The 115,343-nt window shown below is 50.4% G+C and carries 96 protein-coding genes and 1 other RNA gene (1 of these 97 only partly in view); 40 read left to right on the top strand and 57 right to left on the bottom strand.

Annotated features, from left to right (window positions below):
• The 7 genes from mraY to mraZ form a co-directional block, all read right to left on the bottom strand.
• Positions 1-979: the 5' portion of a phospho-N-acetylmuramoyl-pentapeptide-transferase gene (gene mraY, locus DYD62_RS21955; protein WP_099397517.1), read on the bottom strand. Its footprint begins 110 nt before the window's first position; only the first 979 of its 1,089 coding nucleotides appear in the window; it begins with the start codon at positions 977-979; the stop codon falls past the left edge of the window.
• Positions 980-2,347 (bottom strand): UDP-N-acetylmuramoyl-tripeptide--D-alanyl-D-alanine ligase, encoded by a 1,368-nt coding sequence (locus DYD62_RS21960; RefSeq protein WP_115230054.1) that lies wholly within the window; start codon positions 2,345-2,347, stop codon positions 980-982.
• The gene (locus DYD62_RS21965; protein ID WP_115230055.1) at positions 2,347-3,828 is read right to left on the bottom strand and encodes a UDP-N-acetylmuramoyl-L-alanyl-D-glutamate--2,6-diaminopimelate ligase; all 1,482 of its coding nucleotides are present in this window, start codon (positions 3,826-3,828) and stop codon (positions 2,347-2,349) included. Before DYD62_RS21965 ends, DYD62_RS21960 begins: the two co-directional genes overlap by 1 nt.
• Before the next feature lie 95 nt (positions 3,829-3,923).
• A complete protein-coding gene (locus tag DYD62_RS21970; protein WP_115230056.1) occupies positions 3,924-5,795 on the bottom strand; it encodes a peptidoglycan D,D-transpeptidase FtsI family protein in 1,872 nt (623 codons plus the stop codon).
• Positions 5,792-6,085, bottom strand: a complete 294-nt coding sequence (gene ftsL / locus DYD62_RS21975) for a cell division protein FtsL (RefSeq protein WP_046352533.1) — start codon at positions 6,083-6,085, stop codon at positions 5,792-5,794. Before ftsL ends, DYD62_RS21970 begins: the two co-directional genes overlap by 4 nt.
• Entirely contained in the window at positions 6,082-7,014 is a 933-nt protein-coding gene (rsmH, locus tag DYD62_RS21980) for a 16S rRNA (cytosine(1402)-N(4))-methyltransferase RsmH (RefSeq protein ID WP_115230057.1), read from the bottom strand. Before rsmH ends, ftsL begins: the two co-directional genes overlap by 4 nt.
• A complete protein-coding gene (mraZ, locus tag DYD62_RS21985) occupies positions 7,011-7,448 on the bottom strand; it encodes a division/cell wall cluster transcriptional repressor MraZ (protein ID WP_099397512.1) in 438 nt (145 codons plus the stop codon). The genes rsmH and mraZ overlap by 4 nt, the downstream gene beginning before the upstream one ends.
• Before the next feature lie 269 nt (positions 7,449-7,717).
• Between mraZ and DYD62_RS24515 the strand changes: the two genes are divergently transcribed.
• Together DYD62_RS24515 and msrP are read left to right on the top strand one after the other, a co-directional pair.
• Complete coding sequence (locus tag DYD62_RS24515; protein WP_422614933.1) at positions 7,718-7,882, top strand: protein MIGRI; 165 nt, start codon at positions 7,718-7,720, stop codon at positions 7,880-7,882.
• A 143-nt stretch (positions 7,883-8,025) separates the two neighbouring features.
• The gene (msrP, locus tag DYD62_RS21995; RefSeq protein WP_115230059.1) at positions 8,026-8,949 is read left to right on the top strand and encodes a protein-methionine-sulfoxide reductase catalytic subunit MsrP; all 924 of its coding nucleotides are present in this window, start codon (positions 8,026-8,028) and stop codon (positions 8,947-8,949) included.
• 210 nt (positions 8,950-9,159) lie between these two features.
• Here the strand turns inward: msrP and rpoH are convergent, their stop codons facing one another.
• The 5 genes from rpoH to ftsY form a co-directional block, all read right to left on the bottom strand.
• Positions 9,160-10,011 (bottom strand): RNA polymerase sigma factor RpoH, encoded by an 852-nt coding sequence (rpoH, locus tag DYD62_RS22000; RefSeq protein WP_099397509.1) that lies wholly within the window; start codon positions 10,009-10,011, stop codon positions 9,160-9,162.
• A 246-nt stretch (positions 10,012-10,257) separates the two neighbouring features.
• Positions 10,258-11,160 carry a permease-like cell division protein FtsX gene (gene ftsX, locus DYD62_RS22005; RefSeq protein ID WP_115230060.1) on the bottom strand — a complete coding sequence of 301 codons (903 nt, stop codon included), beginning with the start codon at positions 11,158-11,160 and terminating at the stop codon, positions 10,258-10,260.
• Positions 11,161-11,166: 6 nt separating this feature from the next.
• A complete protein-coding gene (gene ftsE / locus DYD62_RS22010) occupies positions 11,167-11,820 on the bottom strand; it encodes a cell division ATP-binding protein FtsE (RefSeq protein ID WP_115230061.1) in 654 nt (217 codons plus the stop codon).
• 166 nt (positions 11,821-11,986) lie between these two features.
• Positions 11,987-12,490: a GNAT family N-acetyltransferase gene (locus tag DYD62_RS22015; protein ID WP_115230062.1), complete on the bottom strand. Its 504-nt coding sequence runs from the start codon at positions 12,488-12,490 to the stop codon at positions 11,987-11,989.
• Between the two features lie 209 nt (positions 12,491-12,699).
• Entirely contained in the window at positions 12,700-13,857 is a 1,158-nt protein-coding gene (ftsY, locus tag DYD62_RS22020; protein WP_115230063.1) for a signal recognition particle-docking protein FtsY, read from the bottom strand.
• A 133-nt stretch (positions 13,858-13,990) separates the two neighbouring features.
• On the opposite strand from ftsY, the gene rsmD reads away from it, so the two are divergent.
• Entirely contained in the window at positions 13,991-14,545 is a 555-nt protein-coding gene (rsmD, locus tag DYD62_RS22025; RefSeq protein ID WP_115230064.1) for a 16S rRNA (guanine(966)-N(2))-methyltransferase RsmD, read from the top strand.
• Positions 14,546-14,679: 134 nt separating this feature from the next.
• Here the strand turns inward: rsmD and DYD62_RS22030 are convergent, their stop codons facing one another.
• The 10 genes from DYD62_RS22030 to DYD62_RS22075 form a co-directional block, all read right to left on the bottom strand.
• Entirely contained in the window at positions 14,680-16,710 is a 2,031-nt protein-coding gene (locus DYD62_RS22030; RefSeq protein ID WP_115230065.1) for a putative bifunctional diguanylate cyclase/phosphodiesterase, read from the bottom strand.
• Complete coding sequence (locus DYD62_RS22035; RefSeq protein WP_115230066.1) at positions 16,707-17,702, bottom strand: HDOD domain-containing protein; 996 nt, start codon at positions 17,700-17,702, stop codon at positions 16,707-16,709. The genes DYD62_RS22030 and DYD62_RS22035 overlap by 4 nt, the downstream gene beginning before the upstream one ends.
• A gap of 101 nt (positions 17,703-17,803) precedes the next feature.
• Positions 17,804-18,850 (bottom strand): sulfate/molybdate ABC transporter ATP-binding protein, encoded by a 1,047-nt coding sequence (locus DYD62_RS22040; RefSeq protein ID WP_115230067.1) that lies wholly within the window; start codon positions 18,848-18,850, stop codon positions 17,804-17,806.
• Positions 18,851-18,992: 142 nt separating this feature from the next.
• Positions 18,993-19,862, bottom strand: a complete 870-nt coding sequence (gene cysW / locus DYD62_RS22045) for a sulfate ABC transporter permease subunit CysW (protein WP_115230068.1) — start codon at positions 19,860-19,862, stop codon at positions 18,993-18,995.
• A 70-nt stretch (positions 19,863-19,932) separates the two neighbouring features.
• Positions 19,933-20,766 carry a sulfate ABC transporter permease subunit CysT gene (cysT, locus tag DYD62_RS22050; RefSeq protein WP_115230069.1) on the bottom strand — a complete coding sequence of 278 codons (834 nt, stop codon included), beginning with the start codon at positions 20,764-20,766 and terminating at the stop codon, positions 19,933-19,935.
• A 175-nt stretch (positions 20,767-20,941) separates the two neighbouring features.
• Positions 20,942-21,943 (bottom strand): sulfate ABC transporter substrate-binding protein, encoded by a 1,002-nt coding sequence (locus DYD62_RS22055; protein ID WP_115230070.1) that lies wholly within the window; start codon positions 21,941-21,943, stop codon positions 20,942-20,944.
• Positions 21,944-22,030: 87 nt separating this feature from the next.
• The gene (locus DYD62_RS22060; RefSeq protein ID WP_165928756.1) at positions 22,031-22,855 is read right to left on the bottom strand and encodes an EAL domain-containing protein; all 825 of its coding nucleotides are present in this window, start codon (positions 22,853-22,855) and stop codon (positions 22,031-22,033) included.
• A gap of 535 nt (positions 22,856-23,390) precedes the next feature.
• Positions 23,391-24,383, bottom strand: coding sequence for a sulfate ABC transporter substrate-binding protein (locus tag DYD62_RS22065; RefSeq protein WP_115230072.1), 993 nt, complete (start codon positions 24,381-24,383; stop codon positions 23,391-23,393).
• A gap of 96 nt (positions 24,384-24,479) precedes the next feature.
• Positions 24,480-25,343 carry an EAL domain-containing protein gene (locus tag DYD62_RS22070; RefSeq protein ID WP_115230073.1) on the bottom strand — a complete coding sequence of 288 codons (864 nt, stop codon included), beginning with the start codon at positions 25,341-25,343 and terminating at the stop codon, positions 24,480-24,482.
• Between the two features lie 457 nt (positions 25,344-25,800).
• A complete protein-coding gene (locus DYD62_RS22075) occupies positions 25,801-26,787 on the bottom strand; it encodes a DMT family transporter (RefSeq protein WP_115230074.1) in 987 nt (328 codons plus the stop codon).
• Between the two features lie 411 nt (positions 26,788-27,198).
• Here DYD62_RS22075 and DYD62_RS22080 point away from each other — a divergent pair, with 411 nt between their 5' ends.
• Both DYD62_RS22080 and DYD62_RS22085 read left to right on the top strand, forming a co-directional pair.
• The gene (locus DYD62_RS22080; protein ID WP_115230075.1) at positions 27,199-28,599 is read left to right on the top strand and encodes an aminotransferase class I/II-fold pyridoxal phosphate-dependent enzyme; all 1,401 of its coding nucleotides are present in this window, start codon (positions 27,199-27,201) and stop codon (positions 28,597-28,599) included.
• Positions 28,600-28,630: 31 nt separating this feature from the next.
• Positions 28,631-30,139, top strand: coding sequence for a class I adenylate-forming enzyme family protein (locus tag DYD62_RS22085; protein ID WP_115230076.1), 1,509 nt, complete (start codon positions 28,631-28,633; stop codon positions 30,137-30,139).
• Between the two features lie 66 nt (positions 30,140-30,205).
• Here the strand turns inward: DYD62_RS22085 and DYD62_RS22090 are convergent, their stop codons facing one another.
• From DYD62_RS22090 to DYD62_RS22105, 4 genes are all read right to left on the bottom strand, one after another.
• A complete protein-coding gene (locus DYD62_RS22090; RefSeq protein WP_165928757.1) occupies positions 30,206-31,126 on the bottom strand; it encodes a LysR family transcriptional regulator in 921 nt (306 codons plus the stop codon).
• 602 nt (positions 31,127-31,728) lie between these two features.
• Positions 31,729-33,114, bottom strand: a complete 1,386-nt coding sequence (gene gltX / locus DYD62_RS22095; RefSeq protein ID WP_115230185.1) for a glutamate--tRNA ligase — start codon at positions 33,112-33,114, stop codon at positions 31,729-31,731.
• Between the two features lie 196 nt (positions 33,115-33,310).
• Positions 33,311-33,994, bottom strand: a complete 684-nt coding sequence (locus DYD62_RS22100; protein ID WP_115230078.1) for an iron-containing redox enzyme family protein — start codon at positions 33,992-33,994, stop codon at positions 33,311-33,313.
• A gap of 354 nt (positions 33,995-34,348) precedes the next feature.
• The gene (locus tag DYD62_RS22105; protein ID WP_115230079.1) at positions 34,349-34,858 is read right to left on the bottom strand and encodes a DUF1993 domain-containing protein; all 510 of its coding nucleotides are present in this window, start codon (positions 34,856-34,858) and stop codon (positions 34,349-34,351) included.
• 483 nt (positions 34,859-35,341) lie between these two features.
• Here DYD62_RS22105 and DYD62_RS22115 point away from each other — a divergent pair, with 483 nt between their 5' ends.
• On the top strand, positions 35,342-36,370 hold the full coding sequence (locus DYD62_RS22115; protein ID WP_115230081.1) for a CHAT domain-containing protein: 1,029 nt from the start codon (positions 35,342-35,344) through the stop codon (positions 36,368-36,370).
• Between the two features lie 124 nt (positions 36,371-36,494).
• Here DYD62_RS22115 and DYD62_RS22120 read toward each other — a convergent pair whose 3' ends face one another.
• The 4 genes from DYD62_RS22120 to hmgA all read right to left on the bottom strand — a co-directional run bounded on the left by DYD62_RS22120 (position 36,495) and on the right by hmgA (position 42,572).
• Positions 36,495-38,453 carry an acetoacetate--CoA ligase gene (locus tag DYD62_RS22120; RefSeq protein ID WP_115230082.1) on the bottom strand — a complete coding sequence of 653 codons (1,959 nt, stop codon included), beginning with the start codon at positions 38,451-38,453 and terminating at the stop codon, positions 36,495-36,497.
• A 253-nt stretch (positions 38,454-38,706) separates the two neighbouring features.
• Positions 38,707-39,336, bottom strand: coding sequence for a maleylacetoacetate isomerase (gene maiA, locus DYD62_RS22125; protein WP_115230083.1), 630 nt, complete (start codon positions 39,334-39,336; stop codon positions 38,707-38,709).
• Positions 39,337-39,753: 417 nt separating this feature from the next.
• On the bottom strand, positions 39,754-41,058 hold the full coding sequence (gene fahA / locus DYD62_RS22130) for a fumarylacetoacetase (protein ID WP_115230084.1): 1,305 nt from the start codon (positions 41,056-41,058) through the stop codon (positions 39,754-39,756).
• A gap of 227 nt (positions 41,059-41,285) precedes the next feature.
• The gene (gene hmgA / locus DYD62_RS22135) at positions 41,286-42,572 is read right to left on the bottom strand and encodes a homogentisate 1,2-dioxygenase (RefSeq protein ID WP_115230085.1); all 1,287 of its coding nucleotides are present in this window, start codon (positions 42,570-42,572) and stop codon (positions 41,286-41,288) included.
• A 110-nt stretch (positions 42,573-42,682) separates the two neighbouring features.
• Between hmgA and DYD62_RS22140 the strand changes: the two genes are divergently transcribed.
• A complete protein-coding gene (locus tag DYD62_RS22140) occupies positions 42,683-43,441 on the top strand; it encodes an IclR family transcriptional regulator (RefSeq protein ID WP_115230086.1) in 759 nt (252 codons plus the stop codon).
• 167 nt (positions 43,442-43,608) lie between these two features.
• On the opposite strand, the gene DYD62_RS22145 is transcribed toward DYD62_RS22140, so the two are convergent.
• Complete coding sequence (locus tag DYD62_RS22145) at positions 43,609-43,947, bottom strand: 2Fe-2S iron-sulfur cluster-binding protein (RefSeq protein WP_115230087.1); 339 nt, start codon at positions 43,945-43,947, stop codon at positions 43,609-43,611.
• Between the two features lie 57 nt (positions 43,948-44,004).
• Between DYD62_RS22145 and DYD62_RS22150 the strand changes: the two genes are divergently transcribed.
• Positions 44,005-45,228: an HD-GYP domain-containing protein gene (locus DYD62_RS22150; RefSeq protein ID WP_115230088.1), complete on the top strand. Its 1,224-nt coding sequence runs from the start codon at positions 44,005-44,007 to the stop codon at positions 45,226-45,228.
• A 245-nt stretch (positions 45,229-45,473) separates the two neighbouring features.
• On the opposite strand, the gene msrQ is transcribed toward DYD62_RS22150, so the two are convergent.
• Positions 45,474-46,055, bottom strand: a complete 582-nt coding sequence (msrQ, locus tag DYD62_RS22155) for a protein-methionine-sulfoxide reductase heme-binding subunit MsrQ (RefSeq protein WP_115230089.1) — start codon at positions 46,053-46,055, stop codon at positions 45,474-45,476.
• Between the two features lie 106 nt (positions 46,056-46,161).
• On the opposite strand from msrQ, the gene proB reads away from it, so the two are divergent.
• Positions 46,162-47,286 (top strand): glutamate 5-kinase, encoded by a 1,125-nt coding sequence (gene proB / locus DYD62_RS22160; protein WP_207916724.1) that lies wholly within the window; start codon positions 46,162-46,164, stop codon positions 47,284-47,286.
• Positions 47,287-47,325: 39 nt separating this feature from the next.
• Here proB and DYD62_RS22165 read toward each other — a convergent pair whose 3' ends face one another.
• Positions 47,326-48,216, bottom strand: coding sequence for a LysR family transcriptional regulator (locus DYD62_RS22165; RefSeq protein ID WP_165928758.1), 891 nt, complete (start codon positions 48,214-48,216; stop codon positions 47,326-47,328).
• A gap of 277 nt (positions 48,217-48,493) precedes the next feature.
• Between DYD62_RS22165 and DYD62_RS22170 the strand changes: the two genes are divergently transcribed.
• Both DYD62_RS22170 and DYD62_RS22175 read left to right on the top strand, forming a co-directional pair.
• Complete coding sequence (locus DYD62_RS22170) at positions 48,494-49,024, top strand: lipocalin-like domain-containing protein (RefSeq protein WP_165928759.1); 531 nt, start codon at positions 48,494-48,496, stop codon at positions 49,022-49,024.
• 11 nt (positions 49,025-49,035) lie between these two features.
• Entirely contained in the window at positions 49,036-50,244 is a 1,209-nt protein-coding gene (locus DYD62_RS22175; protein WP_115230093.1) for a multidrug effflux MFS transporter, read from the top strand.
• Positions 50,245-50,318: 74 nt separating this feature from the next.
• On the opposite strand, the gene DYD62_RS22180 is transcribed toward DYD62_RS22175, so the two are convergent.
• The 7 genes from DYD62_RS22180 to DYD62_RS22210 form a co-directional block, all read right to left on the bottom strand.
• Positions 50,319-50,876: a CNP1-like family protein gene (locus DYD62_RS22180; protein ID WP_115230094.1), complete on the bottom strand. Its 558-nt coding sequence runs from the start codon at positions 50,874-50,876 to the stop codon at positions 50,319-50,321.
• Positions 50,877-50,907: 31 nt separating this feature from the next.
• Positions 50,908-51,885, bottom strand: a complete 978-nt coding sequence (locus tag DYD62_RS22185; RefSeq protein ID WP_115230095.1) for a cation diffusion facilitator family transporter — start codon at positions 51,883-51,885, stop codon at positions 50,908-50,910.
• A complete protein-coding gene (locus DYD62_RS22190) occupies positions 51,886-53,172 on the bottom strand; it encodes an ATP-binding protein (protein WP_165928760.1) in 1,287 nt (428 codons plus the stop codon). It lies immediately after the preceding gene.
• Positions 53,169-53,834 carry a response regulator gene (locus tag DYD62_RS22195; protein WP_115230097.1) on the bottom strand — a complete coding sequence of 222 codons (666 nt, stop codon included), beginning with the start codon at positions 53,832-53,834 and terminating at the stop codon, positions 53,169-53,171. The genes DYD62_RS22190 and DYD62_RS22195 overlap by 4 nt, the downstream gene beginning before the upstream one ends.
• A 27-nt stretch (positions 53,835-53,861) precedes the next feature.
• On the bottom strand, positions 53,862-54,404 hold the full coding sequence (locus DYD62_RS22200; RefSeq protein ID WP_115230098.1) for a cytochrome b/b6 domain-containing protein: 543 nt from the start codon (positions 54,402-54,404) through the stop codon (positions 53,862-53,864).
• Positions 54,405-54,572: 168 nt separating this feature from the next.
• Complete coding sequence (locus tag DYD62_RS22205; protein ID WP_115230099.1) at positions 54,573-54,842, bottom strand: PepSY domain-containing protein; 270 nt, start codon at positions 54,840-54,842, stop codon at positions 54,573-54,575.
• Between the two features lie 104 nt (positions 54,843-54,946).
• Entirely contained in the window at positions 54,947-55,870 is a 924-nt protein-coding gene (locus DYD62_RS22210) for a cation diffusion facilitator family transporter (RefSeq protein WP_115230100.1), read from the bottom strand.
• 212 nt (positions 55,871-56,082) lie between these two features.
• On the opposite strand from DYD62_RS22210, the gene DYD62_RS22215 reads away from it, so the two are divergent.
• From DYD62_RS22215 to rnpB, 4 genes are all read left to right on the top strand, one after another.
• Positions 56,083-56,322, top strand: coding sequence for a sulfurtransferase TusA family protein (locus DYD62_RS22215; RefSeq protein WP_046352560.1), 240 nt, complete (start codon positions 56,083-56,085; stop codon positions 56,320-56,322).
• A 175-nt stretch (positions 56,323-56,497) separates the two neighbouring features.
• A complete protein-coding gene (pyrC, locus tag DYD62_RS22220) occupies positions 56,498-57,532 on the top strand; it encodes a dihydroorotase (protein WP_115230101.1) in 1,035 nt (344 codons plus the stop codon).
• Entirely contained in the window at positions 57,529-58,020 is a 492-nt protein-coding gene (locus DYD62_RS22225) for a hypothetical protein (RefSeq protein WP_115230102.1), read from the top strand. The genes pyrC and DYD62_RS22225 overlap by 4 nt, the downstream gene beginning before the upstream one ends.
• Positions 58,021-58,034: 14 nt before the next feature.
• Positions 58,035-58,469: RNase P RNA component class A (rnpB, locus tag DYD62_RS22230), an RNA gene on the top strand.
• Between the two features lie 253 nt (positions 58,470-58,722).
• On the opposite strand, the gene DYD62_RS22235 is transcribed toward rnpB, so the two are convergent.
• The 4 genes from DYD62_RS22235 to DYD62_RS22250 form a co-directional block, all read right to left on the bottom strand.
• Entirely contained in the window at positions 58,723-59,178 is a 456-nt protein-coding gene (locus tag DYD62_RS22235) for a VOC family protein (RefSeq protein WP_115230103.1), read from the bottom strand.
• A gap of 76 nt (positions 59,179-59,254) precedes the next feature.
• Positions 59,255-59,950, bottom strand: a complete 696-nt coding sequence (gene aqpZ / locus DYD62_RS22240) for an aquaporin Z (protein WP_115230104.1) — start codon at positions 59,948-59,950, stop codon at positions 59,255-59,257.
• 120 nt (positions 59,951-60,070) lie between these two features.
• A complete protein-coding gene (gene rimJ / locus DYD62_RS22245; RefSeq protein WP_115230105.1) occupies positions 60,071-60,646 on the bottom strand; it encodes a ribosomal protein S5-alanine N-acetyltransferase in 576 nt (191 codons plus the stop codon).
• The gene (locus DYD62_RS22250; protein WP_099399412.1) at positions 60,643-60,903 is read right to left on the bottom strand and encodes an accessory factor UbiK family protein; all 261 of its coding nucleotides are present in this window, start codon (positions 60,901-60,903) and stop codon (positions 60,643-60,645) included. The genes rimJ and DYD62_RS22250 overlap by 4 nt, the downstream gene beginning before the upstream one ends.
• Before the next feature lie 318 nt (positions 60,904-61,221).
• Here DYD62_RS22250 and glnK point away from each other — a divergent pair, with 318 nt between their 5' ends.
• Entirely contained in the window at positions 61,222-61,560 is a 339-nt protein-coding gene (glnK, locus tag DYD62_RS22255) for a P-II family nitrogen regulator (protein WP_099399413.1), read from the top strand.
• Positions 61,561-61,583: 23 nt separating this feature from the next.
• A complete protein-coding gene (gene amt / locus DYD62_RS22260) occupies positions 61,584-62,993 on the top strand; it encodes an ammonium transporter (protein WP_115230106.1) in 1,410 nt (469 codons plus the stop codon).
• 222 nt (positions 62,994-63,215) lie between these two features.
• Here amt and DYD62_RS22265 read toward each other — a convergent pair whose 3' ends face one another.
• Positions 63,216-64,427, bottom strand: a complete 1,212-nt coding sequence (locus DYD62_RS22265; RefSeq protein ID WP_115230107.1) for a multifunctional CCA addition/repair protein — start codon at positions 64,425-64,427, stop codon at positions 63,216-63,218.
• 94 nt (positions 64,428-64,521) lie between these two features.
• Here DYD62_RS22265 and cysK point away from each other — a divergent pair, with 94 nt between their 5' ends.
• From cysK to DYD62_RS22295, 6 genes are all read left to right on the top strand, one after another.
• Positions 64,522-65,454 (top strand): cysteine synthase A, encoded by a 933-nt coding sequence (cysK, locus tag DYD62_RS22270; RefSeq protein ID WP_115230108.1) that lies wholly within the window; start codon positions 64,522-64,524, stop codon positions 65,452-65,454.
• Positions 65,455-65,585: 131 nt separating this feature from the next.
• Positions 65,586-66,182, top strand: coding sequence for a TetR/AcrR family transcriptional regulator (locus tag DYD62_RS22275; protein ID WP_115230109.1), 597 nt, complete (start codon positions 65,586-65,588; stop codon positions 66,180-66,182).
• Positions 66,183-66,345: 163 nt separating this feature from the next.
• Positions 66,346-67,503 (top strand): iron-containing alcohol dehydrogenase, encoded by a 1,158-nt coding sequence (locus DYD62_RS22280; protein WP_115230110.1) that lies wholly within the window; start codon positions 66,346-66,348, stop codon positions 67,501-67,503.
• A gap of 1 nt (position 67,504) precedes the next feature.
• On the top strand, positions 67,505-68,416 hold the full coding sequence (locus DYD62_RS22285; protein ID WP_115230111.1) for a glutathione S-transferase family protein: 912 nt from the start codon (positions 67,505-67,507) through the stop codon (positions 68,414-68,416).
• A 78-nt stretch (positions 68,417-68,494) separates the two neighbouring features.
• The gene (curA, locus tag DYD62_RS22290; RefSeq protein WP_115230112.1) at positions 68,495-69,517 is read left to right on the top strand and encodes an NADPH-dependent curcumin/dihydrocurcumin reductase; all 1,023 of its coding nucleotides are present in this window, start codon (positions 68,495-68,497) and stop codon (positions 69,515-69,517) included.
• 41 nt (positions 69,518-69,558) lie between these two features.
• Positions 69,559-70,656, top strand: coding sequence for an alkene reductase (locus DYD62_RS22295; RefSeq protein WP_115230113.1), 1,098 nt, complete (start codon positions 69,559-69,561; stop codon positions 70,654-70,656).
• 250 nt (positions 70,657-70,906) lie between these two features.
• Here DYD62_RS22295 and DYD62_RS22300 read toward each other — a convergent pair whose 3' ends face one another.
• Both DYD62_RS22300 and DYD62_RS22310 read right to left on the bottom strand, forming a co-directional pair.
• Positions 70,907-72,055: an IS481 family transposase gene (locus DYD62_RS22300; protein WP_115230114.1), complete on the bottom strand. Its 1,149-nt coding sequence runs from the start codon at positions 72,053-72,055 to the stop codon at positions 70,907-70,909.
• 362 nt (positions 72,056-72,417) lie between these two features.
• The gene (locus DYD62_RS22310) at positions 72,418-81,591 is read right to left on the bottom strand and encodes a beta strand repeat-containing protein (RefSeq protein WP_132038713.1); all 9,174 of its coding nucleotides are present in this window, start codon (positions 81,589-81,591) and stop codon (positions 72,418-72,420) included.
• 675 nt (positions 81,592-82,266) lie between these two features.
• Between DYD62_RS22310 and DYD62_RS22315 the strand changes: the two genes are divergently transcribed.
• Positions 82,267-82,800 carry a YfaZ family outer membrane protein gene (locus tag DYD62_RS22315; RefSeq protein WP_115230117.1) on the top strand — a complete coding sequence of 178 codons (534 nt, stop codon included), beginning with the start codon at positions 82,267-82,269 and terminating at the stop codon, positions 82,798-82,800.
• A 92-nt stretch (positions 82,801-82,892) separates the two neighbouring features.
• Here DYD62_RS22315 and DYD62_RS22320 read toward each other — a convergent pair whose 3' ends face one another.
• Entirely contained in the window at positions 82,893-84,107 is a 1,215-nt protein-coding gene (locus DYD62_RS22320) for an MFS transporter (RefSeq protein ID WP_115230118.1), read from the bottom strand.
• Positions 84,108-84,238: 131 nt separating this feature from the next.
• On the opposite strand from DYD62_RS22320, the gene DYD62_RS22325 reads away from it, so the two are divergent.
• The 8 genes from DYD62_RS22325 to DYD62_RS22360 all read left to right on the top strand — a co-directional run bounded on the left by DYD62_RS22325 (position 84,239) and on the right by DYD62_RS22360 (position 95,678).
• A complete protein-coding gene (locus tag DYD62_RS22325) occupies positions 84,239-85,411 on the top strand; it encodes a phosphoglycerate kinase (RefSeq protein ID WP_115230119.1) in 1,173 nt (390 codons plus the stop codon).
• Between the two features lie 418 nt (positions 85,412-85,829).
• Positions 85,830-86,345 carry a cupin domain-containing protein gene (locus DYD62_RS22330; RefSeq protein ID WP_115230120.1) on the top strand — a complete coding sequence of 172 codons (516 nt, stop codon included), beginning with the start codon at positions 85,830-85,832 and terminating at the stop codon, positions 86,343-86,345.
• Positions 86,346-86,504: 159 nt separating this feature from the next.
• Positions 86,505-87,548 (top strand): class II fructose-bisphosphate aldolase, encoded by a 1,044-nt coding sequence (fba, locus tag DYD62_RS22335; RefSeq protein ID WP_115230121.1) that lies wholly within the window; start codon positions 86,505-86,507, stop codon positions 87,546-87,548.
• A 611-nt stretch (positions 87,549-88,159) separates the two neighbouring features.
• Positions 88,160-90,316, top strand: a complete 2,157-nt coding sequence (locus DYD62_RS22340; protein ID WP_115230122.1) for a DUF6531 domain-containing protein — start codon at positions 88,160-88,162, stop codon at positions 90,314-90,316.
• 18 nt (positions 90,317-90,334) lie between these two features.
• A complete protein-coding gene (locus DYD62_RS22345) occupies positions 90,335-92,635 on the top strand; it encodes an RHS repeat-associated core domain-containing protein (protein WP_115230123.1) in 2,301 nt (766 codons plus the stop codon).
• A gap of 5 nt (positions 92,636-92,640) precedes the next feature.
• On the top strand, positions 92,641-93,051 hold the full coding sequence (locus DYD62_RS22350) for a hypothetical protein (RefSeq protein ID WP_115230124.1): 411 nt from the start codon (positions 92,641-92,643) through the stop codon (positions 93,049-93,051).
• A gap of 480 nt (positions 93,052-93,531) precedes the next feature.
• A complete protein-coding gene (locus tag DYD62_RS22355; RefSeq protein WP_115230125.1) occupies positions 93,532-94,692 on the top strand; it encodes an AAA family ATPase in 1,161 nt (386 codons plus the stop codon).
• Positions 94,693-94,796: 104 nt separating this feature from the next.
• Complete coding sequence (locus DYD62_RS22360; RefSeq protein ID WP_115230126.1) at positions 94,797-95,678, top strand: CPBP family intramembrane glutamic endopeptidase; 882 nt, start codon at positions 94,797-94,799, stop codon at positions 95,676-95,678.
• A gap of 497 nt (positions 95,679-96,175) precedes the next feature.
• Here DYD62_RS22360 and DYD62_RS22365 read toward each other — a convergent pair whose 3' ends face one another.
• Together DYD62_RS22365 and DYD62_RS22370 are read right to left on the bottom strand one after the other, a co-directional pair.
• Positions 96,176-96,547, bottom strand: coding sequence for a hypothetical protein (locus DYD62_RS22365; RefSeq protein ID WP_115230127.1), 372 nt, complete (start codon positions 96,545-96,547; stop codon positions 96,176-96,178).
• A 29-nt stretch (positions 96,548-96,576) separates the two neighbouring features.
• Positions 96,577-97,962: a cryptochrome/photolyase family protein gene (locus tag DYD62_RS22370; protein ID WP_115230128.1), complete on the bottom strand. Its 1,386-nt coding sequence runs from the start codon at positions 97,960-97,962 to the stop codon at positions 96,577-96,579.
• Positions 97,963-98,091: 129 nt separating this feature from the next.
• On the opposite strand from DYD62_RS22370, the gene DYD62_RS22375 reads away from it, so the two are divergent.
• The 5 genes from DYD62_RS22375 (at position 98,092) to DYD62_RS22395 (ending at position 101,792) form a co-directional block, all read left to right on the top strand.
• On the top strand, positions 98,092-98,643 hold the full coding sequence (locus DYD62_RS22375) for a YqgE/AlgH family protein (protein WP_233702997.1): 552 nt from the start codon (positions 98,092-98,094) through the stop codon (positions 98,641-98,643).
• A gap of 69 nt (positions 98,644-98,712) precedes the next feature.
• The gene (gene ruvX, locus DYD62_RS22380) at positions 98,713-99,195 is read left to right on the top strand and encodes a Holliday junction resolvase RuvX (protein ID WP_099396527.1); all 483 of its coding nucleotides are present in this window, start codon (positions 98,713-98,715) and stop codon (positions 99,193-99,195) included.
• A complete protein-coding gene (locus tag DYD62_RS22385) occupies positions 99,188-100,153 on the top strand; it encodes an aspartate carbamoyltransferase catalytic subunit (protein WP_115230129.1) in 966 nt (321 codons plus the stop codon). Before ruvX ends, DYD62_RS22385 begins: the two co-directional genes overlap by 8 nt.
• Entirely contained in the window at positions 100,150-101,427 is a 1,278-nt protein-coding gene (locus DYD62_RS22390) for a dihydroorotase (protein ID WP_115230130.1), read from the top strand. The genes DYD62_RS22385 and DYD62_RS22390 overlap by 4 nt, the downstream gene beginning before the upstream one ends.
• Before the next feature lie 98 nt (positions 101,428-101,525).
• Complete coding sequence (locus DYD62_RS22395) at positions 101,526-101,792, top strand: acyl-CoA-binding protein (RefSeq protein ID WP_115230131.1); 267 nt, start codon at positions 101,526-101,528, stop codon at positions 101,790-101,792.
• Positions 101,793-101,823: 31 nt separating this feature from the next.
• Here the strand turns inward: DYD62_RS22395 and DYD62_RS22400 are convergent, their stop codons facing one another.
• The 7 genes from DYD62_RS22400 to DYD62_RS22430 form a co-directional block, all read right to left on the bottom strand.
• Complete coding sequence (locus DYD62_RS22400) at positions 101,824-104,871, bottom strand: bifunctional diguanylate cyclase/phosphodiesterase (protein ID WP_115230132.1); 3,048 nt, start codon at positions 104,869-104,871, stop codon at positions 101,824-101,826.
• 240 nt (positions 104,872-105,111) lie between these two features.
• Positions 105,112-106,047, bottom strand: a complete 936-nt coding sequence (locus DYD62_RS24285) for a septal ring lytic transglycosylase RlpA family protein (protein ID WP_115230133.1) — start codon at positions 106,045-106,047, stop codon at positions 105,112-105,114.
• Positions 106,044-107,156, bottom strand: a complete 1,113-nt coding sequence (gene rodA, locus DYD62_RS22410) for a rod shape-determining protein RodA (protein ID WP_115230134.1) — start codon at positions 107,154-107,156, stop codon at positions 106,044-106,046. The genes DYD62_RS24285 and rodA overlap by 4 nt, the downstream gene beginning before the upstream one ends.
• A complete protein-coding gene (mrdA, locus tag DYD62_RS22415) occupies positions 107,149-109,071 on the bottom strand; it encodes a penicillin-binding protein 2 (protein WP_115230135.1) in 1,923 nt (640 codons plus the stop codon). Before mrdA ends, rodA begins: the two co-directional genes overlap by 8 nt.
• On the bottom strand, positions 109,068-109,574 hold the full coding sequence (mreD, locus tag DYD62_RS22420) for a rod shape-determining protein MreD (RefSeq protein ID WP_115230136.1): 507 nt from the start codon (positions 109,572-109,574) through the stop codon (positions 109,068-109,070). The genes mrdA and mreD overlap by 4 nt, the downstream gene beginning before the upstream one ends.
• The gene (gene mreC / locus DYD62_RS22425) at positions 109,574-110,464 is read right to left on the bottom strand and encodes a rod shape-determining protein MreC (protein WP_115230137.1); all 891 of its coding nucleotides are present in this window, start codon (positions 110,462-110,464) and stop codon (positions 109,574-109,576) included. Before mreC ends, mreD begins: the two co-directional genes overlap by 1 nt.
• Before the next feature lie 122 nt (positions 110,465-110,586).
• Positions 110,587-111,630 (bottom strand): rod shape-determining protein, encoded by a 1,044-nt coding sequence (locus DYD62_RS22430; RefSeq protein WP_046351519.1) that lies wholly within the window; start codon positions 111,628-111,630, stop codon positions 110,587-110,589.
• 424 nt (positions 111,631-112,054) lie between these two features.
• Between DYD62_RS22430 and gatC the strand changes: the two genes are divergently transcribed.
• Genes gatC through gatB form a run of 3 tightly spaced genes read left to right on the top strand, consistent with a single transcriptional unit; the run spans position 112,055 to position 115,272 of the window.
• Positions 112,055-112,342: an Asp-tRNA(Asn)/Glu-tRNA(Gln) amidotransferase subunit GatC gene (gatC, locus tag DYD62_RS22435; protein ID WP_099396518.1), complete on the top strand. Its 288-nt coding sequence runs from the start codon at positions 112,055-112,057 to the stop codon at positions 112,340-112,342.
• A gap of 29 nt (positions 112,343-112,371) precedes the next feature.
• Positions 112,372-113,823 (top strand): Asp-tRNA(Asn)/Glu-tRNA(Gln) amidotransferase subunit GatA, encoded by a 1,452-nt coding sequence (gene gatA / locus DYD62_RS22440; protein WP_115230138.1) that lies wholly within the window; start codon positions 112,372-112,374, stop codon positions 113,821-113,823.
• Between the two features lie 6 nt (positions 113,824-113,829).
• A complete protein-coding gene (gene gatB, locus DYD62_RS22445) occupies positions 113,830-115,272 on the top strand; it encodes an Asp-tRNA(Asn)/Glu-tRNA(Gln) amidotransferase subunit GatB (protein ID WP_308418358.1) in 1,443 nt (480 codons plus the stop codon).
• The last annotated feature ends 71 nt before the right edge of the window (positions 115,273-115,343 follow it).

Consider the following 115,343-nt stretch of genomic DNA (forward strand, 5'->3'; position numbering starts at 1 on the left):
GAATCGGGGCCATTCTGAAGACCCGTTTGCCGCGTAATTTAAAGCTGGCCACCTGAATCATCACCGACAGTGCTTCCATCACAAACACGCCGCCCATAATCAGCAAGACGATTTCCTGACGGACAATCACCGCCACAATACCAAGGCCTGCGCCAAGTGCTAATGCACCCACATCGCCCATAAAGACTTCGGCTGGGTAGGCGTTAAACCATAAAAATCCCAAGCCTGCACCGGCCATGGCTGCACAGAAAATCACCAGCTCGCCTGCGCCGGGTACATGGGGCACGCCCAGATATTTGGAGAACACCACATTGCCCGCAACATAGGCAAAAATGCAGAAAGCAAAAGAAATCAGCACCGTTGGCATAATCGCCAGCCCGTCCAGACCATCTGTGAGGTTGACCGCATTACTGGTGCCTACAATCACAAAGTAAGTCAGCACGCAAAAGCCAATCGCGCCAAAGGGGTAGAGAATCTGCTTGAAAAATGGAATCACAAAGCCGGTATTGGCGGGCAGGCTGCCACCGGCGTGAACCAAAAATACCCCCGCACCAATCGCAATCAGCGATTGCCAGAAAAGCTTGGCTTTGGCTGATAAACCTTTAGGATCTTTCAGCGCGATTTTGCGGTAGTCATCCACAAAACCAATCACACCCGTTGCCATGGTGACAATCAAAGCAAGCCATACATACTTGTTGCGTAAGTCGCCCCAGAGCAGGGTGGTTAAGCCAATCGCCAGCAAAATCAGTGTGCCCCCCATGGTTGGGGTGCCTGCTTTAATCAAATGGGCCTGTACACCATCAGTACGGACCACTTGGCCTACTTTTAAATCGGTTAATTTTTTAATGACCCATGGGCCCATCGTCCAGGAGATGCCCAGCGCCGTCATGGTCGCCAGCACCGCTCTGAGGGTGATGTAGTTAAAAACATTAAAGGCGCGAATCGATTCGCCCAGCCATTGGGTTAACAGCAACAACATTTACATCTTCTCCAGAGTGTTCATCACTACGCCATCCACGACGCGTTCCATGCGCATAAAACGCGAGCCTTTGACCAAAAGCGTGGCCGTTGGCGTTAAATCAGTGCGAAGCGCTGCGATCAATGCTGCAACGTCGGTAAAATGTTGTGCCGTTCCGCCGAAGGCCGCACTGGCCAGCTGCATTTGTTCGCCCAAGGTGTAAAGCGCGCGTATGCCTTTGCTGCGTGCGTAAGCACCAATTTCCTGATGTCGCTCTGCTGTATCGCTGCCAATTTCACCCATATCGCCTAAAACCAGCAGGGTTTCAGGGCCAAAGCCCGCCAGAACATCGATGGCGGCTTTCATTGAATCGGGGTTGGCGTTGTAAGTGTCATCAAATACTTTTGCGCCGTTAAATGCATTTTTGCTTTGCAAACGGCCCTTGGTGCCTTCATAGCTGGCCAGCCCGCTGGCAATGTCTTCAGCGCCAATCTTGAGCGCATGGCCTACGGCCGCTGCGCCCAGCGCATTGAGTACATTGTGTAAGCCGGGAATTTGTAAATCGACCTGGGCCGAATCACCGGGGGTGCAGAGCGTAAATTGTGCGCCATGGATATGTGCACACAAATTGCGTGCATAAACATCGGCATTGCTGAGGCTGAAGCTGACTTGCGGATGCTCTTTGGCCAGCTCGCGCCAGAGCGGAGCATAGTCGTCATCGTTATTGATAATGGCGTAGCCACCTGCAACCAAACCTGCAAAAATTTCGCCCTTGGCCTGTGCCACGCCTGCCACGCTGCCCAGTGCTTCTAGGTGACAGCGGCCTGCATTGGTAATGATGGCGATATCGGGTTTGGCGATATGGGTGAGGTAGCTGATCTCATCAAAATGATTCATACCCATTTCAGCCACCACATAGCGATGCTGTGCACGGGCAGCCAGCAGGGTAAGCGGCAGGCCAATATGGTTGTTTAAATTACCCCGGGTGGCATGCACCGAATCCTCGCCCTGGTGCTGAGTCAGCACGGCAGAAATCATTTCTTTAACCGTGGTTTTACCGTTGCTGCCGGTAACACCAATCACGACTTGGCCTGCCGTGTTTTTAAGCAGCTCGCGCCAATAGGCTGCAAGTTGCCCAAGGGCTGCCAGTGTGTCGCTGACTAAAATATGCGGCCCGGCAATTGGTGTATCGACGATGGCGGCAACGGCCCCCGCGGCAATGGCGGCATCGGCAAACTTATTTGCGTTAAATTTCTCACCACGCAAAGCAATAAATAAATCACCCGCACGAATATCACGGCTGTCTGTGGTGACACGCGCAAAGCGAGCCTCGCCAGCGCCAGTGAAGGAGGCTTTCAGGGCCTGTGCGGTTTCTTGCAGGGACAACATTATTTTTTCTTCCTTGCTAAAGCACGGTTTGCAATGGCGACATCATCAAAGGGATGACGAATTCCTGCGATTTCCTGATAAGTTTCGTGGCCCTTGCCAGCAATCAGTACAACGTCTTTGGCTGTGGCTACATCAATGGCGTCGCTAATGGCTGAAGAGCGATCTGAATCAATGCTGTAGTTAGCATGACCGCTGCCAGGCACGCCGGAAACGCCACGGACGATGTCCTGAATAATGGCTTGTGGGGTTTCGCTGCGTGGATTGTCTGAGGTGATAATCACTGCGTCTGCAAGGCGGCAGGCAATTTCGCCCATCAGCGGGCGCTTACCTTTGTCTCGGTCACCACCGCAGCCAAAGATGCAATAAAGGCGGCTTTTTTCCGGCATGGATTCGCGCAGCGTTGTTAGCGCTTTTTCCAGTGCATCCGGGGTGTGTGCGTAATCAACCACAATCAGGGGACGCTCATCGCCGCCCAGCTTTTGCATCCGGCCAGCGGCGGGCTGAATCCGGCTGAGCACATCGGCAGCTTGCGTCAGTGGTACGTCGGCAGCGAGTAAAACAGACAGGCATGCAAGCAAATTGCTGGCGTTAAAACGGCCCAGCATCGGGGAATTAATATTGCATAGACCGTAAGGCGTGGCGACTTCCAGCTCCAAGCCTGCCAGTGTTAAGGTGATTTTTGTAGCGCGAATGCCGCCGTTTTCCAGACCATAAGTCAGCACGCGGGGGGCTTTGCATTGAGAAGCCAGCTCGCGGCCAAAAGCATCGTCGGTATTGATGACGGCGGTCTTTAAGCCTTCCCAGTTAAACAGTTGGGCTTTTGCTGCGCCATAGCTACCCATGTCGCCGTGGTAATCCAGGTGATCTCGGGTGAGGTTGGTGAATACCGCCACATCAAAATGGGTGCCGTGCACGCGGCCCTGATCAAGGCCATGCGAGGAGACTTCCATCGCAATATGGCTGGCACCCTCGGTTTGCAGGCGGGCAAGCCAGCCTTGCAGGGTCACTGGGTCCAGTGTGGTATGGGTGGAGCTTTCAAGGCGATCAATAAAACCGTTGCCCAAGGTACCGAGCACGCCGGTTTTATGTCCCAGCAAATTAAAAGCCTGTGCCAGCCAGTTGGCGATGGATGTTTTGCCATTGGTGCCGGTAATCCCGGTTACAAACAGGGATTGCGATGGGTTGTCTAATAAATGAGCCGCTACAATCCCGGCTTGGGCGCGCAGTTGCGGGATCGCCAGATTGGGCGTTTGCCACGCTGGATTCCATACAAAGTCTTCTGCTTCCCATAATACGGCTGCTGCGCCTGCTGCAATGGCATCGGCAATATAGCTGCGGCCATCAGCATACTCACCCTGAAAGGCGAGGAAAACATCACCAGCCTGAACACCACGGCTATCCACGACAAGACGCGCGCCCGCAGCGATGGCATCGATCGCAGGAAGGTCGAGAGGAGGGAGGTTCCAGCTCACAGCTTTCATATGTCTTCCTTTAGCCCGGCTGTTTTAAAGCACGGAACAAGGGTGGTTTGGGGTCGGGACTCCTTGGCGCTGGTATCAGTCGCCAGGAGTATCGCTTATGTTTCTTCTTTCAACTCTGGTGCATCCAGCCCCGGCAGCAGAATATTGGTAATCGGGGCATCGGGCGGAACACCTAACATGCGTAAGCTGCCCGACATAATTTCCTGAAACACCGGAGCAGAAACGGTACCGCCGTAATAACGATTTCCTACCGTGGACGGCTCATCGATCAAGACCGCCACAATCAGACGAGGATTGGATACCGGCGCAAAGCCAATAAACGACACTTCGTACTTTTCGCGGGAATACTGCCCATTTACAATCTTGCGTGCCGTACCTGTTTTACCACCAACCCGAAAGCCTACAATCTGGGCTCTTACGGCTGTACCGCCCGCCTGGGTAACGGCTTCCAGCATGTTTTTTACTAAATCAGCAGTCTGAGCCGAAATCACTTGTTTACCCGGGCTTGGCGCTACCATCTTGGTGAAGGTGATTGGTTTCATTTCACCGTGGTTGGTAAACATCGAGTAGCCACGGGCCATTTGCATCAGGCTGACCGACAAACCGTGCCCGAATGACATCGTGGCTTGCTCAATCGGACGCCAGGTTTTCCAAGGGCGAACACGGCCAAATGCCTCTCCTGGGAAACCACTGTGCGTTGATGCACCAAAACCATAATTATTAAAATATCCCCATAATTCTTCGCGGCTCAGCATCAGGCCAATCTTGGCTGCGCCTACGTTACTGGAGTGTTTGAGCACGCCTTCCGGGTTCAGTGCGCCGTAATCTCTTGTATCTTTAAAAGTGGCCGGACCTATCGTCATTCGCCCTGGCGAGGTTTGGATAATGGTCGATGGCTTAATGATGCCTTGCTCTAAAGCGGCGGCAACGACAAAGGGTTTCATCGTTGAGCCGGGCTCATAAGTATCAGTCAGCACTCGGTTACGTTTTCGGGCTAAATCAACACGCTCACGGCTATTAGGGTTGTATGAGGGTAAATTGGCCAGTGCCAGTACTTCGCCCGTTTTTGCATCCAGTACAACGGCAGCACCTGCTACAGCACCTGCTGCTTCAATCCCTTTTTTCAGCTCCCGATACGCCAGATACTGGATCTTACGGTCGATGGATAATTGCAATGTTTCGCCGTCTTTCGCCGGAACAATGGTTGAAACGTCTTCAACGATATAACCGCGCCGGTCACGAATCACAGTGCGGCTGCCAGGCTTGCCTGCCAGCATTGCTTCACGCGTTAATTCAAAGCCTTCCTGCCCTTTGCCATCAATGTCGGTAAAGCCCACGATATGTGCCATCACATCGCCTGCCGGGTAATAGCGGCGGTATTCGGTTTGCGTGTACACACCCGGTACATTGAGTGCCATCACGGCCTTGGCATCGTTTGGCGACATGTGCCGACGTAACCACAGAAAATCGGGGCGGATTTCTTCGCCTTTCGAGTTTTTTCTGGAGTTACTTAATTTCTTGTTTAACTCTTCTTCCGGCAGCTGCAATGCTGCCGCCAGTTTTTTTAACTCACTACGCGACACTGGTACCGGGTCTTTCTCTGATTTTGGCTCCCAATCTGCCGGGCGCTCCTGCCCTGCTGGCAGTAATGTCATTCCACGGGGGCTGGCCCAGATGGATTGCACCGGGGTAGAAATAGCTAATGGCTCGCCATTTCTATCGGTAATCATGCCGCGATTCGAAGCTTGCTTAAGGTTGCGCATATAGCGCGCATCACCCTGCTCTTGCAAAAAGCCTTCGTTCCACGCTTGTAAATACAGGCCACGGCCCAGTAATACGGCAAAAAGCGAGAGTAAAAAGCCAACTACAACCCATACCCGCCACCGCTCCAGTTTTGGCTGTGGTGCGGCAAAACGCTGATGACGTGATTGCCCGCCAACTTGGCGGGGGGGCCTTGCTAATTTCATTCGGTCACCGGTTTTGCTACGCGTTCACCGTGCGGCAGTATCACTTGCGTACGGTTTGGTCCTGGCACTTGCATGCCTAATTTTTGTGTTGCTTCAGCTTCAATGCGTGAATGCATGGCCCAAGTGCTTTGTTCCAGTTGCAGCTGTCCCCACTCAACATCGAGCTTACGGCTTAAAACTTCTTCTTTTTGCAGTTCGCCATAAAATTTGCGAGCCTTATGCTGGCTGGTAATTAAAGCCAGCGCGCACGCAATTAAAATGACAAGCAAAAAAAGGTTTAAACGTGTCACAGGGCAATTCCTGTTCTTTCTGCTGTGCGCAAGATTGCACTGCGGGCACGCGGGTTTTCATCCACTTCTTTTTCACTGGCACGAATCGGCTTGCCAATGATTTTGACAGGGGGCTCGGCAATATCAGCAGCGCGCACAGGTAGGCGGGAAGGCAGTTTGTCGCCTTGGGCTGCATCTTGCAGAAAACGTTTTACGATGCGGTCTTCTAGTGAGTGAAACGCAATCACGGAAAAACGCCCGCCTTGATTCAGCATTTCCAAAGCTTGCGGCAGGGTTAGCGCAAGCTCCTCAAGCTCGCGATTGATGTAAATCCGTATAGCTTGGAAGGTACGTGTCGCCGGATTCTGCCCCGGCTCGCGGCTACGGACTGCCGTTGCCACGATCTGGGAAAGCTGGCCGGTGGTGAGAATCGGTTCTCCCGCTCGACTCGTAACAATCGCTGCTGCAACCTGTTTAGCAAACCGCTCTTCGCCATAGTCTTTTACCACCTCTGCAATTTCTTTCTCATCGGCTAAATTCAGCCATTCGGCCGCCGTCATACCGCGCGTGGTATCCATGCGCATATCAAGCGGGGCATCAAAGCGAAAACTAAATCCTCGGCTGGCGTCATCAAGCTGAGGAGATGACACGCCTAAATCCATCAGCACACCGTCCACGCTTGTAATGCCACGCAGATTTAATTCTTTTTGCAGATTAACGAAGCCTTCGTGAACGATGGTGAAGCGCGGATCGGTAATGGTGGCTGCCTCAGCAATCGCCATCGGGTCTTTATCAAAAGCAATCAAACGGCCTTCAGGGCCCAGTTTGGAAAGGATGAGGCGCGAGTGACCGCCTCGGCCAAAAGTGCAATCGACATAAATGCCATTTGGCTTGATCGCCAGTGCGTGCACGGCTTCTTCAAGTAAAACGGTGGTGTGTATAAGCGTCAAAGCACGATGTCCTGCATTTGTTTTGCCAAATCGTCTGGACTGATATCCATAACGGCTTGAACCTGAGCGGCCCAGCGGGCTTCATCCCAAAGTTCGAATTTATTGCCCATGCCAACAAGGGCGACTTCTTTATCGAGACCCGCCAGCTGGCGTAAACGCGGCGGAATCAAAATACGCCCAGCGCTATCGGGTTCGATCTCTTCGGCATGGCCGACGATAAAACGGCGAATAGGCATCTGAGCGCCAGATAAACGATTGAGCTGATCGCGAACAGGCAACCAGTCGGGTTCCGGGTAAACCAGCAGGCAGCCTGAAGGTTCGGCAGTAATCACCAAGCGGTTGGCGCAGTGCGTCCCCAGCACGTCACGATGCCTAGCAGGAATTGCCAATCGTCCCTTGCTGTCGAGATTTAAAGAAGCCACACCGCCAAACATGATGAATTACTCTTTTGTAAGGGTTAATACTGCACTTTTACCCACTTTCACCCACTACTTCCCACTATAGAGTAAAAAAAAAGAGCGCACAAGCGCCCGTTTTTTAATTGTTCTTTTGATACAATCACTTAGCTGCAAAATATGTAATGTACATTTTTCTCTTGTTTTATCTTGCATAAGCAAGCGCTAAAGCAATTAAGTTAAAGTAAAACTTTAACTTAATTGTTAAATAATACGTCTTTCCCCTTTTTTTATATTGATTACGCCTTGTGACAGAAAAATTACTGAATATCTGTTTGTTTGCCTTGCTTGTTTGGGCGCTTTGGCGGCGAATCAGCCCCTCAGTACGCTCTGAAATCGACCGTTCAATGAGGATTGCTTCTGTTGTTTTGCTTTTTGCTGCGGCTATTGCTTTGTTTTTGCACATTTATTGATGTGAGTGATTTTTTTTGCCTAGCAAACGTGTGCGGCTGTCGTTTAAAGAAACTTTAAGCATCTGATTGCAGATAAACTTTAAGAGTCGTTGTCAGCGCTCGTTGTTCTGTCCGACTAAGCTTTATTGCCTCTGGAGAACATCATGCTCATCCGCTCATCGACAGAAATATTACCTTCTGAAATTACACCTGAAGGCCTTTGGTTAAATCGCCGTCAAATCATGACGGGAGCCGCGGCGCTTGGGCTGGCGGCTGCATTGCCTGCGCAGGCCGCGGGTGAGTTAGCTTATCGGGCCAGCCCCTTTTCTGCTAAAGACGATAAAAATAGTTTTGAGCAAATCACTCAGTACAATAATTTCTATGAATTTGGCACGGGTAAAGATGATCCGGCCAAAACAGCACATACCTTAAAAGCTAGGCCTTGGAATATCGTGATTGAGGGCGAGTGTGAAAAACCGCGTACTTTTTCAATCGACGAATTATTAAAAATTGCGCCATTAGAAGAGCGGATTTATCGCCTGCGATGTGTGGAAGGCTGGTCGATGGTGATTCCATGGGTGGGTTTCCCACTTTCCGAGCTGATTAAGCGGGTTAATCCCACTTCTAAAGCTAAATACGTCGAGTTTATTTCGCTGGCCGATAAGGAGCAGATGCCCGGTGTTGGCCGCTCGGTATTGGATTGGCCATATACCGAGGGATTGCGTATGGATGAAGCCATGCATCCTCTGGCGATCATGGCGGTAGGGCTTTATGGCAAGGTATTGCCCAATCAAAACGGCGCGCCGATCCGCCTAGTTGTGCCGTGGAAGTATGGCTTTAAAAGCGCAAAATCCATCGTAAAAATTCGCCTGACCGAAAAACAGCCACAAACGGCTTGGAATAAAGCGGCACCTAACGAATACGGCTTTTATTCTAATGTAAACCCGGAAGTAGACCACCCCCGCTGGAGCCAAGCCACTGAGCGGCGAATTGGCGAATTCTTTAAACGTAAAACCTTAATGTTTAATGGCTACGGCGATCAAGTGGCAGGCATGTACAAGGGAATGGATTTGAAAAAGCTGTTTTGATGGTTTGAAAATCTAAACTCAAGTCTTTAACCACGGAGGAACAGGAGAACACCAAGGGCCATGGAGAAAACCGAAAAACAAGAAAACCTCTATTTCTTGTTTTTCTCTGTGTCCTCTGTGATCTCTGTGGTTCAAGATTTGGGTTTTATCTTTTGATTTTCATTTCGAAAAATGAAGACATAAAAAAACGGAGCCTTTGGCTCCGTTTTTTTATGCTGGCAGTAAAGCCTGCTTCATTTTGCTGAGGGCTTTGGCCTCAATCTGGCGGATACGCTCTGCAGAAACATTAAACTCTGCCGCCAAATCGTGCAGCGTTAAGGCGGAGCCTTCGTCGGCAAGCCAGCGTGTTTCCACGATCCGGCGGCTGCGCTCATCAAGGCTGGCGAGTGCCATTTGCAGGCCTTCGGTATGCAGCTTATCCGTCGCGCGGCGGGCCAGAGTGGCATCCGGTGCGCTATCGTGATCAGCCAGCCAGTCGATCGGTGCGTAGCCTTCGTCATCGTTGTCGTCGGCAATCAGGGAAATATCCTGGCCGCTCATCCGCGTTTCCATTTCCAGCACTTCTTCGCGTTTTACACCCAAATCGTCAGCAATCTTTTGTGCTTCGGAAGTGGTGAGAGCGGCAAAGCCTGGCTTCATGGAGCGCAGATTAAAAAATAATTTACGCTGGGCCTTGGTTGTGGCAACACGCACCAAGCGCCAGTTGCGCAGTACGTATTCGTGGATTTCGGCTTTAATCCAATGCACAGCAAAGGAAAATAAGCGTACGCCACGGCCGGGTTCAAAGCGTTTTACCGCTTTCATTAGGCCGATATTGCCCTCTTGGATTAAGTCTGCCTGAGGCAGGCCGTAGCCAGAGTAGCCGCGTGCAATGGACACCACGACTCGCAGATGGGACATAACCAGTTGCTTGGCTGCCTCCAAGTCGTTGTCCTGGTGGTAGCGCTCGGCAAGGCTGTATTCTTCTTCCTGCGAGAGCATGGGAACAGTATTTACACGCTGGATATAGCTCTCGATGCTGTCGCCACCGGACAGTACGGGAAGTGTAAGTGCAGACGCCATGTTTCAATCTCTCCTTGCAAAAACTCTTGCTGATTCTAGCACTTGACTTGGCCGAGTGCTAAAAAAAAGCAAATATTCAGACTTTCGATTCAATCACACTATGGTGCAATGAAGCACGGCAATTTTTCCTATCTGCTTAATAGAGTGAATTAATCATGAAGCATTAAATGGGGAAAATGGCGGCTAGGCAGGCTTTGCTGCATAGGAAGGCGAAAATTGCTTCCCGCCTGTTGTCCTGTTGCGGCCTCAGGTAAATTGCCGTAAATGCCGCCAAACGGCAAGCCATGCGCCGATGAACGTAAGTAGGGTACACAGGCCGCATACAATGGCAATCGTGCTCAGGTCAGGGGATTGCAGGCTGAATTTTTGCCCATATGCTGTTGCCAGATCGCTTACCGCAGGGTTGAGGTGAGATAGCATGCCGCCCACAATACCGCATGCAAGCAGCCCGCCCAGCAGGCCCTGCACCATTGCAAAATAGACGAATGGTCTGCGGATAAAGGCATCGGTTGCACCGATCAGCCTAGCGACTTCGATTTCTTCTTTACGCGTTAAAATTTGCATGCGGATGGCATTGCCGGTAATCAGCGTGAGAGCGGTGGCCAGCAATACTGCAATCACTTCAAATAGGGTCTGGCCTAGGGCGAGGAGTCTTTCTAAGCGATGTGCCCAAGCCGAATCATGCTGGACTTCTTCTACGCCGGGGCGGCTGATCAGGTCTTTTTGTAATGCTTCTAAAGTACTGGCTTGGCCGTCTTTACTGCTTAATACAAAGGCATCGGGCAGCGGATTTTCGCTCAGCCCGGCTAAAAGATTGGTAGCGCCAGAGGAAATTTGCATTTCTTTAAGGGCATCGTCTTTGCTGATAAAACGGCTGTTGGCGATGCGCGGGTCTTTCTTTAATTGCGTTTTAAGCGTGGCGAGCTCTTCTGCCGTTGCGGTATCGCGCATAAAAACAGAGATTTGCGGTTCTACATGAATCTGGCTGGCTACACTGCTTAAGCTGCTGATGATTAGCCACAGGGCTAAAGGCAGAGCGGCCGTGATGCCAATCACCAGTAAATTCAGCGCGCTGGAGAAGGGGTGGCTAAACAAAGCACCTAGGGTGCGCGCCAGGGATTGCAGATGGAGTCTGAACCAGTGTTTCATAGCGCCTCAAGCAGTAAATTGACCATTTTTCAGGCGCAGAATACGACGTCCGTAATCTGCCATCAGGGTTTCATCATGAGCAGAAATCACAATCGTGACGCCAACCTGATGAAAAGACTTAAACAGCTCCAGAATATCGTGAGCGTAATCGCGATCCAGATTGGCGGTTGGCTCATCAGCCAGCAAGATCGCCGGCCGATGCACCACCGCGCGGGCGATACATAGCCGCTGCTGCTCACCACCTGATAGCGAGACTGGGTTGAGTTTTTCTTTGCCAGCTAGGCCCACTTTATCGAGTGCGGCTAAAACACGGCGGCGGCCTTCTTTATGATCAAAGCCAACAATATCCAGCGGCAGGCTGACATTATCGATCACGCTGCGATCAAACAAAATTTTATGATCCTGAAAAATCAGCCCCAGATGGCGTCGGATATAAGGCAGTGAGCTGCGATTCATTTTCGCCATATTCTGCCCGTTAACAATCACCGCGCCGCCGCTGGGCTTTTCTATACCCGCAATCAGCTTGAGCAGTGTTGATTTGCCCGCGCCAGAATGGCCAGCCAAAAATACCAGCTCGCCACTTGGAATCTCAAAGCTTAAATTCTTAACGGCATCAAAGCCGCCAGGATAGCGTTTGCTGACTTGCTGGAACTGGATCATAGAAGCCCTGCCTTTGTTTTCCACGAATACGCTTAACCTAAATCTTGAACTACGGAGTGATACGGAGAAAAGCAATACACATATTGAGTATCACAAAGCCATTAATAAAACCGAAGCTTGGTTTATGGTTGCTCAGTGATTTTTGTGTCTTAAGATGCTTTTAAATTTATGCTTTTACTAATACTTTGTTTTCGTACTGATTACCACCGAACTCGAAGTATGTTACACCATGCTGAACAAAACCTTGGCGTGCATAAAATGCAATTGCACGGTGATTGTTACTATTGCTGCTTAGCCAGTAAGTACGATCGGCAATGATTTCTTCGCAATAAGCCAGCAGCTTGCTGCCTAGGCCTTGGCCAGTAAAGGCTTCTTGAACATACAGGGTTTGTAGCTCAACCGAACCAAACTCAGGCTGGTCTTCTGACGCAAAATCAATTTGTGCATAAGCCACCAGATGCTGATTTATTTCGGTGATCAGTAATTGGTAGCGGGGATCATTAATTAAAGTGGTGAATTTATCTGGTGTAAATGCGCTGAGCACATAAGCAGAAATATCCTGGCGAATGCCCGATGTGGCATAGGTGTGCAGCCAAACCTGAATCGCCAGCGCAGCTAGGTTTTGCGCATCCGCAGCGGTGGCAGGGCGTGAAACAAGGGAGTGATTCATTTACTTTCTTGGCTCGTTATTTTTATAGGGCGTGTATTCGCTTTTTTTGTGCACCGTTTTCTATGCTGCGTCGTTCTACACTCAATAAGCTGGCTTAGGCAGCGAGACGGTGCGGAACAAGATGCCGTTCCACACCCTATAAAATCATTTTTTTCAGTGCGCTCGCTTTTTATTCTTTGGGTTCTCTATGCCACAAGATTGATGTTTTTTTAATCAAACAGCGCGTCCACATAATCTTTGGCGATAAAGGGGCGTAAATCGTCGATGCTCTCACCTACGCCCACAAAACGCAGCGGGATGGGGCGTTGTTTGGCAATCGCGGCGATAATGCCGCCCTTGGCCGTGCCATCAAGCTTGGTCAGGATCAAGCCGGTCAGGCCCAGTGCATCGTCAAATGATTTCACCTGGCTGAGCGCGTTTTGGCCGTTATTGGCATCCAGAACCAGCATAATTTCGTGTGGGCCAGTTGGGTCGGCTTTTTGCACCACGCGTTTTACTTTTTTGATTTCTTCCATCAAATGCAGCTGCGTAGGCAGGCGGCCCGCTGTATCTACAATCACCACATCAATGCCACGCGCCTTGGCTGCGTTGACCGCATCAAAAGCCACTGCTGCAGAATCGCCGCCATCCTGGGCAATCACTTGCACGCCATTACGCTCGCCCCATACCACCAGCTGTTCACGCGCGGCAGCGCGGAAAGTGTCGCCTGCTGCCAGTAAGACGCTAAGGCCTTGGCCTTGAAAATATTTCGCCAGCTTGCCGATGCTGGTGGTTTTACCCGCACCATTTACACCCGCTACCATCAGGATAAAGGGCTTATGCGTGCTAACATCCAGCGGTTTTTGCAAGGGGCTGATGAGATCGGTGAGTGAGCTTTGTAATGCACCTTTCAGCTCTGAGCCATTTTTAAGCCCGGCAAGGCTTACACGATTCCGTACATCGCTGAGCAAATGCTGTGTTGCATCGATGCCCATATCGGCGGTGAGCAGGACAGATTCCAGCTCTTCGTACAGATCTTCATCAATTTGCCCGCCGCCAAACAGCCCCGCGAGGCTTTTACCTAGGCGATCCCGTGTTTTAGCAAGGCCAGCTTTAAGCCGCTCTGCCCATGAAAGCTTGGCTTGTGGTTGAGCGACTTCGATAATGGCAGCAGGAGCAGGAGCAGGAGCAGGAGCAGGAGCAGGAGCCTCCTCTTCGGTTTGCTGCGGCTCAGGGTGTACCGCTACAGTCGTGATTTCAGCTGTGTCAACAACAGGCGCAGCGGCGTGATGAATAGGGGCCGTGTCGGTTTGGACAGGCTCTGCCACCAGAGGTGTTTCTGGGGTGACCGGTGCAACCGGCTTTTTTTTGCGAAAAAAACTGAACATGAGTTTGCGGGTATTCCGAAAGATGGCGGAAAATGCGGGCAGCTTGTCGATAAGTCTGCGTTAAAAAATGCTTGTTTGGGCTTTTTTAACAAGGCTGCCGGGCTATTTAATTACAGATTGCTAGGATTTTAACATGGCCGCACAGTTCAAAAACCAGGTTCGTATTATTGGCGGTGACTATAAACGCCGTTTATTGAAGTTTCCTGACGCAGAAGGCCTGCGTCCAACGCCTGACCGGGTGCGTGAAACGCTGTTTAACTGGCTGGGCCAGGAGTGTACCAATCTCAGTTGCCTCGATCTTTTCTCGGGCAGTGGTGCGCTCGGTTTTGAGGCGGCATCAAGGAATGCCAAGCGTGTAGTGATGGTAGAGCGCGCTAAAAACGTGGCTGCCAGCTTAAAAGACAATCAGGCTTTGCTGGGTGCGGCCAATATTGAAGTGATTTGGGGCGATGCTCTGCGCTTTTTAGACAGTACTGCCGAGCGTTTTGATGTGGTGTTTTTAGACCCGCCTTTTGCTTCGGATTTTTTAGCGCAAGTATTACCAAAACTACCACGCATCTTAAATGAAGGTGCTGTGATCTATGCCGAAACAGCCAACTGGCCGGATCGGGATGGTTGGGAAATTGTTAAAGAAGGCCGTGCCGGGCAAGTGAAGTACGCCTTGCTGCGTGCGGTGGTGCAGAGTTAAGTAAACCTTAAATCCAAATCTTGAATCACGGAGGTCACTGAGGAAACGGAGTCTCACTGAGAAAACCTTGTGTATGTTTTTCTCAGTGGCCCTCAGTGTTTTCCTTGAACGAAGTGGCTCAAGGTTTGAGTTTTTTAAGTAGGGCTTTCTTTCCCCTGCTGCTCAATCAGTAGCAGGGTAAAGTCCGCTGCGCTCATAGGTTTGTAGCAGAAATAGCCTTGGACTAAGTGGCAACCCAGCTTGGCCAGGTAATCGGCCTGGGCTTGGGTTTCTACCCCTTCGGCGATGAGCTTTAAACCTAAGTTGGTGGCGATATCAACAATGGAGCGTACGATTGCAGCCGAATGTTGATTCTCTGGCAGGGCCTGGACAAAGGATTGGTCGATTTTTAGGTAATCAATGGGGTAATGCTGCAAATAAGCCAGATTAGAATAGCCCGTACCAAAGTCATCCAGTGCCAAGCTAAAACCTGTGCTGTGTAATTGATTGAGCAGGCTGGATTGGCCATTTCCCATCAGCAGGCTTTCTGTTAACTCCAGCTCGACTAATTCTGCAGGTATCTTGTGATAGCTTAAAATAGCGCTTAGCTCGTCAGGCAGCTGAGGTTTAAATTGCAAGGCAGATAAATTAATGGCCAGCCGGTTTAATTTAATCCCTATTTTTTTCCATTCGGCGATCTGGCTGATCGCTTCATTCAGTACCCAGCTGCCTATGCCCACAATCAGCCCTGTTTCCTCTGCAAAAGGAATAAAGTTTGAAGGCGGAATCATGCCTTTCTGCGGATGACGCCAGCGTATCAGCGCTTCTGCACCCATTATTTTTTTGCTGGGTAAATCAATTTGCGGCTGAAAAAATAATTCAAATTGATTGAGATCCAGTGCGTGGTGCAGCTCTGCTTCCAGCTTGATTCTGTCCAGCGAGCGGCGATTCATTTCACTGGAATAAAACAGATAATTCTGATTGCTTTTCTTTGCGCGTTGCATGGCCACGGTGGCATTATTAATCAGTGTTTCGGCATGATAGCCATCGTCCGGATAAATGCTGATCCCAATATGGCTTAATAAAACAATTTCCTGGTTTTTTAAATAAAATGGCGCGGCTGTCGCTTGCAAAATACGCCTAGCGACCAGAATTGCGTCTTCTCTTTGCTCAATTTCAAAGAGCGCAATATAAAACTCATCGCCACTGAAGCGGGAAACAACGTCTTCTTCGCGTAATGCGGTTCTGATTCTTCTGGCCAGCTCGGCCAGCAGTGTATCGGCTTCAGAATGGCCGAATGAATCATTAATATGTTTAAAGCTATTGATGTTAAAACAGAGCAGAGAGCCGTGTTTTTTTTTGCGTTTGGCTTCTGCTAAAGATTGCGCGAGCAAGGAAAACAGCATGGCGCGGTTGGGCAGATTGGTGAGCGTGTCGTAATAGGCCAGCTTATGGATTTTTTCTTCGGCAAGGCGCTTTTCGGTGAGATCGGAAAAAACCACAAAATAATGGCTGACTGTGCCGTAATTGGTTTGTACTGCACTGATGGTGAGCCAGGCGGGGAAAACTTCGCCGTCTGCACGGCTGTCCCATAATTCGCCTTCCCAGTGCCCCATTGCTTTAAGGGTGGCTTCAATGCTCTTTGTGCTGTATTTCTTTTTTAAAAAGCTGGGGACAGTACCCACCACCTCGGCATTGCTGCGGCCGGTAATCTTTAAATAAGCGTTATTTACACTGACTATCCGCTTATTACTATCGGTAATCACAATGGCTTCGCGGGCGTATTCGATGATGCGGGTATAAAGCCGGCTTCGTTCTTCATTGGCCAGTTGGCTGCTGATATCCCGCACATAGCCGATCAGCCTTGTTGGCTGGCCAACTTTATTTCGCACCAAAGTGAGGTGTAGATGAGCCCAAAAATCGCTACCGTCTTTGCGCCGGCGCTTCACATCCATTTCGGCATGGCCATTGGCGATGACTTCATTAAAGAAGTCTTCTTCACCTTCGCTTTCTGCATCGGCGTATAAAAGCAGAATATGTTTACCCAGTACTTCGTCTGCGGTATAGCCAAACAGCAAGGCGGCCCCACGGTTCCAGCCTGTGATATAGCCTTCCAGATCCATGGTGATCAGCGACGCTTCAAGCGCCGCATAAATACCAGAGTCGCTGTCCAGCTCATTATTCATGCATCACCTGAAGCCAGTAATTTTCTGACCCAGTGGCAGGCATTGATTTCAGATTGCAGCCAGTTTGCCGATTGGGTATCTGGTAGCAGGCTGGCAAGCAGCGTGTTGTCTGCTGCCTCTATAGCGCCAAGGGCTTTAATGGCATTGCCGATGGGGCCTTCTGCTGCGAGCAGGCCCGCGCTGAGCTCAGGGCTTAGCGGCAGCGGATTTAGAATTTCTGCAAGAGGCTGGCCAAACAGGCGATCCAGTAAAGACAGCATTCCCGCCATAAAAGCGGCATCGGGCTTGAGATTGGGCAGGGCATCGCTGCCCGCCCAGCTTTCCAGCCGCTTGGCACGTAAGGCCGCCAAGAGCAGCAGCGGCGGCGTACCGCTGTCGCTTCCAAATTGCTCTGCATAGAGCAAAAGCTGCAACCAGCGTTGCAGTTGGCGTCTGCCTAAAATAGCAATCGCTTGCCGCAAGCTTTCGGCATGAGCACCCCCACCTACTGCCACAGAATTCACCAATCTTAATAAGCTAAAAACCAGTTGAGGTGCTTTGGCGATCACACTTTCAATCGCCGGGGTATCGGCATCGCTGGTAATCAGCCCCAGTAATTCAAGTAATACCGGCTTGCTGGGGTTGGGGCGGCCATCGTTTTTTTGCGGCGCAAGCAGCCAAGTGCCTGTCAGCCATGCTTTGGGGGGTAATTGGCTGGGCAGAGTGGTGATGCCGCAAATAAGGCCAGGGTCTTCGCTGGGGGCGCTGAGTAATCTGCGTGAGGTTTGAGGGGAAGGCAGTGCTAACTCATTATTATTGAGGAGTACCACATAGGGGTGGGGCTCGGGTAAGTCCGGGGGGAGTAAGCCATCTGTGCTTTCCCATAAGCAGGGGAGCTTTGCCAACGAAGAATCCGCCAGCATAGGGGCCAGCAAGGCAAGCTGTGCGCCATCAGCATGGGCGCGCAGGGCAACCCACTGATTTTCAGTATTCCAAACAGGTTCGAGTAGCATGATCTGAACGCAGCATGATGACTCTTTACCCTAGCTCTGTCAGGAGCCATGGGCAAGGAGTCATTACTTTGTCAGCCAATTAATGGCTTATTCTCTTTAAACTACGCTGGCTGTGTATAGACTCTAGCTTCTCTAGGTGTAAGAAATACTGTTTCATCGGTCTTCCACTGGCCTTCTTGCTGACGTTCACGGGTCAGTTCTACTTCTACGATATCACCATTGGCGACTTCGACCTCCAGCCTGACTGTTGCCCCCAGTAGGCGCACATGGATAATTTTGCCTTCGATGGCGGATGAATTTGCCAGCCTAGAAAGATCAATTTCATGCGGGCGGACATAAACAGTGGCCGCTGCGCTATTTTCGGGCGCAGCAAAGCGCGTGCCGCCAACCTCTGCCCAGCCTTCATGCACACGGCTGTGGAACAGATTTACATCGCCTAAGAACTGATACACAAAGGGCGTGGCTGGTGTGTCATAAACCTGCTCGGGGGTACCAATCTGCTCGATCTGGCCCTTATTCATCACCACCACGCGATCGGCCACTTCCAGCGCTTCTTCCTGATCGTGAGTTACAAACACGCTGGTGATATGCATTTCATCGTGCAGACGGCGCAACCAGCGGCGCAACTCTTTACGCACCTTGGTATCCAGCGCGCCAAAGGGCTCGTCTAGCAGCAAGACTTTAGGCTCTACTGCCAGCGCGCGTGCTAAGGCAATCCGCTGTCTTTGCCCGCCTGATAACTGAGCCGGGAAGCGATCGGCCAGCCAGTCCAGCTGCACCATATTTAAGAGAGCATGAACTTTTTCTTTGATAACGCTTTCTGAAGGGCGGGTTTTCTTGGGGCGAACACGCAGGCCAAAGGCGACGTTTTCAAATACGGTCATATGGCGGAACAGCGCATAGTGCTGGAAAACAAAGCCGACTTGCCGCTCCCGCACATGGGTGTCGGTGGCATCTTCACCGTGAAATAAAATTTGCCCCTGATCCGGCGTTTCCAGCCCCGCAATCACCCGCAATAAGGTGGTTTTGCCACAGCCTGAAGGCCCAAGCAGCGCCAGCAGCTCGCCTGAGTTCACTTCTAAATTTAGATTATCCAGCGCGGTAAAAGCACCAAAGCGCTTGGCAATGTTTTTGACTTCGATACTCATATTGAATGCCTTTTGATATTGCGTAGCAAAACCCAAATCTTGAAACACTGAGAACACGGAGTTTCACCGCGGGACGCTAGGCTATTGCCGACTCCCGACTCCCGACTCCCGACTCCCGACTCCCGACTCCCGACTCCCCGATCTATTCCTCAACGGCATGCCGGCGATCTGCTTCAGCTTGCTGCTCGCTTTTCCATTCCACATAGCTTTTAGCCGCTAGGGTGAGCAGGGCTAAGAGCGCGAGGATGGAGGCGCAGGCGAATGCGCCGACGAAGTTGTATTCGTTGTAGAGAATCTCTACATGCAGCGGCACGGTATTGGTCATGCCGCGAATATGGCCGGAGACCACCGAGACCGCGCCAAACTCACCCATGGCACGGGCATTGGCCAGAATCACACCGTAGAGCAGGCCCCATTTGATATTGGGCAGCGTGACCCGCCAGAACATCTGCCAGCTGGATGCGCCCAACACAATGGCGGCTTGCTCTTCGTCCGAGCCCTGCGCTTCCATCAGCGGAATCAGCTCGCGGGCCACAAAGGGAAAGGTGACAAAGATCGTGGCCAGCACAATGCCCGGCACGGCAAAGATAATTTTGTAATCGTTTTCAATCAGCCAAGGCCCCCACCAGCCCTGCGCGCCAAACATCAGCACATAAATCAGCCCGGCTACCACAGGGGATACCGAAAATGGCAGATCAATCAGCGTGGTTAAAATGCTTTTACCGCGAAAATCAAAACGGGCAATCGACCATGCGGCTGCGATACCAAAAATCAGATTGGCAGGCAGGGAAATTGCCGCAACGATCAGGGTCAGCTTGATCGCTTGTAGTGCATCCGGCTCAACTAAGGCTGCCAGATAAAGTTGCCAGCCTTGGCGAAACGCTTCGATAAAAACGGAGGCCAGCGGAATCACCAGGAAAACGCCAATAAATAGCAGCGCAAGGCTGGTGAGCAGATAGCGCACGGCACGGCTTTCGGTGGTGACGATGGAGCGTTGAATGGTTGAAGCCATTATCTATGCCCCTTTGGTCTAAGCTGTCTTGCAATATTTCTGGAGGTGGAAATGTAGTGTATTGAAGCCATTATTTGCGTCTCCCCAGTCTTTTGGCCGCCCACCACTGCAGGCCGTTAATTAATAAGAGCAGGGCAAAAGACACCACCAACATCACTACGGCAATCGCGGTTGCACCCAGATAATCGTATTGCTCTAGTTTGGAAATAATCATCAGCGGGGTGATTTCGGAAACAAAAGGCATATTGCCAGCGATAAAAATCACTGAGCCATACTCACCAATCGCCCGGGCAAAGGCCAGTGCAAAGCCGGTTAAGAGCGCTGGCAAGATGGTAGGGAAAATCACTTTATAAAAAATCTGCCAGCGCGTGGCACCTAGGCTACAGGCGGCTTCTTCCAGCTCGTGCTCTAAATCTTGCAGCACGGGCTGCACGGTACGCACGACAAAGGGCAGGGTGACAAAGGTCAGTGCAATCACGATGCCAATCGGAGTAAAGGCAATCTTAAAACCCAGTGGCTCCAGATATTGGCCAATCCAGCCATTGGGGGCATAAATAGTCGCCAGCGCAATCCCGGCCACGGCGGTGGGCAGGGCAAAAGGCAGATCGACCATGGCATCAATAAAGCGTTTGCCATAGAACTGATAGCGCACCAGCACCCAAGCTACTAATAGACCGGTGAATAGATTAATCAGCGCCGCCAGTAAAGACGCGCCAAAAGTCAGCTTATAAGAAGCCACCACGCGCGGCTCGCTAATAATCTGCCAAAAATGCGCCCAGCTTAAGGCGCTGGTTTTGATGAGCAGCGCCGAGAGCGGCAGCAAGACTATGATGGACAAATATAACAACGTGTAGCCAAGGCTTAGATTAAAACCGGGCAACACGCTTGGCTGTTTGAAGCGCATGGTGAATCCGATGGGGTGTAAAAGGGAATTCCACGTAGTGGTTTAGAGCGCTAAATCTTGAGCCACAGAGGTGGACACAGAGAGCCACAGAGAAAACCTGCTCTTTAGTTAGATTTCCTCAGTGAAACTCTGTGCTCGTGCCCTCTGTCGTTTAAGGTTTAATTCTGGTGGCGTATCAGCGCTTAGCAATGCTTGCTGCGATCTGGTCGTAAATTGCACCGTCTTCAAAGTGGGTTTTCTGGGCTTTTTGCCAGCCGCCGAAGTCTTCGATGGCGAATAATTTAATGGCCGGGAATTGCTTGGCGTATTTGGCGGCAATCGTTTTGTCTCTTGGACGCAGATAGTTTTGCGCGGCAATTTCCTGGCCGGCTGGGCTCCACAGGTATTTCAGATATTCTTCGGCCTGCTTGCGCGTGCCTTTTTTATCGACGACTTTATCGACGATGGCCACAGGAGGCTCTGCTTCGATGGAGATGCTGGGGTAAACCACTTCAAAATTGCCACGGCCAAATTCTTTGGCGATCATTTCCGCTTCGTTTTCAAAGGTCACCAAAACATCGCCAATCTGGCGCTGCATAAAGGTGGTGGTGGCGGCGCGGCCACCGGCATCCAGTACGGGGATGTTTTTGAATACGCTGGCAACAAATTCACGCGCTTTTGCCTCGTTGCCACCAGGTAGTTTTGCGGCATAGCCCCAAGCCGCCAGATAGGTGTAGCGGCCATTACCCGATGTTTTTGGGTTGGGCACGATCACGCCAACGCCGGGTTTTGTTAAATCATTCCAGTCTTTAATCCCTTTCGGGTTGCCCTTACGTACGATCAGCACTTGCAAGCTGGTAAAGGGCGCTGCGTCATTGGGCAGGCGTTTGGCCCAGTCAGAGGGGAGTAATTTAGCTTTGTCGGCGATGGCGTCGATATCGTTATGCTGATTCATCGTCACCACATCAGCCTGTAAGCCATCGATCACCGAGCGCGCCTGCTTGCTGGAGCCGCCGTGTGACATTTGCAGGGTGATGTCTTCGCCTGATTTTGCTTTCCAGTATTTGGCAAAGGCCGGGTTGTAATCTTTATAGAAATCACGCATCACATCGTAAGACACATTCAGCAGGGTGCTGTCGGCAAAAGCAGGCAGGGTGGTGCTGAGGGCGATGGCAACGAGCAGAGACTTAAGACGCATGACGATTTCCTAGCTGTGTGTCAGATAGCGTCGATTTTTACCGGTTTTGTTAAGATGTACAAAGACTATTGAGTGTTATTTAAATAACTAAATGTGTTTGTTTAAATATCTGGGTTCTGCCAGAAAATAGCCTTGAAAGAAATCCGCACCGCTTTCTTTAGCGATGGCCAGCTGCTCAGCGCTTTCTATGCCCTCGATCACAACCTGACTATCCAGCCCGTGTAGCATTTCAACTAGCTGGCCGAGCAATCGCTGCGCCTTACTATTGTTATCTGTGGCGTGAATTAAGACTTTGTCCAGTTTTACAATGTCTGGCGATAAAGACAGCAGGCGGCAGAGATTGGCATTTTTCTGGCCGTAATCATCAATCGCAATCCGGTAGCCACGCTGGCGGTAATTTTGTACCGCGTGGGTTAGGTCGGTTTCTTGCGCGTCAGGAATGGCTGATTCAAGGATCTCCAAAACCACATCGGTGGGTTTTAAGCCCTGATCCTGCAAAATGCGCTCAAACGCTTCACCGTGCTGTTTTTCAACGGCAATCAGCAGCTCAGGGTGAACATTAAGAAACAGCGTTTTATCTTTTTGCGGGCCAGCAAGATGGTTCATTAAATGCAGGCTGCGGCACAGGCGATCAAAGGCGACTAAGCATTCGCCACGGGCGGCGCTTTTAAATACATCGGCAGGCGAAATGGCTTTGCGGCGAATGCTGGCGCGCAGCAGGCCTTCTTCGCCGATGATGGTTTCAGCGTCTGCTGCAAAAATGGGCTGAAATACGCTGGTGAGCTCCAGCCCCAGCGCCTTCACCACGATGCCGCGTTCCTGAGTGCAGGCAAACTGGGCACTGGGCCAATCGGCAAGGGTATCTTCCGGCACATGCAAAGTGCCGCTGGCATGATGGACTGGGACGGGCATGGTGGGCTCTTTTCTAATGGGGCTTATGCGTGCTAGGTCTTTGTTAAACAGTGACTCTTGCCAACTTTGAATCATTGTAGGGCGTGTGAAAACGGCCAGATTTATGCCTCAAAAGCGAATAAGCGGCTGGTTTCTCTACTTGAGCGCTAACTAAAATCAAAAAGACCTTTTTAGTGCCTTCGGCACGTTGATTTAGGTGCGGGAGTCCCCCGCGAGGGACTCACTTTCTTGAACGGCCAAGAAAGTAAGCAAAGAAGGCCGCCCCGAACAGCACGAAGGCTCCTCCCTGCGGATAAGCAGCACGGCGAAAAAGGCTGCGCGCTCGCTGCCTCGCTACCCCTTTTCCGAAACCCCGATCCGCTTATTCCTCGCTTCGGCGTGCTTCAGGGGGGGAATTTAAGCCCCGTGCCATTAACCGCGATATAAACCCAGATATTTAAGGTTTAAAAATGCTTAAAATCTAATCATAAAAATTTATATCAACCCCTAGTCTCCGTGAAGCTCCGAGTTTCAAGATTTAGGTTGCCCACATCTTTTACTTACTCGGCTGATAAATCTGGTCAAACGTACCGCCGTCGCTAAAGTGGGTTTTTTGGGCTTTGGTCCAGCCGCCAAATACATCGTCGATATCAAACTGCGTGACTTTCGGGAATTGATGGGCGTATTTGGCCGCGGTTGCCGGGTCGATCGGGCGATAGTAGTTTTGCGCGATGATTTCCTGCCCCTCTTTGGAATACAGATATTTCAGATATTCCTCAGCCACTTTGCGCGTGCCTTTTTTGTCGACTACTTTATCGACCACCGCCACAGGTGGCTCGGCCTTGATTGAGTAGCTTGGGGCGACGATTTCAAATTTATCTTTGCCCACTTCTTTAACCACTAATTCGGCTTCGTTTTCCCATGCAATCAGCACATCGCCAATGCCGCGCTGGGTAAAGGTGGTGGTGGCGCCGCGTGCGCCGGTATCCAGTACAGGCACATTCTTGAAGAGTTTTTGTACATAATCGCGCGCTTTATCTTCAGAGCCATAGCTTTTCTTAGCCCAGCCCCATGCCGCTAGGTAATTCCAGCGCGCGCCGCCGCTGGTTTTAGGGTTAGGCGTGATGACTTTTACATCGGCTTTGATCAGATCTGCCCAGTCTTTAATGGCCTTGGGATTGCCTTTTTTAACGAGGAACACAATGGTCGAGGTATAGGGTGAGGCGTTGTCCGGCAGTTTTTTTTGCCAGTTGGCGTCAAGTAATTTGCCCGGGGTGGCCAGCTCGTCAATATCGTAAGCGAGAGCCAGTGTCACCACATCGGCTTGCAAGCCATCCAGCACTGAGCGGGCCTGCTTGCCCGAGCCACCGTGCGATTGCCGCACAGTGACATCATCGCCAGTTTTTTTCTTCCAGTAGCTGGCAAAGGCCTTGTTGTAATCCTGATAGAGCTCGCGTGTAGGATCGTAAGAAACATTTAGAAGCTCAAGCGATGCGGCAAAAACGCTGCTGGTGGCAAGGCTGATAATTAAGCTGGCGATGATTTTCATGGTTGAGCCCCTGTAGTAGTTGAGGCTCAGTCTAATGGTGGGTTTTATAGATTTAAAAAGAATTATTTGTTGTTTTTATATTCCATTTTTATGCTGTTAGGTTTGAGCAGTCACAACATTTACAAAGTTTTCATTATTTAAATAACGAGGCTCGCTTAAAAAATAGCCTTGCAGCATATCGGCTCCGCTATCTTGCGCCAGTGTCAGTTGCTCAGCATTATTAATCCCTTCGATAACAACCTTGCTGCCCATGCCGTGCAAGCGTTCCACAAACTGGCATAGCAATTGTTGTGCTTTGGGAGCGGCTTCTTTACTGACGGTATCCATCACTACGCGATCAAGTTTTACGATTTCCGGGCTAAGCGTCAGCAGGCGGCTTAAATTACTGTTTAAAAAGCCATAGTCATCGATCGCAATTTTATAACCGCGCGCACGATAGTTTTTAATCGCCTGCGCCAGCTGGGTGGTTTGCCCTGGCGGAATCGTTGATTCAAATATCTCCAGCACAATATCGGCGGGGCTTAAGCCCTGATCGCGCAGGATGCGCTCAAACGCCTCGATATGCTGCGTGCCGGAAGACATCAGCAGCTCTGGGTAAACATTTAAAAACAGCGTGCGCTGCGTATTGCTGCCTGCTAGGTGGTTCATTAAGTGCAGGCTGCGGCAGAGCCGGTCAAATTCAACCAGGCAATCGCCTCCCTGTGCGCTTCTAAATACATCTGCGGCAGACAGCGCTTTACGGCGAATACTGGCCCGCAATAATGCCTCTTCACCAATAATTTGCCGGGAGTGAGCATCAAACACCGCCAGAAAAGCGCTGGTTAGTTCCAGACCCAAGGCTTTTACAACGATACCCCGGTCTTTTGTGCTGGCAAATTGCGCCATCGGCCAGTCATTTAATGTGCCTTGAGGAACATTGATTACGCCATCACGGTGTTTTACTGCAACTAAAGGAGGCATATGGATTCTCCATTAATAAAATAGCCAAGGGGACCTGTGGCATTTTATGAAAAATTTACTTCTTAAATATGAAGGCACTTAAAAATTAATACCGATTTTCTGCTTTGCTTACAAAAATTAAAAAACCGTTATTTCGATTTTTTTAAAAAGACAACGTCATTTTTTTAATCGGAATGTGTTTTATATTAAGCAAAACGTAACCTTACTTAATATTTTGTGCCTCACTTACTGGTAAGCCATTAAATGGCAGCATGAGGATTAATGTCTCTTCGTTTTGAGGGATGAAGGAAAAATAAGTTCCGTGTGGCTTGCACTTTTATTTACTATTTATAAATAAAAAATTCTTACTGAATCAGCTTGAAAAAATAAAATCTTACAGCCGGACTATTGCATGGTTAAAAATAAAATAAAAAAAGGCGGCTCCTGCTGGAGCCGCCTTTTTTATTGGCAGACATAACTATCGTGCAGCTTGTGCAGCAAGGCCAGCCTGCGGGGTAAATGGGGTAGCAGCAGCTTGTTTTTTTAACATCCGGCGCTGATACAAATTATTCAGGAGTAAGGCAACTGCGGTGATGCATGCGCCAGCTACTTGCATTGAATCAGGAATGACACCGCTGATGGTAGAGATCGTAAACGCGGTGATAGGCACTACATCCATAAACAGTACGCCGTTTACCGGGGTAATAATCTTGTTGCCGATATTCCAGCACAGCACGCCCACAAAACCAGCAATCAAAGCCATATAGATCAGATGAGGAGCAACTTTAAAAGTTGCGGCAAGGGTTGGAGTTGGAATCATACCCAGCGACATCAGAACAATATCCACAGCAAAAACAGTAGTCAGGCCAAGAATGGTTGTGAGTGCGGTGTAACGATAAGGGCTCCATTTTGGAAAATAAGAAGCGCCAACGGTGTAAAAGACCCAGCACAAAGCACCCAAGATCAAAGGCACATTGGCTTTATAGCTGGATGGTGCGGCTAATACCGAATGAATATCACCCTTGGTAATGACCAGCAGTACGCCGATAAATGACATCGCAATAAAGCCAAATGAAAACAATGGCGGGCGAACTTTACGCAAGCCCCAGATTACAAATAAGCCAAGCATGGGCATGGTCGCCATCATAATCGAGGCGGTAAGTGCACCGCCTTCACCTGCCAGCTGCTGCCCCAGAAAGACTAAAAATCCAAAACCTGCAAAACCGGCTGAGCCAAAAAGCCAGGCTAGGCCCCAGCGCTCTCCCTTTAAAGACAATGATTGTTTCCCTTCACGAAAAACAAGCAAGGCAATAAAGGCAATTGCGGCAATTGAATAGCGTAATGCTGTAAAGGTAAATGGATCCATATATTTTAACGCATCGTTCATCACCGGAAACATGGCCCCCCACGAAAGGGTTGCACCCAAGCAGCACATAATTCCTGTTGCGTATTTATTCTTTTGCATGACTTAACTCCAATTAGTTTGTTTTGTGTTTCACCAGAGGACGGATGAACTTTAATTAAATAAATGGTTTAAATCTATTCACATTTTATGAGGGCAGCTATCACCTGTGCTGATAGCTGATTATATTTGCGGTCGTTTTATATTTTTCTTTATAAAACAATGTGTTGTGTGTTTTTTGCTTGTGATTTTTTTCTCTCTATAAATGATTAGTAGTGCAGGTCATTGATGACAGCCCCATCAGTTAAGCTGATAGATGCCCTCAAAACATACGAATAGTCCTTTAATTCACTTAAGCATAAAGTACACACATCGGCGCCAAGCGCTGAACCAATTAATACCTTCATGTTTATTGCTTTCTTATTAAATCATTAGTCACTATTTATAAAAATTAATTAACTGGGGATTTTTAAAATGTTTGCTGATAAATACAAGACACCGATTGCTGATGCTTTGCTCGCTTTAAGAGAGAAAACAAAGCACTCATTTCATGCACTGCCCGTTTTTAATGGTAATTCGATTGTTAATAGCGAATTAAACGAAAAATATAAATCTATTTATGGCGATCGCTTCCTAGGATGCGAGCTAACAACAACAGGAAAACTATTTGATAGTTTTTTCTTCTCCAGCTCTGTGATCAGAGAGTCAGAAGATATGGCCGCCCGCTTGTTTGGTGCTGATGGCACGCTGTATGTCACAACGGGTACAACCACAAGTAATCAAATTGCAGCCACGGCTTTATATCAGCATCAGGGGCCTGTGCTGATTGATAAGAGCTGCCATCAGTCTATTCACTTTATTTTCGATACGCTGGGCGCGCCTCTTGATTACGTCAGATCAGAGTTTCATTGCGAAAAAAGTGAGCGCAGCGCATGGAATATCGATTCACTCTTGCAATCAGTTGCAAGCATGGAGCAATCAGGGCGCAGCTATGAAGTGATTGTTTTAACTGCTCAGTCCTACGAGGGCGTTATTTACAATGTGCCAAAAATTCTGAGTTTATTGCTTAAATCAGGCATTCGTACCCGCAAGTTCTTGATTGATGAGGCATGGGGTGCTGCTAATTATTTTAATCCTGACTTAAAAGAAATTACGGCCATGAATATCGGCCATTTAATGAATGAATATCCTGATTTAGAAGTGATTTGCACTCAGTCATCACATAAATCGCTGAGCACTTTGCGCCAGGCTTCGATGATTCATTTCCGGGGGCCGGAAGCATTGCGAGAGCGATTAAATATTGCCAAATTCCGCATTCATAGCACCTCGCCCAGCTACCCTATTTTAGGCTCGCTTGATATGGCACGCGCACAGATGGAAGGGGAAGGTGAGCAATGCGTGGCCAATGCCTTGCAATTAGCTGAGTACTTTAAAGAGCAGCTGAAAAATAATATTGAATGGTCTTGCTACCATTTGTGCTCCATGCCGGATATGGGCGATATGAATGCGTTTGTTAAACAAGATCCTTGCAAAGTATCTATTGATATTAATGGCCTTGGCATGCCTGCAGCAGAAGTTCAGGCCTATCTGTTTAATGAACATGGTGTTTATGTAAACAGAATTACCAAGAATTCTATTTTACTTAACTTTCATATTGGGATTCAGCCACCTGCTGTTTCAGCGATTCTGGCCGGGCTGGCTGCTTTACAGCGTCAACAGGTTTCTCAATCTGTGCAGAAAATAATCTCCGACCGTTTCATTATTCCATATCCACCTGGCGTGCCATTGGTTGTTCCTGGCGAGCAAATGACAGATGAAATATTTAAAAAGATGGAAGAAATAAAAAAAACAGGCATTGCCATTCTGACTATTTAAAAACTAACTTCATATTGCTAAAGGAATAATCATGTTAACGCTTAATAAAATTAATGAAATTGCAGAACAGCAGGGCGATCAGGTATCCATTGTGCATTATGATGAGCAGATGACTTGGAACCAGCTAAAGAGCCAGACAGAGCGCCGGGTTGCCTATCTAATTAAGCGCTATGGCGGGAATATGCCAAAGCAGGCATGCTATATATGTAATAACCGGATTGATTTATTTCCGTGGTTAGCCGCATTTGCAACATTATCTATTCCTGTAGTGGGGATTGATTACACCTTGCCATTAGCAACCATTCAGGAAATGGCCAGAAAAATTGGTGTTGATATTATATTGCTGTCATCCGTTCAGCTAAATTTGCATGGTGAAATGCCCGTAATGGGGGAGAGCCATGAAATGGGCAGCGTATTATTTGATTTAGATTCACCAAGTATGGCTATTCTTGATTCTATTGGTGAAAATCAGCATCAATTGGGTTGTGTGATTCCTCCTTCTGACCGGGCTTTTCGGGCGATTGGTTTTACCTCGGGTACATCTGGGCTGCCTAAAGCGGTATTACGCAGCAAATCTTTTGATCAGCGGCGTTTTCAATATTTCTCTGAGCGTTACGGCTTTAACCGCAGTGATCGTTTTATGGTCAGTATGCCGATGTACCATGCGGCCGGAAATGGCTGGGCCCGATTGTTTATGTCCTTAGGGGCTACGCTCTATTTAGTTGACAGCAGTGATACAGAAATGATGGCTTTATATCTGGATCGCTACAATATTACGGCAACCGTATTTAGCCCTGTTTTATTAGCAAGTGTAATCAGCTACAGACAAAAAAATCAGCTGGCTAAACCTGATGCGCTTAAATGGGTTTTGGTAGGCGGGCGTAATTTTACTGAGGTAGAGAAAAAGCGGGCGCTTGATAATTTAGGCCCAGTTATTTATGAGTATTATGGCACAACAGAATCAGGGGTTAATGCAATTGCAGAGCCTGAAGATCTTTTAAGGCATCCTCAAAGCGTTGGCCGTGCATATGATGGTAATCATATCGTTATTTTTTCAAATGAAGGTGATGTATTGCCTGCGGGGCAAACAGGCACAGTGGGAATTGCCAGTTATATGACTATGGATGATTATGTTGAGGGAGGCGGGCAATTCATTATTTTAAATGACGGGCTCCGGTATTTTATTAGCCCTGATCAGGGATATCTGGATGATTTTGGCCGCTTGTTTTTATTGAACCGCTCGGGCGGGGGCCGGCAAGTGGCGCATTTATATCAATTAGAAAATGCTATCCGAGAATTACCCTGCATTGATGATGTAGCCATGATGATGGTTGATGATTCATCCGGCGATAAAGTGCAATGTATTTACAGCCTGAAAAATAAAAGCAGCAATTCGCAGCGTTTACTGGAAAAAATTAAGCAAGTGGCCAACGATGCTTCTGTTTTGCTGGGGCCGTGCAAACAGATTCCGCATATTCCCTATACACCTAGCGGGAAAGTGCGAGTGAGTGATTTACAGAAGCTGATTGCAAATAGTTAACCATCAATATTATTAGTTACCCCTGTAAGCCCCAAGCTGGCATTTTCGCCAGACTTGGGGTTTTTTTTATGATGCTTTTAAGCTAAGCGTTGAATCAGCATGCTGTTCTGCTAATTGCCAAACTGTTTGTACGCTCTGGCTGAGTGCCTGCACGATGGGGGATTGGGCTTCGGAGCGCAGATAAATAAAATGCAACTGGCTGGTTTCAGTGCCCTGAGGCCAGATGACTAATTCCTGCTTGGCTTCTGCATCAAGCGCCACATCTTCCCGCATCAGTGCTAGGCCTATTCCTGATGCCACTAATTTACGCAGGGTTGTTTCCTGATCCACCGCGACGACGCTGCTGGGAGATAAACCATGCCTTGCAAACATATTGGCGGTGATTTGGTGGAATGAGCATTTTTTGGGCATGGAAATCCAGGGCAGCCTAGCAATGTCTTCCCATTTTGCGCCACTTATTTTATCCAGCCAGTTAAAGGGGGCGACAATACGTAAGGTAATAGGGCGTACAGGAATGGAGGCAATGCGGGCATCATCAATATGGCCAATTACATAGCCGCCATGTAATTTGCCTTCTAACAGCTGATCAATGACCGTGCCGGAAATACTTTGTGAAAGCCGGAGTGATAAGCCCGGGTGTAAATCCATCAGCGATGAGAGTAGCTCACTTAAACGCAGCATTACAGGCTCAGAAATGGTGCCTATATTGCATTCGCCGCTTAAACCATCGCGAAAAGAAAGTGCGCGGGAAAAGACATGTTTGGCGGCATCAAGTGCACGCATGGCGTCTTGTTTTAAAACATTCCCCGCCATGGTGAGCGTCATACCACGCGCAGTTCTCTGAAAAAGGGTAACGCCTAGTTCGGCCTCTAATGCTTTGATCTGAGCACTCACGGCTGGCTGACTTAAAAACAAAACTTCAGAGGCACGTGTAAGGCTTGCTTCTTCAGCAACGGTAACAAATGTTTTTAACTGGGTAAGGTCCATGAATATTGGGCTAACGTCCATAAGCAAGAGAAAATATACAACGCAGTGCGTTGCGCCAGTAAGCCATTGCAGTTCAAGACTATTAAATAATATCGCGTGGTGATTTATTTGAATAAAACGGATTGGTTTTGCTCAGGTTTTTTGCTTCTGTCCGGCAAGGCTTGATGTGAACAGATCGTCTTGGATGATTGATTCTGACAAAATTTATCAAACATTCGCAAGTTGAGCAAAATTATCAAGAAAGCGCATTATATGCATAATGCATGTGTATCAGAATATATTGCTGGATTAATTTGCGAGTGATGTAAGTGTTTGGAGGGCTTTGTTGATGGGAATAGCACCGTGCGCAGCGGCTTGTTTGGCATTTTCGCGCGCTAGATGGCGAAAGGCGCTATTTTTTTCATAGATGTGTCCATTTTCTTTTGCTGATCAGCAATCCATTGCTTGTTTTGTAATTTGTACTTTCAGCGTGTCTGAATGTACAAAAAATGATAAATAGTTGCGATTTGCCCGCTGGCGTTTGGCGTACACAATAAAGCCAGCTTGGGTTCCGGGCATAAAAAAGCCGGGCCATTCAGCCCGGTTTTTTTATATGGCAATGCTTAAGCTAGGCGTTTTAATACTTCAGCCTTCCCCAGCAAAGCCAGCACCGCATCCACCGAGGGCGTATGCGTGGTGCCGCAGACTTTGGCGCGCAGCGGCATGCCCACCTGCCCCATCTTTACGCCCTGCGATTTGCAAAATTCTTTAATAAAGGCCGAGATGCCCGCGGTATCCCATGCTTCCAGTGCTGCAGCTTCGCTGGCAAAGGCGCTCAGGCGGGCCAGATCGTCGCTCGTTAAATGCTTGGCCACAATCTCATCAGAAGGCGTCAGCGGCTGGTAAAAGTATTCTGCTTCGGCAGCCAGCTCAACAATGGTTTGTACGCGCTCTTTTAAGAGGGCCACCACATCCGCCAAGGCAGGGCCATGGCTTAGATCAAGCCCTTTTTCATCCAAGAAGCGCTTAGCCAGATCGGCCAAGCGGGGAGTATCGGCGGCCTTGATATGCTGTGCATTCAGCCACAGCAGCTTTTCTTTATCAAAGCGGCTTGGGCTGGCCGATACGTCTTTCAGATCAAACCATTCTACAAATTGCGCCATGGTGAAGCATTCGTCGTCACCGTGGCCCCAGCCTAAACGCGCTAGGTAGTTGAGCAGGGCTTCCGGCAGATAACCGGCCCGGTCGTAATCCACCACACTAACGGCATCGCGGCGCTTGGATAATTTCTGGCCCTGATCATTATGAATCATCGGCAGATGGGCGAATTGCGGTACGACTGCGCCCAGCGCGTTAAAAATATGAATCTGGCGGGGCGTGTTATTCACATGATCATCACCGCGAATCACTTGGGTGATGCCCATATCCCAGTCATCCACCACCACGCAGAAGTTATAGGTCGGCGTACCATCGGGGCGGGCGATGATCAGATCGTCTAGCTCGATATTGCCAATTTCAATCCGGCCTTTCACCAGATCATCCCATGCTACTACGCCATCCAGTGGCGTTCTGAAGCGCAGTACGGGCTGCACACCGGCAGGCGGCTCTGGCAGTACCTTGCCTTCTTCCGGCCGCCAGCGGCGATCGTACTTGGCTTTTAAGCCCAAAGCTTCTTGCTCTGCGCGCATGGCATCGAGCTCTTCTTTGGACATATAACAAGGGTAGGCGTGGCCACTGGCTAAGAGTTGCTTCACGGCTTCGCGGTAGCGATCCATGCGCTGCATTTGGTAAAACGGGCCTTCATCGTAGTCGATACCCACCCAATGCATGCCATCCATGATGGCTTTCACAGATTCGGGTGTGGAACGCTCTAAATCGGTGTCTTCGATACGCAGCACAAATGCGCCGCCATTTTTGCGAGCATGCGCCCATGAAAACAGCGCGGTGCGTACACCGCCAATATGTAATAAGCCCGTAGGACTAGGGGCAAAACGAGTACGTACAGTCATAAAATCGATCCGGATAGATGACGGCTGAAAGGCCATATATAGGAGGCATCAGAATGCCTCTCCGTTATCAGCCAATATTTGGGGATGCTCTGATTTATTTCGTTCTATGCATGAGCGGGAGTCCAGCTTTTACTCTGGGCTCCCGCTCAATCCATTGCAATTGATAGCTGAATGGCAATCAGAGTGCCCTTCGTCTTTAATTTAATTCGCGGGCAAAATCGCTGTATACATTGGTGAATAAGCGCAGACCCAAGCGTATTCCTACTTTCACTAATTCTTTACTTTCTTCATCATGATTCCAGTCGTCAACGACGACTTCTAAAAACTCTTCGGCATGTTTGGTATCAATTTCTTTATGCAAGGCATAGTGAATCACGCGGTCTTCTGTTAGCCAGCCCTGCTCAATAATTCCTTCACAAATTAATGAAGAGATATTAACGAATACTCTTTCAATTGCACCAAATACGGCGGTGGAAATTCTGTAGTCTTCAAAAACAGAAATACCGCGTAAGGCAATATTGAAAATTCGGATGGATTCTGATGCGTACTTTTCATTTAATTGATTTGAATCTCCGCCTAAGCGGTCAATCAGGGTAAGAATCGCTTTGCCGTGCACTTTGGCCGGGTCACCATGGCCATGTTCTTCCCACAGATTACCCACAATTGCTGTGCGCGTTAAATCGCTTGGGATATTGGCAATAACCGATGCCATAGAACGCGAAAAGTGTTTAACCAAATAAGAAAATTGATTTTGTGATTGAATAAATTGCTCTTTAGAGTATTGGCCACTTAGTAAATGACTAAAGTAAGGGTGCTCTCTCAGGTTTAATTCATCAATAGAGTTTTCGACAAAGTTTTTCAGATCTTGTGGCAGATTCATGGCTTGCTCCGGTATGGTAAATAATAAACAGTTTGTATGGTTTTTGTATTTATATTTTTGCTTGATATATGAATTGGCTGGTTTTTGTGTGCTGATTCAGTGATTGAACTTTAATTAAAAAAATTTATATCGTCTATTCACATTTTTGAATGGCAGCTATCAGACAAAACGGATGGCTGATAAATGGATGGCTTTATATATTTAATACGTATTTATGACGTGCCTGAGCGAAGCAGAAAGGGGGCTGAACGTGATTGCGCGGCGCTGTACTGATATAAAAAATGCCCTTTGCGGGCATGATGAAATGATTGCTCTTATGAAAAGCCCTGCATCTTCAGATGCAGGGCTGGCCGCTTAGAATGCGCCCATAAAATCGCGTTTACCAATTTCTACACCGTTGTGGCGCAGCAGTGCGTAAGTGGTGGTGACATGGAAGAAAAATTGCGGCAAGCCGTAAGAGAGCAGATAGGCCTGACCGCTGAGTTTTTTCTCCTTAGGTGTTCCGGGGCGCAGTACGATTTCTAAGGCTTCACTGCCATCAATTTGTGCGGCACTCAGGCCATTGATAAAGGCCAGCGTTTTAGAAATGCGCGCCTGCAGCTCGGCAAAGGTTTGTTCATTGTCTTCGTATGCCGGTACTTCAACATTGGCTAAGCGGGCAGGGACGCTTTTGGCAAAATCACATGCGATCTGCACCTGGCGTACCAGCGGAAACATATCTGGATATAAGCGGGTTTGCAGCAAAACGGTTGGGTCAATTTTGTGCGCTTCGGCGTGAGTTTCTGCCTTGGCTAAAACATCAGAAAGAGCAGTAAGTAATTGTTTAAAAACGGGAACGCTGGCGGTGTACATAGAAATGGACATAATGTTCCTTGATCAGTTTTAGCGGCAGATCCGCGTAGCCATAGATGGGGGCAGGGAGATATTAATCAATGGCAGCTTGCTTATTTCGCCTTTCATTCTCGTTTTACAAGGGCTGCGAATCAGCATTCGATCAAAGGCTCTGGCAGGAAGCTGCAGATTAAGGCAAGGCTGATGCAGTATCTGCCTGTGCATAGAAACCATTTACTCCACGCTTAAGCAGGCAGGATAAGCGTTGGCATAAAGGGGAAAGTAAACGGGCTTATTTAGTTCCTGGCAATTCCTTCTGCGTCAGTCGTGCATCACTGCCGGCTTGTTGTTGCGGCGCACACCTCGCTGATGCTGTTTTGTTGTCGATTGGCCTGCTCTGTTTGTTTGCTTAAATGCGTGAAAAGTAACTGGAAAGTTTTGGTGATGATTTTGTATGTTTCGTGTATTAATTATGCCTTTGGAATTTTAGCCGCCATTTCAAAGGAGTGATGCACTATGAATTTTAAGGTCAATTTAAATACTAAGCCGCTTAAGCGCAGCTGGCTGCGTAATACGCTGATTGCCATTTTGATGTTGTCGGGATCACAAGCAGGAGCGAGTTGCTTAGTTATTTCACTGCAGGAAAAAAATGATCGTATCCTGCTGCAGTCGGATGAGGATGCAACGGTGGTTGAATCCAGACGCTCTGCAAAAATGATCTCAAAAGAGTTTCGTCAGATTTATGAAATACTGGAAAAAAACAAAAAGCTGGATGAGCGTTTTGATACGCGCTTAAAAGGGCTTTCTCAAGAACTGTTTGGCCCGCTGATACCCGCTATGCGTCAGGCTTCTTGCATTGTGTTTAATATCCAGCCCCGTTTTATGCACTTTACTCTGGACTTATTGCCCATTGATGGTGAGCCATTATTTGTTGAAAAGGCGCTCGCGTTTAGTTTTGGGGCACCCAAAGATCAGGATCAAATACCTGGCTTTGGCGCAGAATCTCGTGGATTGATCGTGCGTGATCCCGAAACCGATCCGGACAACGGCGCGGGAGAAGTGAGGGCTTACTACCCGGGATCAAGTCTTTATGCGGCTAAAAGTGCCGGGCCAAAATTATTTGCTAAAGCAAATGCTGATTTTTTAATCATCAGCGCACATGGCTTTGTGGTGCCAGGTTTCGGTGCAAATGACGGAGATAAAGACGATTCAGTGCTCCTGAAGGAGCATATGAATGCAGATGAGTTTGGTGATGCTAAGTTTAGATTGGTTTATTTTGATTCTTGCCAGCTGGGATTGAGTAAGCCCTTTATTGATGCTGCAAGCCGCAGCGGTGCACATCACTATCTGGCACCCATTATTAGCAACGAATCTGGTAACTCCTCAACGCTGACGATGCGCTACTTTTTTACAGGCTTAAACCAAGGGCAGAGTTCGATGGATGCCTTGTTTAGTGCACGTAAGCGTATCTATCAGGATTCCCGGGCGAATAGCCGCAGTGATCAAATCTTTTACTCTTATCCATTCAGGCTTTATTTGCTTTGACGTAGTGCTCAACGCCTAACCTCGTTGGCGTGTTTAGCAAAGTAAGCTGAAGTAAAAAAAGCGCTGCTTATTACGCCACAAGCAGCGTAAAAGCAGCGCTTCAAATTTGTAACTGGCCCGGGGGCTAAGAAGCCAGCTCTGCCCGGTTTCTGAACTCCTCCAGCGCCTCTGGATTAGCCAGCGCATCGGTGTTTTTTACCGGCCGGTTGTGCACTACATTACGCACGGCCAGCTCGACGATTTTGCCGCTGATGGTGCGGGGAATATCCCGCACTTGAATAATTTTGGCAGGCACATGGCGCGGGGTGGTGTTGCTGCGGATCACCTGGCGGATGCTGTTTTGCAAATCATCAGAAAGCTCAGCACCTTCACGTAAGCGCACAAACAGCACCACGCGCACATCGTTGTCCCAATCTTGGCCGATGGCGATCGATTCTAAAATCTCTGGCAGTTTTTCTACCTGACGATAAATCTCTGCCGTGCCGATACGCACGCCGCCCGGGTTGAGCACCGCATCAGAGCGGCCATGAATAATGATGCCGCCGTGGATGGTTTCTTCTGCGTAATCGCCTTGCGCCCATACGCCAGGGTATTGGCTGAAGTAAGCCGCTTTCAGCTTGTCCCCGAGCGGATCATTCCAAAAGCTGACTGGCATGGCGGTAAAGTGGCGTGTACAAACCAGCTCGCCTTTTTCACCCACCACCGCCTGGCCTGCATCGCTCCATACTTCCACCGCCATGCCTAAGCCCTTGCATTGCAGCTCGCCGCTCCAGACTGGCAGGGCAGGGTTGCCCAGCGCAAAGCAGGAAATAATATCCGTGCCACCTGAGATAGAAGATAAGCAGAGGTTTTGTTTAATATCGCGGTAAACGTATTCAAAGCTTTCATGCGAGAGCGGCGAGCCGGTGGAAAGAATAGCTTTCAGCTTATCCAGTCGGTGCGTATGGATGGGCTTGGAGTCGGCTTTCTCTAGCGCGGCCAGATATTTGGCGCTGGTGCCAAAGATGCTGATGCCCTCAGCATCAATTAAATCAATCAGCCGGTCGGCCTTGGGGTGAAACGGCGAGCCGTCGTAAAGCACAATGCTTGCGCCCAAGGCTAGGCCGGATACCATCCAGTTCCACATCATCCAGCCGCAGGTGGTGTAGTAGCAAAGCGTGTCGCTCATGGTGAGATCGGTGTGCAGGCCCAGCTCTTTTACATGCTGTAGCAAGGTTCCGCCTGCGCCGTGCACGATGCACTTGGGCACGCCGGTGGTGCCGCTGGAATACATGATGTAGAGCGGGTGAGCAAAGTCAGTAGGTGTGAATTCTGGCTCGCCACCGGCTTGATAGAAATCCTGCCACAGCGTAACCTTGGCATTGCCTGCTTTAAAGCTGGTTGCTTGCGCCTCTGCATGGGCGTAGGGAACAATAATTAAATGCTCAACCGAGGGCAGGCGGGTCACAATGTCTTTAATCTTATCTGCCAGTTGCAGTGTTTTGCCCGCGTAGCGATAGGCAGCACAGGCAATCAATACTTTCGGCTCAATCTGGCCGAAGCGATCGGTGACGCCCTGTGTGCCAAAATCGGGCGAGCAAGAAGACCACGTTGCGCCCAAGCTGGCGGTAGCCAATGCGCCAACAATGGTTTGCCAGGTATTGGGCATCATCGCGGCCACACGATCGCCATAGCCTACACCGGCCTCACTCAGGCTTTTTTGCAGACCTGCTACATGGGCGGCCAGCTCCTGATAGCTCAGCACTTCGCGCGAGCCATCTTCTGCAATAGAAATCAGAGCCGGGTGTGCATCGCGGCGGCGCAGCAGATGTTCGGCAAAATTAAGCTTGGTCTGGTGGTACCAATTCGCGCTCGGCATTTCTGAGCCTTCAGTCAGCACTTCGCTGGCAGGCTGGCTAAATTTGATGGCAAAGAAATCGACAATTGCCAGCCAGAATGCCACCCGATGCGCCACGCTCCAAGCGTGCAGCTGTGCATAATCGGCCAGCTCAAGGCCATGCGCCTGATTAATATGGCGGCGAAACGCATCCATCTGCGTAGCAGCAACTTGCTCGGGTGAGGGCGTCCAAAGCGCTTCTTGCATGTCGATTCCTTTAGATAAAACTGCGCCAAAGGCGCTACTTTTCCCCCTCGCCCATTTCGGGAGAGGGTAAGGGGAGAGGGCTATAACGATAATGCTTTACATAAAACCCAAATCTTGAAACACAGAGTTGCACGGAGAAAAATGACTTCTTAGCTCAGTTAGATTGCGAGCTTGTTTTTATTTGGCTTAGCTTTTCTCCGTGCTCTTCTCCTTCTCTCCGTGTTTTAAGGTGTGGATTGGTCTGGTTTTTGACTTAATCCGGGCTATCTGCCTGATTTTGCGGGTGGGCTGCGATAAAGGCCGGGTGTGCGTTAGCTAGGGCTTCTACTCTTAATATCTTTGGGTAAGCATCCAGCGGTACATTAAAGCGGCGGGCCGCGTAGAGTTGGGGGATCAGGTAGGCGTCGGCCAGGCTGATTTCGCCAAAGCAATAGCCGCTCTCGCCAATAAGCTGCTCAACCGCAGCCAGCCCTTGGCTAATCCACTCATTAATCCACGCCGTAATATCATCTTCTTTGCACTGGTAGTTTTTGCGCAGATAGTTGAGCACGCTGACGTTATGCAGCGGATGCACATCGCAAGCGATTAGTGCTGCCATGCCGCGAATCTTGGCCCGCTCAAACAGATCTTTGGGTAGTAGCGCTGTTTCTGGGTAGCACTCTTCCAGATATTCAATAATCGCGGGCGATTGGATAATGGCTTCCTGCGCCTGATCGAGCAGTGCAGGCACGCGTGCCTGTGGATTAACGCTGAGATAAGCCGCGTCTTTTTGCTCGCCCTTGAGCAGGTTAACCGGCACGGAAGTATAAGCCAGCCCTTTGAGCGCCAGCACAATCCGCACACGGTAAGACGAGGTGGAGCGGTAATAGCCGTAGAGTTCCATGCTTAAACCTTATTTATATTTGTCGTAGGGCGGTTAAGCCCCTTGTGCGTTAAGCCATTTGCATTTTTTCAGCAAACAATGAAAAAACGTAATAACAACGATCTCCGCATAGGGCTTTAAGTCCCCTTGAAACACGCCGGAGCGAGGAACAAGCGGGGCGGGGTTTCGGCCAGGGAGCGAGGCAGCGAGCCAATCCCGCCTGCCGCCGACTCGATTGTCCGCAGTGCAGGGGCCTTCGCGTTTCGTGGGGCGGCCTTCTTTGGCTTCGTTTCTTGGCCGTTCAAGAAAGGAAGGCCCCAGCGGTGGCTACCGCTCCTAAATAAACGTGCCGAAGGCACTAAAGAGTTTCACCTGTACAACTAAATCGATGCACGGTGGGTTACGCCCAAACAACTGGGCTAGCCTACCCTACGAAACTTACTTCGCAGCTAAAATCACCCCCCTGCATTCGCCAAAACCAATGCTGGGGTGGCCTTCTTTTTTACAACGGGCCAGCATAATGATTTCGTCGCCGTCGGCTAAGAAGCAGCGCTCTTCGCCGGAATCCAGCTTGATCGCTTGTTTGCCGCCATTGCTCAGCTCCAGCAGGCTGCCCAGCGAATCTGCCGTTGGGCCGGATAAGGTGCCGGTGCCGAGTAAATCACCAGAGCGTAGGCTGCAGCCGTTCACGGTGTGATGGGTAATCAGCTGCGCCACAGTCCAGTACATATTCAGCGTGTTGGATAAGCCCAAACGATGCGCAGGCAAGCCTTGGGCTTTTTGTGCTGCGGTGTGCAGCAACACTTCCAGCTCAATATCAAAAGCGCCATTGGCCTGATCGGCGGCATCATAAAGGTAGGGCAGCGGCTGCGGATCGCCCTCGGGGCGGGCAGGCTGAGCGGCACGATATGGAGCCAGCGCTTCAGCCGTCACCACCCAAGGCGACACGGTGGTGGCAAAGTTTTTAGCAAGGAAAGGCCCTAGCGGCTGGTATTCCCATGCTTGTAAATCACGCGCCGACCAATCGTTAAGCAGGCAGAAACCGGCGATATGTTCGGCTGCATTGGCAATGCTGATCGCCTCGCCTTGCGGATTGCTGCCCGCGATCCAAATCCCCAGCTCCAGCTCGTAATCTAAACGGGCTGATGGATTGAGCGCTGGCACTTCTTGGCCAGGCTTGAGCGTTTGGCCCAGTGGGCGGCGCACGGCAAAGCCGCTTGGGTAAATGGTCGAGGAGCGGCCGTGATAGCCAATCGGCACATATTTGTAATTAGGCAGCAGTGGGTTATCCGGGCGGAATAATTTGCCGACGTTTACTGCGTGATGAATGCCGGTATAAAAATCGGTGTAATCGCCGACTTTTGCAGGCAAGTGCATTTTGCAAACGCTGGCAGGGCGCAGTAGGGCTTCGCCTTGCGCTTGCAGGCTTTTCAGCTGGGCATAATCAGCATCGAGCAGCTCTAACAGCCGCTCACGCAGTGCCAGCCTTGCGCTGCTAGGCAGGGCAAAAAAAGCATTGAGCGATTTACCACTGGCGGCTTGTGCCGCGCTTAGGGCTTCGCCAGTAAATAAGCTGTTCTCAACTGCGGTTTGCAAATCAAAAATATAATCACCAATCGCCACCCCACCGCGCGGCGGCAAGCCTTCGGGGCTGAAAATCCCGAAAGGCAGATTTTGCAGCGGGAAATCACGGTGATCATTAGCAGAAGTAACCCAGCTGAGGCGATATGTAGTGGAAGTCATGAGAGGCTCCGTTGGGTTTTAAAGTGTGTCATAGAGCGCTAAACCTTGAACCACAGAGAGCATAGAGGCCACAGAGCTTCACAGAGGAAAAACAAAGTTCAATTGTTTTAGACCCGTAGTTTGGATAGCAGTCTGCATGCGAGGGCGTACCTCGATAGCCACTGTGGTGCTGTGCACTCTGTGTCCTCTGTGGTTTAGGACTTAGCGCTCGTTGCTATACGCGCTTATTAAATCTGGTTTTTATTAAATGTTTTGGGCATGTCTGCCCAGCAGTCGTCGTAGTTTGTTTGAAGCTGTGCGCATTCCAGTGCGTATTGCGTTGGGCGGATCACGGCATGGGTTTCAAACATAAACGCCATAGTGCGCTCGATTTTTTGCGGTTTTAATGCCGCATTGCTGGCATTGATAAAAGTTCTAGCATCCGGCCCGTGGGCGCTCATTACGTTATGCAGGGAGCAGCCGCCAGGTACAAAACCACCGGCTTTGGCGTCGTACTCGCCACGCACCAGACCCATAAACTCATTCATAAGATTACGATGAAACCAAGGTGGGCGGAAGGTGTCTTCAGCAACCATCCACCGTGGCGGGAAAATCACAAAGTCGCAATTGGCCTGGCCAGTCACCGCTGATGGCGAGGTGAGCACGGTAAAGATAGAAGGATCGGGATGGTCGTAACTCACGGTGCCTATGGTGTTAAAGCGGCGCAGATCATATTTATACGGCACGCTGTTGCCGTGCCAAGCCACTACATTAAAGGGCGAATGGCTCATGGTGGTAGCCCAGAATTCACCCTGAAATTTTTGTACCAACTGTGTCGGCTGATCCACATCTTCGTAGGCGGCCACTGGCGTTAAAAAGTCGCGTGGGTTGGCTAGACCATTGCTGCCAATGGGGCCCAGATCCGGGATACGGAAAGGCGAGCCGTGGTTTTCGCTGATATAGCCGCAGGCAGCGGCATCCAGCAGCTCCACGCGGAATTTCATGCCGCGCGGAATCACGGCAATTTCTTCGGGTTCTATTTCTAAAATGCCCAGCTCAGTAACAAGGCGCAGCCGGCCTTGCTCGGGCATGATCAGCATTTCGCCGTCTGCATTAAAAAATGCCCGCTGCATGGAGCGATTGGCGCGGTAAAGATGGATGGTGATGCCTTCCGGCGCATCGCTATTGGCGGCCATAGTGATCAGGCCGTCAATAAAATCAGTGGGGGCATCAGGAACAGGTAGCGGATCCCAGCGCAGGCGGTTAGGGGTGATGGCCCCTAATTGACAGCCTTGGCGTTGTTTTTCTAAACGCTCAAATTTGCCATGTGCGGCTGAGGGCAAAATACGATACATCCAAGTGCGGCGCAGCTCGGAGCGTGGCACGGTAAAGGCACTGGTAGAAAATTGCTCAGGATAGAGGCCATAAGGGGCTTTTTGCGGCGAATTCTGCCCCTCTGGCAAGGCTCCCGCCAATGCCTCACTGGCGAATTCATTTCCAAACCCTGATAGGTAAGACAAAGTAGCGTGTGACATGACGAGTCCTTTTTACGTTATGCGTAATTGGTTTACGCAAAACATAATTTGATTTTAAATACCCGTCAAGCTATAAACGCCCATCCTTGTATTTCAGTGGTAAAAAAAGCATGGCAGAAAATGACAGGCGGCAAAGCGTTGGCTCGGCAGAAGTGGCAGCTCAAGTATTAAAAGCTTTGGCTGATCTGGCCCCGGCCACCTCGCTGACGCATCTGGCTGATTCCTTGCAAATGCCTGCCAGCAAGGTGCACCGCTATTTGCAGGCGCTCATCACCACAGGTTTTGCCGAGCAGGACTCCAGCAGTAATCATTACGCACTCGGCCCCGAAGCCTTACGTGTAGGCCTGATTGCGCTGGGTAAAATGGACGTATTAAAAGTTGCCACGCCCTATCTTTTGAATCTGCGCGATCAGCTGAATGAAACCGTATTTTTTGCGGTATGGGGCAATAAAGGCGCAACCGTGGTGCAAGTGGAGCAGGCGCTCAGATCCATCAGCCTGATTACTCAGGTTGGATCAGTATTACCTGCGTTTAAATCGGCCACGGGCCTTGTGTTCAGCGCGTATTTGCCAGAGCAGGAGCTGCAGCTTTTATTGCAGGAAGCGGCACTTGCCAAGGCAGAAGCCATGGAAATCAATACGCTGCTGGCGGGAATACGCAGCCAGGGCTGGCACAGCATTCAAGGCTTGCTGATCAGCGGCGTAGACGCTATTTCTGCCCCGGTATTTGATGCGCGTAGTCAGATTATTGCTGTGGTAACGGTGGTGGGCTCTTCTTCATCCACTCTGCAACCCACTGCAAAAAGCGAGCTGGTACAAAAATTATTGGCCGCCACACAAGCGATCAGCCGCAGGATGGGGGCGGCTTGAGGTGATTTCGAACGATGGTTAAGCCTTAAACCACACACTGTGGGCACAGCGTTTCACAGAGGAAAGCGGGTGTATTTACGATGTATGTCTTGTAAAAAGGCTATGGCGATAGTGTGTTTTACTGGGGTTCTCTGCGCCCTTTATGGTTCAAGGTTTAGCAAAGCCAGTTAAACATAAATCGTTAAATCACTCTTGATTTGAATATGGCAGGCCAGTCGCACCAGCTCGGGTGTATCGGGGATGGTGAGCGGGGAGCCGGCGGCCAGTCCCGCATGGCGGATCATGACGTTCCTTTCTTTGCCGCCCAGCGTCACCATATTGCCGCTGCCTGCATGCTCTAAGCGTACTTTACACGCGCCACAAGTTCCCTGACCGCAGCGCCACGCCAGTTGTAATTTGCCATCGCTGACTAATGATCTGACGGCAGAAATGAGCATGCTTTCTGCCGCAGCCTCGCATTCCAGACGGGTGGAATCTTGCAGGTTGATGAAAGTTAATTTGTACATGTGCGGGGAGCAACGCTTAGTTCTAAGATGAAGGAACAATCCACATTGTAACTGGCCATGATCAAGAAAATACCCACAGAAGTACTAAAGATCGGTATGTATATCCATGATCTGAATGTGGACTGGATGGACCATCCCTTTTTGCGTAAGCAGTTTGTAGTTAAAACGGACGAAGATTTACAAAAAATCATCGCCTCCGGGGCTCATGAAGTTTATATCGATACCGACAGAGGGCTGGATTATGCCCATGCCCCAACTGTGGACGAAGTGAATGCATCGATTGAGGCCGAGATGGTTAAAGTCGCCACCGCCCCCGCTCCGATTATTCAGGTTTCAACAACCGAGGAAATGTCCCGCGCTAAAAAAATCCATAAGCAGGCGCATTTGTTGGTGCGGTCTGTGATGCAGGATGCCCGTATGGGTAAAGCCATTCAAATGGACGATGTAGAAGAAGTTGTTGAGGCCATTACTGATTCTATATTGAGAAATAGCAGCGCTTTATTAGGTTTATCCGGAATTAAAGATAAAGACGAATATACCTTTTTGCATTCGGTAAGCGTGTGTACGCTGATGGTGACCTTTGCAAAAAGTATGAATTTTCCTGCGGAATTAATCCGGCAGGCGGGTATTGGTGGTTTATTGCACGATACGGGTAAAACCATGGTACCCAATGAAGTTCTGAATAAACCCGGCAGGCTGACGGAAGCAGAATTTGAAGTGATGCGCTCTCACCCCATGGAGGGTTTTAAAATATTGTCGCAGGTGGATTCAATTGGCGAAATTCCTTTAGAAATTACGCTGCATCATCACGAGCGCATGGATGGCAGTGGTTATCCGCATAAATTACCCGGTGAAAATATTACGCAATTAACGCAAATGGCATCGGTGGTGGATGTATACGATGCCATTACTTCTGATCGCTGTTATCACAAGGGAATGCCTGCATCAGAAGGATTAAAAAAATTATGGGAATGGAGTAAATTCCATTTTAATCCCACCCTTGTGCAAGCCTTTATGCGGACTGTGGGCATTTACCCCGTGGGCTCTCTGGTTAAATTAGAATCTGGCCGCCTGGCCGTTGTGCTGGAGCAAAACGAAGGTAATTTATTAATGCCAAGAGTGAAGGCTGTATTTAGCACCAAGGCCAATACTTATATCCCCCCGGTAGAAATTGATTTATCCAAACCTATGGGGCTGGGCGGAGCAGACCGTATTACCGGGCATGAATCGGCGGATAAATGGGGAATCGACGTTACCCGTTTCTTGATTCCTCCAGGGTGAAAGACACAGAGCACATAGAGAAAAACTTTTAGGACGGGCATAGGTTTTATCGTGACCTATCTTTATCACTAAAGACAAACCACAGCAAAAAAGCCGATTTTTATAGGGTGTGCAAGTTGTTTTCCTTGCGCACCGTTCTTTGGTGCACAGCGACTGCGTCGTTGTACACCCTATAAAAACTGATTTGCTCTGTTGATAAAGGTTTGTGCGCTGGGTCTATAGAACCTAGGGTTTTAATGCTTTGCTTACAGAAACTTCAACTTCCCATCCAACCGCCTCGCCATTGGCGTGCGCATTAAGAATAACAACCCCAAGATCGCAGCATAGATAAGCGGGGTGCTTAAATCCCGTTTTACCAGCCACAGATAATGCAGCACGCCTAGGCTGGCAATCAGATACACCAGCTTATGCAGGCGTTGCCATTGGCGTTTTAGCTTGCGGATCGCTGCCTGATTTGATGTGGCGGCCAGTGGAATCAGCAAAACAAAAGCCAAAAATCCAACGGTTACAAAAGGGCGTTTGATCACGTCGTGCCAGATCGCGGCCGGGTCTAAGCCGTGATCGAATACAAAGAAAGTCAGCGCGTGGATAAAAGCGTAAAAAAACACATACAGCCCCAGCATGCGGCGGTAAAGCAGCAGCTTGCCATAGCCACTCAGGCGGCGCAGCGGTGTAACAGCTAGGGTAATCAGCAGGAAATTAAGCGTCCATGTGCCCGTTTGCCTGGTTAAAAACTCAATCGGATTAACCGCTTGCCCGGTAGCAAATAAGATCCAGGCCAGCGGTAGGAGGCAGGCGATAAAAAGCAGAGGTTTACTAAAGCGCATTACGGCAGACTCTTAAAGTGGGGTTAGCGGTTTAGTCGTTTGATACTGCTTAATCTGATAAGCCGCCTTACCGGTATAATGCCAATCCTCGCATAAGGAAATGGCTATGTCGCAGAGCATTATTCACGCCGCGCACCGAATTGTGGTGAAGGTTGGCTCCAGCTTGGTTACCAATGAAGGCCGTGGTCTCGATCACGCCGCTCTTTTGCGCTGGGCGCAGGAGATTGCCGAAGTCTCAAAAATGGGCAAACAGGTGGTGCTGGTTTCTTCCGGCGCCATTGCAGAGGGCGTGGCACGCTTGGGCTGGTCGCAAAAGCCGACTTCCGTACACGAAAAGCAAGCTGCCGCTGCTGTCGGGCAAATGGGCTTGTGCCAAGCTTATGAGAGTGCTTTTCGCGCCTATGGTTTAAAAACTGCGCAAATTCTGCTCACGCACGAAGATTTGGCTGATCGTACCCGCTATCTCAATGCCCGCTCTACCCTGATGACGCTGCTGAATCTGGGCGTGATTCCCATTATTAATGAGAACGATACGGTGGTCACCGCCGAAATTAAATTTGGCGATAACGATACCCTTGGCGCTTTGGTGACCAATCTGATTGAGGGTGATGCGCTGATTATTCTGACCGACCAAACCGGCCTTTATACCGCTGATCCGCGCTCCAACCCTGATGCTAAGCTGGTGGAAGAAGCCGAAGCTGGGGACGCCAGCTTGGAAGATATGGCGGGCGGCGCGGGCTCCAGTGTGGGTACGGGCGGCATGTATACCAAGATTATTGCTGCCAAGCGCGCAGCCAGAAGCGGCGCTTCTACCGTGATCGCCTGTGGTCGTGAGCATGAAGTATTAGCACGCTTAGCCCGTGGTGAGCGGATTGGTACGCAGCTGACTGCACAATCAACGCCCATCGCGGCCAAAAAACAATGGATTGCCGATCATCTGCTGCTTAAAGGCAGTGTGGTGCTGGATGCTGGTGCGGTGCGGGCGCTGCGCTTGCAAGGCTCCAGCTTGCTGCCTATTGGCGTTAAAGAAGCGCTTGGCGATTTCCTGCGCGGAGATGTGGTGAGCTGTGTGGATTCGGCCGGGGTAGAGATTGCCCGTGGCCTAGCAAATTACAGTGCCGCCGAAACCCGCCGGATTATGCGTTTGCCCACAGGGCAAATCGAAGCGGCTCTGGGCTATATCGATGAATCAGAGCTGATCCATCGCGATAATATGGTGCTGATGGTTTAATCAAGCCCGCTGTAAACCTTTGTTTATTCTTGATGGGCCTTATGTAAAGGCAGGGACTAAGGATGGGTATGCTGCAGCGGCTATGCAAATTGCATCGATCAAAGCTCTCACCCTTGCTGTCTTGTATAGGTCGGGGTGAGCGACCAGCCATACCGGATACCGTCGCCGGCGTTCTGTCCAGACGGCTTGCAGCTCAGGATATTCATGGGCAAGAAAATCAGGTAATTCTGTGATGCCAAGGCCTGAGCGGGTTGCGGCGCATAAACTAAATAGCGTATTGCAGCGCATTCCAATTTTTCCCTGATCAATACTTTCTCCTGCCAGCTGCTCAGGTTCTGACCAGCCTGTAGGCTGCAAGGGCAGTAACAGGGTGTGACCAGTGAAATGCTCTCCCCGGGCAGGCGTAGAGTGCGTGCGCCAGTAATGAGCTGAGCCATACAGCGATACCGTAAGCTCCATCAGTTTTCGGGTAATTAACAGAGGCGATTCAGGGCGGATCGTGCGCAGGGCGATGTCTGCCTCACGCCGGTTCATATTGACTAATTCCGCCCCTGTTAACAGCACAACTTCAATATCAGGGTGTTGTTTCTGTAGTGCTTCCACCGCTGGAATAACAAAGAATTGCGCCAGTGTATCGGTAGTGGCAATGCGTATCAGCCCGGCCAGTCTCAAATCTGAATCTTGTACCGTTTTTTGCATCGACAGTGCGGCTTCCTCCAGCCGTAATGCCTGAGGTAACAACAGGTCAGCAAAAGGCGTGGGCATCATTCCCGCCGTGGTGCGTAGAAATAAGCGAGTATTTAATTGCCGCTCCAGTGCATTCAGGCGCCTGCCTACGGTTGCCTGATCTACATCGAGCAGGTTGGCTGCGGCTGCAAGCGTTTTCATTTTGTAGATTGCCAGGAAGTAGCGAACGTTATTCCAGTCCATTCCAGTCTGCCGGGGTTTGGTGTTACAGGCGCGAATGTTGATTAATTTATCCATACATCATTATTCAGCATTTGTGGATGATTGTGCCACAGTTTTTATTTATGCTTATAAAATATTCCATTTTTTATTGATAGGTAGCTATAAAACTGCAATGCGGTCATGCAGCTTTGTCGATTCCAGTCTCTTTTATCTTCAATCTATAATTGTTTGCTTACTTAACGCTTTGAAAAACTTGGCGTTTTTTTTGCAATATAAAAAATAATGGAGAAAGATTGAAGTGGTTAATTTGAAAGCAATATTGGCAGGAGCATGGGTGCTTGAGTCTTATCTGAAGCGTGCAGAGGATGGCAGTGTTGCTTTTCCTATGGGAGAACAGCCTCAGGGAATGATTATGTACACGCCAGAAGGCTATATGTCTGTGCAAATTATGGACAGTGAGCGACCGTTTTTTGCTTCAGACAATCTGCATGAAAAAACGGCAGCAGAGTTAAGCCTTGCTGCTGCAAGTTATTTTGCATACTCAGGTTTATATGAGGTGGAAATTGAGCCTGCTGCGAATGACCTTGCAGAGCATTCTTTTAGTGGCTTAATTACGCATCATATGCAAACTAGTCTCTTTCCTAATTGGGTTGGTTGCTCATTGCTTCGCCGTCTTCATTTGCAAGGCGACAGGCTTGAACTAAGCACATGCCAGGCTTCGCCTTACCGTGGCAAGCAAATGACTACCCACTTAGTCTGGCGTAAGCGTTTTGCCGTTAAGCAGAGTGCTGAGGCTGCCGATCAGCAGTTTCGTTTGATTGCGGCATAAGGGAAGCATATATGCAAAAGCAGCTCCCCAATCATCCTTCTCTGGTGATGTGCTTAATTATTATGCTGTCGCCGATAGGGCAGATGGCGATCGATATTTATGTCACCGCCTTGCCGGCAATGCGGCACGATTTTGGTGTCAGCCAACAGCAAATACAATTAAGTGTAACTGCCTATTTATTGAGTTTTGCTATTGGGCAATTGTTTTACGGGCCTCTGGCTGATGCGTGGGGAAGGAGATCTACTTTACTGCTTGGGCTTGGGCTTTATTTGCTGGGGAGTGTGCTTTTACTTTCGACGGATCACTTTGCCTGGTTTCTTGCAGCAAGGGTGGTGCAGGGATTAGGCGTAGCTTGCGGCTCAGTAGTGATGAAGGCGCTTGCACCAGATCACTTTACAGGGAAGGAGCTGGCTCATGTGATGACGTATATGGTCATTGGCTGGGGAATGGGGCCCATTGTTGCGCCTGTACTTGGGGCCCAATTGCAAACTCATTGGGGCTGGCAGTCTTGCCTGTATTTCTTGCTTGCGTATGGTGTGGTTTTATTTTTAATTGTGTTTTTCGGGCTGAAAGAGTCTCTGAAAAAAACGGTTCCACTTAAATTAAAATTGATTATTGAAAATTCGCAGATGATTTATGCCAATCGCGAGTTTCAATTGTGTTTTTTAATTATGGGGCTTTGCTATGGCGTATTATTGAGTTTTAATTTATGCGCACCCTTTATGGTTCAGGACGTATTGCATCGCTCACCGGTTTTTTTTGGAAATGTAGCTTTGGCAATGGGGGGCGCTTATTTCTCCGGGGTATTTAGTAACCGGATTATTGCAGGGCGTATTGCGGCTGCCCGCCTTTGTTGCTCCGCTGCTATGATTAATATTTTCACTAGTATTGTAATGGTGGCGCTTGCATTGCAATGGGGTTTGAATCTATTCAGCCTGATTATTCCAACCCTGCTGATTACTTTTTTCTCAGGGGTCATTTTTCCGAATATGATGGCCCGCAGTGTGTCGATGTATCCTGCCTTAGCTGGGTTAGCCAGTTCTTTGCTTGGCTTTTCTCTTACACTCTGTGCTGGGGGGGTTATGTATATCTCCAGCTTATTACCGGTCGATAATTTATTGCCTCTGGCTTTACTCTATTTATTAATTGCCATTTCGTCGTGCTTGATGTTATTTCGTATCTATAGGGCAGAGCCTCACTTTGTTTTGAAGTCTGCCTGATAGCTATTTAATGAATAATAATGCAGGGCATAAGCGGTTTTTATGCCCTGCATTTATGGCGGAGAGTTCAGGCCCTAGCGAACAATCTTAAGTGGTTCGTTCGATGTCATTGAATCGATAATTTTTTCTGCAGATGAGGGCGATCCGCCCCAGCAAAACTCTTTGGCCAGCTTGTATTGATAGCCATTGCGCTTATCTTTAAAGATCAGCTCCCACGGGCGATTAAGGTTTTGCCACTGATCGCCGCTTAAATAGGCGTAGCTGCGGTATTGCCTAGTTTTGCAATCAATCCCTTCAAAGCTGACATTTCTGACCTTGCTGCCCTTACTGGTTACGGCAACGGCATAGCGCACAATATCGTCTTGCCCCACAACAATGCCATCCAGTGCAATTTCAAATTTATTCATTCTGGAGTCATAATTTGCGCTGAATTCCTGCCACTTTTCGAGTTTTTTTGGGTCAGGCTTGTTGAATTCTTTTTCTTCTGGCGTGGGTAGTGGTGTGTCTTTGAGTAAGCGTGAAAATGTTGTTCCACCATCCCGCTCTATGCCCGGCGGAGTGGTATTACTGTATTCAGATGCGCTGGCAAGGCAAGGCAGGGCAAGGAGGGTAATAAGTAATAAACGTTGCATATTTATCCTGAAAATATTGTTTGTCTGCTTGTCAGTGTGGAATCCGGCGAATAGGGATACTACGCGTGGGACGAATACTAAACCATGTGGCCTGCAAGGTAATATGTTGTATGCCGTAATGTTCGCCCAGCATATGGTTGATATGTTGCAGCTGCAAGGGCCATGTTTCTGGTTTTTCGATCACAATATGCGCTGAAAGTGCTACTTTGCCGCCGGATATATTCCAGACATGCAGATCATTCACCTGAACAACGCCCTTTTCAGAGGCTAGAGCGGCGCCAATTTCTTCTAGGTTTAAGTGTTGCGGCACGCCTTCCATTAAAACATGGGTGGCCTGACGAAGCAGATTCCAGGTCGATCGCAGAATCAGCATGGATACCACAACCGATAAAATCGGATCAATCGCCTTCCAGCCAGTAAAGTAAATCACCGCACCAGCGGTAATCGCCGCAACGGATCCCAGTAAATCACCCAGCACATGGATCATTGCCGCACGGCTGTTCAGATTGTCGTGATCGTGTGATAGCTGCCATGCCGAAATGATATTCACGACAAGACCAATCACCGCAATAATCATCACACCCATGCCGTTTACGGTCTGAGGATTCATTAAGCGGCTGACAGCTTCCACCACAATCCACACGACCAGTGCAATCATCACCAAGCTATTGATCAGCGCGCCAATGACTTCGGCCCTGGCATAGCCATAGGAGTTGTCTGCATTGGCGGGCCGCTGGCCAATCAGATTGGCAATCAGCGCTAAGAGCAGCGCTGCGGCGTCGGTAAACATATGGCCTGCATCTGAAATCAGCGCCAGCGAGCCGGTCATGATGCCGCCAATTAACTCCACAATGCCAAAGCCGCCCGTGATAATCAGCGCCAGCAGCAGCCGTTTTTGCGAGCTGGGCTTGCCATGGTCGTGATGATGATGGGCGTGATCAAAGGTGTGATCATGGTGCTCGTTATGTCCGCCTGGCTGATCGTGCGGGTGGTGGTGCTGATGTGCCATTTATTTTTCCTGACGGATTGTGACTTGAAAACCCTGATCGCTGGCGAGGGTAATGCTGGCCTGGTGTAATTCTGCAATTCTGTGCACGATGGATAAGCCCAGCCCTGCTCCCGTCTGGCTTTGGCCGGGAGGCCGGTAAAAGCGCTCACCTAAACGGACCAGTACCTCGGGTGGAACGCCGGGGCCATTGTCGCTAATGCTGATGGCGTTTTGATTGATCTTAATCGTGATGGCCGCATTTTCACCCGCATAGCGCTTGGCGTTATCCAGTAAATTACGCAGTAACAGCGCCAGTAATCCTGCATGGCCATGCCATGTCCAAACATTGCCGGTATGTAAGCAGCTTTGCGGTAGCCCGGCATCTTGTAAGGCCTGCCGGGCAAGCTGAACCATATCGATACTGAGCCCAGTTTTTACTGTTGCATAGTCAAGGCGTGCCAGCTCTAAAAGTTGTGCGACCAAATGCGTACTGCGATCTACGCCGAGTAGGGCTTGCTTCAATGCTTTCTCACGCGCTTCGGGGCGGGGGCTGCCCTGAGCCAGCTCGATTTGTACACGCAATCCGGCCAGCGGGGTACGCAGCTCGTGGGCCGCATCTGCAGTAAAACGCCGCTCTTTTTCCAGCGTGTCATTCACCTGGGCAAAAAGCGTATTGAGCCGGTCGCGCAGCGGGGCAATTTCGCGCGGCACCGGCAGGGTGAGTGCTTCTAGGTTATCAGGCGCGCGGCGGGCTAGCTCGGCATCGACCGCTTTAAGGGGGAGCAGGCCGTGCCGGATGGCCAGCAATAATAGTGGCAATAAAATCGCGAAGGCCAGCCCTGCAGTCATGCCGACATAGCCGACGATTTCGTCGATCAGCTTGTCGCGTTTTTGATGGGGCTCTCCCACAACAAGCTGGCGCTCCTTATCTTGGCGAATGGCAATTTCCCAATGATTGCCGTCGAGGGTAATGGTGCGCGTTTTTTTTTCGGGCTGGGTCTGAAAAGGCAGGGGATGCTCGTTGCTGGAGACCAGCAGCTTGCCGTCTTTGTTATAAAGGCTAAACGCCACCCGGGGCAGATGATCGGGTTTGCGGCGCAGATCAAACTGTAAATCGTCGTCATCCCCTAGGCTTTGCCAGAGTAGGTCGGTATAGACGTAGAGCTGTTTATCCAGCAGCTCGCTGATTTCATCATGGGTTTCGTAAAGTAAGACGGCGCTGAATGCAGCCCAGGTGAGCGAGGTGAGTAAGAGTACCAGCAGGGTAAGCCTTGTAGCCAGCGAGGCGCTTTGCAGCCAGCTTTTCATTCTTTTTCTTCCAAACGCCATCCCAAGTTACGGGCATTGCGTATCACGACATGATTAAGTTTTTTGCGTAAATGCGAGAGATGGACGTCTAGGGTATTGCTTTCAATATCCTGCTGCCAGCCGTAAAGCTTTTCTTCCAGCTGCGGGCGGGACAAATAATGCGGATGGTTCGCCATTAAAAGATGCAGCAGGCGGTATTCCATGGCGGTGAGATTGAGTGTCTGGCCTGCTTGTTGCACCGACTGATGAGCGGGATCAAGCACCAGATCTTGCCAGCACAGCTCGCCATCATGTTTGCCCTTGCCCCGGCGCACCAGGGCTCTTACCCTAGCGCAAAGCTCGCCAAGTGCAAAAGGCTTGATCAGATAATCATCCGCGCCTGCATCGAGGCCTTTGATACGATCTTCAATACTGTCTCTGGCTGTGAGCAGCAGTACCGGCAAATGACCGCGCTCACGGCGTATCCATGCCAGAAGCTGCAGGCCATCCAAGCGTGGCAGGCCAATATCGAGCACTACGCCATCAAAGCTGTGCTCGGTCATCAGCGCCAATCTTGCGGATTCTCCATCTTTTAACCAGTCGACTACAAAGCCAGCGTCAGTTAAACCCTCGGCAATGCCATCGCCCAGAAGGGGGTCATCTTCAACCAATAGTAAGCGCATGGAGATCCTTTATATGGCACAGCAGCCTCAGCTGTGCTCCTCTTTTATAACGGGAATTTCTGCTCGTTTATAGCCGTGAATCATCGCGGCAGGCAGGTTTTCTTTATGCCGCCAGCTTTCTATTAGCGCGGCAGCAATATGTAAGCCTACTCCGCTTAATAAAGTGTAAGCCAGAATCTCATGCAGCTCTTCCAGCCACTCTTCACCAAAAAATGCATCTGTTCCCATCATATAGCCCGTGCCACCCATGGCTAAGACCATGATCAATAAAAACAGCATCATCACGGCTCCTGCTGGATTGTGGCCCAAAAAACGCGGGTGCTCGCCACGGCGCATGGCTTGTATATACGGAATCACGCGCTTGGGGCTGGGAAACCAATCGCTAAAGCGGGCATGGCGGCTGCCAGTAAATCCCCAGATAATGCGGATGCAGACAATGCCCAGCGCCGTATAGCCTGCCCAGCGGTGCCAGATTGCGCCTTCTTCATTCAAAAAATTACCTAAAACTGCAATGGCCAGGCTCCAGTGCAAAACGCGCACCAGCGGGTCCCAAACTTTGATTCGATTCATGATTGAATCCTTCTCGGCATGATTAACAACGCCAGTGTTTGTTTTTGGCAGGCGCTGTTTTTACCGAGAAAGCCCGGCAGAATTACCCAGCGCTAAAACCCTTGCTGCCTCTATTAAAAACAAGAGGAGTGGTCCGTGCCTACTCCTCTTGTTTTGCCAGCGCGAAAATTAATCACCAATCTCAGATTTAACGATGTCCAGTGTTTTGGTATCGAAATAGACTTCGGCTTTTTTGCCTTCTTTATTCCAGCCATAGATTTCATAGCATTCGCCGGAAGTTTTGAATTTTTTGATTTTGTAACCCATGGCTACAATTTTGCTTTGGGCATCACTTGGGCTGAGCCATTCAGCTTTTGGGTGGGGTGTGCAATTTGCACTGGCCATGGTCAGGGAAGAGGTTGCGAGGGTGGCAACTGCAATCAGGGCGGCGATTTTCATGGTGTTTCCTTCGTGGAGGTGTGATGAAGAGATTGCATTTCAACACAGCATCATTAAGCGAGACTTAAGCTTGAAGGAATAAATAAAAATCGCGGCCACATGTTTTAGTGCAGGGCTTGATGATCTAAATCAGGCCTTTGGGATGGATCCAGATGCGTCATTAAATTAAGCACCCGGTGCCGCTGCATCACACGTTGCCGCGCCTCTACGGCGATATCGTGGCCCGCTTCTACGGTAATCAGCGCTTCTACTTCGATATGTGCATCGACCACAATCATATCGCCCATTTTGCGTGTGCGCAGATCGTGCACACCCAGCACGCCCGGCGTGCTTAATAGCGTTTGTTTGATTGCTTGAACTTCGTCGTCGTCGGCGGCTCTGTCCATCAAATCGTGCAGGGCATCCCAGCTAAAGCGCCAGCCCATTTTGCTGATCATAAAGCCCACTAAGAGCGCCGCAATCGGATCCAGAATCGGGTAGCCCAGCAAATTACCAATAATGCCGAGGCCCACTACCAGCGACGATGCCGCATCCGAGCGGGCGTGCCAAGCGTTGGCGATCAGCATGCTGGATTTCACCCGCTTGGCCACACTGAGCATGTATCTAAACAGCAGCTCTTTCGCAATCAGTGCCGTACCTGCTACCCACAGCGCGATGATGTGTACTTTTTGAATGGTTTCAGGTGCTTCAAGTTTATTAAATGCGGCCCAAAGCATGCCGATCCCCACGGCGAGCAGGATCAGACCAATAATCAGCGAGGCCGCGGTTTCAAAGCGTTGGTGACCATAGGGGTGATCTTCATCCGCATCTTTTTTGCTGTGATGCCCAGCAAAAAGCACCACGCCATCGGCCACCAGATCAGAGAGTGAATGAATCCCATCGGCAATCAGAGCCTGGGAATGAGCGAACAGGCCCAGTATAATTTGGGCGCTGGCCATTATGATATTGACTAAGACACTGACCCAAGTGCTGCGCGATGCTGCGGCTGCACGGTCGGGAGTATTTTCGGCAGAGACTTTGCCATTCATATTACTTATCCTTTGCGACGTCTGTTTGGTGGTATCAATTTATTGGCAAATCAGGTGTGCGCATTGCACCATGGGATGATTAAGCAGAAATTAAGTTTGTGCAGATAATCGCTGTCAGCTTGGGATGAGTATAAATCTTAAAGAACCGTCAGCGCTTGTTCATACGCAGAAGAGCGGGCTTGGTACAATGGTTCTTTTTATCGGAGACATCCATGTCCAGCCGCCCAGAGCACCAGCAAGCCGCCGATTTAAGCGGCCTTAATTGCCCGCTGCCTATCTTGCGCACTAAAAAGGCCCTTGCCACGATGCAAAGTGGTGAAGTGCTGCATGTGATCTGTACCGACCCGGCCACACCGACCGATTTCACCGCGTTTTGCCGTCAGACTGGGCACGAGCTGATCGAGACCTGGCCGCAAGACGATAAATTTCTGTTTTTGATTCGCAAACGCTAAGCGTCAGGCCAAACATATTTACCTGCTGATGTTGCGTAGCCTTTGAAAATCGCGGATTAAAAAGTGCTAAACCTTAAACCACAGAGAACGCAAAGAGCACAGAGTTTTACTTTGTGGTTTAAGGTTTTTTCTGCGAAACATCAGTTACTCACTCACAAATACTGAGAATTAAAATATGAGCAAATCAATCACCATTATTCGCCCTGATGACTGGCATCTGCATTTACGCGACGGCGATTTAATGGCTGCCGTTTTACCACACACGGCGACAGAATTTGCCCGCGCCATTGTGATGCCCAATCTTAAACCACCTGTCACAACGGTGGATGCGGCCTTTGCTTATCGCCAGCGAATTTTGGAAGCCCTGCCTGCAGGTGTGCAGTTTGAGCCTTTGATGGTCTTGTATCTTACCGACCACCTAACGCCGGAAGAAGTGGTCAAAGCCAAGCAAAGTGGCTTTGTTAAAGCAGTGAAGCTCTACCCTGCTGGGGCTACAACTAACTCAGATTCGGGCGTGACTAACTTCGATAAAGTGATGCCTGCGCTGGAAAAAATGGCCGAGCTGGGCCTGCCTTTCTTAGTGCACGGTGAAGTCACTGATCCGCAGGTGGATGTGTTTGATCGCGAAGCGGCATTTATTGATAGCGTGCTGATGGTCTTGCAGCAGCGGCTGCCAAAGTTAAAAATCGTGTTTGAACATATCACAACCAAACAGGCTGCTGAATATGTCTTAAAGGCTGGGCCAAATATTGCGGCTACAGTGACACCGCAGCATTTGCTGATGAATCGTAATGCTTTGTTTACTGGCGGAATTCGTCCGCATCATTACTGCTTGCCGGTACTTAAGCGTGAAGAGCACCGTCGTGCCCTATTAGCAGCAGTGACTTCAGGTAGTAAAAAATTCTTCCTTGGTACCGATAGTGCACCGCACGCTAAACACACCAAGGAAGCGGCCTGTGGTTGCGCAGGTATTTACTCTGCCCATGCCGCTTTGGCTTTATATGCCGAAGCCTTTGAATCGGTAGGGGCGCTCGATTTACTTGAAGCGTTTGCTTCTAAAAATGGCCCCGCTTTTTATGGCCTGCCAGAAAACACCGACACCGTGACCTTGGTAAAAGAAAGCTGGCAGGTGCCAGCCAGCTATCCTTTTGGTGAGCACAATGTGGTGCCTTTACGCGCTGGGGAAGAAATCCATTGGAAGCTGGTTTGAAGCCGACTTTAGTGAGCCGGGCAGTTGCCAAGCCCGGCTGGTGGATCTTTGGCGCGGCGATGTTTGCTGCCGCTTGGTGGGGCCAGCCCTTAGTCGATTCGGCCCATTTTGAAAATCACTTCTTTGGCGTGTTTTGGTATTCCATGATCGTCTTGGGGCTGATGTTCTGGGCTCTGCCGAGCGAGCAATTTACCGACGGCAGCATTCTGGAGCGCCGCACCATGCTGTTGGGGTTGTTGCCGTTATGGCGTAAGCGCGAGGCTATCAGTGGCTTTGAGCGGGTGGAGCTGACGCAAGAGCCCAATGTTTTTGGTAAAGACAGCGTGTGGCTCAGCCTGATTTCGAGCGAAGATGGCGAGACCACCCGTCGTTTTGTGTTCGCTTATTTCCCAGCCAGCCAGCGGGGAATCGCTAAAGCACAGCAAATGGCCGGTGATTTATCACAAATAAGCGGATTGCCATTTGCACAAGCAGCCTCAGAGGTGTGATAATCCGCCGCTGCGGAGCAGGCCAGACAGTCGCTGCCATACTTTTAGGGTATGGGGGAGGAAAGTCCGGGCTCCATAGGGCAGGATGCCGGTTAACGACCGGGCGTTGCAAGGCGACGGAAAGTGCAACAGAGAGCTGAACCGCCGATGGCCCAAGTTAAAAGCCTTTATTGATACAAGGCCGGATTGGGATCAGGTAAGGGTGAAAAGGTGTTCCCGTCAGGGATGCAGGCCGCAAGGTTTGTCGGTAAGAGCGCACCGCGGACGTGGTAACACGGACGGCAGGGTAAACCCCATCCGGAGCAAGACCAAGCAGTAGACGTTGAGGTGGCCCGCCGAGTCTACGGGTAGGTTGCACGAGCCCAGTAGCAATGCTGGGCCTAGAGGAATGACTGTCACCCTGGGGTAACTCAGGGCTACAAAACCCGGCTTATCGGCCGGCTCCGCAACCCCATAAGTAAAAAAGCCGATCTATCCGTAGATCGGCTTTTTTGCGTGCAGCGTATTGAATAGCGAAGCCTGAATCTTGAACTACAGAGAACACAGAGAGCTCGGAGTTTCACAGAGGAAACCCAAACGAAAGCGCTTATCTGTCAGACTTGGCAAAACGCCGGAACTTGTCTGGGCCGGCTCCGCAACCCTATAAGTAAAAAAGCCGATCTATCCGTAGATCGGCTTTTTTTGCGTTTGAATCGGTCGTGTTTACTGAGTGAAAAATGCCGCAAAGCGCTTATTGATTTCATCTGGGGACACATCTTCAATATGTGTGGCAAGGCTCCAGATATGGCCAAACGGGTCTTTTAATGTGCCAATTCTATCGCCATAGAACTGATCGCTGATTGCGCGCAGCTCAACTGCACCCCGTTTAATCGCCTGCTCAAAAGCAGTATCAACATTTTCTACATACAGCATGATGCTGACCGGTGAATTACCCAGAGCTGCAGGGCTTACATAGCCCATATCAGGGTGCTCGTCGGCCAGCATAATGGATGAATCGCCAATTTTAACTTCGGCGTGAGCTATTTTGCCGCTCGGGTCGGCTAAGCGCATGACTTCTGTGGCGTTAAAGGCGCTTTTATAAAACTCGATCGCGCTCACTGCATCGTTGACTATCAAGTAAGGTGTTGCGGTATGGTATCCATGCGGAATGGCGTTCATTGCTGCATCCTTGTTCAAAAGTAACTTTACATAGCGCACTTGGGATTAAGTTGCGCCCTTAACAAGCTGCTTTTTATTAAGCAGCTTGATCTTCACCGCCGATAAAGCGGTAAATCACGGCCCCTAGGATGGCTCCTGCAATCGGGGCAAGCCAGAATAACCATAGTTGGCCGATTGCAAATTCGCCTGCAAACAGAGCGACAGCAGTGCTGCGGGCTGGGTTCACCGAGGTATTCGTTACAGGAATGCTGATCAGGTGAATCAGGGTGAGGCCCAGACCAATAGCGATGGGTGCAAAGCCCTGTGGAGCGCGTTTGTCTGTAGCTCCTAGGATAATGATCAGAAACATCATGGTCATGACCACTTCGGTAATCAGTGCTGCTGCCATGGAGAACTTACCTGGCGAGTATTCGCCGTAGCCATTTGAAGCAAAGCCCCCAAGTGTTGTGAAGTCGGCTTTACCTGTCACTATAAAATAGAGCACCGCTGCAGCCACAATCCCGCCTGCAACCTGGGCAATGATATAAGGGATAAGTTGATTTGCAGGGAAGCGTTTGGCCGCCCAAAGGCCTATAGAAACTGCAGGGTTAAGATGGCAGCCAGAAATATGGCCTATTGCATAGGCCATGGTTAGAACGGTCAGACCAAAAGCTAAGGAAACACCCACAAAGCCTATCCCTAGTGCGGGGAAGGCGGCTGCCAAAACGGCACTGCCGCAGCCGCCAAGTACCAGCCAGAAAGTGCCAAAGAATTCTGCCGCGTATTTTTGCATTTCGTGTGTTCCTTTCAATTAGATTACATTTTGAGAGGGCGAATATACAGCTGAGCCCTTGTACGGGTACAGGTAAAAGTAGCTTGCAACAGCGTTTGATGCGGGTGTTTGTGTTGAAGCTCACATATGAGCCGGGTTAATCAGTGAATTTAAAACATGATCCTGCCATTGCCCGGCAATTTTTAAGTAAGAACGTGCATAGCCTTCTTTCTCAAAACCTAAGCTTTGCAACAGCTTGGCACTGCGCAAATTATGCGGCAGATGGTTGGCCATAATGCGGTGCAAATCCCGAGTGCGAAACAGGTGTTCAATCGCCGCACTGAGTGCCTCTTTCATCAGACCTTTACCCTGCGCGCAAGCTGCAAGTGAATAGCCCAAATGACAGGCCATAAATGGTCCTTGCACGATATTACTGAAACTACATTGCCCCAGCATTTCAGCACTGTGGGTATCAAGCAAAATCCAGTGAATTGCTGTGCCCTGCTCAAATTGCAGCCTGGCGTTTTCTAGCCTTAGCTGCCAAGCAAAGGGGGTGAAAAAATCCTCATCCCTTTGCGGGTCCCAAGGGGCAAGATGGCTGCGGTTTTCTTGCTGGAAGCTGGCCCAAAGCGCTGCCTGTGCAGGCTCAGCCAACACAAGCTTTAAGCGCCCGGTATTAATTTGTTCTATTTCTGGTTTTTTCTTGCCAAAAATCATAGTGCGTCTTGTGGGTTATTGGCGTGGAGTTTGGTTTCCAGCTCGCTGATCCGGGCTTCTAATTCATGCATTTTTTCACGTGTGCGGGCCAGCACTTCCTGTTGTATTTCGAATTCTTCACGGGTGACCAAATCCATTTTGGTAAAGGCTGAGGCCATCATGGCGCGGGCGTTTTTTTCCATATCTTTGGCTGGGCTGGCGGCAATCGCTTCGGTGATTTTGCTGGCGATTTCGTCAAAAAATTTATCTTTAAGCATGGTGAATATCCTTGGTGTTGTTGCTGCACCGCATGTGGGGCGGTTGATTGTTCATTCCTGATTCCGTTGTTGCACAGGCAAATGTTGCAGGCTCGCTTTTGAACGGTGTCGGTTTGACTTTTAAGTTTAGCAGAAGCTTGCCATTTTTAGATCGCACCACTCTGGTGCAAATTTAAGTTGCAGTGCACCATGGAACGTCTATTGTTGGTGCATTACCCCGCTGAGCGATTTTCAAGGCTATGAATTCAGTGCGTTTTATCGCTTGGCATACTTTGTGCTGATCTTTGATCGTACCCCACCTTTTGAAAGGAGCACCCCATGAAATTCGTGTCTGCGATTATTAAGCCGTTCAAGCTCGATGAAGTTCGCGAAGCTTTGTCGGAAATTGGCGTTCAGGGCTTAACCGTGACTGAAGTGAAGGGCTTTGGCCGCCAAAAAGGGCATACCGAGCTTTATCGTGGTGCTGAATACGTGGTGGATTTCCTGCCTAAGGTCAAAGTTGAAGTGGCTATCGGTGATGATCAGCTGGAGCAAACGCTGGAAGTCATCGAAAAAGCCGCCAATACCGGCAAGATTGGCGATGGCAAGATCTTTGTATTTGATCTGCAGCATGTGGTGCGGATTCGTACGGGTGAAACGGGCGAAGCAGCCATTTAACTTAAAACTTGCCGGAGAGAGTGATGATGAAAAAATTATTTGCAGCTTTCGTCCTTAGCGCGGCCTCAGCGCAAAGTTTTGCTGTTGAAGCGGCCGCATCTGCCCCCGTTGCCATCGTGGATACCATTAATAAAGGGGATAACGCGTGGATGTTTATCTCCACCGCCTTGGTGATTCTGATGTCTATTCCAGGCCTCGCCTTGTTTTATGGTGGCCTAGTGCGCTCTAAAAACATGCTATCGGTGCTGATGCAGGTGTTTTCTGTGTTTGCCATGATTTCAGTGCTGTGGGTGGTGTACGGTTATTCGCTGGCATTTACTGAAGGCAATGCTTTCTTTGGCTCGTTTAGCAAAGTGATGCTCAAAGGGGTAACGCCAGATTCGATCGCTGCCACCTTTAGTAAAGGCATAGGCATCTCTGAGCTGATTTATGTGGTTTTCCAAGGGGCATTTGCCGCAATTACCTGCGGATTAATTGTTGGCGCGTTTGCCGAGCGGATTAAATTTGCAGCCGTTCTGGCTTTTTGCGCGATCTGGTTTACTTTTTCTTACCTGCCGATGGCGCATATGGTTTGGTACTGGACCGGCCCTGATGCGTATCTGACGCAAGCTGCTGCGGATGCCGCAACAGCCACGGCAGGTTTCTTATTCCAAAAAGGTGCACTGGATTTTGCCGGTGGCACGGTGGTGCATATCAACGCTGCGGTTGCTGGCTTGGCAGGGGCGTTTATGGTGGGCAAGCGTATTGGCTTTGGACGTGAAGCCATGACTCCGCACAGCCTGACCATGACTATGATTGGTGCTTCATTGCTTTGGTTTGGCTGGTTTGGTTTTAATGCCGGATCCGCGCTGGAAGCCAATGGTGTGGCGGCACTGGCCTTTATAAATACATGGCTGGCAACCGCTGCTGCAACAATGTCTTGGCTATTGGCCGAGTGGATGCTTAAAGGTAAGCCTTCATTATTGGGCGCTGCATCGGGTGCAGTAGCGGGCCTGGTAGCGATTACGCCTGCTTGCGGTTTTGTTGGTGTAGGCGGCGCTTTGGTGATTGGCTTGCTAGCAGGGGTTATTTGCCTGTGGGGTGTGCATGGTCTGAAGCGTTTACTTGGCGTAGATGATGCGCTGGATGTATTTGGTGTGCACGGCGTGGGTGGTGTGTTGGGAGCGATCTTAACAGGCGTCTTTGCTTCGCCAGATTTGGGCGGTACAGGCATCTGGGATTATGTGGCAAATAAAGTGGCCGCAGATTATTCGATTCTTGCACAGGTGAAAATTCAAGCTATCGGCGTAGGTACAACTTTGCTATGGTCGGCTGTGGTTTCGATTATTGCCTTTAAGCTGGTTGATCTGGTGATTGGCCTGCGTGTACCGGAAGAAGAAGAGCGTGAAGGCTTGGATGTGACCAGCCACGGTGAAAAAGCATATAATCTATAGCTAATATAGATAAAGCCCTAAGGTCAGAAGCCTTAGGGTGTACAGACAGTTCGCTACAAGCAAATGAGATGGGTGTCCTCCAATTCTCTCTCTAAAAGGTATCGGTTTACTGCTTGTCTCATGGATGTGTAGCGTATTGTGGGAAGCCCGCCAGGCAACTGGCGGGCTTTTTTGCGTGCGGCATCCTTTACGTTTTCTTCGTGAGGTTCTTTTTTTTAAAAGCTAGTGTGTGCACGCTTCACGAATTGCCGCAATTCTGGCCTGCCTGATTTTTTCTGGGATTTGTGCCTTATCTTCACAGCTTTGGGCTATCTCGCCGCTATTGACGGTATTGGCTGCGGCCAACAGCTTTAATAAATAGGCGGCCTGCGGGTATTCGCAGTTTTCAAAAGTCGTGCGCCCACGAGCGTCGGCTAGGCAAGCGTCGAGCATTTGCTGAAAGCGCTCAGGCTTTCTGAAGGCATCGCAGCGCTGGAAGATTTCTAGTACGGTGGCAGGGCGAAGTTGTTCTGCGGTGTGGATATGCGTGTGTTCACGGCAAACCATGCGGGCCAGATCCCGGCAATCACTGGGTACGCGCAATCTTTCACATAGCGCCTCTACCAGCGGCACACCACGCGCTTCATGGCCGATATGCCCTGGTAAAATATCAGCTGGGGTAGTGGCCTTGCCCAAATCGTGGCAGAGCGCGGCAAAACGGGTGGCAAGTGGCCATTTTTGCGCGGCGGTGTAGTTGAGCACCATCATGACATGTACGCCTGTATCGACTTCTGGGTGGTAGTCGGCACGTTGTGGCACACCCCAAAGCGCGTCGATTTCCGGTGCAATACGGGCCAGCGCACCGCAGCGGCGCAGCATTTCAAACATGAGGGATGGCGTGTCTTCCATCAGCCCCTTGGCAAATTCCTGCCACACCCTTTCTGCCACCAGATGATCGACTTCTCCGCTGCTGACCATCTCCTGCATCAAGGTGAGTGTTTCTGGTGCCACATCAAAAGCAAAGCGCGCGGCAAAGCGGGCGAGGCGCAAAATGCGTACTGGGTCTTCGCTAAAAGCAGGGGAAACATGGCGTAATAGTTTTGCGGCCAGATCGGCTTGGCCATTAAATGGATCGGTGATCTGGCCGAGCTCATCTTCGGCCATCGCATTAATGGTGAGGTCGCGGCGCAGCAAGTCTTCTTCTAGCGTAACCTCTTCGCTTGCATGCACGGTAAAGCCTTTGTAACCATGGCCGGATTTGCGTTCGGTACGAGCAAGGGCGTATTCCTGGTGTGTCTTAGGGTGCAAAAATACCGGGAAATCTTTGCCAACAGGCGTGTAGCCTCGTGCCTGCATTGCCTCTGCCGTGCTGCCAACCACCACCCAATCAATATCCCTTACCGGCAGGCCCAGTAATTTATCCCTTACAGCTCCGCCAACGCGATAAACCTTCATTGATCTTTCCTTAGATTTTTTAGTCACTTTATCTGTTAATTATATTGCCGCTACAATCAACTATCTTTTATTGAACTGATAACAAGGATGCCGCATGAAAATCGCCAATAGCATTACCGATCTGATCGGCAATACGCCTTTAGTAAAGTTAAATCGCGTTGCTCAAGCAAGCGGGGCAACGATTGTAGCAAAGCTGGAGTTCTTTAATCCTTCGCACTCGGTGAAAGACCGCATTGCTGTAGCGATGATTGATGCTGCCGAGGCGGCGGGCCTGATCGGGCCGGATACGGTGATTGTGGAGCCTACTTCCGGCAATACCGGCATCGGTTTGGCGATGGTTTGTGCGGCGCGTGGCTATAAATTAGTGCTCACTATGCCAGAAAGTATGTCTAAAGAGCGCCGTGCATTATTACGCGGCTATGGCGCAACCTTGGTGCTGACGCCTGCGGCAGAAGGGATGGGCGGGGCAATCGCAACAGCCAAGGCATTGGTGATTGAGCACAGCAATTACTTTTTACCTCAGCAGTTTGAAAACCCCGCTAACCCAGAAATCCACCGTCGCACCACGGCTGAAGAGCTTTGGAATGATACGGATGGTCAGATTGATATTCTGGTGGCAGGTGTGGGTACAGGAGGCACAATCACAGGGATTTCGGAAGTATTAAAAGCGCGTAAACCTTCATTTAAAGCGGTGGCAGTAGAGCCCGATGCCAGCCCTGTACTCAGCGGCGGTCAAAAAGGCCCTCACCCTATTCAGGGGATTGGAGCGGGTTTTGTGCCAGGTGTTTTGAATACCGAAAGCTATGACGAAGTGATTCGGGTAAAGAGCGAAGACGCTTTTGCAACGGCACGTGCCTTGGCCACGCAAGAAGGGATTTTAGCGGGGATTTCTGCAGGTGCTGCAACCTGGGCCGCCATCGAGCTGGGCAAGCGGCCAGAAAACGCAGGCAAACTGATTGCCGTGATTATTCCTTCCTTTGGCGAGCGTTATTTATCTACACCTTTGTTTGAAGGTTTGCTGGATTGAGGGTGGGATCGATCGCTTAGGGCGGGGCAACCCGCCGCGAAGAGGCAGAGTATTTGGAAGGTGGACACAAAAATCTGCCTTCTTGTATATAAAACTAGACGACTGGTCTATTCTTGTGAGAGACTAAGTCCATGGCTAAGAAAAAACACGAAGATACACGCGAACATTTACTTGCAGTGGGCGAATCCATTCTCAAAGGGAAAGGCTTCTCTGCTGTGGGGCTTGCCGAGATTTTAACGGCTGCCGAAGTGCCTAAAGGTTCGTTTTATCATTATTTCCCCTCAAAAGAGCACTTTGGTTGCGCAGTGCTGGAGCGTTATTTCGCCCTTTATCAACTTGGAATGCAGGCTTTAGAGGCTGAGTACGATTGTGGCAGCGAGCGGCTGATGCATTACTGGCGCACTTGGCTGATGTCCCAGGGGGCATGCAGCCAGGCCAATCAGTGCATGGTGGTTAAGCTTTCCGCCGAAGTGGCCGATTTGTCAGAGCCGATGCGGCAGGTGTTCAAGCAGGGTACCGATGGCGTGATTGAGCGCCTAGCAAAGTGGCTGGATGAGCCGCGCTGCGAAGGGGCCGTATTACCTGAAATGAGCCCGCAGGCTGTGGCGCTGATGCTGTATCAGATGTGGCTGGGAGCCAGCCTGCTGACCAAAATACGTCAGGATAGCAGCGCGCTGGAAACCGCCATGCAAACCACTTGCCACCTTTTGGGTGTGAAAGATTTGTAGTAATGGGCACATCGTTGTGCCCGCGCACCGCTTAATAGGGAAGGGCAGATCAGCTTTGCCTTCCCGATAAAATTTGTAATAAATACTTCGGCAACATTGCCGATTTTTTTGATATCCAAACTAGACGACTGGTCTATTTTTATGTACTTATAAGGAATGCACCATGCAACAATTCGAATTTTACAACCCCGTTAAAATCGTTTTTGGCGAAGGCCAGATTGCTAAGTTGGCCACTCTGGTGCCTGCAAATGCGCGCGTGCTGGTGCTTTACGGCGGTGGCAGTATTAAAAAAAATGGCACGTACACCGAAGTGATGGATGCTTTAAAAAACCACAGCGTTACTGAATTCTCAGGCATTGAAGCCAACCCTACTTTTGAAACCATGATGAAAGCCGTGGCACAGATTAAGGCTGAGAAAATCGACTTTCTGCTGGCAGTGGGTGGTGGTTCGGTCATTGATGGCACCAAATTTGCTGCCGCAGCAGCCCTGTATGAAGGCGAGCCTTGGGATATTCTGACTTCGCACGGCCGGAATCTTCAAGCAGCCTTGCCGATGGGCGCGGTGCTGACTCTGCCTGCTACTGGCTCAGAAATGAATAATGGCGCGGTGATTACGCGCAGCGAAACCAAGACCAAATTAGCATTTATGAATCCCTTGGTGTTCCCTCGCTTTGCAGTTCTTGACCCAACTAAAACCTACAGCCTGCCAGCGCGGCAAATTGGTAACGGCGCGGTCGATGCCTTTGTGCATGTGGTTGAGCAATATTTAACTTATCCAGCCCATGCGCCAGTACAAGATCGCTTTGCTGAAAGCCTATTGCAAACCCTGATCGAAGTCGGCCCGCAAGCGCTGGCTACTCCACATGATTACACCGTTCGTGCCAATTTAATGTGGGCCGCTACGATGGCGCTCAATGGCTTGATCGGTGCCGGTGTGCCACAAGATTGGGCTACCCATATGGTGGGGCATGAGCTGACTGCTTTATACAACATCGACCATGCGCAAACGCTGGCGATTATCTTGCCATCCATGCTGAATGTGCGCCGCGCCACCAAGAGTGAAAAACTGCTGCAATACGCCGATCGTGTATGGGGCATTACAGAAGGCTCGGATGATGCGCGTATCGATGCCGCCATCGCCAAAACCCGCGATTTCTTTGAAGCCATGGGCGTTAAAACCCGTATGCGTGATTATGGTCTGGAAGTGAGCGCCATTGAAACGGTGCTCGAGCAGCTAAAAGCCCACGGCATGGTGGCCTTGGGTGAGCGTGGCGATGTGGATTTAGCCACTAGCAAGCTGGTTTTGGAAGGCAGCTACTAAGATGAGCGCTGCGCTGATTTTGCATCACTACCAAGCCTCGCCGTACTCAGAAAAAGTGCGAGCTTATCTGGGCTATAAGCAGCTGGCTTGGCAATCCGTTTTAATGCCGCCTGTTTTGCCTAAGCCCGATTTAATGGCGCTGACCGGAGGCTACCGGCGCGCGCCGGTATTGCAAATTGGCGCAGATATTTATTGTGATTCAGCTTTGATTATTGCGGAGCTGGAGCAGCGTTATGCTCAGCCTGCTTTGGCTTCCGGGCCACAGGCGGCGCAAGCCGATTTACTGGGGCGCTTATTTGATGTGGATATCTTTTGGCGTGCTGCACGATATTTGATGGCAAGCCGTGTGGAGCATATTCCACAAGCCTTGCTCAATGATCGCATTGCCATGCATCCGCATTTGCCTTTACAGAAAGCGCAATTGCTGGCCGATCAGGCGCAATTAGCGATTCAGCTAAGTGCCTTGATTGATCAGCTGGATCAGGCTTTAAGCGGAGCCCATTTTCTGGGCGGCGTTAATCCATGTGCTGGTGATTTTGCGGTGTATCACACGCTGTGGTTTTTACAGGGCGCACAAGCCTTGGTGGTACTGGCTCCAAACACTCAAGCTTTATTGCCGTGGATGGCCAGAATGGCGGCACTGGGCCATGGCGAGATGAGCAGCATTACAGCGAGTGATGCGTTTGCTGCTGCCAAGCAGGCTCCGCCTGCTGCTCTTGCTGAAATGCAGGACTCCTTATTCAACGCTGGCCAGAAAGTGGCTGTTCAGCCAGAAGGCTACCCGCAGGAAAGCGTGGCGGGTGAGCTGGTTTATCTGGACGAGAAAAAAATCGTGATCGCCCGTCAAAGCACCGTTTGCGGCCTGCTGCATGTCCATTTCCCACGTATGGATTACGAAATTCGCACTGTTTAATTAATTGCACAGGAAGCAAAAGGTTTTGTTTCCTGTCGTTTTCCCTGCGTGCGGGGATCAAACACTCTGGAGCTCCACATGTCATCAACACTGAATCGTCGCATTGTTTTAGCCCGTCGCCCGCATGGCGCACCTGTACCCGCTGATTTTCGCTTAGAAGAGCACGCCGTCCCAGCGATTGGCAGCGGTGAAGTATTGCTGCGCGCTTTGTATTTGTCACTGGATCCCTATATGCGTGGCCGGATGAGCGATGCGCCTTCCTATGCTGCGCCAGTTGAAATCAATGGCGTCATGGTGGGTGGTACGGTGAGCCGGGTGGAAGCCTCGCAGCACGCTGATTACGCCGTGGGCGATTTAGTGGTGAACTTTGGTGGCTGGCAGGATTACAGCATCTCGGATGGCACAGGCCTGCAAAAGCTAGGCGCTTTGGCATCCCCATCACATGCATTGGGTGTATTGGGCATGCCAGGTTTTACCGCCTATATGGGCCTATTGGAAATTGGCCAGCCTAAGGCAGGTGAAACCGTAGTGGTGGCCGCTGCTACCGGTGCAGTCGGCGCAATTGTCGGGCAAATCGCCAAAATCAAAGGCTGCCGCGTGGTTGGGATTGCCGGTGGTGCTGAGAAATGCGCTTATGCCGTGAATGAGCTGGGCTTTGATGCCTGCATCGACCACCGTGCAGCAGATCTAGCCGAGCAACTGGCAAACGCCTGCCCGCAGGGCATTGATGTGTATTACGAAAACGTGGGTGGTGCGGTATTTGATGCCGTGTTGCCACTGCTCAACACCGCAGCTCGTGTGCCGCTCTGTGGCCTGATCTCGCAATACAACGCTACCACCCTGCCTGCTGGCCCGGATCGCTTATCGCTCTTGATGGGCACCTTGCTAAAAAAACGTATCCGTATGCAGGGCTTTATTATTTGGGACGATTTCGGCCATCGTTATGGCGAGTTTTTTGCCGCCATGAGCCAGTGGATTGCTGAGGGCAAAATCAAATACCGTGAAGACGTCGTACAAGGCCTAGAAAACGCCCCGCAAGCTTTTATTGGTCTGTTGGAAGGAAAAAATGCGGGCAAGCTGGTTGTGCAGGTTGCTGAGTAAATTTGATTTATATATTTAACTTGATTGATAAAGGAAATCTTATGTCTGCAGATAAATTATTTACCCCTGTCACCATCGGCAAAACTACACTCGCTAATCGCATGATCATGGCGCCGCTGACCCGCTCTCGCGCCAGCCAGCCGGGCGATGTGCCAACGGAAATGAATGCCATCTATTACGCCCAGCGCGCAAGTGCAGGGCTAATTATTTCAGAGGCGACCAATATCACAAATCAAGGCAAGGGTTATTCCTTAACGCCTGGCATCTATACCGATGCCCAGGAAGCGGGCTGGAAAAAAGTCGTGGATGCCGTGCATGCTAAGGGTGGCAAGATGTCCTTACAGCTTTGGCATGTGGGACGGATTTCTAATCGGCTGGTACAGGAAAACGGTGTAGCGCCGGTGGCTCCATCTGCCATTCAGGCTGTGAAATCAAGCAGCTTTGTGATTCTGCCGGATGGCACGCCAAGCAGAGCACCTTGCGATGCACCGCGAGCTTTAGAAACCGCAGAGCTGCCGGGCATTGTGGCCGATTATGCAGCAGCAGCAGAGCGTGCAATGCGGGCAGGGTTTGATTTTGTAGAAATCCACTCGGCCAATGGCTATTTGCTGCAGCAATTCTTAGCTACGGGCAGCAATCAGCGTACAGATCAATACGGCGGTAATATGCAAAACCGTGCCCGCCTATTGCTGGAAGTGATCGATGCCGTGGCCGCAAAAATTGGTGCAGATAAAGTCGGCGTGCGCTTATCGCCTAACTTTGTAGCTCACGATATTGTGGACGATGAATCCGAAGCAATGACCATGTATCTGGCCGAGGAATTTAACCGTGCTGGCGTAGCCTACCTACATATTGCCGAGCCGGATTGGGCCGGTGGTCAGCCCTTAAGCGATGCTTTCCGTGTTGATTTACGCAAACAATACCAAGGCGTGATCATGACTTGCGGTGGCTATGATGCACAAACCGCAGAAGCACGTTTAGCCACTGGCACCGTAGACGCCATCGCCTTTGGCCGCCCGTTTATCGCTAACTCTGATTTGGTAGCGCGTTATCAGCAAGGCACAACATTGAATACGCCAGATCAGGCGACATTCTATGGTGGTGATGAAGTGGGTTATACCGATTACCCAGTTTTGTAGGGTGAAATTGGTGTTTGCCCGCGCGGGGTAATGCGTGGGCAGATCATCCATGAATAAGTCATAAGCAAGTCTTGAAATTGAGTAGGGCGGGTGAAACCCGCCGTTTTTGCTAACGCGAATCAAAAAGATTTTTTTAGTGCCTTCGGCACGTTGATTTAGGTGCGGGCGTCCCGCTGGACCTTCCTTTCTTGTGTGGCTGTATAGACCGGAGACATAGGTAACACGCGTGCGGACACATGGGTAACACATTTTAGTTGTTTAACTGCAAGGTATTCAAATCGATTCTTCCGAAGTGCTGATGGCAAAAATAGAGGTCAAACACCCCGTCGTTCAGACTATCTGCACGCAGTGCAATAGGTAAACGATGTAAGGCACTAGACACTTTAAATTTATGATTTTGTAATTTTACTGCGCCGCCCCAGCCCACAGTAATGACTTGATCGTTGGGGCCGTATTCAATTTCAGGCAAAGCAGAAGGCATGGCAATTAAGCTCGGTTTATAGCGGGTAATCGGTGTGGCTAGCCCTAAGGCTTCATGCGGGCGCTGCTCGTTATAGACCGTGCGCCAGTCGTTAAATGCATGCTGAACATGGGCTAAATCGCGAAATGCCCGGCCATTTAATACTTCGGCTTTTAGCGTGCGATGAAAGCGTTCTTCTTTGCCATTAGTTTGCGGATGCCCTGGGCGGCTATGGCTAACATGGATACCCAAGCGGATCAGCCAGATAGATAACTGGCTGATGCCATGGCTGGCATCACTGGGGCTTCCCCATGGAGAACCGTTGTCAGCGTTGATACGAGCAGGCAAGCCATAGCGAAGAAATACATCCGTTAAGTGAGTCTGGACAATGGCTGCCGTGGTTTGACCACAAGCAGTTAAGGTGAGATTAAAGCGAGAATGGTCGTCCAATAAAGTGAGGGGAAAGCACATTTGCTGAGCCGTATTGAAGTTCCCTTTGAAGTCGATCTGCCATAAAGCATTCGGCTGATCATGCTCAAAACGTAGCCAGTGTTGGGCTTGCTCACTCGCCTTGGCGCAAATTAAGCCATGGCGATGCAGAATATTGGTGATGGTGCTTGGCGCAGGAACATCCACATGGCCCAGCTCCAACAGCCTTCGATGGAGTTTGCGCCCTCCCCAAACAGGGTGCTTCTGGCGCAGGTCTACAACGAGGGCTTCAATCTCTGCGGTGGTCAGTGTTGGCGATGATTTGGGGCGGCGAGATCGATCTTGAAAACCTTCTTGGGGGGTATCCAGATAGCGCTGCCGCCATTTGTAACCTGTTTTAGTTGAGATGCCGAAACGCTGGCAAAGCGCTTTAAAATTACAGTTATCTTGCAGTGTAAGGAGTACAAATTCTGAGCGAATAGACATGATATTCACGGGCATCCAAGGCATGGTAAGTAGGCATCCCAAGCGGTTAAAAACACCGCCAAAGTGTTACCTATGTCCTCGTACAAGTGTTACCCATGTCTATGGTCTATACATGTGGCCAAGAAACGAAGCCAAAGAAGGCCACCCCACGAAACACGAAGGCCCCTTCGCTGCGGACAATCGAGCCGGCGGCAGGCGAGACTCGCTCGTGCCTCGCTGCCTCTGGCCGAAACCCCGTCCCGCTTGTTCCTCGCTACGGCGTGTTTCAAGGGGACTTTAAAAAGCCCAATGCAGAGATCGCAGTTATTAAGTTATTTTTTTGTTTGCAAAAGCAAAAGCAAAAGCAAAAGCAAACTGTTTAGAGAATGGTGTTTTGCTTCGTGACATTACTTGCTTATCGCCAATATCCCCGCAGCCTGTGTATTGGCTAGGCCATTCAGGCGCAATGTTTGATCGCTGGAGACGAGGGCTTCTGTGCCGCCGATGAGGCGGCCGTTGGTGTCGAAGTTTTTCAGCAGGGAGGCCATCTGGCTGACGTTGCTGACGGTTGGTGAGGCCAGCATGGCATCGCCGCTGAGGGTAACAGGCAGTTTTTCCGGGGCTTGCCATACGTTTGTGCTGGCTTCGTTAAAGGCGGCGATGGTTTGCACCATATTGACCACTTGTGTGCGCAAATCTGTGGCTGCCGCTGGTTTTTCGGTGGTAAACCAAACATCGGCGGCTGTATGGATCTGGCCATTGGTGGTCTCAAATGTTGATTTAAGCCCGATGAAATTGCCGTTGTCTTTTTCGGCCGCCTTGCGGACATCCAGATTAAGTTTGCTGATATCCAGTGAGATCAAGCGTTTTAATTCGCTGGCGTCGCTGATGCCGTCCTGGTTGCTGTCTAGCCAGACACGCAACTCTTCAAAATCGCTATCGTAGCTATCGATCACCCCATCATGATTGCTGTCCAGCTCGGCCAGTGCCGCGTAGCCATTGGCCGCTTTGCTGCCATCGGCGAGCAGGGTGGAGGTGCCAAATAATTCTTTCCCATCGTTAATCACGCCATCATGGTTTCTATCCATGACGAGCAAGCCATCGCCTTGGCCTACCCAGCCGGTTTTGATTTTGCTGCCGTTGGCGAGTAAATCAAATTGAGTCCCGTCCTCTAGGCTGGTGGTGCTGATGCCATTGCCGTCTAAGTCCAGAATCAGCGGGCTGATCGAGGCAAGGTAGGGCGTTTGTGCTGTGGTAAAGGCGGCTTGCTGAGCGCCGGTGAGCGCCATCGTTTGAGTGGTGGTAAATGCCTGCACCTGCAGCGTGGTTAAGCTTTGGATTTGTGTGGTGCTGAGGCTTGGAATCTGTTGTGTGCTGAGCGATGCAATGGCACTGCTTCTGATCGCTGCCAGATCGCTGGTTTCTAGCGCGGCCAAATTGCTGCCTGAGAAGGCTTGTAGCTGGCTATTGGTCAGCACGGCGGCTTGCGAGGTGGTGATGGCAAGCACTTGGCTGCCTGACAAGGCCGCGATGGCGCTGGTATTGAGTGCGGCAAAATCGACGCTTTCTATTGCTGCAATATTGCTGGTGGAAAGCGCTGCTAACTGGCTGGCGCTAATGACAGATGCCTGTACTGAAGTCAGGGCAATGATTTGTTCGGTGGTAAAGCCTGTGGCAAGGCTGGCAGAGTTCAGTGCCACGATTTGATTGGTGCTCATCCCCGCTACCTGGGCGGTATTGAGCGCGCCCAGTTGGCTGGCCGACAGGCTGGCCACGGCACTGCTACTGATTGCAGCAAAATCAGTAATTTCAAAGGCGGCAATCTGGCTGGTCGATAGCGATGCAACTTGGCTGGCACTTAAAGACGCGGCCTGGAAAGAAGTCAGCGCAATGATTTGTGCCGCGGTAAAGCCTGTTGCCATGCTGGCCGTACTGATTGCCGAAATCTGGCTGCTGCTTAGATTGGCGATTTGTGATGTGCCCAAGGCGGTAATTTGCGCTGAGTTTAATGCCGCAATGCCGCTGGTTTTTAACAGGGCGATATCGTTGATGCTCATGGCCGCCAGGCTGTTGGGAGCAATCGCCGCAATCTGGCTGGCGCTGAGCGCACCGGCCTGCTCTTCTGTTAAGGCCGCAACCTGCACCGATGACAGTGTGGCAATGGCTGCGGTTTTGAGTGCGGCTAAATCAGCGGTTTCCAGTGCAGCAATATTGCTAGCAGAGAGGGCTGCTATTTGCGATGTAGTGAGCGCTGCAGCTTGTTTTGTTGTTAGTGCGATCACTTGCTCATTGCTTAATCCATTGGCAATAGCTGCGGTATTGAGGGCGGCGATCTGGGCGCTGCTCATGCTGGCAATTTGCTCCGCACTTAATGCGGCAAGCTGAGCGGTATTTAAGGCCGTAATGGTATTGGTCTTAAGTGCCAGCAGATCGCTGGTTTCAAGGGATGCCATATTCGTGGCGCTGAGGGCGGTAATCTGGCTGGCGCTCAGGGTTGCGGCTTGTGATGTGCTCATGGCGATGGTCTGGTCAGCGGTGAGTGCATTTATTTGATCGGTAGAGAGCACCGCAATGGCGCTGGTTTTAAGTGCGGCAAAGTCAATGGCTTCCATGGCCGCAATGCTATTGCTGCTCAGGGCTGCTGCCTGGCTCGTTGTTAAGGCAGCGGCTTGACTGGAGGTGAAGGCCACGATCTGATCGTCGCTTAAGTTTGCGATGGCGGTGGTATTCAGTGCGGCAATTTGTTTTGTGCCAAGGCCTGCAATCTGCTCAATTCCCAAAGCGCCCACCTGAGTGCTGGATAAAACAGCAATGGCGCTGGTTTTAATTGCGGCAAGGTCTTCGATTTCCATGGCAGCAAGATTACTGCCTGATAACACGGCAAGCTGGCTGCTGCTGAGCGCCGCAGCTTGCCTTGTCGTCAGGGCCACAATTTGATCCGCATTTAAACCACTGGCGATGACCGCCGTGTTTAAGGCTGCAATCTGATTGCTGCTCAGGCTGCTGATTTGATCTGCATTCAAAATAGCCACTTGTGCCGTATTGAGTATCGCCACGGCATTGCTGCTTAGAGCCTGCAGATCGCTGGTTTCCATCGCCGCTATATTGCTGACGGTCAGCGCGGCAAGCTGGCTGGTGCTCAGTGTGGCTGCTTGTTGTGTCGTCAGCGCCATGGTTTGGGCTGCGCTTAAGGCTTTAACTTGCGCGGTAGAGAGAGCCGCAATGGAGAGCGTGCCCAGTGCCGCAAAATCAGCGGCCTCCAAGGCGGCAACTTGGGTGGTCGTGAGCGCGCTGATCTGATCGGTGCTGAGGGCGGCTGTTTGCTGCGAGGTGAGCGCCGCAATTTTTGCGCTATTTAAGCCACTGGCAATGGCGGCGGTGCTGAGCGCAATAAGCTGATTGGTACTCAGGCTAGCAATCTGGCTGGCCGTTGTTGCCGCTACCTGGGCAGTGCTTAAGGCGGCAATGGCACTGGTTTGCAGTGCAGCCAGATCGCTTGTTTCCATTGCGGTGAGATTGCTGCTGCCTAGCGCACTGATCTGGCTGGCGCTCAACGCTGCCGCTTGTTGCGTGGTCAGGGCAATGGTTTGTTCAGCCGTCAGCGCGGCGATTTGATTGGTCAGCAGCGCCGCAATGGCATTGGTTTTAAGCGCGGCAAAATCTTCTGCCTCCATAGCAGCAAGGCCGGAGGTAGAAAACGCTGTGATCTGCGTGGTGCTGAGCGCCGCAACTTGCCTAGTGGTCAGCGCCGCAATTTGATCCGGCGTCAGGCCGCTGGCAATGGCCGCTGTGTTGAGTGCCTGTACCTGGCTGGTGCTCAGACTAGCTATTTGTTCGCCTGTCAGGGCGGCAATCTGGGCGGTATTTAATGCAGCGATGGCCGTGGTTTTAATCACCAGCAAATCGCTGGTTTCCATTGATGCCATATTGCTGGCGCTGAGTGCTGTAACCTGGCTGCTGCTCAGCGCGGCGGCTTGTTGTGTGGTCAGTGCAATGGCTTGATCGGCAGTCAGTGCGCTGATTTGATTTGTTGTCAGCGCGGCGATGGCATTGGTTTTAAGCGCCGCAAAATCTTCAAGCTCCATCGCTGCGATGCTGGTACTGCTCAGCGCGGCTATCTGGCTGGTGTTGAGGGCTGCGGCTTGATTAGAGGTGAGTGCAATCACCTGATCGGCACTTAAATGAGCGATGCCATTACTGCTGATGGCGGTCAGTTGCCTCGTGCTCAGGCTGGCGATTTGCTCCACAGTCAGCGCGCTGGTCTGATTGCTATTGAGCACTGCAATGGCCGTGGTTTTAAGGGTGACTAAATCGCTGGTTTCCATGGCCGCAATCGCTGTGCTTGAAAGTACGGCAACCTGGCTGGTCGTCAGGGCGGATGCCTGATTGGTGGTGAGTGCAATCACTTGATCGGCGCTTAAATTGGCGATGGCGCTGGTGTTCAGAACGGCAATTTGTGTGCTGCTGAGCTTGGTCATTTGCGCCGCTGTGAGCGAGCCGACTTGCGTGCTTGATAAAGCCGCAATGGCGCTGGTGCTAATCAGCGCAAGATAAGACGTATCCAGCCCGCCTATGGTGTTTTCTGAGAGGGCGGTAATCTGGGCCATGGAAAACGCTGCAAATTGGGTGGAGGTCAGCGCCATCACCTGATTTATGGTTAAGCCATTGGCAATGGCATCCGTGCTCAGTGCCGCAATCTGTCTGGTGCTGAGCGCCGTAATCTGGCTGCTTGTCAGCGCGGCAATGGCATTTGTTGTGAGCGCGGCTAAATCCGTGGTTTCCAGCGCTGCAATATTGGTGGTAGTTAGGGCTGCTGCTTGCACGCCTGTCAGTGCACCGGCCTGGCTGGTACTGAGGGCGATAACTTTATCGCTGCTTAAACCTGCTATGGCCTGGGTATTTAAGCTGGCGATCTGGCTGCTGCCAAGGCTTGCAAATTGCTGAGTGCTGAGCGCGCCAATCTGGCTGCTGGACAGCACGGCAATCGATGCCGTCGCGAAGGCGGCTAAGTCCGTTGTTTCCAGGGCGGCTATTTGCAGGCTGCTTAAGGTGGCCGCTTGGCTGGCGCTGAGTACGGCGGCCTGGTTTGAGGTAAGCGCTGCAATCTGGCTGCCCGTTAAACTGCTGATGCTGCTTAATGCGCCAATTTGCCCGGTGGTGAGCGCCGCAATCTGATGGGTAGACAGGGCGGCAAGCACGGTTGTGCCCAGTGCCGCGATATCGCTGGTTTCCATCGTGCTGATTTGCACTGAAGAAAGCGCCATCACTTGCGTGCTGCTCAGCGTGGCCACTTGTTGAGTGCTTAAGGCTGCAATCTGATCGCTGGTCAAACTGGTCATTTCAGCGGTATTTAAAGCGGCAATCTGCGTTGTTTTCAGGCTGGCAATTTGCTGAGTACTGAGCGCTTGCAGCTGCGTACTGCTCAGTGCGGCAATGACGCTGGTTTTTAGCTCGGCCAGATCGCTGGTTTCAAAAGCGGCAATCTGGCTGCTGGATAGCGCGGCAACCTGACTGGTGATCAGGGCCGCCGATTGGCTGGAAGTCAGCGCGGCTATTTGCTCTGTGCTTAGGCCTGCCACTGCATTGGTATTTATCGCTGCAATTTGCCTGCTGCTGAGGCTACTTAGCTGATAAGTGCTCAGATTACTGATCTGGCTGCTGGATAAAACGGCAATGCCCGTGCTGGAAAGCGCAGCTAAGTCGCTGGTTTCTAAAGCCTGAAGTTGCGTGCTGGATAATGCCGAAATTTGCCGTGTAGTCAGCGCGCTGGCCTGGCCGGTGCTTAGCGCAACGGTTTGTGCGGTGCTCAGCGCAGCTATGTGATCGGTAGAAAGCGCGGCAATGGCGGCGTTACTAAGGGAGGCAAAGTCCGTTGTTTCAATGGCTGCAATTTGCGCCGTGGATAGCGCTGCAATTTGTGCGGTATTCAGGGCGCTGGCCTGCGATGATGTTAAAGCCGCGATTTTATCGCTGCTCAGGCTGGCGATTGCCTGGGTATTGAGCGCGGCAATCTGGCTGCTGCTCAGGCTGATTTGCTGACTACTGCTTAGCCCGCTGATTTGCGTGCTGGATAAAACAGCAAGGGAGGCCGCTTGTATCAGGGCTAAATCGCTGGTTTCCAGTACGGCTAATTGTGCGCTGGATAAGGCTGCTGCCTGGCGGGTATTGAGCGCTGCGGCCTGAAGGGTGGTCAGCGCAAGCAGCTGGTTGGTACTCAGGGTGCTGGCCTGATTGCTGGAAAGGCTGGCAATGGCGGCCGCGCTTAGTGCAGCAAAATCAGTGGTTTCCATGGCGGCCAGATTGCTGGTTGATAGCGCGGCAATTTGCGCCGCACTTAAGGCGGCGGCCTGGCTGCTGCTCATTGCCGCAATCTGATCGGTTCTTAAGCCTCCTGCAATCACGGTGGTATTGAGTACGGCAATCTGGCTGGTACTCAGGCTGGCAAACTGATCTGTGCTGAGCACGTTTATTTGTTTACTTGATAGCGCGGCAATGCTGGCCACTTTCAGTGCGGCTAAATCGCGGCTTTCCATGGCGGCCAGATTACTGGTGGATAAGGCGGCAATTTGCGCAGTGGTCAGCGCCGCAGCCTGGCTGGTGGTTAGTGCCACAACTTGCATGCTGTTTAAGCCATTTGCAATATTGCTGGTGCTTAAAGCCGCAATCTGACTGCTGCTTAGGCTGGCAATCTGGCTGGTGCTCAGGGCGTCAAGCTGGGCGCTGCTGAGCACGAAAATGGCGCTGGTTTTAAATACGCTTAGATCGCTTGTTTCAAGTGCAGCAATGCTGCTGCTGGAAAGTGCCGCCACCTGTGAGGAGCTGAGCGCCGATGCTTGCAGCGTGCTGAGTGCAATGGCCTGATCAGATGTCAGCGCCTTAATCTGGCTGGTAGAAAAAGCGGCGATGGCCGTTGATTTGAGTGCAGCAAAATCGCTGGTCTCCATGGCAGCCAGATTACTGGTTGATAGTGCGGCTGCCTGGGCCGTTGTGAAGGCCGCAATTTGATTGGATGTGAGCGCCACAATTTGGCTGGTGTTCAATCCATAGGCAATATTAGCGGTGCTTAAAGCCACAATCTGGCTGGTGGTAAGACTGGCGATTTGATCAGAGCTTAAGGCGCTGAGCTGTGCAGTATTTAAAGCGGCAATGGCGCTGATTTTAAGTGCGATGAGGTCGCGGGTTTCCATTGCGGCGAGGCTGGTGCCAGAAAGCGCAGCAAGCTGGGCCGTTGTTAAAGCCGCAGTTTGATTGGATGTGAGCGCCACAATCTGGCTGGTGCTCAGGCCAGAGGCAATATTGGCGGTACTTAAAGCCACAATCTGGCTGGTGGTAAGACTGGCAATTTGATCAGAGCTTAAGGCGTTGATCTGTGCGGTATTCAAAGCGGCAATGGCGCTGGTTTTGAGTGCGCTTACATCACGTGTTTCCATGGCGGCCAGATTTATTGCGGAAAGCGCCGCTGCCTGGCTGGAGTTTAAGGTGGCGATCTGGCTGCTGCTTAAAGCAACCACCTGAAGGCTGTTCAGCCCGCCAGCGATGCCGGCCGTATTCAGCGCTGCAATTTGATTGCTGCTTAAGCTGGCAATCTGGCTGCTGCTAAATGCTGCGATCTGATTGCTGCCAAGAATGGCGATGGCACTGGTTTTAAGTACGCTTAAATCAGAGGTTTCCAACGCAGCAATATTGCTGCTTGTGAGTGCAGATATCTGCCTAGAAGACAGCGCAGCAGCCTGAGCGGTAGTCAGGGCAATGGTTTGATCTGAGGTGAGTGCCTGCATCTGATTGCTGGAAAGAGCGGCAAGCGCATTGGTATTGAGTGCTGCAAAATCAGCCGTTTCCATTGCGGCAAGATTTGTTGTGGATAGCGCCCCCAGCTGGGCGCTGCTCAGCACCGCAGTCTGGCTGCTGGTGAGGGCTGCAACTTGGGCGCTGTTTAGCCCATAAGCAATGTCTGCCGTGTTGAGCGCGGCAATCTGGCGGGTACTTAAACTGGCAATTTGCGCCGTGGTCAGCGCCCCAATTTGCGAGGTGTTTAAGGCCGCAATAGCGCTGGTTTTTAATGCAATTAAATCACGTGTTTCCATCGCAGCTAGGTTGCTGCTTGATAGGGCGGCTACTTGGGCGCTGCTTAAAGTGGCGGCCTGGCTGGTGGTGAGCGCCACAATCTGATTGCTGTTTAAGCCATTGGCGATATTGGATGTGCTTAAGGCGCTGGTCTGGCTGGTGCTCAGGCTGGCGATCTGATCACTGCTTAAGGCGCTGATCTGTGCAGTATTTAAGGCGGCAATAGCGCTGGTTTTTAGCACAATTAAATCACGCGTTTCCATTGCGGCCAGATTGCTGCTTGATAAGGCGGCCACCTGGGCGCTGCTTAAAGTGGCTGCTTGGCTGGTGGTGAGCGCCACGATCTGATTGCTGTTTAAGCCATTGGCGATATTGCTGGTGGTGAGTGCCGCCACCTGGCTGCTGCTCAGACTGCTAACTTGCAAAGTGCTCAGCACATTCAGCTGCTGACTGGTGAGCGCGGCAATGGCGCTGGTTTTCAATGCGGCTAAATCAGCCGTTTCTAGGGCGGCAATATTGTTGGTGGATAAGGCGGCCACTTGGGCAGAGCTGAGTGCTGCCGCCTGCTGGGTAGTGAGCGCCACAATCTGGCTGCTGTTTAAACCACTGGCTGCATTGGCGGTGCTGATCGCTGCGATCTGGCTGGTGCTCAGGCTGGCGATTTGCAAAGTGCTCAGCGTATTGAGCTGATCGCTGGATAATGCTGCGATTGCGCTGGTTTTGAATACAGCAAGATCGCTGGTTTCCAGTGCCAGCAATTGCGTGCTGGAAAGCGCCGCTGCCTGGCCGGATGTCAGCGCTGCCGCCTGACTGGTGCTCAGTGCAATGATCTGGCTGCTGCTGAGCGCGCTGATTTGCTGGCTGGAAAGTGCGGCAATGGCGCTGGATTTGATTGCGGCTAAATCGGTGGTTTCAAGTGCAGCTAATTGTGTTGAAGACAGCGCCGCCAGCTGTGTGCTGCTGAGTGCGGCGGCCTGGCTGGAGTTCAGAGCGGCAATCTGGCTGCTGGTGAGGGCTGTAATCTGGCCGCTGGATAGCGCCGCGATGGTGCTGGTTTTTAGCACGTTAAAATCACTGGTTTCTAAGGAGGCCAGTTGTAAAGTGGAGAGCGCCGCGACTTGTGCCTGGCTGAGCGCGGCAGCCTGAGCGCTGGATAGTGCCACAATCTGATTGCTGCTGAGTGCGCTAAGCTGCTTGGTATTTAAGCTGGCGATGATTGCCGTGCTCAGGGCGGCGAAATCGCCGGTTTCCAGTGCGGAGATTTGTGTGCTGCTAAATGCACTGATTTGTGCGCTGCTTAAAGATTGAATCTGATTGCTGCTCAGTGCGGCAATTTGTGTAGTACTCAGGCCTTGGCTGATTTGCGTACTGCTTAATGCTGTAATTTGGCGGGTGTTAAATTGTGCTAATTGGATTGTTGTCAGCGAGGCAATCGCAGCGGTATTCACACTGGCTATCTGGGCCGTGGTCAGTGCTGCGATTTGGCTGGTGGTCATGCCTGTAAAGACGCTCATCATGCTATCCAATTGCCAGTGATAAAAGCAGGGCTGTTATTCTTACATCCGCTGCTTTTAAAAACATGAGATTCAATCTCTTATGATACAGAGGATTTTTCGCTCTGTTCTGCTCACAAGATACATGGTGGTTTTTTGCCGTTTGATAATGAATCAGCCATTTATCGGTTTATTATTTGATAACTTTAATCCTTGTTTCTCTTACATGTTCTTTGTAAGAAATGGATTACTTGCTAGATGACGCGGTTGTTTTTTTCAAGTTTTTTACAAATAATTTATCGTTGAATAATATTCAGGGCTATTTGTATTGAAAATTAATCAGGTGGTGTTGCAGATTAATTATATCTGCAGATTCAAAGGCATCCTTGGATGTTGAAATCTAGCCTTAAAACGGATTTATTTTTGCTAGCTCTCTTATGTATTTATTCAAAATGGCGCAGATTAATTGCTGCTCAGCGATGGTGGTTTACTTCTTAAGTCTGGCAAGGTCATACTTTTCCAAAATACCGGCGGAATCGGTAGCACTATTCATCAGCAGCAAAATAGTGCTCATTTCTTGATGCCTTAATTATTTTTCGTAAAAAATAGCCATTAAAACTGGAATTAATCGCCTACCCATAGCGTGTTTCGCCGGCTTACTATCAGGCAAATATTTTTAAACTGCTTGCTGGAGCTGACATGAAAAAAACACTTTTGGGCGCAATCCTGGCGCTGTCTTTACCTGTGGCAGCACAAGCGGGTGAGCTGACAGCAAGAGCGGGCGATGGTTTTTTTGGCGCGTCTTATGAAGGCAGCTTGCTATTAATGACCACCAGTGCCGATTGGCTGACTAATGATGGCATAGGCAATATCGGCTCGCTGGGCTTGGGCGTGCAGGCGCCACTGGGGATTGCCAAACTTAAAGCGGGTGGCAAGCTGGTGTATATGGATTTAAAGCATCAAGATAATCATTACGCTGCTGCTTTAGGTGGTGGGGTAGATATTCCTGTTGGCGCGTTTACTCTTTATGGCCAAGGCTATTTTGCACCATCCGGCTTGGCGTCTGATGGTGTGGATCATTACAAAGAAATGCGTGCAGGCGTGCGCTGGGATATGACTAAAATGGTGTCGCTGGATGCGGGTTATCAATATAGCCATATGGAAGGTAAAAATGGCAACCGGTCGGTTTCGATTGCCGATGGACTCTATGTGGGTGCACAGCTTAACTTTTGATTTCATTAAGTCAGAGATAAAAAAACGCAGCGATGGCTGCGTTTTTTTATGTGCGGGATGTCATTTAAAGCTGTTTTCGTGCGGGTTGATAACTAATCAATCTCTCTGATTACCCGTATTCTCATCGTCATGCCCACCATCAGCAGCGCCAGCAGCAGGCCAAATACCGGTAGTACCCACTGAATGCTGATATGCATCGCAAATAAGGCAGTAACCAGAGCATAGGAAAGCGGAGCGAGGCCCATGGATGCCATTGAGTTCAGGCTCATAATCCGCCCCAGTTTTTGCCTGTCGGTGTAATGCTGGATCAGCGACATCATCGGCACATTATTGGCGGCAACGCCAAGCCCGATTAAAACTTGCAGTGCTAATGCTACGGGCAGCCAGGTAGCGAGAGCCAAAGAGGCCAGCAGCAGGCCTTCGATGGCAATCACCAGAGTAATCATCAGCAGGCGTTTTTGGGTGGGCGGATAAAGGGTAAGCAGTAGCCCGCCCAGCACCATGCCCGCCGCAAAAGCGCTTTGCATAAAGGAAAGCGTGCTGGCGCTGCCTTGCAAAAGATCTGTTACCACCAGCGGCACGCCTAATCCTAATGGGCCCATAAAGAGTAAATTGGCCGCAGCATAAACCAGCATCAGGGCCCGCAGCACGGGCGTTTGAATCATGTACTGCATGCCTTCTTTCAGCTCGCTGAGCATGCTGAATCGTTTGCGATTCGCTAATAATTCAGGCTCTTTGATCAGCGCCATGGCAATCAGCCCGGCTACCAGCATGATGGCGGTGAGCGAAAATACGGTTTCATAGCTGAATAAAGCCAGCATGGTGCCACCCAGCACCGGGCCAAACACCAGCCCCACCTGATTGGTCGTCAGCATGATGGAATTGGCGCGGGTTAAATCACTGTCGGCCACAATATTGGGGACAAGTGCATCGCGTGCAGGCCAGAAAAAAGCATCTAGCGCGCCATAAATCAGTGCAAAGCCAACCATTACGCCCATGCTGAGCTGATTATTGGCCACTATCCCCACCAGCACCATCAGCAGCAGCACCCGCAGGCCCACCGAGGCCAGAATAATATGGCTGCGCTTCATCCGGTCGGCCAGTACGCCGCCTACCGCCATCAGCATAATGCGTGGCACCGATCCGGCGATCATCACCAGCCCCAGCTGCTCTTTTGCGCCTAGGGTTTTGATCACCAGCCAGGTTTCGGCGAGCATGGCGATAGCGAGTGCAAAATTGCTGATCAGGCTGGCCAGCCAGAGCAAAAGGAAATTGCGATTACGCAATAGTGCAGGTGCTTGCTTCATAGATCTCAGAATCAGTATGTTAAAATGCGTCAAACATCTTAAGCGCAGTCGCTGCCAGAGCGTTATGCTCTGCTTGCGTATTTGCCTCACACTATTCCTCTTTACATTTCATCCTTTAAAAGGAAATCACCATGGCTTTTCGTAAGATGACCGAGCTTGAATTAGCGGGTAAAAAAGTACTGATCCGTGCCGATCTGAATGTGCCGGTAAAAGACGGTGTGATTGGTGATGACACCCGTATCCGCGCATCGATCCCAACGATCGAAGCCGCTTTGCAAGCCGGTGCCGGCGTGATTGTGATGAGCCATCTGGGCCGCCCGACTGAAGGCGAATTTCAGCCTGCAGATGATCTGGCCCCTGTAGCCAAACGCCTTGGCGAATTAATGGGCCGCGACGTGGCCGTGGTGAATGATTTCAACGGTTTTGTAGTGAAAGCCGGCGAGCTGGTATTGCTGCAAAATGTGCGCTGCAATAAAGGCGAAAAGAAAAACGCCGACGAGCTGGGCCAAGCCTATGCTGCGCTGTGCGATGTATTTGTCAACGATGCCTTTGGTACAGCCCACCGCGCCGAAGCGTCTACCCATGCGGTAGCTAAATTTGCCCCTGTCGCGGCCGCTGGCCTGTTGATGGCGGGCGAGCTGGATGCGCTGGGCAAAGCACTGAAAGCACCGGCTTCACCACTGGTGGCAATTGTGGCGGGCTCTAAGGTATCCACCAAGCTGACTATTCTGGAATCCTTGTCAGACAAAGTGGATTACTTGATCGTAGGCGGCGGCATTGCCAATACCTTCTTGCTGGCCGAAGGCCATGAAATTGGTAAATCTTTAGCCGAAGCCGATCTGGTGGATAACGCCAAGCGCGTGATTGCCAAAATCCGCGCCCGTGGTGGCGATGTGCCATTGCCAAGCGATGTGGTGATCGGCAAGCAGTTTTCACCGACCGAGCCTGCTGTAATCAAAGCAATTAGCGACGTAGCAAGCGACGATATGATTTTTGATATCGGCCCAGATACCGCAGCACGCTTGGCTGAAGTATTAAAAACCGCCGGTACGATTGTCTGGAATGGCCCAGTTGGTGTGTTTGAGTTTGACCAGTTTGGCAAAGGCACCGAAGTGCTGGCCCGCGCCATTGCTGCTTCCCCTGCGTTCTCTATTGCTGGCGGCGGCGACACACTGGCCGCAGTGGCTAAGTACGATATTGCTAACGATGTTAGCTATATCTCTACGGGTGGCGGCGCTTTCCTTGAGTTCCTCGAAGGCAAAGTATTGCCAGCTGTAGAGATTCTGGAACAGCGCGGCGCTTAAGTACCGCCAGCACAATTGCCATACAAGGACGTATCCGTAGACGGCAGTTCAGCGCTCTCAGTAAGATCAACGCCAGCAACGATGCTGGCGTTTTTTTCGCCTGTTTACTTGGGGTCTGTTGACGTTTCATTCACAATTGCGCTGAGCCGGAAAACGGCCAGGCACAAGGCATGCGACGAAGGCAATAACTGGTTATTTCCGAGGAGCATAACGCAGTGAATGGCCGTTTTCCGGCCCAGCCCCATCGCTGGGCGAGGAAAAGCCCTCGCACGCGGAGGGTTGGCTACATTTTTGGGGCTGCACAGCGTTAAAAGACACTCATGGTACTCGTACCATGTCGCGTCTTTTGCCTTGTTCAGCCCCAAAACTGCAGCCAACGCAGCAGCGAATGAAACGTCAACAGACCCTAGGATCAGCCATGACAAATCGCCCCCCTTTTATCAAGCACTGGCAGGAAATCCAGGAGGAAGATAAGGCCTGTTATGCCAATAGCTTAGAGAAACTATCCATAGGCTCGCCCTTTGGCCGCACTTTTGGCCTGACCCGTCTTGGCATCTATCACGAAGTATTGCCGCCTAGCCGCCGCACCTCGTGGCCGCATTCAGAAAAAACCGAAGAAGAGTTTATTTACGTCATTGAAGGCACCCCGGATTGCTGGGTGGATGGGGAGCTGCATCGCTTAGCACCAGGGGATGGTGTGGGTTTTGTGCCAGGCACAGGCATTGCCCATACCTTTATTAATAATACCGGCAGCGATGTGCGCCTGCTGGTTGTGGGTGACACCAACCGGGCGGACAATCAAGTGGATTACCCGCTGGATGCAAAGAAAAATCTCGCGAATGGCGATTTTCACTGGCACGACGCGCCAAAGCAGCCGCTAGGTGCCCACGATGGTTTACCCGATCAGCTGCGCGCATCAAACGGCCCTTTTTGATTGATGTGAAAGTTTAAGGTAAACATATTTAAATCAGGCGCTAAAACGGCTGCAAAGTGGTTTTAGCGTTTTCCCGAATGACGTTACTCCCGATTGGATGCGGCTGCGTGGGATACTAATATGTGTTGCATCGCAGCAACAATATTCCGGATCTTCGCCATGTCACTCGTATCCCTTCGCCAAGTTCTTGACCACGCCGCCGAACACGGTTACGGCGTACCTGCTTTTAACGTCAATAACCTCGAACAAGTTCAGGCTATTTTGCAAGCCGCCGATGCCACATCCAGCCCGGTGATCCTGCAAGCCAGTGCCGGTGCGCGTAAATATGCAGGCGAGCAGTTTTTAAAAACGCTGATCGAAGGCGCAGTAGCCAGCTACCCGCATCTGCCTATTGTGATGCATCAGGATCACGGCGTAAGCCCCGCAGTATGTATGACCGCCATTAAAATGGGCTTTACCAGCGTGATGATGGATGGCTCCTTACTGCAAGATGGCAAGACCCCATCCGACTACGCCTACAACGCGGCTGTGACTGCCGAAGTGGTACGCATGGCGCATGCCTGTGGCGTATCGGTAGAGGGCGAGCTGGGCTGCCTAGGTAGCTTAGAAACCGGTATGGGCGAAGAAGAAGACGGCGTAGGCGCTAACCGCGTATTAAGCCACGCCGAAATGCTGACAGATCCGCAAGAAGCGCTGGCATTTGTAAAAGCCACCGGCGTGGATGCGCTCGCTATTGCCATCGGCACCAGCCACGGCGCGTATAAATTTACCAAGCCACCTTGCGGTGAAGTACTGGCCATTGATCGCGTGCGTGAAATTAATGCCGCCATCCCTGATGTGCATCTGGTAATGCACGGCTCATCCAGCGTGCCTCAAGAATTGCTGGAAGAAATGCGTAAATACGGCGGTGAGCTGAAACCTACATGGGGAGTTCCCGTAGAAGAAATCCGCCGTGCCATTCAGTTTGGCGTGCGCAAAATCAATATCGATACTGATCTGCGCCTCGCCATGACCGCTGCCATCCGCCGCCATTTAGCCATGAACCCCGCAGACTTCGACCCGCGCGCCTACCTAAAACCCGCCATCAGCGCCATGCGCTCAGTATGCGAAGCCCGCTACGACGCCTTTGGCGCAGCCGGGATGGCAGAAAAAATGAAACCCGTATCGCTGGAGAAAATGGCGCAGCGGTATAACAAGGGATAAGCAACATTAGGTATTGGGTATTAATAAAAAGGGTGAATACGATAAATCGTATTCACCCTTTTCTAATTTTAAAAATGGTGAGGATGAATTTTGTTGTACCTCTGAATGTATTGATGTAATACACCTTATTTATACATAGATAAAATTCATGTAAATCTAGCTCTAAAGTCTATTTTTCAATTTTAGATTGTGAAAGAATTTTTTAAACACCCAATGTGGGTGGTTTTTTTAAGCGGGCGAGCCTAAATAGGATGGGGTGTAATGTCTGGCTAAAAATAAATAGTGTTGTTGATTTGATTGTCGTATGAATGAATATAAGTCCACCTGATTATGCCTCTTGCTCAGGTCCCCTTGATTTAGAAATTCATATGGCATTAATTCGGACGGTCTGATCGGTTTTGAATTGGGGAGCTCTTAGTCCACACATGCTGCATGCCTTGCTCAAGTCAGAACACACCCGAATGGACGCTTGGCTGAGCAAGAGACATAATCAGGTAAGTCTATGTATTGTTTTTTTGTTGATTTAAGTCGTGTGGTGTGTTTCTAGAGGCCTTTGGGGTAATTACAGGCTTGTTGAATAAATTGTATTATTCGTTTTGGGTTTAAATTTAATGAGAAATTTTTTATTTGTTGTTTTTTTTTGTTTTTGTGCGCCAGCAGCGATTGCTTGTTCTGTTGTTGTGAGAAATAGCAGTGAAACACACAAGCTATATACCTATACTTGTGATTCAAGAGCTAAAGCCACTAGTGCATGTATTGAGTTTGCTAGTAGCAGAAATTATCCTGAATATACTGCGTATTGTCGAGATCGTTTAGTGAGTGGAGAAGGGGTTGGGTGGTTAAGTACGGGGCAGTTTACTTCTGATTATGGTAGTTTTTTTTATTGTTCAGACTATGAGTTTCGAGGTCCTGTTAGTCAATCCTGCCGGCCAAAATGTGATGCTGGATTTTATTTGTCAAAAGCAAGTATCTGCCAACCTCGTCTCCCTTGCCCTAACGGTTTATGTTTTGAGCCAGAGCTGGGAACCCCAAACGTTTGCTCAGGTAACCCAATAAATACAGCAACAGGTAACAAACTTCAAATTGAATTTGATTTTATATGGGGGAAGAATAATAAATTCACTCGATATTACAATGGAAATAGTAATTTTGAACAAGGACTAGGTATTGGTTGGAAACACTCTTTAATGCGACGTGTTACTTCTGTTCCTCTTTTGTCATATTTTCCTCCTCCAGCAAATGATGTTGATCCAGATTGGCTTGCTTATTATGGTGCAGTAAGCAGTACTACAACTAGCGGGATTAGCCATTATTTACTTGAGCTTGGAAATGGTAAAACTTTTGCATTTAACAGCAATGGCGAACCTCAAGTTGCTGCTGAAGACAATCCTTATAAGCTAGTTATTTCTTCTAGTGGCTTTATCATCAAAGATGGTATTAACACTGAAAGCTATAATAAGCAGGGAAAGCTAATTCAGATGAGTAAGTTGAACTATCCAATAGTGACACTTGCTTATGATGAGTCTGACCGTCTTATTCAAGTATCGGATCAATTAGGGGACAAATTAGTCTTTAATTATGGCAATTCTATTTACTTAACTAGTGTGCAAGAAAATGAAGTCACCGTTGCCTCTTATGCTTACGATGCCGGGCGTTTGAGTAAGGTGACTTATGCCGACAACACCAGCCGTCAGTACCTCTACGAAGACACCCGCAATCCAACGTTATTGACTGCTGTAATTGACGAAAGTGGTCAGCGCTTTGCATCGTGGACTTACAACGAGCAGGGGCAAGCGATTTCGTCCGAGCATGCAGGGGGTGTAGAGAAATTTACGCTTAATTTTGGCGGCGATCCTGCCAGCGGTTTGCGTTGGACAGAAGAAACAGATCCATTGGGATCAGTAAGGCGCTATCAGTTCAAATTGGTCGCTGGAACATGGCGTTTGCAGGGTAAGGATCAGCCAGGTGGCGCAGGCTGCAGCGCAGCAAGTAATAATCTGCTCTATGACGCCAACGGTAATGTCACCAGCCGTACAGACTTTAACGGCAACAAAACCACCTACGTTTACGATTTGGCCCGTAATTTAGAAACCAGCCGCACCGAAGCCGCTGGCACGCCGTTTGCCCGTACCATCAGCACCGAATGGCATGCCACTTGGCGCTTGCCGCTTAAAGTGACCGAGCCAAGCCGTGTGACTAGCTTTGTGTACGACGCTAACGCCAATCTGCTGAATAAAGCCATCACCGCCGACGGGCAAACCCGCCGCTGGAGCTGGACTTATGCCGATTTTGGGCAAGTTAAAACCAGCACTGATCCAGATGGTAAAACCAGTAGCTATCAATACGATGCTCAGGGTAATTTAACGGCGATGACTAATCCTGCTCAGCAGATGACTCAGTTCACCCGCTATGACGCTAATGGCAATCCATTAGAAATCCTTTCGCCAGATGGAATTAAATCAACGCTCACTTACGATGCCCGCAATCGCCTAATAAGCAGGCAAGTAGGCGCGGCACTAAGCCGTTTTGAGTATTGGCCAACGGGCTTATTAAAGCAGGCCACGCTGCCTGATGGCTTAGTGATTAATTATCTCTATGACACAGCGCATCGCCTGAGCGAAATCACCGATAACCAAGGCCATCGTGAGGTTTACACCCTGAATAAGGCAGGTTTACAGGAGCAAGTCGATCGTTACGATCCTGACAGCACGCTCGCTAATGGCCTGTTGCAAGTGCAACAAGCCCAGTCAGTAAAACCTGCCAAATAATCTTTCAGAGAGTTACCTATGTTTATATCTACAGCTCTGCCTGGCAAAGTGTTGCTGGGCAGTATTCTTCTTTTGAGCCAGGCTGCTTTTGCAGCGCCCATTGCCCCCACTGCGGCGGCATCATCCGTCAGTGCCTTACCCACTCACGCCACGGTGGTCAGCCGTTTTAAGCGTTACGATGCTTTAGGCAGGCTAGAAAAAGAATGGGATGCTAAAGGCCAAGTCTATAGCTACAGCTACGATGCCAATGGCAATCGCCAAACCAGCACCGATCCGCTAGGCCGGGTTACCCGCTATGAATACGATGCTTTAAACCGCCTGAGCAAAAGCACTGATGCAGCGGGCAAAGCCACACTGATGAGCTACGACGCCCGCGATAATCTGGTGCAAGTGACCGATCCAGAAGGCTTCAAAACCAGCTACAGCTACAACGGTTTTGATGATCTGATTAAATTAGTCAGCCCGGATACAGGCACCAGCAGCTATACCCGCACGGCCAGCGGGCAGATTCAAACCCACACGGACGCCAGAAAAAAGACCGCCACCTATACCTACGACGATTTGGGCCGTGTGCGGAGTGTTAACTTTGGCGATGGCATTAACACATTCACTTACGACACCAGCCTCGCCGGTCAAATTGCCAGCATCAGCAATCCAAGCAGCAGCACCAGCTACCGCTACGATGCACAGGGCTATCTTGCTGAGGCTCAGCATCAAATTGGCAAAGCGCTTGCAACCGTCGGCTACACCGCCACCAGCAACGGCCAGTTAGCAAGCATCCGCTACCCAAGTGGCACGATGATCAGCTATCTGCGCGATGCCGCAGGGCAAGTCAGCAGCGTGCAAATCAACGGCAAGCCTTTGCTGGATCAGCTGGTTTGGTCCGGCCATATTGGTGCACAAAGCTGGCGCTGGAGTAATGGTCAGATTTGGGCAAGGGTTGCGGCTAATACTGGCCTTCTTGCTGGGCAAAGCCTTGCCGATGGCAACCGCGTTTATACCTTCGACGCCGCCAGCAATTTACGCCGCATTGAAGACATTAACGCCCCGCAGCGCAGCCAGGAATACAGTTACGATCTGCTTGATAGGCTAAATCTGGCCGTTAGTAATAACAGTTCGTTTAATTATTTTTATGATTTTAACGGCAACCGTACTGACCAAACCGTCGGAGCGGGGACTACAAATTATAAGCATGCTGACAATAGCAATCGCCTGCTGTCATCCAGCGGGGCGAATAAAGCCACTTACACTTACGACGCGGCAGGTAATCGCGCTAACGATAATGGCTGGGTGCTGACGTATAACAACGCTGGCCGCTTAATAAAATCCAGCAAAGGCACGGTGGCTGTCAGTTATAGCTACAACGCACTCGGGCAAAGGGTAGGAAAAACCTCAGCAACCGGTACTAGCCTGTTTGTTTATGATACTCAAGGCCATTTACTGGGTGAATATCAGGCCGATGGCAAGCCGGTGCAGGAAACAATTTGGCTGGGCGATACGCCGGTAGCCGTGGTCAGCACAACGGGCGTAAGCACTAACATCAGCTATATCTGGGCCGATCACCTCGGCACGCCCCGCCAGATTACTGATCCAGCCAGCAAACAAATCCTCTGGCGCTGGGATGGCGAGCCATTTGGCAATAGCCTGGCTGACGAAGACCCGAGTAAAACGGGTAAAAAGTTCAGCTACAACCTGCGCTTCCCCGGCCAGTATTTTGACAAAGAAACTGGCAAACACTACAACTACTTCCGGGATTACGATCCGGCTACCGGCAGGTATATTCAATCAGACCCGATTGGGTTGGCAGGCGGGATTAATACTTATGGGTATGTGGGTGGGAATCCGGTTTCAGCTATTGATCCATTTGGGTTAGTGAGGTGTCGCTGGGTTATAAGTCCTTTGGGAATGGCTTATCAATGCAATCCAGACCCAATGGATGTATTAATTCCATCAAGATCACTTCCTCAGCAATTCGCTGATTTTTGCAAAGGCGCGGTGGATGGTTTTGATAAATTCAAGAACATCATATTTAATACTGGGGATAGTTTTCCAGATCGCCCATTGCCACGCGATAAACATGGAAATCCAGCTCCAGAAGCTGATGCGGAAGGACCACATACGCAACTTGGCCAGAAAGATGGTCGAAAAGGGAAATATGGTCAAGCGCGTGAGTTTGATGTAAATGGTAAGCCAGTCAGGGATGTTGACTTTACAGATCATGGTCGGCCTCAAAATCACTCAAACCCACATCAACATGATTGGTTGCCTAATCCTACTGGTGGTACGCCACAACATGGACCGGCAAGACCATTGGAGTAGCCTAAATGGATGTGACAATATCCCCTGCTTTTCGCGCAGATGGAACTATGGTTCAGTTGAGCGAGTTACTGACGGTAATTCCCGATAATGTATATGTATGGTCGGTCATTGATTTTTATGGAATCGGTGAAGCACCAGAAGAATTTTCTATGGAAGAATTTGAAAAGCAAACAATGATTAGACACCGTGGTTTTATTATGAATTGGTTGGAGTTGAAAATGTTTGCAGAGAATCTTATTCAGACTGTAGATTGTTTGATAGTTGGAGCAAATTATGAGGACAATATTTCAAGTATCAAGTTAATGAAGAATGATTATAGCTCGTGTGAAATAGTAATTCAGGCCTTTGATAGCTCAGAATGGGCCGTTTGGGCTCATGATTCCACCTTGGCATCTAAACTGGCGATGGTTTTTTAAATGGTTTTTGTAACCCCGCGGTAATTGTCAAACAGGCTGTCTTTATTAATCACGATTCTGGCTGTAAAAATGGTGGTGGGTTAGGCCTATAGCTAACCCACCATACCCCACATTGGGCTCTTGTAACTTGTGACTAAGCCAGCAAAGCCCAACACCCAATCAATGTTGAGTAAATAACAACGATGCCGCCAGCAATTTATGGCGTATTGATGACAATAAAGCCCCGTCATGCAGTCAGGAATTTAGAGATAATCTGCCTGATTGATTAAACCTGATAGTCAGTAATAAACGATTTAATTAAATATTTTTTATGGCTTTAATAGCGTAATTCTAATTAATACAAATAATCAGCGCCCTGCTATTCAGCTGAAGTTCTTAGTATTTATTCTCGGTTTTCCATCTTTGTGCATTTTGTAAAAAAACACTCATGCCTCAGGGCGCGCTTGGCTTTATGATGGTGTTTTTTGCCGATTGATTGCCATGCTGCATAAACTTGCGATTGCCAATTACCGTTCCTTACGCGATTTAATTATTCCTTTGGCTCAGCTCAATGTCATTAGTGGTGCTAATGGTTGCGGGAAATCGAGTTTATATCGTGCTTTGCGCTTAATTGCGGAATCTGCGGCTGGGCGTTTGATTGGGTCTTTGGCGCTGGAAGGGGGCTTTGCTTCTACTTTGTGGGCGGGGCCGGAGAATATTTCCAGTGCAATGCGCCGTGGTGAGGTGCCGATTCAGGCAACGGTAAGAAAAACGGCGGTTTCACTGAGGCTGGGCTTTGCAGGCGATGATTTTTCTTATGCAATCGATTTGGGTTTGCCCACTCCCAGCTCATCGTTATTTGCGGCCGATCCTGAAATAAAGCGTGAACAAATCTGGGCGGGCAGTGCTCAGCGTGATGTGGCTTTGCTGATGGATAGGCGTAATGCCGTTGCCAAAACGCGGCTGGGGCGCAGCTGGCAGGTGGTCAGCCAGCATGTGCCTGCTTATGACAGTATTTTTAGCCAGTGTGCCGATCCGGTAAATACGCCCGAAGTTTTGCAGCTGCGCGAGGCGATGCGTCGCTGGCGTTTTTATGATCATTTGCGCACCGATGCCAGTGCGCCCGCTAGGCAGGGGCAGATTGGCACTTACACGCCTATTTTGGCGAATGATGGCGGTGATTTGGCTGCGGCACTGCAAACCATTATTGAGATTGGCGATGCAGCTGCTCTGAGGGCGGCGGTTGACGATGCTTTCCCCGGTGCACGAATCGAGATTGCCGTGAATGATGGCCGCTTCAGCGTTTTGATGTGGCAGCGTGGCCTATTGCGCCCTTTGGCTGCAAGGGAGTTATCGGACGGCACTTTGCGCTATTTGCTGCTCATTGCCGCTTTGCTTAGCCCGCGCCCGCCGGAGCTTTTGGTCTTGAACGAGCCTGAAACCAGTTTGCATCCAGATTTATTGCCCGCTTTAGCACGCCTAATTTCTGCTGCGGCGGCGCACAGCCAGGTGATTGTGGTCAGCCATGCCAGCCGTTTGGTGGCGGCGCTTGAGCGTGAGGCGGATTGCAATTCGATTATTTTGCAAAAAGACTGCGGCGAAACGTCGGTTTTAGGGCTGCATGATTTAGATAAGCCGGTATGGTCGTGGTCAAACAGATAAGTTTTGTATTTGGGATGGCTTGTTTTGTTATTGATCATTTTTTTGATTCGGGATTCAGCGCTTAGCGGCGTTGATTTGTGTATGCCTCTTTTTATGGGTTCTGAATGCTGAAGCTTCTAAGTTCTCCCGCTTATGTGTTTTTAATGCTGGCCATTGTGTGTGCGTGGCTGCCTGCGCTGCGATGGGGTAGGTTCTCTGTATTGCCTTATTGGGTCTTTTTTGGGCTGGCGCTGTGCGCCGGGCTGGCAACAGGCGTGCTGGGGCTTGTTGGCGTCTTGGCGGTGCTTTTGCTTGCATTAAGCTTGCTGGTGGCGGAGTGCAACCGGTTGCCTGGGGTTTTACGGCTGGCTTTGGGCGTGATTGCGGCGGTGCTGGCGCTGGCTTTGGCGATGCATCGCGTGCCGGGCTTTAATAATGTGTCGATTTTTAATGGCATGCAATTGAGCGCTGATTCGCCGCCTTTTACGCTTTATGCCAATTTAGATAAAGGGCTGGCTGGCTTCTTATTGCTTGCCATTTTTTGCCGCAAGGCCGCAAGCTGGGCGGAGCTGAAAGAGGGCTTGCAGCGCTCATGGCGGCTGGCTTTTGCAAGCATTGCAATGCTGATCATGCTTGGGCTGCTGAGCCAGTTTTTCCGTGTGGATTTAAAGCTGCCAGCGCATACAGGGGTGTTTTTGCTGGTGAATTTACTGCTGACTTGCGTGGCCGAGGAGGCATTTTTTCGTGGCTTTGTGCAGGAGTCTTTGCACCGCCTGAGCAGTAAGCCTTTGGGTACAGCACTGGCGGTGGCAGCTTCGGCGCTGTTGTTCGGGCTGGCTCATTTTGCGGGAGGAGCAATGTATATGGCTTTAGCTTGCTTTGCGGGGCTGGGCTATGCACTGGTGTATCAGCAGAGCAGGCGCATTGAAATGGCGGTTTTGCTGCACTTTGGCTTTAATCTGATCCACTACTTGTGCTTTTCTTACCCAAAGTATGCGGGCGTTTAAGCTTGATTTTCAGCTCTGGCTCTTAGGAATACTGGCAGGTTGTGCGTGTGCTACTTCAGGCATGGTGGTGGCTTTTACTTCGGACACTACAGCGCTGCTATTGCATGCGTTTTCTGCACGGCATTTTCACTGATCAATATTGCCTGTCTATTTGTACTTTAAGCGGGCCAATTTTGTACCCCTTGTTATTCAGGCTGGAATACAGAAGATCTACATCCAGCGCTTTGGGGCTGAAGCTGTGGGCAGCCAGGGTGTCAATGCCGTGTTCGCCATCCCAAAAGGCAAGGGGCAGGCGGCTTTGATTTACCTCCTCGCCATTTAAGGGCCAGGGCTAGTACATGGCAGAGGCATAGGTGCTGAGGCAGCTGATACTGAGGAAAAGCAGGGTATAGAGAATTCGGGTCGTGCGGGTCATGGTGATACGCGCTGAAAAGTCAGCCGCCTATCATGCCGTTATTCGCTGGCCTGTGGCTGTGATCTATTGCCGCTTCTGAACGTTAAAATTGAATACACGCCCGGCCTGCTTCAAGCGAGAAACAAGGGCAGTTTTCCAGATAGCCATCGGCTTTCAGCGTGACCGTACTCATGCCTAATTTGCACCAGCGCCCTGATGCGGTTTCTTGAACATGATCGATATCCTGCTGATCCCCAGAGCGGGTTTTTGCGGCAATGGTGTAGTAAAGATGGTCGTCATCCCAGACTTTAGCGGGTTGAGCGGATTGGTTGATCAGTACGCCATTGAGAGGCCATGGCCAGTGCCCGTCCTGCTCTTTTTCTTGCATGATGGCAAAGTAAGCGACGGCGCTGGCGCTGATGGCAAGGCAGATGGCAAGGGCAATTAATCTTGCTGGGGTGAATATTTTCAGCATCGTCGCACAGGCTCTCTGGGGGTAAATAATTAATTGCGTTTAAATAAAGCCAGTGCAGCCAGACGCTGTGTTGCGTGATCCACAATCGGCTCAGGGTAATCATAGTTGGCTTTTTGCCCGAAAATAGCTTTAGCCAGCCATGGTGCGTGGATTTCTTTATGGCTGAGCGCGGCTAGCTCGGGGCAATAGCGGCGGATAAACTTACCCTGTGGATCAAAGCGCTCTGATTGTGTAACCGGGTTAAATATCCTGAAATAAGGCTGGGCATCGCAGCCAGTGGAGGCAGCCCATTGCCAGCCGCCGTTATTGGCTGCAAGATCAAAATCGTTGAGTTTTTCAGCGAAATAGCGCTCGCCCAAGCGCCAGTCAATCAGTAAATCTTTGACTAAAAAGCTGGCGGCAATCATGCGCAGGCGGTTATGCATAAAGCCGGTTTGATTGAGCTGGCGCATGGCGGCATCCACAATCGGAAAGCCCGTGCGGCCTTCACACCAAGCGGCAAAGTATTCAGGGTTATTGGGGAAGGGTAGCGTGTCGTATTCGGGCTTGAATGTGTGCTCGACGACCTCGGGCCGGTGCCAGAGAATTTGCTGATAAAACTCGCGCCAGATCAGCTCGGAAAGCCATGTTTCAGCCCCCGCACCGCCAATCTGCCAGGCTCTTTTGGCTAATTCTCTGATCGATACCGTGCCAAAGCGCAGATGCACTGATAAATAAGACACGCCTTTTACTGCCGGAAAATCCCGCGCTTCTTGGTAATCACCGATGCGCTGACAAAAGTCATCAAACAGGGCCTCGCCGCCATCCATGCCGGGTTTCAGTATGCTTACGTCTGTATCATCAAAACCCAGCGCTGCCAGCGAGGGCATCGCTTCGCTGCTCAAAGGGGCAAGGTGGTTTAAATAAGGGCGTATAGGGTAGGACTTTAAATAAAAGTCATTCACCTTAGCCAGCCATGCGCGTTTATACGGGGTAAACACGCTGTACATGCCGCCGGTTTTTGTGAGCACTTCGTCTTTTTCAAAGATAACCTGGTCTTTAAAGCTGTAAAAGCGGCAGTCCATGGTGGCTAATTGCCCGGCTACACTGAGATCTCTGGCAATGGCTGCAGGTTCGTAATCGTGGTTGCAGTAAAGTGCCGTGGCTTTGAATTCTTTAACCAGGCGTGGGATTTCATCACTGGCCACGCCATGGCGAATGACTAAATCTGACCCTTGCTCCATTAAGCTCTTTTTTAATTGCTGCAGGCTGTGCCAGATAAATGCCACGCGCCGGTCATCTTTTGATAATCCATCTAAAATGGCAGTATCAAAGATAAAAACGGCAATCACACTTTTGGATGCTTTCAGTGCGTGGTGCAGGGCGGCGTGATCAAATAAGCGCAGATCGCGGCGAAACCAAACAAGTGATGTCATGGACTAAGGCGGTGAAGTGGGATGCGGTATTGTGCCATTGGTCCGGGGGGCGTTGTTGCATGATTTGTCACCAAGCTGATGCGCCCATTTTTAGCGCCTTGTGCGATAATTACAGGCATGGATAACGCAATGAACTTTTCTCGTCATTTTTTGATTGCAATGCCTAGCCTCGTTGATCCCATTTTCTCCCGGGCCCTGACCTTTGTGTGCGAGCACAACGAGCGGGGCGCCATGGGGGTGATTGTGAATCGGCCGCTGGGCATGACGCTGTCGTCGCTGTTTGAGCAGATTGATATCGAGCTGCATCGCCCTGATATGGCCGCGCTGTCGGTGCATTTTGGCGGGCCGGTACAAACTGATCGCGGCTTTGTGCTGCATACGCCTCTTGGCAGCTGGCAATCCAGCCTAGCTGTTTCAGATGAAATGGGCCTGTCTACTTCCAGAGATGTCTTGCAGGCGCTGGGGGACGGCGAGGGGCCGGATCAGGTGTTTCTAACTTTGGGCTATGCGGGCTGGGATGCTGGCCAGTTAGAAAACGAGATCGCTCAGAATTCCTGGCTTACGGTAGAAGCTGATCCCAAAATTATTTTTGATTTACCGCCCGAAGCGCGTTATGCCGCAGCCTTGGGTTTGCTGGGTATTGATATTGCCATGTTGTCTAAAGAAGCAGGCCACGCTTAGCAGTGGCTTTGTCTGGGCATACCACATTTTGAAATAGCCTGAAGCATCCGGGCTGTCATCTGGAAAATAATGAGTACTCTCCTGGCTTTTGATTTTGGTGAAGTGCGGATAGGCGTAGCAGTTGGCTCATCCGAGCTGGGCATTGCCCACCCGGTAGAAACCATCACCGCGGAAGAAAACGAGCGCCGTTTTGCGCGGGTTGAGCAGCTGATTCGTGAATGGCAGCCTGCAAGTTTAATCGTTGGCCTGCCCAGCCATTTAGATGGCACGCCACATGAGATGACGCGCCTTTCGCGCAAATTTGCCAATCGCCTGCACGGGCGTTTTGGCCTGCCGGTGTTTCTGGTGGACGAGCGCTTATCCAGCGCCGCTGCCTGTAGTGCATTAAACGAAGCGGGTGTTCGTGGCCGCCGCCAAAAGCCAGCATTAGATCAAGTGGCTGCCATGCAGATTTTACAAACTTATCTGGATTCACCGGCTACGGGCGAGGCGCTCAGCCATCGCTCCCCGGAGGCTTCAGCTGATCGTTCCGACGAGGATGCCGATGTATAACCCGCAGTTAAATGCCCAAGGTGAACTGATCCACCTATTGACTACCGAAGGTTTGCCTAAGCGCATCCTGACGCAAATCCTCGATCAGGCTGCCGAATATGTAGAGAACGGTGAATTACTGAATAAAAAATGGCAGGATCTGGCCGGTACTTCTGTTTTTAATCTGTTTTTTGAAAACTCCACCCGCACCCGCACGACCTTTGAGCTGGCCGCAAAACGCCTGAGTGGGGACGTGTCCAGCCTTAATATTCAAGCCTCTAGCACCGCCAAGGGTGAAACGCTGCTTGATACCATCCACAATCTGGAAGCAATGGGTGCTAACTTATTTGTGGTGCGCCACTCAGAATCGGGCGCGGCGCATTTGATTGCTAGGCATGTAAAGAAGGGCATTGCCGTGGTGAATGCGGGGGACGGACGCCATGCCCATCCTACGCAAGCCATGCTGGATATGTTTACCATTCGCCACTTTAAGGGCGACTTTACCAAGCTGCGCGTAGCGATTGTTGGTGATGTTTTGCATTCGCGTGTGGCGCGCTCGCAAATCCATGCGCTGAGCACTTTAGGCTGCCCGGAAATCCGTGTGATTGCACCTAAAACATTGCTGCCGACCGGCATTGAGCAACTGGGTGTGCACGTCTACCACGATATGGCCGAAGGCCTGAAAGACGTAGATGTGGTCGCCATGCTGCGTCTGCAAAATGAGCGTATGGCGGGGGCTTTTCTGCCCTCGACTCAGGAATTCTTTAAGTATTACGGCCTTACACCGGAAAAACTGGCGCTGGCTAAGCCGGATGCCATTGTTATGCATCCCGGCCCGATGAATCGTGGGGTAGAGATCGATTCTGCCGTGGCCGATGGCCCGCAAGCGGTCATCTTGCCGCAAGTTACCTTCGGTATTGCGGTACGTATGGCGGTATTGGCGATTGTTGCCCGTAATCAAAAAGCGAGCCAAGCATGAAAAATATAGCAATTCTTGGTGGCCGTCTGATTGATCCACTCAATAACACCGACCAGCATGCCGATCTCTATTTAGCCGGGGGTAAAATTGTGGGCGTGGGCTCGGCCCCCGCTGGTTTTGTGATTGATGAAACCATCAACGCCAGTGGCTTATTGGTCAGCCCCGGTCTGGTTGATCTAGCCGCACGTTTGCGTGAGCCTGGCTTTGAATATAAAGCCACACTGGCATCTGAAATGGCCGCTGCGGTGGCTGGTGGGGTGACCAGCATTATGTGTCCACCAGATACTGATCCGCCGCTCGATGAACCCAGCTTGGTGACTATGTTGCGCCAGCGGGCAAAAAACCTTGATCTGGCCCGCCTTTACCCTGTTGGCGCTTTAAGCCGCCAGCTGAAAGGGAAAGAGCTGACCGAAATGGCTGAGCTGCGTGATGCAGGCTGTGTGGCGTTTTCTCAGGGCGATCAGGCCGTTGGCGATTTACAGATTTTGTATCGTGCTATGCAATATGCGGCCACCTTTGATGTGGCTTTGCGCTTGCTACCGCAGGAAGCGGATTTAAACTCGGGCGTGGCGCATGACGGTGATTATGCAACGCGTATGGGTTTGGTGGGGATTCCGGTATTAGCTGAAACCGTGGCGATTTCTAATATCCTGCTGCTAATGAAAGAAACCGGTGCACGCGTGCATTTATGCCGTCTTTCATCCATGGCGGGCTTAGATTTGGTGCGTACGGCTAAAAAACAAGGCCTGCCGGTGACTTGCGATGTGAGTATTAATCATATTCATCTTGCCGATGTGGATATTGGCTTTTTTGACAGCAATTTCCGTTTTGACCCGCCATTACGATCGGTTCGTGACCGGGATGCCATTGTGGCCGCGCTGGCGGATGGTACGATTGACGCCATATGCTCCGATCACAGCCCTGTGGATGATGACGGTAAATTACTGCCGTTTGCTGAAGCTGAATCAGGTGCAACAGGGCTTGAGCTGCTCCTGCCGCTGACCCTTGCATGGGCAGAGCGCCAGCATGTTTCATTGCCGCAAGCGCTGGCTAAAATCACCGCTGTGCCTGCTAAAATGCTGGGTTTTGCTGCGGGTTTAGAAGTGGGCCATCGTGCAGACCTGGTGATTTTTGATCCGGAAGCTCATTGGCAAGTGACGCCTGCTGCGCTGAAAAGCCAGGGTAAAAACACGCCGTTTGTGGGGCTGGAAATGAAAGGCCGAGTAGTGCATACGCTGGTGAAAGGGAAACGTGTGTATCAGTTAGCCGACTAAGGGATATCAACAAGCCCGTGTTGCTTGGTTTATCCGGGCGCACGGGCTATACTTTTGCCTTATTAAAACGATCGTTTTAGCCTTTTTTGGAGAACACAATGTCTGATCTCGCTTCCCTGTTTCAAACCGCGCAAGATGATGTGGTTAAATTAAACGATGCGCCTGATGTGGCAACGAAGCTCAAACTTTATTCTTTGTTTAAGCAAGCAGCGGAAGGTGATGCAACAGGCGATCGCCCATCAGCCATTCAGTTTGTGGCCCGTGCCAAGTTTGATGCATGGACAGAATTAAAAGGTATGAGTGGCGACGAAGCTAAGCAAAAATATATTGATTTGGTTACAGAATTAAAAGCGAACGACGAATAAAAGAAATGCCGGGCGATTAAGCCCGGTTTTTTTACAGCGCTAATTTTTTATTACTTATCAGCATTTCTTCAAATGCCGCTGCAGTCACAGGTTTACTAAATAAGAAACCCTGAATTGATGCGGTTTGTGTTTGTTTTAAAAACGCCAGTTGCTCGCGTGTTTCTACACCTTCTGCCAAGACATCCATTCCCAGCGTTTGCCCTAAGCCAATAATGGCCAATACAATTGCAGCATCATTATTATTGCTACAGGCATCTCGTACAAAGCTCTGGTCTATTTTTAGCTTATTAAAAGCAAATTGTTTTAAATAGCTAAGGCTGGAATAACCCGTTCCAAAATCATCTAAAGACAGCTTAACGCCAAGCTGTTTAATGCCATGCAGGGTAGACATCACTTGTTTTACTTCCTGCATAATCACCGATTCGGTCACTTCTAATTCCAGATGGCGGGCATCTAGCGCGGCATCATTTAAGGCCGAGCTAATAATTTCTAAGAAATTAGCCTGATGTAATTGGTGGGGGGATAAATTAACCGCCATATTAATCGGTGCCAAGCCCTTAGATTGCCATGCTGCGGCCTGGCGGCAGGCTTCATGCAAAACCCAATTGCCAATAGGAATAATAAGGCGGCTTTCTTCCGCAATCGGTATAAATTTGGTGGGTGATATTAGCCCCTGCTTAGGATGATTCCAGCGAATAAGCGCCTCTGCTCCAATAATTGTTCCATCTTTAAGGCTGAGCTGCGGCTGGTAATAAAGTATAAATTCATTATTAAGCAGCGCGGTGCGCATACTGGTTTCCAGCTCCAGCCTTTCAGAAGCACGGGCATTCATTTCTGGCGTGAAATATTGAAAATTACTGCGTCCCTGTGCTTTTGCCTGAAACATGGCCACATCGGCGTTGCGAATTAAATCATCAGCTGTTGTGCCGTCTTCCGGATAAATACTGATACCAATTGAGGTAGAGGTTGAGAAATGCCCGGCCTCTAATTCAAATGGCTTGGCAAAAGAAGCCAAAATGGCTTCCGCAATTGATCCGGCAATGAGGGAATGAGAGATATTGGTCAGTACAATGACAAACTCATCGCCGCCTAATCTCGCCAGAATATCGCCTGGGCTAATTAGTTTTTTAAAGCGGTTCGCCACCTGGGCCAAAACAGCGTCTCCTGCTGCATGGCCAAGGGAATCATTAATCGTTTTAAAACGATCTAAATCTAAAAAGAAAACTGCTAAATTTTGCTGATTACGCTCAGCTGAGGCAAGCGCCAGCCTGAGCTCATCACGCAGTAAATTGCGATTAGCCAAGCCTGTAACAGAATCGAAATTCGCTAATTCAACAATGCGCTCTTGGGCTTCTTTGCGCTCAGTAATATCGGTCATGGTGCCAATAATGCGGGTGGGTTTGCCACTGGAATCAAAGGCGACAAATTTACCGCGCGATTGAAACCAGCGGTATTCTCCAGACTGTGTTTTGCGGCGATATTCGCTGATTAATTGCGGGGCTTCCCCTTTTAAATATTGCTGAAAATGGGCAAGCGATTGTTCTTTATCATCAGGATGAACCTGTGCCTGCCATTTTTTAAAGCTTTCATCTCCGGGTTTTAAGCCCAGCAGCCTGTCATATTCAGGGCTGGTAATGGCGGTTTGATCTCCGGTGATCTGCATATCAAATAAGCCTGTATTTGAGGCTTCCAAGGCCAGCCGCAGCTGTTGCTCACTTTTAATAATGGCAAGCTCAGCAAGACGGCGCTCGGAGATATCCCGGACGACGGCACAATTGAATTCCAGCTTTTTAAAGACAATAAAATTAGAATTGATCTCGGTAGGAATGCTGCTTCCATTTCGCGCTTTAAGTGAAATTTCATCTCTTAAATGTTGATGGGTTTTTAATTTTTGCCAGAATTGAAGCCAGTAATCCGGGTTGAATGTGGGGTTAATATCGCGCAATTGCATAGCAAGCAGCTCTGATTCGCTATAGCCCAGGCGGGTACATGCAGTGGCATTCACATAGCGGATGCGGCCCAAGGCATCCAGCCAGATGGCCATATCCGCACCATGCTCTACGGCAACTTTGGTGAGATAAAGATCTGCTTCAGTTTTTTCTAAACGAGATAGCTGGCGAAATACATAAACGAGTAAGAGCGCGCCAAAAAGCAGCATGAGAAAAGTAATACCGCCATTCAGCAGGCTTTCATTTTTCCATGAGCGTAATGCTTCGTCTTTATCTATGCCTACTGAAATACCAAGATGCCATTGCTCTAGATATCGCCAGCCAAAAATACGTGTCATTTGCTCAACTTGGCTGTGCTCAGTAAAGAGGCCACTTTCTTTACGCGCAAAATGATCACCAAAAAATTGTTTGCCTGATATATCCCGGCCTACATCACTATCGTTATGCGGAAAGCTGGCAAGAGAAATGCCATCATCCCTGAATAAACGAATAACAATACCTTTTCTCTGGCTAAGCGATGAATAGAAGCGCTCGAAATAGCTAGGGTTAATGCCTGCAATTAATACGCCATTAAATTGGCCTTGTTTATCAATTAAGGGGCGAACCAAGGGAATAATATCGAGATTGCCGCTGGGGTCTGCCTGCTGCTCAGCAATATAAAAGCGTGCCTGTGGCTGCATTTTTGGGGCGCTAAAGCTCAGAGACTGAGAAATATTATGCTCAGGAGCGGGGTGTTGCAGGGTGGATGCCGTGATATTGCCTTGTGAATCGGCGGCTGCAAAGGTGCTGAGCTGAGGGTACTGGCTAAGCTGGCGGTTTAAAAATGCGTACAGGCAGGGCTCATTTTTGGCAGCAAGGCAGCTTTGAAAAATATCATCGTTTTGAATTTTATACAGCCCCTGCAGGCTGTTTTCCATGCTGCGGCTTAAGTGTTCATCAATGGCCCGCGCCATGGTCAGAATTTCTTTTTCGCTGCCGTTTAAAGTGTCTTTATAGTCCCGGTAAACAGACCAGCTGACTGCGGCAATCGTGAAAATAAAGATGGAGCTGGAAAGCACAATCAATAAGCGGCGAATCTGCTCAAAAGAGTGTTCGGCATCGGGAGAGGATGCCGCTTGAGGATGAGACACACAGTCACCTTAAATAAAGACAAAATAAAAATTAAAGCGCTGAGCTTAAGGGGGAAATCGCGGCACATTATCCCATCGACTAAAACAGGCTTAATGTAATGTGATCTACTTAAGCTTGGGCTGGGTAATGACTTTGTTATAGGCAATATAAATCAGCCTGTGCAGGGCAGACGGAGCCAGCGCGCTGTGCGCTAGTCCTTTTGAATTTGCTGATGCAGCCAGCGCAGTGCGCCGGCTTGTTTAGTGGCTGAGCACGGCGGGTAGCTGGTAATCGCCACTGATTCTGGCGGCTGCCAGCTCGGCACTTTTTCTGTCTGGGTAGGGGCCAAGCCTTACCCGGTGAAGCTGGCCTATGGTCTGAATCAGCAGCTTGTTTGAGTCGCTGTCCAGCTGGCTGGATAAGTGATTGCGGAAGTTTTCGGCATTGGCTAAAGAGCCAAATGCGCCCAGTTGCAAGTAGATTACGCCATTACCCGCATCGGCCAAGGGAATGCTGACGGGTTTGGGTTTGGCTGCAATTACGGGCTGAACAGCTGCGGCCACACTGCCCGGTGTGTCGCTGGCGAGTAAGCTTTCAACCTCTACTTCGGCGCTGCCTTCCATGGTATAGCCTAAACGGCAGGCGGCAAGAAAAGACAAATCCATCACACGGCCATGCAAAAACGGCCCTCTATCATTGACGCGCACAATAATGCTGCGGCCATTTTTGACATTGGTGACACGGGCATAAGATGGAATAGGCAGCGTAGGGTGTGCTGCGGTAATGGCAAACATATCGTAAATCTCACCGGTCGATGTTTTTTGCCCGTGAAATTTTCGCCCGTACCATGATGCTGTACCGCGTTGTTTTAATTCGCCAGGCCGTGGCAGCGGGGTGAAATTCTGCCCTAGCACGGTATAAGGATTATTTGCCCAGCGGTGCAGGGGCTCCCAGCGTGGCAAAGGCTCGGGGATCTGATCTATCCCTGATGGAAATGAATCCATCGGGCCATCGTCTTTGTAAAAAGCCCCACCCCCTTTGGCCGAGTAGTTGCAGCTGTACTGCGGCGGCGTAGTCGGGCCCGGAGGTAAATTAACCGGCAAGGGTTTGCTTGTCTGGGCAGGAGGCAGAGGTGTAGTGCTGCAAGCCGCCAGCAAGAGCGCAGCAATCAGCGGTGAGTAATGTGTCAGCTTCATGATTTCATCAACTTACGATCACCCTGCACACTCATTAAAAGGCCAAAGCCGGTCAGCAGCGACACCATCGATGTGCCGCCATAAGAGACCAGTGGCAGCGGAACGCCCACCACGGGCAGAATCCCGGAAACCATGCCCATATTAACGAAGGCGTAGGTAAAAAATGTCAGCGTAATCGCCCCGGCTAATAAACGCCCAAACAAGGTTGAGGCGTTATTGGCGATAATTAAGCCGCGGCCAATCAGCAGCAAATATAAAATTAATAGGATGGCATTACCCAAAAGGCCAAATTCCTCACCAAACACTGCAAAGATAAAGTCCGTAGTGCGTTCTGGAATAAAATCTAGATGGGTTTGTGTGCCGTTCAGCCAGCCTTTACCTAAGATTCCGCCCGAGCCAATTGCAATCGTTCCCTGAATAATATGGTAGCCAGCACCCAGCGGATCTTGCATGGGATCAAGCATGGTGGCAACACGGCGGCATTGGTATTCGTGCAGAATATTAATGCAGGAGTTCCAGTGCATGACTACATAGGCCAGCCCGCCGCCTGCAGCCCCCATCAGGCCGATAAACTTCCACGATAAGCCGGCAAAAAACAGCACATAAAAGCCAGATGATGCAATCAGCAGGCTGGTGCCTAGATCGGGTTGTTTCATGATCAGGCCAACCGGCACAATCATCAGCATGGCCGCAAACAGGTAGTGTTTCCAGCGGATGCTGGTTTCAAAGTGATGAAAATACCATGCCAACATCATAGGCAAGGCCAGCTTCATCAGCTCTGAAGGCTGAATTTTTGTGACCCCAATATGCAGCCAGCGCCGTGCGCCGTGGCTGATATCACCAAAGAGCGCCACGGCAATCAGCAGCAGTAAACCCACCACATAAGCAGGTACAGCGAGGCGGATCAGGGTTTGTTGAGAAGTATTGGCGACCAGCCACATCACCGTCAGGGCGATACCCATAAAGGTGATTTTGTTGATGATCATGTCCAGATCGCGATTGGACGCAGAAAACAACAAAATCGTGGAAAGAATAAGCACCAAAATGGTGAATAGTAAAAGCCAGGGATCAATTGGCCGGATAAAGCGGCCCCAAAGATGCTTAATCACCGATGATCTCCTCTGTACTGCTTGCTGCCTGAGGAGCAGCGCTGCTGGCTGCTGCTTTGGGGATGGCAGGCATTTTACCGTTCAGATAAAAATCCAGCGCCTGTCTTGCAATCGGAGCTGCTGCCTGCGCGCCAAAGCCCCCGTTTTCTACAATAACGGCGAGCGCAATTGTCGGCTTGTCAGCAGGGGCAAACACAATAAACCAAGAGTGATCACGTAAACGTTCGCTGATGTTTTTATTGTATTTACTGCCTTTCAGGCTATATACCTGCGCCGTACCCGTTTTACCTGCAGCAATATAATTAGCACCAGCAAAAGTACGTGCGCCTGTTCCTTCGCGGATCACCCCTTCCATACCTCGGATAACCCTCTCTACATTTTCACTTTTCCAGCTCATGGTTTTAACGGGCTGTGGCTCTACAACTTTTACAATCCCTGTGATGGGATCAATGATTTTGCCTACGGCGTGCGGGCGGAACATTACGCCCCGGTTGGCCAGTGTGGCGGTTGCATGCGCCATTTGCATCGGCGTGTAGCTGTTATAGCCTTGGCCAATCCCGATCGAAACGGTTTCGCCTGAATACCATTTTTGCGTGGCGGGCGTTTTAAAGCGTTTTTTCTTCCATTCCGGGCTGGGCAAAACGCCAGGGCGTTCGCCATTCAGGTCTACTCCGGTTGGGCTGCCAAAATCAAGCGTGCTCATAAATCTAGCGATATTGTCGATGCCCATTTGTACGGCAAGTTGGTAGAAATAGGTGTCGCTGGATACCACAATCGAGCGGTCAAAGCTCATTGAGCCATAACCACCCGCATGTGAATCCCGGAATTTATTATTGCCATACATAAAATAGCCGGGATCGCTAATGGTTTGCCGTGTCAGCGGGAAATCCCCTTCGAGGGCCGCTAAGGCCATAAAGGGTTTAAAGGTTGATCCCGGAGGATATTCGCCGCGAATCGCCCGGTTGAGCAAAGGCTTATCAATCGAGGTATTGAGCTCATTCCAGTTTAATGGATCAATGCCATCTACAAATAAATTGGGATCAAAGCCTGGCTTGGAAACCATAGCTAATAAGCCGCCGGTTTTAGGATCAATTGCCACTAATGAGCCGCGGCGCTTATCAAATAAATCTTCTACTACTTTTTGCAATTTAATATCGACAGACAGCGTGAGATCACTGCCGGGCACAGGCGGCGTGCGGCGTAAAGTGCGCACGGCGCGTCCGCCAGAATCAATTTCTACTTCTTCAAAGCCGGTTTTGCCATGCAATTGCTGCTCGTAGCTTTGCTCAATGCCAATTTTGCCTAAATGATCGGTGCCACGGTAATTGGCCGCCACTCCGTCTTCATCGAGTTGCTCTAAATCTTTAGTATTAATCCGGCCAATATAGCCAATCAAATGGCTGGCGATTTCGCCTAATGGGTAATGTCTGAATAAACGCGCTTTAATTTCTACGCCGGGAAAACGGTAGCTATTGGCGGCAAATCGGGCGACTTCTTCATCACTTAAACGGGTGCGGATAGGCAGCGTTTCAAAATCACGTGTTTCATCGCGCAGCTTTTTAAAACGGCGTTTATCTTTGGCGGTGATTTCAATAATGCTGGACAGCTGCTCGATTGTTTCGTCTAGATTAGCCTGTTTGGAAGGGGTGATTTCCAGCGTATAAGCAGAAAAATTATGCGCCAGAATAACGCCGTTTCTGTCCCGGATAATGCCTCGCGATGGCGGAATCGGCACGAGAGAAATTCGGTTTTGTTCGGCCAGCGTCATGTATTTATCATGCTGAACGGCTTGCAGCCAAAAAAAACGGCCAAACAGCAGTGAAAAAAGAGATAAAACAAAAAGAGCAGCCGCGATGATTCGCAGCTGGAAAGCGTAACGCTCTCGATGCTGATTTTTAAGTTCGCCGCGGCTCATAGTTCTTCAGTCGTCGGTCTGCGTTGATGAGAGAGCAGAATATTGGAAAGCGGGGGCCAGATAAATGCAGCCACAAAGCAACCTGCAAAATAAGCCCAGCCAGGAAAGGGTGCGCCCATCGCGGTACGCAGGGCCAACATCAGCGCTTGCCCGGACAGCATCAGTGCCAAGGCAACAAAAGCCTGCTGCCAAAATGGGAAAACAGCCAGCTGGCGCTGACGTGCAAGTGTCAGGTAGGCGATGACGGTATAGGCCAGAGCATGCTGGCCAAGAATATTCCCGTCGGCCACATCCATTAAGAGCCCCAGAAAAAAGGCCCAGCCCACACCCACGCGGCGGGGCTGGTTGAGCGACCAGTAGATAATAAATAATGCGACAAAATCCGGTGCAAAGCCGATCAACCCTGCCTGCCAAGGCAAAAGATTAATGGCAAGCGAAAGAACAAAGGTCAGCAGGATGAAACCACTGCTGACTGGGCGAAGTAATTGACGTGAAACAGGCATTAGCGACCCTTCTTTTTCTTGGCCCCAGCCGTTTCTGAAGCATTGGCTGGATAAGGGGCAGCGGCTTGATTGTGATCTAAAATAAGTAAGAAGCGATGTTGCTCAATACCAGCCAGAGGGGTGCAATAAATGCGGGCAAAGGCATTGCCGGTATTGCGTTCAATTTTTTGCACTTTGGCTACCGGTAATCCTGGCGGATATAAACCATCAATACCCGAAGTAATCAGAATATCGCCTTCTTTAATTTCTGAATTAGACGACATATTGCGAATTTCAAGCGGTAAACCGCGCCCCATTCCATAAATCACCGTACGCAACTGATTGCGCTCGATTTGCACGGGCACCATATGATTACGGTCAGAAATCAGCCGCACTTCGCTGGTCATCGATTGCACCCGGACCACCTGGCCCACCACACCGCTGGCATCCACAACAATCTGCCCTTCACTGATCTTCGCTCTTTCACCCCGATCAACAATCAGGCGAGCGGTAAACGGATCACGGCCGTTGTAGAGGATTTCTGTTAGCTGGCTGGGTTGGCTGGCCTGAACACTATTGAGTTGCCTCAGGCGGGCGTTTTCAGCTTCTAGCGATTTTAATTTCATCGCATTGACACTGGCTAAGAGCTGGGCATCGTGCAGCTTACGGTTTTCTCCCAGTAGCTCAGCTTGTCTTGATAAAAAGGTGCTGGTGTCTCTGAGTACCTCGAATGGCGCGGTGACAAGCCATTGCAAAGGGTAAAGCAGGATAGAGAGCTGCTGGCGGACAGGCCCGAGCATCTGATAGTTGGCGTCCCCTACTATCAAACTAACAGACAGGACAGAAAACAGGAAAAACCGCGTCAGCGGTTTAGGTCCCTGCTTAAAAAAGGCGGGCTGAGAGGCTTGCATGAAAGACGGCCGATGTTTCTCAAAAGCTAAGTAAAACGCAAACCACCTCTTTAAGCGGGTGGCCTGCGTGTGTTTTATCGCAAATCGTTATTTCATACGACTTGCCGCCTCACGATGAGCGCTTAATCGTAAGTAAAGATGCTGCCCGCTTTGTCCAGCTTCTCTAGCGCTTTGCCCGAGCCGCGCACAACGCAAGTGAGCGGATCTTCAGCTACGAATACCGGCAGGCCGGTTTCTTCCATAAGTAAGCGATCCAGATCGCGCAGCAGTGCGCCGCCGCCTGTGAGTACCATGCCTTTTTCGGCAATATCGGCACCCAATTCTGGCGGGGTTTGTTCTAGCGCTTGTTTTACTGCAGAAACGATCTGGTTGAGTGGCTCTGTCAGCGCTTCCAGAATTTCATTGGAAGAAATCGTAAACGAGCGGGGAATCCCTTCGGCCAGATTGCGACCTTTTACTTCCATCTCGCGCACTTCTGCTCCCGGGAAGGCGCTGCCGATGCGTTTTTTGATTTCTTCAGCAGTGGCTTCACCAATCAGCATGCCGTAGTTACGGCGGATGTAATTGATAATGGCTTCGTCAAACTTATCACCGCCTACGCGCACGCTGGATGCGTAAACAATACCGCCCAGCGAGATCACGCCGACTTCGGTGGTGCCGCCACCAATATCCACCACCATCGAGCCAGTGGCTTCTTCAACCGGCATACCTGCACCAATGGCTGCGGCCATAGGCTCTTCGATCAGTTCTACTTTACGTGCGCCTGCACCCAGGGCCGATTCGCGAATCGCCCGGCGCTCAACTTGAGTAGAGCCACATGGCACGCAAATCACGATACGGGGAGGGGAGGAGAACATGCGGCTTGGGTTCACTTTTTTAATGAACTGCTTCAGCATTTGTTCTGTGATGGTGAAATCGGCAATCACGCCGTCTTTCATCGGGCGAATGGCATTAATGCTACCAGGGGTTCGGCCCAGCATTTTTTTGGCTTCTGCGCCTACTGCTAAAATAGTTTTTTTGCCTGATGGGCCGCCTTCTTGCTGGATGGCCACTACGGAAGGTTCATCAAGCACGATGCCCTTGCCCTGCATATAAATCAGCGTGTTGGCAGTGCCCAGGTCAATGGCGATGTCGTTGGCAAAGTAGCCGGAAAGAAGTCCAAACATTCGGGTCTCACACTTTTATAGAGGTGTTGAAGGCCGCCGGTAAAATACCCACGGGCTATTAAGTTTTGCTGTTTAGTTTTGCCTTTCAGGCAAAATATTTTTTACGTCTGTTCTAAGCGGGCTTGTCATAGACAACGCCCTATACAAAAAAAGCCCAAATATCTGGCTTTTTCGCATGCAATTTATTTTTGCTGTCCGTCGGCATTGTATTGCCACGGCACGATATCGGGTTTTGCCCCCCTGCTTTGTCTTGCGCTTAAAGGCAAGAGCAGCTTTATTAAGGCGGCGGTGCAAGCGAAAAAGTTCCGCGGCACATTTGAACCTTGATGCCTCCACCCTAGCATGAGGACAGGTGGTAGTAATCAAACCCTGTATGATACCCTATCGAGTTGACGTTAATAAATGTTTACGGGGTAAATCCGACATGTCCCTGTCTATTGAAGATGTAGCGCGCATCGCCCGCTTGTCCCGCATCGCGGTGACGGGTGATGAATTAGCGGCTACCCAAGGCCAGTTAAACCAAATTCTTACTTTGATTGAAGAAATGCGTGCCGTCGATACCACAGGTATCGAGCCGATGGCGCATGCGCAGGATGTGATGCTGCGTTTGCGTGATGATGTTGCGCGGGAGCCCGATCGTCGCGAGGCATGGCAGGCGGTGGCTCCGGCGGTTGAGGCTGGTTTATATCTTGTTCCGCAAGTCATTGAGTGAGGGGCTGGGTTGATCCCTGCTAAAAAATAATGATAGAAAAATCAGTAAAACAACTGTCGGCAATGCTGACAGCTAAAGAAATTTCTGCCGTAGAAATGGCCAGCGAATATCTGGCCCGTGCCAAGGCCCTCAATGGCGAGCTGAATGCCTTTATTACGCTGGATGAAGACAAAACCCTAGCCGAAGCAAAAGCCGCCGATGTTATGCTGGCTGGCAGCACTGCTGGGCCGTTGACGGGTGTACCGATTGCGCAAAAAGATATTTTTTGTCAGCAGGGCTGGAAAACCACCTGCGGCTCCAAAATGCTGGATAACTTTGTTGCGCCTTACGACGCCAATGTGATCGAGCTTTGCCGTAAAGCGGGTTTGGTGAGCTTAGGTCGCACCAATATGGACGAGTTTGCGATGGGCTCATCCAATGAAAACAGTTTTTACGGTGCGGTCAAAAATCCTTGGGATAAGCTGGCTGTGCCGGGTGGCTCATCGGGTGGCTCGGCTGCTGCTGTTGCTGCGCGTCTGGCCCCGATTGCCACGGCAACAGATACCGGAGGGTCGATTCGTCAGCCTGCGGCATTTTGCGGCGTAACGGGGATTAAGCCTACTTACGGTATTGTGAGCCGCTTTGGCATGATTGCTTTCGCTAGCTCCCTTGATCAGGGCGGCCCGATCGGCAAAAGTGCCGAAGACTGCGCTTTGCTTCTGAATGTAATGGCGGGCTATGACGAGCGTGATTCCACCTCGCTGGAGCATGCCAAAGAAGATTACAGCCGCGATTTAAACGCGCCGCTGGCAGGTTTAAGAATTGGTTTGCCTAAGGAGTACTTTGCCGAAGGCTTGGCCAGCGATGTGGCTGCCGCCGTCGATGCCGCCATCAGCGAATATAAAAAGCTGGGCGCGACGATTGTTGAAGTCAGCTTACCCAATACCAAGCTGTCGATTCCTGCCTATTACGTGATTGCCCCTGCAGAAGCTTCCAGTAATCTGAGCCGCTTTGACGGCGTGCGTTATGGACACCGCGCTGCGGAATACTCAGGTCTTGCGGATATGTACGAGAAAAGCCGTGCTGAAGGCTTTGGTGCAGAAGTTAAACGCCGCATCCTCACAGGTACGTATGTGCTGAGTCATGGTTATTACGATGCTTACTACCTGCAAGCACAAAAGATCCGCCGCATTATCGCCAATGACTTCCAGGCTGCTTTTGAGCATTGCGATCTGATTGCAGGGCCGGTTGCGCCAACGGCCGCATGGAATCTGGGCGAGAAAAATGCCGACCCAACGGCGATGTACTTGGAAGACATCTACACGCTGGCTGTGAATCTGGCTGGCTTGCCAGGTATGAGCCTGCCAGCAGGCTTTGCCGCAAATGGCCGCCCGGTTGGCTTGCAGCTGATTGGTAATTATTTCTCAGAAGCCAAAATGCTGAATGCGGCGCATCAGTTGCAGCAAGTTACCGACTGGCACACCCGTGCGCCCAGCCTTTAAGCAGCCATAGGAATCACCAAAATGAAATGGGAAGTAGTGATCGGGCTGGAAGTGCATACCCAGCTCTCGACTCAGTCGAAAATTTTCTCCAGCGCCAGCACCGCTTACGGCGCTGAGCCAAATACACAAACCGCCGTGGTCGATGTGGCTATGCCGGGTGCCTTGCCGGTGATGAACCGTGGTGCGGTAGAGCGCGCCATTCAGCTGGGCCTGGCGATTGGCGGCAAGATTAATCGCAAATCAATTTTTGCGCGTAAAAATTATTTTTACCCTGATTTGCCTAAGGGCTATCAGATCAGCCAGTTTGAACTGCCGGTGGTTGAGGGCGGTACGATAGAGATTCAGGTTGGCGACGTCACTAAAGTAATTAATGTGACGCGTGCTCACTTGGAAGAAGATGCGGGCAAATCGGTACACGAAGATTTCCACGGCATGACCGGGATTGATCTGAACCGCGCCGGCACTCCGCTGCTAGAAATCGTTTCAGAGCCAGAAATGCGCTCTGCTGCCGAGGCGGTTGCTTACGCTAAAGCCTTGCATAGTCTCGTGACCTGGATCGGGATTTGCGATGGCAATATGCAAGAAGGGAGCTTTCGCTGTGACGTCAACGTTTCTGTTCGTCCGGAAGGGCAGAAAGAATTTGGTACGCGACGCGAAATTAAAAACTTGAACAGCTTTAAGTTTATGGAACAAGCGATTAAGTTTGAAACGCAGTGGCAGATCGAGCAGATTGAAGACGGGCATAAGATTCAGCAGGCCACCATCTTGTTTGACCCAGATAGCGGCGAAACCCGCATGATGCGTAGCAAAGAAGACGCGCATGATTACCGCTATTTCCCAGATCCTGATTTGCCGCCACTTTGTATCTCGGAAGACTGGATTGAGCGTGTGCGCAGCGAAATGACTGAGCTGCCGCAGCTGATGCGCCAGCGCTTTAGCGCGCAGTACGGTTTATCTAGCTACGATGCCAGCACGCTGACCAGCTCTAAAGATATGGCCGTGTACTTTGAAGCTATGGTTGCCGCAGGTGCAGATGCCAAGCTCGCCGCTAACTGGATCATGGGTGATGTTTCTGCCACGCTGAACCGCGAAGAAAAATCGATCGGCGATAGCCCGGTTTCTGCAACTGCTTTGGCTGGTCTGGTTAAGCGGGTGATGGATAACACCATCAACAATAAAACCGCTAAAGACGTGCTGAAAAAAATGTGGGAATCTGGCGATGCAGCGGATGCGATTATCGAGCGCGATGGCCTGAAGCAAACCACCGATACCGGTGCAATCGAAGCCATTATTGACGAAGTGCTGGCGGCTAATCCTAAGGCGGTTGAAGAGTATAAGAGCGGCAAACTGGCCGCGATTAACTCCCTAATGGGCCAGTGCATGAAGGCCAGCAAGGGTAAGGCTAATCCGGCGATGGTGACTGAGATTCTGACTAAGAAGCTAAGCTGATTATTGCCTAGCCATTAAAAATAGCGATCCTGCGGGGTCGCTATTTTTTTGCGAAAATGTAGGGTGGGTGA

This window comes from Iodobacter fluviatilis (genome assembly GCF_900451195.1).
Classification (GTDB): Bacteria; Pseudomonadota; Gammaproteobacteria; order Burkholderiales; family Chitinibacteraceae; genus Iodobacter; species Iodobacter fluviatilis.

Bases quoted from the DNA above. Each gene is read 5' to 3' on its own strand.
- DYD62_RS21960 (WP_115230054.1), bottom strand. From the start codon at position 2,347: ATGTTGTCCCTGCAAGAAACCGCACAGGCCCTGAAAGCCTCCTTCACT.
- DYD62_RS21965 (WP_115230055.1), bottom strand. From the start codon at position 3,828: ATGAAAGCTGTGAGCTGGAACCTCCCTCCTCTCGACCTTCCTGCGATC.
- DYD62_RS21970 (WP_115230056.1), bottom strand. From the start codon at position 5,795: ATGAAATTAGCAAGGCCCCCCCGCCAAGTTGGCGGGCAATCACGTCAT.
- mraZ (WP_099397512.1), bottom strand. From the start codon at position 7,448: ATGTTTGGCGGTGTGGCTTCTTTAAATCTCGACAGCAAGGGACGATTG.
- msrP (WP_115230059.1), top strand. From the start codon at position 8,026: ATGCTCATCCGCTCATCGACAGAAATATTACCTTCTGAAATTACACCT.
- rpoH (WP_099397509.1), bottom strand. From the start codon at position 10,011: ATGGCGTCTGCACTTACACTTCCCGTACTGTCCGGTGGCGACAGCATC.
- ftsX (WP_115230060.1), bottom strand. From the start codon at position 11,160: ATGAAACACTGGTTCAGACTCCATCTGCAATCCCTGGCGCGCACCCTA.
- ftsE (WP_115230061.1), bottom strand. From the start codon at position 11,820: ATGATCCAGTTCCAGCAAGTCAGCAAACGCTATCCTGGCGGCTTTGAT.
- DYD62_RS22015 (WP_115230062.1), bottom strand. From the start codon at position 12,490: ATGAATCACTCCCTTGTTTCACGCCCTGCCACCGCTGCGGATGCGCAA.
- ftsY (WP_115230063.1), bottom strand. From the start codon at position 13,857: ATGTTCAGTTTTTTTCGCAAAAAAAAGCCGGTTGCACCGGTCACCCCA.
- rsmD (WP_115230064.1), top strand. From the start codon at position 13,991: ATGGCCGCACAGTTCAAAAACCAGGTTCGTATTATTGGCGGTGACTAT.
- DYD62_RS22030 (WP_115230065.1), bottom strand. From the start codon at position 16,710: ATGAATAATGAGCTGGACAGCGACTCTGGTATTTATGCGGCGCTTGAA.
- DYD62_RS22035 (WP_115230066.1), bottom strand. From the start codon at position 17,702: ATGCTACTCGAACCTGTTTGGAATACTGAAAATCAGTGGGTTGCCCTG.
- DYD62_RS22040 (WP_115230067.1), bottom strand. From the start codon at position 18,850: ATGAGTATCGAAGTCAAAAACATTGCCAAGCGCTTTGGTGCTTTTACC.
- cysW (WP_115230068.1), bottom strand. From the start codon at position 19,862: ATGGCTTCAACCATTCAACGCTCCATCGTCACCACCGAAAGCCGTGCC.
- cysT (WP_115230069.1), bottom strand. From the start codon at position 20,766: ATGCGCTTCAAACAGCCAAGCGTGTTGCCCGGTTTTAATCTAAGCCTT.
- DYD62_RS22055 (WP_115230070.1), bottom strand. From the start codon at position 21,943: ATGCGTCTTAAGTCTCTGCTCGTTGCCATCGCCCTCAGCACCACCCTG.
- DYD62_RS22060 (WP_165928756.1), bottom strand. From the start codon at position 22,855: ATGCCCGTCCCAGTCCATCATGCCAGCGGCACTTTGCATGTGCCGGAA.
- DYD62_RS22065 (WP_115230072.1), bottom strand. From the start codon at position 24,383: ATGAAAATCATCGCCAGCTTAATTATCAGCCTTGCCACCAGCAGCGTT.
- DYD62_RS22070 (WP_115230073.1), bottom strand. From the start codon at position 25,343: ATGCCTCCTTTAGTTGCAGTAAAACACCGTGATGGCGTAATCAATGTT.
- DYD62_RS22075 (WP_115230074.1), bottom strand. From the start codon at position 26,787: ATGCAAAAGAATAAATACGCAACAGGAATTATGTGCTGCTTGGGTGCA.
- DYD62_RS22080 (WP_115230075.1), top strand. From the start codon at position 27,199: ATGTTTGCTGATAAATACAAGACACCGATTGCTGATGCTTTGCTCGCT.
- DYD62_RS22085 (WP_115230076.1), top strand. From the start codon at position 28,631: ATGTTAACGCTTAATAAAATTAATGAAATTGCAGAACAGCAGGGCGAT.
- DYD62_RS22090 (WP_165928757.1), bottom strand. From the start codon at position 31,126: ATGGACCTTACCCAGTTAAAAACATTTGTTACCGTTGCTGAAGAAGCA.
- gltX (WP_115230185.1), bottom strand. From the start codon at position 33,114: ATGACTGTACGTACTCGTTTTGCCCCTAGTCCTACGGGCTTATTACAT.
- DYD62_RS22100 (WP_115230078.1), bottom strand. From the start codon at position 33,994: ATGAATCTGCCACAAGATCTGAAAAACTTTGTCGAAAACTCTATTGAT.
- DYD62_RS22105 (WP_115230079.1), bottom strand. From the start codon at position 34,858: ATGTCCATTTCTATGTACACCGCCAGCGTTCCCGTTTTTAAACAATTA.
- DYD62_RS22115 (WP_115230081.1), top strand. From the start codon at position 35,342: ATGAATTTTAAGGTCAATTTAAATACTAAGCCGCTTAAGCGCAGCTGG.
- DYD62_RS22120 (WP_115230082.1), bottom strand. From the start codon at position 38,453: ATGCAAGAAGCGCTTTGGACGCCCTCACCCGAGCAAGTTGCTGCTACG.
- maiA (WP_115230083.1), bottom strand. From the start codon at position 39,336: ATGGAACTCTACGGCTATTACCGCTCCACCTCGTCTTACCGTGTGCGG.
- fahA (WP_115230084.1), bottom strand. From the start codon at position 41,058: ATGACTTCCACTACATATCGCCTCAGCTGGGTTACTTCTGCTAATGAT.
- hmgA (WP_115230085.1), bottom strand. From the start codon at position 42,572: ATGTCACACGCTACTTTGTCTTACCTATCAGGGTTTGGAAATGAATTC.
- DYD62_RS22140 (WP_115230086.1), top strand. From the start codon at position 42,683: ATGGCAGAAAATGACAGGCGGCAAAGCGTTGGCTCGGCAGAAGTGGCA.
- DYD62_RS22145 (WP_115230087.1), bottom strand. From the start codon at position 43,947: ATGTACAAATTAACTTTCATCAACCTGCAAGATTCCACCCGTCTGGAA.
- DYD62_RS22150 (WP_115230088.1), top strand. From the start codon at position 44,005: ATGATCAAGAAAATACCCACAGAAGTACTAAAGATCGGTATGTATATC.
- msrQ (WP_115230089.1), bottom strand. From the start codon at position 46,055: ATGCGCTTTAGTAAACCTCTGCTTTTTATCGCCTGCCTCCTACCGCTG.
- proB (WP_207916724.1), top strand. From the start codon at position 46,162: ATGTCGCAGAGCATTATTCACGCCGCGCACCGAATTGTGGTGAAGGTT.
- DYD62_RS22165 (WP_165928758.1), bottom strand. From the start codon at position 48,216: ATGGACTGGAATAACGTTCGCTACTTCCTGGCAATCTACAAAATGAAA.
- DYD62_RS22175 (WP_115230093.1), top strand. From the start codon at position 49,036: ATGCAAAAGCAGCTCCCCAATCATCCTTCTCTGGTGATGTGCTTAATT.
- DYD62_RS22180 (WP_115230094.1), bottom strand. From the start codon at position 50,876: ATGCAACGTTTATTACTTATTACCCTCCTTGCCCTGCCTTGCCTTGCC.
- DYD62_RS22185 (WP_115230095.1), bottom strand. From the start codon at position 51,885: ATGGCACATCAGCACCACCACCCGCACGATCAGCCAGGCGGACATAAC.
- DYD62_RS22190 (WP_165928760.1), bottom strand. From the start codon at position 53,172: ATGAAAAGCTGGCTGCAAAGCGCCTCGCTGGCTACAAGGCTTACCCTG.
- DYD62_RS22195 (WP_115230097.1), bottom strand. From the start codon at position 53,834: ATGCGCTTACTATTGGTTGAAGATGACCCCCTTCTGGGCGATGGCATT.
- DYD62_RS22200 (WP_115230098.1), bottom strand. From the start codon at position 54,404: ATGAATCGAATCAAAGTTTGGGACCCGCTGGTGCGCGTTTTGCACTGG.
- DYD62_RS22205 (WP_115230099.1), bottom strand. From the start codon at position 54,842: ATGAAAATCGCCGCCCTGATTGCAGTTGCCACCCTCGCAACCTCTTCC.
- DYD62_RS22210 (WP_115230100.1), bottom strand. From the start codon at position 55,870: ATGAATGGCAAAGTCTCTGCCGAAAATACTCCCGACCGTGCAGCCGCA.
- DYD62_RS22215 (WP_046352560.1), top strand. From the start codon at position 56,083: ATGTCCAGCCGCCCAGAGCACCAGCAAGCCGCCGATTTAAGCGGCCTT.
- pyrC (WP_115230101.1), top strand. From the start codon at position 56,498: ATGAGCAAATCAATCACCATTATTCGCCCTGATGACTGGCATCTGCAT.
- DYD62_RS22235 (WP_115230103.1), bottom strand. From the start codon at position 59,178: ATGAACGCCATTCCGCATGGATACCATACCGCAACACCTTACTTGATA.
- aqpZ (WP_115230104.1), bottom strand. From the start codon at position 59,950: ATGCAAAAATACGCGGCAGAATTCTTTGGCACTTTCTGGCTGGTACTT.
- rimJ (WP_115230105.1), bottom strand. From the start codon at position 60,646: ATGATTTTTGGCAAGAAAAAACCAGAAATAGAACAAATTAATACCGGG.
- DYD62_RS22250 (WP_099399412.1), bottom strand. From the start codon at position 60,903: ATGCTTAAAGATAAATTTTTTGACGAAATCGCCAGCAAAATCACCGAA.
- glnK (WP_099399413.1), top strand. From the start codon at position 61,222: ATGAAATTCGTGTCTGCGATTATTAAGCCGTTCAAGCTCGATGAAGTT.
- amt (WP_115230106.1), top strand. From the start codon at position 61,584: ATGATGAAAAAATTATTTGCAGCTTTCGTCCTTAGCGCGGCCTCAGCG.
- DYD62_RS22265 (WP_115230107.1), bottom strand. From the start codon at position 64,427: ATGAAGGTTTATCGCGTTGGCGGAGCTGTAAGGGATAAATTACTGGGC.
- cysK (WP_115230108.1), top strand. From the start codon at position 64,522: ATGAAAATCGCCAATAGCATTACCGATCTGATCGGCAATACGCCTTTA.
- DYD62_RS22275 (WP_115230109.1), top strand. From the start codon at position 65,586: ATGGCTAAGAAAAAACACGAAGATACACGCGAACATTTACTTGCAGTG.
- DYD62_RS22280 (WP_115230110.1), top strand. From the start codon at position 66,346: ATGCAACAATTCGAATTTTACAACCCCGTTAAAATCGTTTTTGGCGAA.
- DYD62_RS22285 (WP_115230111.1), top strand. From the start codon at position 67,505: ATGAGCGCTGCGCTGATTTTGCATCACTACCAAGCCTCGCCGTACTCA.
- curA (WP_115230112.1), top strand. From the start codon at position 68,495: ATGTCATCAACACTGAATCGTCGCATTGTTTTAGCCCGTCGCCCGCAT.
- DYD62_RS22295 (WP_115230113.1), top strand. From the start codon at position 69,559: ATGTCTGCAGATAAATTATTTACCCCTGTCACCATCGGCAAAACTACA.
- DYD62_RS22300 (WP_115230114.1), bottom strand. From the start codon at position 72,055: ATGCCTTGGATGCCCGTGAATATCATGTCTATTCGCTCAGAATTTGTA.
- DYD62_RS22310 (WP_132038713.1), bottom strand. From the start codon at position 81,591: ATGATGAGCGTCTTTACAGGCATGACCACCAGCCAAATCGCAGCACTG.
- DYD62_RS22315 (WP_115230117.1), top strand. From the start codon at position 82,267: ATGAAAAAAACACTTTTGGGCGCAATCCTGGCGCTGTCTTTACCTGTG.
- DYD62_RS22320 (WP_115230118.1), bottom strand. From the start codon at position 84,107: ATGAAGCAAGCACCTGCACTATTGCGTAATCGCAATTTCCTTTTGCTC.
- DYD62_RS22325 (WP_115230119.1), top strand. From the start codon at position 84,239: ATGGCTTTTCGTAAGATGACCGAGCTTGAATTAGCGGGTAAAAAAGTA.
- DYD62_RS22330 (WP_115230120.1), top strand. From the start codon at position 85,830: ATGACAAATCGCCCCCCTTTTATCAAGCACTGGCAGGAAATCCAGGAG.
- fba (WP_115230121.1), top strand. From the start codon at position 86,505: ATGTCACTCGTATCCCTTCGCCAAGTTCTTGACCACGCCGCCGAACAC.
- DYD62_RS22340 (WP_115230122.1), top strand. From the start codon at position 88,160: ATGAGAAATTTTTTATTTGTTGTTTTTTTTTGTTTTTGTGCGCCAGCA.
- DYD62_RS22345 (WP_115230123.1), top strand. From the start codon at position 90,335: ATGTTTATATCTACAGCTCTGCCTGGCAAAGTGTTGCTGGGCAGTATT.
- DYD62_RS22350 (WP_115230124.1), top strand. From the start codon at position 92,641: ATGGATGTGACAATATCCCCTGCTTTTCGCGCAGATGGAACTATGGTT.
- DYD62_RS22355 (WP_115230125.1), top strand. From the start codon at position 93,532: ATGCTGCATAAACTTGCGATTGCCAATTACCGTTCCTTACGCGATTTA.
- DYD62_RS22360 (WP_115230126.1), top strand. From the start codon at position 94,797: ATGCTGAAGCTTCTAAGTTCTCCCGCTTATGTGTTTTTAATGCTGGCC.
- DYD62_RS22365 (WP_115230127.1), bottom strand. From the start codon at position 96,547: ATGCTGAAAATATTCACCCCAGCAAGATTAATTGCCCTTGCCATCTGC.
- DYD62_RS22370 (WP_115230128.1), bottom strand. From the start codon at position 97,962: ATGACATCACTTGTTTGGTTTCGCCGCGATCTGCGCTTATTTGATCAC.
- DYD62_RS22375 (WP_233702997.1), top strand. From the start codon at position 98,092: ATGAACTTTTCTCGTCATTTTTTGATTGCAATGCCTAGCCTCGTTGAT.
- ruvX (WP_099396527.1), top strand. From the start codon at position 98,713: ATGAGTACTCTCCTGGCTTTTGATTTTGGTGAAGTGCGGATAGGCGTA.
- DYD62_RS22385 (WP_115230129.1), top strand. From the start codon at position 99,188: ATGTATAACCCGCAGTTAAATGCCCAAGGTGAACTGATCCACCTATTG.
- DYD62_RS22390 (WP_115230130.1), top strand. From the start codon at position 100,150: ATGAAAAATATAGCAATTCTTGGTGGCCGTCTGATTGATCCACTCAAT.
- DYD62_RS22395 (WP_115230131.1), top strand. From the start codon at position 101,526: ATGTCTGATCTCGCTTCCCTGTTTCAAACCGCGCAAGATGATGTGGTT.
- DYD62_RS24285 (WP_115230133.1), bottom strand. From the start codon at position 106,047: ATGAAGCTGACACATTACTCACCGCTGATTGCTGCGCTCTTGCTGGCG.
- mrdA (WP_115230135.1), bottom strand. From the start codon at position 109,071: ATGAGCCGCGGCGAACTTAAAAATCAGCATCGAGAGCGTTACGCTTTC.
- mreD (WP_115230136.1), bottom strand. From the start codon at position 109,574: ATGCCTGTTTCACGTCAATTACTTCGCCCAGTCAGCAGTGGTTTCATC.
- mreC (WP_115230137.1), bottom strand. From the start codon at position 110,464: ATGCAAGCCTCTCAGCCCGCCTTTTTTAAGCAGGGACCTAAACCGCTG.
- DYD62_RS22430 (WP_046351519.1), bottom strand. From the start codon at position 111,630: ATGTTTGGACTTCTTTCCGGCTACTTTGCCAACGACATCGCCATTGAC.
- gatC (WP_099396518.1), top strand. From the start codon at position 112,055: ATGTCCCTGTCTATTGAAGATGTAGCGCGCATCGCCCGCTTGTCCCGC.
- gatA (WP_115230138.1), top strand. From the start codon at position 112,372: ATGATAGAAAAATCAGTAAAACAACTGTCGGCAATGCTGACAGCTAAA.